The 109,615-nt window shown below is 66.5% G+C and carries 114 protein-coding genes, 1 tRNA gene and 1 riboswitch (2 of these 116 only partly in view); of the genes, 44 read left to right on the top strand and 71 right to left on the bottom strand.

Features of this window, described 5'->3' with window-relative positions:
- Positions 1-164 carry the end of a pyruvate kinase gene (gene pyk / locus ASC45_RS03620; RefSeq protein WP_055449669.1) on the top strand. 1,270 nt of this gene lie to the left of the window's left edge, so the window shows 164 of its 1,434 coding nt (coding positions 1,271-1,434); the start codon falls outside the window, past its left edge; its stop codon occupies positions 162-164.
- 72 nt (positions 165-236) lie between these two features.
- Here the strand turns inward: pyk and ASC45_RS03615 are convergent, their stop codons facing one another.
- The 13 genes from ASC45_RS03615 to purE all read right to left on the bottom strand — a co-directional run bounded on the left by ASC45_RS03615 (position 237) and on the right by purE (position 12,020).
- Positions 237-908 carry an FHA domain-containing protein gene (locus ASC45_RS03615; protein ID WP_055449668.1) on the bottom strand — a complete coding sequence of 224 codons (672 nt, stop codon included), beginning with the start codon at positions 906-908 and terminating at the stop codon, positions 237-239.
- Positions 909-961: 53 nt separating this feature from the next.
- A complete protein-coding gene (locus tag ASC45_RS03610) occupies positions 962-1,741 on the bottom strand; it encodes a PP2C family protein-serine/threonine phosphatase (RefSeq protein WP_055449667.1) in 780 nt (259 codons plus the stop codon).
- Positions 1,742-1,749: 8 nt separating this feature from the next.
- Positions 1,750-2,460 (bottom strand): TerC family protein, encoded by a 711-nt coding sequence (locus ASC45_RS03605; protein ID WP_055449666.1) that lies wholly within the window; start codon positions 2,458-2,460, stop codon positions 1,750-1,752.
- 97 nt (positions 2,461-2,557) lie between these two features.
- Positions 2,558-3,454, bottom strand: a complete 897-nt coding sequence (gene sucD, locus ASC45_RS03600) for a succinate--CoA ligase subunit alpha (RefSeq protein WP_055449665.1) — start codon at positions 3,452-3,454, stop codon at positions 2,558-2,560.
- 30 nt (positions 3,455-3,484) lie between these two features.
- Positions 3,485-4,645: an ADP-forming succinate--CoA ligase subunit beta gene (gene sucC, locus ASC45_RS03595; protein WP_055449664.1), complete on the bottom strand. Its 1,161-nt coding sequence runs from the start codon at positions 4,643-4,645 to the stop codon at positions 3,485-3,487.
- Complete coding sequence (locus ASC45_RS03590) at positions 4,642-5,265, bottom strand: DUF2889 domain-containing protein (protein ID WP_055449663.1); 624 nt, start codon at positions 5,263-5,265, stop codon at positions 4,642-4,644. Before ASC45_RS03590 ends, sucC begins: the two co-directional genes overlap by 4 nt.
- Before the next feature lie 60 nt (positions 5,266-5,325).
- Positions 5,326-5,790 carry a recombination regulator RecX gene (gene recX / locus ASC45_RS03585; RefSeq protein WP_055449662.1) on the bottom strand — a complete coding sequence of 155 codons (465 nt, stop codon included), beginning with the start codon at positions 5,788-5,790 and terminating at the stop codon, positions 5,326-5,328.
- 43 nt (positions 5,791-5,833) lie between these two features.
- Positions 5,834-6,895: a recombinase RecA gene (gene recA, locus ASC45_RS03580; protein ID WP_055449661.1), complete on the bottom strand. Its 1,062-nt coding sequence runs from the start codon at positions 6,893-6,895 to the stop codon at positions 5,834-5,836.
- Between the two features lie 137 nt (positions 6,896-7,032).
- Positions 7,033-7,761 (bottom strand): OmpW/AlkL family protein, encoded by a 729-nt coding sequence (locus ASC45_RS03575; protein ID WP_245609938.1) that lies wholly within the window; start codon positions 7,759-7,761, stop codon positions 7,033-7,035.
- Positions 7,762-7,799: 38 nt separating this feature from the next.
- Positions 7,800-9,065, bottom strand: coding sequence for an SGNH/GDSL hydrolase family protein (locus tag ASC45_RS03570; RefSeq protein WP_245609937.1), 1,266 nt, complete (start codon positions 9,063-9,065; stop codon positions 7,800-7,802).
- A 300-nt stretch (positions 9,066-9,365) separates the two neighbouring features.
- A complete protein-coding gene (locus ASC45_RS03565; RefSeq protein ID WP_055449658.1) occupies positions 9,366-10,364 on the bottom strand; it encodes an L-threonylcarbamoyladenylate synthase in 999 nt (332 codons plus the stop codon).
- Between the two features lies 1 nt (position 10,365).
- Positions 10,366-11,535, bottom strand: coding sequence for a 5-(carboxyamino)imidazole ribonucleotide synthase (locus ASC45_RS03560; protein WP_055449657.1), 1,170 nt, complete (start codon positions 11,533-11,535; stop codon positions 10,366-10,368).
- Positions 11,532-12,020: a 5-(carboxyamino)imidazole ribonucleotide mutase gene (gene purE / locus ASC45_RS03555; protein WP_055449656.1), complete on the bottom strand. Its 489-nt coding sequence runs from the start codon at positions 12,018-12,020 to the stop codon at positions 11,532-11,534. The genes ASC45_RS03560 and purE overlap by 4 nt, the downstream gene beginning before the upstream one ends.
- A 165-nt stretch (positions 12,021-12,185) precedes the next feature.
- Between purE and trxA the strand changes: the two genes are divergently transcribed.
- A complete protein-coding gene (gene trxA, locus ASC45_RS03550; protein ID WP_055449655.1) occupies positions 12,186-13,082 on the top strand; it encodes a thioredoxin in 897 nt (298 codons plus the stop codon).
- A 58-nt stretch (positions 13,083-13,140) separates the two neighbouring features.
- On the opposite strand, the gene ASC45_RS03545 is transcribed toward trxA, so the two are convergent.
- A complete protein-coding gene (locus ASC45_RS03545; RefSeq protein ID WP_055449654.1) occupies positions 13,141-13,722 on the bottom strand; it encodes a DJ-1/PfpI family protein in 582 nt (193 codons plus the stop codon).
- Between the two features lie 122 nt (positions 13,723-13,844).
- Here ASC45_RS03545 and ASC45_RS03540 point away from each other — a divergent pair, with 122 nt between their 5' ends.
- On the top strand, positions 13,845-14,729 hold the full coding sequence (locus ASC45_RS03540; RefSeq protein WP_055449653.1) for a phosphoribosylaminoimidazolesuccinocarboxamide synthase: 885 nt from the start codon (positions 13,845-13,847) through the stop codon (positions 14,727-14,729).
- Here the strand turns inward: ASC45_RS03540 and ubiA are convergent.
- The 3 genes from ubiA to galE all read right to left on the bottom strand — a co-directional run bounded on the left by ubiA (position 14,719) and on the right by galE (position 17,253).
- On the bottom strand, positions 14,719-15,576 hold the full coding sequence (gene ubiA / locus ASC45_RS03535; RefSeq protein WP_055449652.1) for a 4-hydroxybenzoate octaprenyltransferase: 858 nt from the start codon (positions 15,574-15,576) through the stop codon (positions 14,719-14,721). The genes ASC45_RS03540 and ubiA overlap by 11 nt on opposite strands.
- 45 nt (positions 15,577-15,621) lie before the next feature.
- On the bottom strand, positions 15,622-16,125 hold the full coding sequence (locus tag ASC45_RS03530; RefSeq protein WP_055449651.1) for a Dps family protein: 504 nt from the start codon (positions 16,123-16,125) through the stop codon (positions 15,622-15,624).
- Between the two features lie 105 nt (positions 16,126-16,230).
- Entirely contained in the window at positions 16,231-17,253 is a 1,023-nt protein-coding gene (gene galE / locus ASC45_RS03525; protein ID WP_055449650.1) for a UDP-glucose 4-epimerase GalE, read from the bottom strand.
- A 105-nt stretch (positions 17,254-17,358) separates the two neighbouring features.
- Between galE and ASC45_RS03520 the strand changes: the two genes are divergently transcribed.
- Genes ASC45_RS03520 through bamC form a run of 3 tightly spaced genes read left to right on the top strand, consistent with a single transcriptional unit; the run spans position 17,359 to position 20,035 of the window.
- On the top strand, positions 17,359-17,922 hold the full coding sequence (locus tag ASC45_RS03520) for a class I SAM-dependent methyltransferase (protein ID WP_055449649.1): 564 nt from the start codon (positions 17,359-17,361) through the stop codon (positions 17,920-17,922).
- A 31-nt stretch (positions 17,923-17,953) separates the two neighbouring features.
- On the top strand, positions 17,954-18,856 hold the full coding sequence (gene dapA, locus ASC45_RS03515) for a 4-hydroxy-tetrahydrodipicolinate synthase (protein ID WP_055449648.1): 903 nt from the start codon (positions 17,954-17,956) through the stop codon (positions 18,854-18,856).
- Between the two features lie 30 nt (positions 18,857-18,886).
- The gene (gene bamC / locus ASC45_RS03510) at positions 18,887-20,035 is read left to right on the top strand and encodes an outer membrane protein assembly factor BamC (protein WP_055449647.1); all 1,149 of its coding nucleotides are present in this window, start codon (positions 18,887-18,889) and stop codon (positions 20,033-20,035) included.
- 144 nt (positions 20,036-20,179) lie between these two features.
- On the opposite strand, the gene ASC45_RS03505 is transcribed toward bamC, so the two are convergent.
- From ASC45_RS03505 to ASC45_RS03495, 3 genes are all read right to left on the bottom strand, one after another.
- Positions 20,180-20,410, bottom strand: a complete 231-nt coding sequence (locus ASC45_RS03505) for a hypothetical protein (RefSeq protein ID WP_055449646.1) — start codon at positions 20,408-20,410, stop codon at positions 20,180-20,182.
- A 182-nt stretch (positions 20,411-20,592) separates the two neighbouring features.
- On the bottom strand, positions 20,593-21,081 hold the full coding sequence (locus tag ASC45_RS03500) for a hypothetical protein (RefSeq protein WP_055449645.1): 489 nt from the start codon (positions 21,079-21,081) through the stop codon (positions 20,593-20,595).
- Positions 21,074-22,258 carry a JmjC domain-containing protein gene (locus tag ASC45_RS03495; RefSeq protein ID WP_174514699.1) on the bottom strand — a complete coding sequence of 395 codons (1,185 nt, stop codon included), beginning with the start codon at positions 22,256-22,258 and terminating at the stop codon, positions 21,074-21,076. Before ASC45_RS03495 ends, ASC45_RS03500 begins: the two co-directional genes overlap by 8 nt.
- 65 nt (positions 22,259-22,323) lie before the next feature.
- Here ASC45_RS03495 and ASC45_RS03490 point away from each other — a divergent pair, with 65 nt between their 5' ends.
- Positions 22,324-22,830 (top strand): FKBP-type peptidyl-prolyl cis-trans isomerase, encoded by a 507-nt coding sequence (locus tag ASC45_RS03490; RefSeq protein ID WP_055449644.1) that lies wholly within the window; start codon positions 22,324-22,326, stop codon positions 22,828-22,830.
- 15 nt (positions 22,831-22,845) lie between these two features.
- On the opposite strand, the gene ASC45_RS03485 is transcribed toward ASC45_RS03490, so the two are convergent.
- The 5 genes from ASC45_RS03485 to alaS form a co-directional block, all read right to left on the bottom strand.
- Entirely contained in the window at positions 22,846-23,430 is a 585-nt protein-coding gene (locus ASC45_RS03485) for a DUF2062 domain-containing protein (protein WP_055449643.1), read from the bottom strand.
- Between the two features lie 13 nt (positions 23,431-23,443).
- Positions 23,444-23,899 (bottom strand): dUTP diphosphatase, encoded by a 456-nt coding sequence (dut, locus tag ASC45_RS03480; protein WP_055449642.1) that lies wholly within the window; start codon positions 23,897-23,899, stop codon positions 23,444-23,446.
- A gap of 51 nt (positions 23,900-23,950) precedes the next feature.
- Positions 23,951-25,150: a bifunctional phosphopantothenoylcysteine decarboxylase/phosphopantothenate--cysteine ligase CoaBC gene (coaBC, locus tag ASC45_RS03475; protein ID WP_055449641.1), complete on the bottom strand. Its 1,200-nt coding sequence runs from the start codon at positions 25,148-25,150 to the stop codon at positions 23,951-23,953.
- 90 nt (positions 25,151-25,240) lie between these two features.
- Positions 25,241-26,650: a chloride channel protein gene (locus tag ASC45_RS03470; protein WP_055449640.1), complete on the bottom strand. Its 1,410-nt coding sequence runs from the start codon at positions 26,648-26,650 to the stop codon at positions 25,241-25,243.
- A 29-nt stretch (positions 26,651-26,679) separates the two neighbouring features.
- A complete protein-coding gene (gene alaS, locus ASC45_RS03465) occupies positions 26,680-29,433 on the bottom strand; it encodes an alanine--tRNA ligase (protein ID WP_055449639.1) in 2,754 nt (917 codons plus the stop codon).
- A gap of 153 nt (positions 29,434-29,586) precedes the next feature.
- Between alaS and ASC45_RS03460 the strand changes: the two genes are divergently transcribed.
- Positions 29,587-31,080 (top strand): NAD-dependent succinate-semialdehyde dehydrogenase, encoded by a 1,494-nt coding sequence (locus ASC45_RS03460; protein ID WP_055449638.1) that lies wholly within the window; start codon positions 29,587-29,589, stop codon positions 31,078-31,080.
- Between the two features lie 26 nt (positions 31,081-31,106).
- On the opposite strand, the gene ASC45_RS03455 is transcribed toward ASC45_RS03460, so the two are convergent.
- Entirely contained in the window at positions 31,107-32,042 is a 936-nt protein-coding gene (locus tag ASC45_RS03455) for a histone deacetylase family protein (RefSeq protein WP_055449637.1), read from the bottom strand.
- A gap of 92 nt (positions 32,043-32,134) precedes the next feature.
- Between ASC45_RS03455 and ASC45_RS03450 the strand changes: the two genes are divergently transcribed.
- The 4 genes from ASC45_RS03450 (at position 32,135) to ASC45_RS03435 (ending at position 36,820) form a co-directional block, all read left to right on the top strand.
- Positions 32,135-33,058, top strand: coding sequence for an AAA family ATPase (locus tag ASC45_RS03450; RefSeq protein WP_055449815.1), 924 nt, complete (start codon positions 32,135-32,137; stop codon positions 33,056-33,058).
- A gap of 37 nt (positions 33,059-33,095) precedes the next feature.
- Positions 33,096-34,214 carry a DUF58 domain-containing protein gene (locus ASC45_RS03445; RefSeq protein WP_055449636.1) on the top strand — a complete coding sequence of 373 codons (1,119 nt, stop codon included), beginning with the start codon at positions 33,096-33,098 and terminating at the stop codon, positions 34,212-34,214.
- Positions 34,211-36,289: a transglutaminase TgpA family protein gene (locus ASC45_RS03440; RefSeq protein WP_055449635.1), complete on the top strand. Its 2,079-nt coding sequence runs from the start codon at positions 34,211-34,213 to the stop codon at positions 36,287-36,289. Before ASC45_RS03445 ends, ASC45_RS03440 begins: the two co-directional genes overlap by 4 nt.
- A gap of 306 nt (positions 36,290-36,595) precedes the next feature.
- Positions 36,596-36,820: a hypothetical protein gene (locus ASC45_RS03435; RefSeq protein WP_055449634.1), complete on the top strand. Its 225-nt coding sequence runs from the start codon at positions 36,596-36,598 to the stop codon at positions 36,818-36,820.
- A gap of 272 nt (positions 36,821-37,092) precedes the next feature.
- On the opposite strand, the gene rpoH is transcribed toward ASC45_RS03435, so the two are convergent.
- The gene (gene rpoH / locus ASC45_RS03430; RefSeq protein ID WP_055449633.1) at positions 37,093-38,001 is read right to left on the bottom strand and encodes an RNA polymerase sigma factor RpoH; all 909 of its coding nucleotides are present in this window, start codon (positions 37,999-38,001) and stop codon (positions 37,093-37,095) included.
- A gap of 121 nt (positions 38,002-38,122) precedes the next feature.
- Complete coding sequence (locus ASC45_RS03425) at positions 38,123-38,563, bottom strand: tetratricopeptide repeat protein (protein ID WP_245609936.1); 441 nt, start codon at positions 38,561-38,563, stop codon at positions 38,123-38,125.
- A 130-nt stretch (positions 38,564-38,693) separates the two neighbouring features.
- Here ASC45_RS03425 and ASC45_RS03420 point away from each other — a divergent pair, with 130 nt between their 5' ends.
- From ASC45_RS03420 to ASC45_RS03385, 8 genes are all read left to right on the top strand, one after another.
- Entirely contained in the window at positions 38,694-42,206 is a 3,513-nt protein-coding gene (locus tag ASC45_RS03420) for a class I SAM-dependent DNA methyltransferase (protein WP_055449631.1), read from the top strand.
- A 241-nt stretch (positions 42,207-42,447) separates the two neighbouring features.
- Positions 42,448-42,834, top strand: coding sequence for a hypothetical protein (locus ASC45_RS03415; protein ID WP_055449814.1), 387 nt, complete (start codon positions 42,448-42,450; stop codon positions 42,832-42,834).
- Between the two features lie 93 nt (positions 42,835-42,927).
- Positions 42,928-44,370, top strand: a complete 1,443-nt coding sequence (locus ASC45_RS03410) for a TolC family protein (protein WP_055449630.1) — start codon at positions 42,928-42,930, stop codon at positions 44,368-44,370.
- 26 nt (positions 44,371-44,396) lie between these two features.
- Positions 44,397-45,803 (top strand): multicopper oxidase family protein, encoded by a 1,407-nt coding sequence (locus ASC45_RS03405; RefSeq protein ID WP_055449629.1) that lies wholly within the window; start codon positions 44,397-44,399, stop codon positions 45,801-45,803.
- A 54-nt stretch (positions 45,804-45,857) separates the two neighbouring features.
- Positions 45,858-46,250, top strand: a complete 393-nt coding sequence (locus ASC45_RS03400) for a copper-binding protein (protein WP_055449628.1) — start codon at positions 45,858-45,860, stop codon at positions 46,248-46,250.
- 62 nt (positions 46,251-46,312) lie between these two features.
- Positions 46,313-47,368: a DMT family transporter gene (locus ASC45_RS03395; protein WP_055449627.1), complete on the top strand. Its 1,056-nt coding sequence runs from the start codon at positions 46,313-46,315 to the stop codon at positions 47,366-47,368.
- Positions 47,369-47,383: 15 nt separating this feature from the next.
- Positions 47,384-47,599, top strand: a complete 216-nt coding sequence (locus tag ASC45_RS03390; RefSeq protein WP_055449626.1) for a SlyX family protein — start codon at positions 47,384-47,386, stop codon at positions 47,597-47,599.
- Positions 47,600-47,762: 163 nt separating this feature from the next.
- The gene (locus tag ASC45_RS03385) at positions 47,763-48,047 is read left to right on the top strand and encodes a YbeD family protein (protein ID WP_055449625.1); all 285 of its coding nucleotides are present in this window, start codon (positions 47,763-47,765) and stop codon (positions 48,045-48,047) included.
- 20 nt (positions 48,048-48,067) lie between these two features.
- Here ASC45_RS03385 and ASC45_RS03380 read toward each other — a convergent pair whose 3' ends face one another.
- The 7 genes from ASC45_RS03380 to ASC45_RS03350 all read right to left on the bottom strand — a co-directional run bounded on the left by ASC45_RS03380 (position 48,068) and on the right by ASC45_RS03350 (position 55,182).
- Positions 48,068-48,370: a hypothetical protein gene (locus tag ASC45_RS03380; RefSeq protein ID WP_055449624.1), complete on the bottom strand. Its 303-nt coding sequence runs from the start codon at positions 48,368-48,370 to the stop codon at positions 48,068-48,070.
- Positions 48,371-48,471: 101 nt separating this feature from the next.
- The gene (locus ASC45_RS03375) at positions 48,472-49,926 is read right to left on the bottom strand and encodes a BatD family protein (RefSeq protein WP_055449623.1); all 1,455 of its coding nucleotides are present in this window, start codon (positions 49,924-49,926) and stop codon (positions 48,472-48,474) included.
- A complete protein-coding gene (locus ASC45_RS03370) occupies positions 49,923-51,707 on the bottom strand; it encodes a hypothetical protein (RefSeq protein WP_055449622.1) in 1,785 nt (594 codons plus the stop codon). The genes ASC45_RS03375 and ASC45_RS03370 overlap by 4 nt, the downstream gene beginning before the upstream one ends.
- Positions 51,704-52,738 carry a VWA domain-containing protein gene (locus ASC45_RS03365; RefSeq protein WP_141655715.1) on the bottom strand — a complete coding sequence of 345 codons (1,035 nt, stop codon included), beginning with the start codon at positions 52,736-52,738 and terminating at the stop codon, positions 51,704-51,706. Before ASC45_RS03365 ends, ASC45_RS03370 begins: the two co-directional genes overlap by 4 nt.
- Positions 52,735-53,199 (bottom strand): hypothetical protein, encoded by a 465-nt coding sequence (locus ASC45_RS03360; protein WP_055449621.1) that lies wholly within the window; start codon positions 53,197-53,199, stop codon positions 52,735-52,737. Before ASC45_RS03360 ends, ASC45_RS03365 begins: the two co-directional genes overlap by 4 nt.
- Positions 53,199-54,188 carry a DUF58 domain-containing protein gene (locus ASC45_RS03355; protein ID WP_055449620.1) on the bottom strand — a complete coding sequence of 330 codons (990 nt, stop codon included), beginning with the start codon at positions 54,186-54,188 and terminating at the stop codon, positions 53,199-53,201. Before ASC45_RS03355 ends, ASC45_RS03360 begins: the two co-directional genes overlap by 1 nt.
- A gap of 16 nt (positions 54,189-54,204) precedes the next feature.
- Entirely contained in the window at positions 54,205-55,182 is a 978-nt protein-coding gene (locus ASC45_RS03350) for an AAA family ATPase (RefSeq protein ID WP_055449619.1), read from the bottom strand.
- A 143-nt stretch (positions 55,183-55,325) separates the two neighbouring features.
- Between ASC45_RS03350 and ASC45_RS03345 the strand changes: the two genes are divergently transcribed.
- Complete coding sequence (locus ASC45_RS03345; RefSeq protein WP_055449618.1) at positions 55,326-55,994, top strand: ArsR/SmtB family transcription factor; 669 nt, start codon at positions 55,326-55,328, stop codon at positions 55,992-55,994.
- 10 nt (positions 55,995-56,004) lie between these two features.
- Entirely contained in the window at positions 56,005-57,360 is a 1,356-nt protein-coding gene (locus ASC45_RS03340) for an MFS transporter (RefSeq protein ID WP_055449812.1), read from the top strand.
- Here ASC45_RS03340 and ASC45_RS03335 read toward each other — a convergent pair.
- Positions 57,332-57,640: a cupredoxin domain-containing protein gene (locus ASC45_RS03335; protein WP_055449617.1), complete on the bottom strand. Its 309-nt coding sequence runs from the start codon at positions 57,638-57,640 to the stop codon at positions 57,332-57,334. The genes ASC45_RS03340 and ASC45_RS03335 overlap by 29 nt on opposite strands.
- 70 nt (positions 57,641-57,710) lie before the next feature.
- Between ASC45_RS03335 and chrA the strand changes: the two genes are divergently transcribed.
- Complete coding sequence (gene chrA, locus ASC45_RS03330; protein ID WP_055449616.1) at positions 57,711-58,916, top strand: chromate efflux transporter; 1,206 nt, start codon at positions 57,711-57,713, stop codon at positions 58,914-58,916.
- Between the two features lie 69 nt (positions 58,917-58,985).
- Positions 58,986-59,624 (top strand): FMN-binding negative transcriptional regulator, encoded by a 639-nt coding sequence (locus ASC45_RS03325; protein ID WP_055449615.1) that lies wholly within the window; start codon positions 58,986-58,988, stop codon positions 59,622-59,624.
- A gap of 13 nt (positions 59,625-59,637) precedes the next feature.
- On the opposite strand, the gene ftsY is transcribed toward ASC45_RS03325, so the two are convergent.
- Positions 59,638-60,714, bottom strand: coding sequence for a signal recognition particle-docking protein FtsY (gene ftsY / locus ASC45_RS03320; RefSeq protein ID WP_072242960.1), 1,077 nt, complete (start codon positions 60,712-60,714; stop codon positions 59,638-59,640).
- Between the two features lie 69 nt (positions 60,715-60,783).
- On the opposite strand from ftsY, the gene rsmD reads away from it, so the two are divergent.
- From rsmD to ASC45_RS03305, 3 genes are read left to right on the top strand one after another with little or no spacing between them, the layout of a single operon-like run.
- Complete coding sequence (gene rsmD, locus ASC45_RS03315; protein WP_055449614.1) at positions 60,784-61,431, top strand: 16S rRNA (guanine(966)-N(2))-methyltransferase RsmD; 648 nt, start codon at positions 60,784-60,786, stop codon at positions 61,429-61,431.
- Positions 61,432-61,465: 34 nt separating this feature from the next.
- Complete coding sequence (gene coaD, locus ASC45_RS03310) at positions 61,466-61,963, top strand: pantetheine-phosphate adenylyltransferase (protein WP_055449613.1); 498 nt, start codon at positions 61,466-61,468, stop codon at positions 61,961-61,963.
- 9 nt (positions 61,964-61,972) lie between these two features.
- Entirely contained in the window at positions 61,973-62,236 is a 264-nt protein-coding gene (locus tag ASC45_RS03305; RefSeq protein WP_055449612.1) for a YfhL family 4Fe-4S dicluster ferredoxin, read from the top strand.
- A 40-nt stretch (positions 62,237-62,276) separates the two neighbouring features.
- Here the strand turns inward: ASC45_RS03305 and ASC45_RS03300 are convergent, their stop codons facing one another.
- From ASC45_RS03300 to ASC45_RS03275, 6 genes are all read right to left on the bottom strand, one after another.
- The gene (locus ASC45_RS03300) at positions 62,277-62,702 is read right to left on the bottom strand and encodes a hypothetical protein (RefSeq protein WP_055449611.1); all 426 of its coding nucleotides are present in this window, start codon (positions 62,700-62,702) and stop codon (positions 62,277-62,279) included.
- Between the two features lie 2 nt (positions 62,703-62,704).
- Positions 62,705-63,310 (bottom strand): aminoacyl-tRNA hydrolase, encoded by a 606-nt coding sequence (gene pth, locus ASC45_RS03295; RefSeq protein ID WP_055449610.1) that lies wholly within the window; start codon positions 63,308-63,310, stop codon positions 62,705-62,707.
- A 25-nt stretch (positions 63,311-63,335) separates the two neighbouring features.
- On the bottom strand, positions 63,336-64,379 hold the full coding sequence (locus tag ASC45_RS03290; protein WP_055449609.1) for an NAD(P)H-dependent glycerol-3-phosphate dehydrogenase: 1,044 nt from the start codon (positions 64,377-64,379) through the stop codon (positions 63,336-63,338).
- A gap of 15 nt (positions 64,380-64,394) precedes the next feature.
- Entirely contained in the window at positions 64,395-64,874 is a 480-nt protein-coding gene (gene secB / locus ASC45_RS03285; RefSeq protein WP_055449608.1) for a protein-export chaperone SecB, read from the bottom strand.
- A gap of 113 nt (positions 64,875-64,987) precedes the next feature.
- Positions 64,988-65,251: a glutaredoxin 3 gene (grxC, locus tag ASC45_RS03280; RefSeq protein WP_055449607.1), complete on the bottom strand. Its 264-nt coding sequence runs from the start codon at positions 65,249-65,251 to the stop codon at positions 64,988-64,990.
- Between the two features lie 7 nt (positions 65,252-65,258).
- On the bottom strand, positions 65,259-65,669 hold the full coding sequence (locus ASC45_RS03275) for a rhodanese-like domain-containing protein (protein ID WP_055449606.1): 411 nt from the start codon (positions 65,667-65,669) through the stop codon (positions 65,259-65,261).
- A 170-nt stretch (positions 65,670-65,839) separates the two neighbouring features.
- On the opposite strand from ASC45_RS03275, the gene gpmA reads away from it, so the two are divergent.
- The 3 genes from gpmA to ASC45_RS03260 all read left to right on the top strand — a co-directional run bounded on the left by gpmA (position 65,840) and on the right by ASC45_RS03260 (position 69,012).
- Positions 65,840-66,547: a 2,3-diphosphoglycerate-dependent phosphoglycerate mutase gene (gpmA, locus tag ASC45_RS03270; RefSeq protein ID WP_055449605.1), complete on the top strand. Its 708-nt coding sequence runs from the start codon at positions 65,840-65,842 to the stop codon at positions 66,545-66,547.
- Positions 66,548-66,689: 142 nt separating this feature from the next.
- A complete protein-coding gene (locus ASC45_RS03265) occupies positions 66,690-68,192 on the top strand; it encodes a S41 family peptidase (protein WP_055449604.1) in 1,503 nt (500 codons plus the stop codon).
- A gap of 43 nt (positions 68,193-68,235) precedes the next feature.
- On the top strand, positions 68,236-69,012 hold the full coding sequence (locus ASC45_RS03260; protein WP_055449603.1) for a HesA/MoeB/ThiF family protein: 777 nt from the start codon (positions 68,236-68,238) through the stop codon (positions 69,010-69,012).
- A gap of 19 nt (positions 69,013-69,031) precedes the next feature.
- On the opposite strand, the gene ASC45_RS03255 is transcribed toward ASC45_RS03260, so the two are convergent.
- Entirely contained in the window at positions 69,032-69,814 is a 783-nt protein-coding gene (locus ASC45_RS03255) for an SDR family NAD(P)-dependent oxidoreductase (RefSeq protein WP_055449810.1), read from the bottom strand.
- Positions 69,815-69,908: 94 nt separating this feature from the next.
- Entirely contained in the window at positions 69,909-70,850 is a 942-nt protein-coding gene (locus tag ASC45_RS03250) for a LysR family transcriptional regulator (RefSeq protein ID WP_055449602.1), read from the bottom strand.
- Between the two features lie 128 nt (positions 70,851-70,978).
- On the opposite strand from ASC45_RS03250, the gene ASC45_RS03245 reads away from it, so the two are divergent.
- Positions 70,979-72,499 (top strand): CoA-acylating methylmalonate-semialdehyde dehydrogenase, encoded by a 1,521-nt coding sequence (locus tag ASC45_RS03245; protein WP_055449601.1) that lies wholly within the window; start codon positions 70,979-70,981, stop codon positions 72,497-72,499.
- Positions 72,500-72,541: 42 nt separating this feature from the next.
- A complete protein-coding gene (locus ASC45_RS03240; protein ID WP_055449600.1) occupies positions 72,542-74,221 on the top strand; it encodes a GMC family oxidoreductase in 1,680 nt (559 codons plus the stop codon).
- 46 nt (positions 74,222-74,267) lie between these two features.
- Here ASC45_RS03240 and ASC45_RS03235 read toward each other — a convergent pair whose 3' ends face one another.
- The 3 genes from ASC45_RS03235 to ASC45_RS03225 form a co-directional block, all read right to left on the bottom strand.
- Complete coding sequence (locus tag ASC45_RS03235) at positions 74,268-75,170, bottom strand: D-hexose-6-phosphate mutarotase (RefSeq protein ID WP_055449599.1); 903 nt, start codon at positions 75,168-75,170, stop codon at positions 74,268-74,270.
- A gap of 112 nt (positions 75,171-75,282) precedes the next feature.
- Positions 75,283-75,765, bottom strand: a complete 483-nt coding sequence (gene bfr, locus ASC45_RS03230) for a bacterioferritin (protein WP_055449598.1) — start codon at positions 75,763-75,765, stop codon at positions 75,283-75,285.
- Positions 75,766-75,915: 150 nt separating this feature from the next.
- Positions 75,916-76,134 carry a (2Fe-2S)-binding protein gene (locus ASC45_RS03225; protein WP_055449597.1) on the bottom strand — a complete coding sequence of 73 codons (219 nt, stop codon included), beginning with the start codon at positions 76,132-76,134 and terminating at the stop codon, positions 75,916-75,918.
- 170 nt (positions 76,135-76,304) lie between these two features.
- Here ASC45_RS03225 and ASC45_RS03220 point away from each other — a divergent pair.
- Both ASC45_RS03220 and ASC45_RS03215 read left to right on the top strand, forming a co-directional pair.
- A tRNA-Ile gene (locus ASC45_RS03220) sits at positions 76,305-76,381 on the top strand.
- Positions 76,382-76,432: 51 nt separating this feature from the next.
- Positions 76,433-77,077, top strand: a complete 645-nt coding sequence (locus ASC45_RS03215) for a LysE family translocator (protein ID WP_055449596.1) — start codon at positions 76,433-76,435, stop codon at positions 77,075-77,077.
- A gap of 9 nt (positions 77,078-77,086) precedes the next feature.
- Here the strand turns inward: ASC45_RS03215 and ASC45_RS03210 are convergent, their stop codons facing one another.
- Entirely contained in the window at positions 77,087-77,560 is a 474-nt protein-coding gene (locus ASC45_RS03210; protein WP_055449595.1) for a cyclic nucleotide-binding domain-containing protein, read from the bottom strand.
- Positions 77,561-77,758: 198 nt separating this feature from the next.
- Between ASC45_RS03210 and ASC45_RS03205 the strand changes: the two genes are divergently transcribed.
- The gene (locus ASC45_RS03205; protein ID WP_055449594.1) at positions 77,759-78,496 is read left to right on the top strand and encodes a GNAT family N-acetyltransferase; all 738 of its coding nucleotides are present in this window, start codon (positions 77,759-77,761) and stop codon (positions 78,494-78,496) included.
- Here the strand turns inward: ASC45_RS03205 and glyA are convergent.
- Complete coding sequence (gene glyA, locus ASC45_RS03200; RefSeq protein ID WP_055449593.1) at positions 78,484-79,731, bottom strand: serine hydroxymethyltransferase; 1,248 nt, start codon at positions 79,729-79,731, stop codon at positions 78,484-78,486. The genes ASC45_RS03205 and glyA overlap by 13 nt on opposite strands.
- 87 nt (positions 79,732-79,818) lie before the next feature.
- A riboswitch (ZMP/ZTP riboswitch) is annotated at positions 79,819-79,965 on the bottom strand.
- Between the two features lie 21 nt (positions 79,966-79,986).
- Positions 79,987-80,853, bottom strand: a complete 867-nt coding sequence (locus ASC45_RS03195) for a lytic transglycosylase domain-containing protein (protein WP_055449592.1) — start codon at positions 80,851-80,853, stop codon at positions 79,987-79,989.
- A gap of 306 nt (positions 80,854-81,159) precedes the next feature.
- Here ASC45_RS03195 and ASC45_RS03190 point away from each other — a divergent pair, with 306 nt between their 5' ends.
- Entirely contained in the window at positions 81,160-82,713 is a 1,554-nt protein-coding gene (locus tag ASC45_RS03190) for a UbiD family decarboxylase (protein ID WP_055449591.1), read from the top strand.
- 282 nt (positions 82,714-82,995) lie between these two features.
- Here the strand turns inward: ASC45_RS03190 and ASC45_RS03185 are convergent, their stop codons facing one another.
- Positions 82,996-83,514 (bottom strand): copper chaperone PCu(A)C, encoded by a 519-nt coding sequence (locus tag ASC45_RS03185; protein ID WP_055449590.1) that lies wholly within the window; start codon positions 83,512-83,514, stop codon positions 82,996-82,998.
- 140 nt (positions 83,515-83,654) lie between these two features.
- Between ASC45_RS03185 and msrA the strand changes: the two genes are divergently transcribed.
- Both msrA and ASC45_RS03175 read left to right on the top strand, forming a co-directional pair.
- Complete coding sequence (gene msrA, locus ASC45_RS03180; protein ID WP_055449589.1) at positions 83,655-84,218, top strand: peptide-methionine (S)-S-oxide reductase MsrA; 564 nt, start codon at positions 83,655-83,657, stop codon at positions 84,216-84,218.
- Positions 84,215-85,300: an HPP family protein gene (locus tag ASC45_RS03175; protein WP_055449588.1), complete on the top strand. Its 1,086-nt coding sequence runs from the start codon at positions 84,215-84,217 to the stop codon at positions 85,298-85,300. Before msrA ends, ASC45_RS03175 begins: the two co-directional genes overlap by 4 nt.
- Here the strand turns inward: ASC45_RS03175 and ASC45_RS03170 are convergent.
- The gene (locus tag ASC45_RS03170; protein WP_055449587.1) at positions 85,278-85,868 is read right to left on the bottom strand and encodes a thioredoxin fold domain-containing protein; all 591 of its coding nucleotides are present in this window, start codon (positions 85,866-85,868) and stop codon (positions 85,278-85,280) included. The two genes, ASC45_RS03175 and ASC45_RS03170, sit on opposite strands and share 23 nt — an antisense overlap.
- Before the next feature lie 77 nt (positions 85,869-85,945).
- Between ASC45_RS03170 and ASC45_RS03165 the strand changes: the two genes are divergently transcribed.
- Positions 85,946-86,293: a hypothetical protein gene (locus ASC45_RS03165; RefSeq protein WP_055449586.1), complete on the top strand. Its 348-nt coding sequence runs from the start codon at positions 85,946-85,948 to the stop codon at positions 86,291-86,293.
- A 4-nt stretch (positions 86,294-86,297) separates the two neighbouring features.
- On the opposite strand, the gene pdxH is transcribed toward ASC45_RS03165, so the two are convergent.
- Positions 86,298-86,936 (bottom strand): pyridoxamine 5'-phosphate oxidase, encoded by a 639-nt coding sequence (gene pdxH / locus ASC45_RS03160; RefSeq protein ID WP_055449585.1) that lies wholly within the window; start codon positions 86,934-86,936, stop codon positions 86,298-86,300.
- A gap of 165 nt (positions 86,937-87,101) precedes the next feature.
- On the opposite strand from pdxH, the gene ASC45_RS03155 reads away from it, so the two are divergent.
- Together ASC45_RS03155 and ASC45_RS03150 are read left to right on the top strand one after the other, a co-directional pair.
- Positions 87,102-88,097, top strand: coding sequence for an SLAC1 anion channel family protein (locus tag ASC45_RS03155; protein WP_174514698.1), 996 nt, complete (start codon positions 87,102-87,104; stop codon positions 88,095-88,097).
- Between the two features lie 133 nt (positions 88,098-88,230).
- Positions 88,231-88,848: a thioredoxin fold domain-containing protein gene (locus ASC45_RS03150; RefSeq protein ID WP_072242959.1), complete on the top strand. Its 618-nt coding sequence runs from the start codon at positions 88,231-88,233 to the stop codon at positions 88,846-88,848.
- Positions 88,849-88,861: 13 nt separating this feature from the next.
- Here the strand turns inward: ASC45_RS03150 and ASC45_RS03145 are convergent, their stop codons facing one another.
- The 6 genes from ASC45_RS03145 to ASC45_RS03120 form a co-directional block, all read right to left on the bottom strand.
- Positions 88,862-89,461, bottom strand: coding sequence for a thioredoxin fold domain-containing protein (locus ASC45_RS03145; protein WP_055449582.1), 600 nt, complete (start codon positions 89,459-89,461; stop codon positions 88,862-88,864).
- A gap of 134 nt (positions 89,462-89,595) precedes the next feature.
- Positions 89,596-90,300 (bottom strand): PspA/IM30 family protein, encoded by a 705-nt coding sequence (locus ASC45_RS03140; RefSeq protein ID WP_055449581.1) that lies wholly within the window; start codon positions 90,298-90,300, stop codon positions 89,596-89,598.
- A gap of 66 nt (positions 90,301-90,366) precedes the next feature.
- Positions 90,367-91,236 (bottom strand): heavy metal-binding domain-containing protein, encoded by an 870-nt coding sequence (locus ASC45_RS03135; protein ID WP_055449580.1) that lies wholly within the window; start codon positions 91,234-91,236, stop codon positions 90,367-90,369.
- An 8-nt stretch (positions 91,237-91,244) separates the two neighbouring features.
- Complete coding sequence (locus ASC45_RS03130; RefSeq protein WP_055449809.1) at positions 91,245-92,255, bottom strand: heavy metal-binding domain-containing protein; 1,011 nt, start codon at positions 92,253-92,255, stop codon at positions 91,245-91,247.
- Positions 92,256-92,267: 12 nt separating this feature from the next.
- Positions 92,268-92,675 (bottom strand): hypothetical protein, encoded by a 408-nt coding sequence (locus tag ASC45_RS03125; RefSeq protein WP_141655714.1) that lies wholly within the window; start codon positions 92,673-92,675, stop codon positions 92,268-92,270.
- Between the two features lie 8 nt (positions 92,676-92,683).
- The gene (locus tag ASC45_RS03120) at positions 92,684-95,584 is read right to left on the bottom strand and encodes an AMP-binding protein (protein ID WP_211263343.1); all 2,901 of its coding nucleotides are present in this window, start codon (positions 95,582-95,584) and stop codon (positions 92,684-92,686) included.
- A 409-nt stretch (positions 95,585-95,993) separates the two neighbouring features.
- On the opposite strand from ASC45_RS03120, the gene ASC45_RS03115 reads away from it, so the two are divergent.
- Complete coding sequence (locus tag ASC45_RS03115; RefSeq protein ID WP_342665684.1) at positions 95,994-97,949, top strand: GAF domain-containing protein; 1,956 nt, start codon at positions 95,994-95,996, stop codon at positions 97,947-97,949.
- A 13-nt stretch (positions 97,950-97,962) separates the two neighbouring features.
- Here the strand turns inward: ASC45_RS03115 and ASC45_RS03110 are convergent, their stop codons facing one another.
- The 7 genes from ASC45_RS03110 to ASC45_RS03080 form a co-directional block, all read right to left on the bottom strand.
- Positions 97,963-98,700: a hemerythrin domain-containing protein gene (locus tag ASC45_RS03110; protein ID WP_055449578.1), complete on the bottom strand. Its 738-nt coding sequence runs from the start codon at positions 98,698-98,700 to the stop codon at positions 97,963-97,965.
- Between the two features lie 84 nt (positions 98,701-98,784).
- The gene (locus ASC45_RS03105) at positions 98,785-99,048 is read right to left on the bottom strand and encodes a hypothetical protein (RefSeq protein ID WP_141655713.1); all 264 of its coding nucleotides are present in this window, start codon (positions 99,046-99,048) and stop codon (positions 98,785-98,787) included.
- A gap of 21 nt (positions 99,049-99,069) precedes the next feature.
- Entirely contained in the window at positions 99,070-99,588 is a 519-nt protein-coding gene (locus tag ASC45_RS03100) for a hypothetical protein (RefSeq protein WP_055449576.1), read from the bottom strand.
- 135 nt (positions 99,589-99,723) lie between these two features.
- The gene (locus tag ASC45_RS03095) at positions 99,724-100,200 is read right to left on the bottom strand and encodes a DoxX family protein (RefSeq protein WP_082454216.1); all 477 of its coding nucleotides are present in this window, start codon (positions 100,198-100,200) and stop codon (positions 99,724-99,726) included.
- Between the two features lie 27 nt (positions 100,201-100,227).
- Positions 100,228-101,055, bottom strand: coding sequence for an HvfC/BufC N-terminal domain-containing protein (locus ASC45_RS03090; protein WP_055449575.1), 828 nt, complete (start codon positions 101,053-101,055; stop codon positions 100,228-100,230).
- A complete protein-coding gene (locus ASC45_RS03085; protein WP_055449574.1) occupies positions 101,052-101,978 on the bottom strand; it encodes an MbnB/TglH/ChrH family RiPP precursor modification enzyme in 927 nt (308 codons plus the stop codon). Before ASC45_RS03085 ends, ASC45_RS03090 begins: the two co-directional genes overlap by 4 nt.
- An 82-nt stretch (positions 101,979-102,060) precedes the next feature.
- Positions 102,061-102,387, bottom strand: coding sequence for a BufA1 family periplasmic bufferin-type metallophore (locus tag ASC45_RS03080; RefSeq protein WP_055449573.1), 327 nt, complete (start codon positions 102,385-102,387; stop codon positions 102,061-102,063).
- Between the two features lie 199 nt (positions 102,388-102,586).
- On the opposite strand from ASC45_RS03080, the gene ASC45_RS03075 reads away from it, so the two are divergent.
- Complete coding sequence (locus ASC45_RS03075) at positions 102,587-103,165, top strand: sigma-70 family RNA polymerase sigma factor (protein ID WP_055449572.1); 579 nt, start codon at positions 102,587-102,589, stop codon at positions 103,163-103,165.
- Positions 103,162-103,362, top strand: coding sequence for a zf-HC2 domain-containing protein (locus tag ASC45_RS03070; protein WP_245609935.1), 201 nt, complete (start codon positions 103,162-103,164; stop codon positions 103,360-103,362). Before ASC45_RS03075 ends, ASC45_RS03070 begins: the two co-directional genes overlap by 4 nt.
- Before the next feature lie 10 nt (positions 103,363-103,372).
- Here ASC45_RS03070 and ASC45_RS03065 read toward each other — a convergent pair whose 3' ends face one another.
- From ASC45_RS03065 to ASC45_RS03050, 4 genes are all read right to left on the bottom strand, one after another.
- Positions 103,373-104,245 (bottom strand): EamA family transporter, encoded by an 873-nt coding sequence (locus tag ASC45_RS03065; protein WP_211263342.1) that lies wholly within the window; start codon positions 104,243-104,245, stop codon positions 103,373-103,375.
- A gap of 80 nt (positions 104,246-104,325) precedes the next feature.
- Positions 104,326-104,955: a gamma-glutamylcyclotransferase gene (locus ASC45_RS03060; protein ID WP_055449569.1), complete on the bottom strand. Its 630-nt coding sequence runs from the start codon at positions 104,953-104,955 to the stop codon at positions 104,326-104,328.
- Positions 104,956-105,034: 79 nt separating this feature from the next.
- On the bottom strand, positions 105,035-106,522 hold the full coding sequence (locus ASC45_RS03055; protein WP_055449568.1) for a glutamate synthase subunit beta: 1,488 nt from the start codon (positions 106,520-106,522) through the stop codon (positions 105,035-105,037).
- A gap of 39 nt (positions 106,523-106,561) precedes the next feature.
- Positions 106,562-109,615, bottom strand: the 3' portion of a protein-coding gene (locus ASC45_RS03050) for a glutamate synthase-related protein (RefSeq protein WP_055449567.1). It continues 1,698 nt past the right edge of the window; the window shows 3,054 of its 4,752 coding nt (coding positions 1,699-4,752); the start codon falls outside the window, past its right edge; the stop codon is at positions 106,562-106,564.

Here is a 109,615-nt window from a genome sequence, read left to right as displayed (position 1 = left end):
GTTTCGACACTACCGACCGCGACGCCCTGCTCAACCAGGCCGAAGCCCGGCTGATCGAGAAAAACGCCGTGGCGTCGGGTGACAGCTACGCCATCACCTGCGGCGAGCCGATCGGGTCGGCTGGCGGCACCAATATGCTCAAAGTCATGCGCGTACCGCGCTGATCGCGCGGCGCACCCGCAAAAACGCCCGCATTGGCCTCGGCCGATGCGGGCGTTTTGTTTGGCGAGAAACGTTCAGACCTGCAGAAATTGCAACTGGATACCGGTGAGGTTGATCACGTCGCCCGATCGCAGCACCACCGGCATGAGTCCGAGCGACACACCATTGACCTGCGCCCGTTTCTCGCCCTCGACCTGCACGAGCTCGTAGCCGCGAGGCTTGTGCATCACGCTGACGACCAGGGTGCCGCGCTGGCCGAAGGTGGTCTGCTCCTTGCTGAGCAGAATTTCGCGCCCGGCCGCATCGCCGCTGAGCACCTTGATTTTGTAGCTGCGCTGCACGTCGCCCGCTCGGGTGCGCGAATCAGAAAAGCCGGAGTTGCCGAACCGCGAGTTGCCAAAACCGGTGGACGCACCGAAGCGCGACGGCCCGAAAGTGGTCTGTCGGGTATCGGACAGCAGCCGCAGGCTGTATTTGCCGATATCGACCGTATCGCCTTCGCGGAACGGGCTGGATTTGATGGGAGCGCCGTTCAGGTAGGTGCCGTTGGTACTGCCCAGATCTTGAATGGTGTAGCTCTCGGCATCGGTTCCGGTGTCGCGCAACAGCACGGCGTGCTCCCCGCTGACGGCCAGATTGTCGATGACGACATCGTTGTACGGACGGCGCCCGAGGGTCGTGCGATCCTTGCTGAGCACGACCTCTTTCAAAACCTTGCCATCCAGGGTAATGACGAGTTTGGCCACGATTTGAAGTCCGTTTGATTGATCAGGCTGGTCGGAAAATGGGGCTTGTAGAGTCAGGCCGACGCATGCACGTTCACCAAAATGACAGATACGTTGTCGCGCCCCCCCGCGGCATTCGCATCTTCCACCAACTGACGCGCAGCCGCTGCAGGATGTTCTGCATACCGCTGCATCACGGCTTCGATTTTGGCATCAGTCAACATATCGTTCAAGCCGTCCGAACACAGAAGCAACACGTCCCCCGCCAACATGGGATGCATGGCGATATCGGGCTCCAGCTTCACATCCACGCCCAGCGCGCGCGTCACGAGATTCTTGCCCCCGATTTTCTCCGCATCTTCCGGCAGGATCAGACCCATGTCGATCTGCTCCTGCAAGGCCGAATGATCGTGAGTGAGAAGTCGCAATTGCCGCTGACGCAGCAGATAGACACGCGAATCGCCCGCATGGGCGATCACCGCCACATTGCCGGTGAAGGCCACCGCGACGAGGGTGGCGCCCATGCCGGAAAACTGCGCATTGCCACGCGCCGCCCGGAGAATTTCGGCATTCACATGGCGCACGGCAAAGCGCAGCTCGGTGGACAGATCGAGCGCCGTCACCTTGGGATAGTCGGCCTTCAGGCGGGAGATGCGGGCGCAGATCTGCGCGGTGGCCATGCCGCTGGCCACTTCGCCCGCGGCATAGCCGCCCATGCCGTCGGCCAGTACGGCAACCTGAGCCAGCGCGTCGAAGGCCACCGCATCTTCGTTGTGTTCGCGCACCCGGCCCGGATGGGTCAGGCTGACCATGTCGTACTGCAGGACCACGTTCGAGCCCGACGTTTTGGCCATGTTCGCGCTCATGGTGCCGACACCTGCGGACGGCGGTAGATCCATCTGGCCGCTGCCCAGACCACAATCGCACCGATCAGCCCGGCGATTTTTTCGGCATAGGCGGCCCAGGGCTGCGTCTCAACCCAATGGGATACGGCCGGGTCGGTCACAAGCAGACCGCCCGCGATCCAGCCCAGCAGCATGGCGCCCAGCACGATGATCACTGGAAAGCGCTGCATCAGATGAATGACCAACTGGCTGCCCCATACGATGATGGGCACGCTCAGCAACAGACCGAAGACCACCAGCAACATGCTGTGCTGCTCGCCCGCGTTCTGTGCGGCGCCCGCGATGGCGATCACGTTGTCGAGGCTCATGACGAAGTCGGCGATGATGACTGTCTTGACCGCCGCCCAGAGCTTATCGGCAGCCTGCACATCGCCGTGGCCTTCCTCCTCCTGCGGCGCAAGCAGCTTGATGCCGATCCAGAACAGCAACAGCGCGCCGATGATCTTGAGAAAAGGCAGCTTGAGCAGCGTGAGCGCGAAAAAAATCAGCACCACGCGCAGGCCGATCGCCCCCGCGGTGCCCCACAAAATGCCAAGCTTGCGTTGGTGTGGCGGCAGTTTGCGCGTGGCCAATGCGATGACCACCGCGTTGTCTCCGCCCAAGAGGATGTCGATCAGAACGATCTGACCGATGGCCGTCAGGAACTCGACGGTGAGATAGTGTTCCATGCCGATGGCTGCCCCGAAGCGTATCTATGCAGTCCCATCGGGACTTCACACGCATCATACCTTTTGTAACCGGGAGCAGCCCCGGAATCTGCGCCGATCAGCGCAAGACCTGTTGCAGCAGTTTGCCCATTTCCGAAGGGTTGCGCGTGACCTTGAAACCACACTCTTCCATGATGGCGAGCTTGGCCTCGGCGGTGTCGGCGCCGCCGGAAATCAGCGCGCCTGCGTGCCCCATGCGCTTTCCTGGCGGGGCGGTGACCCCGGCGATGAAGCCGACCACCGGCTTTTTCATGTGCGCCTTGCACCAGCGCGCCGCTTCCGCCTCGTCGGAACCGCCGATCTCGCCGATCATGATGACGGCGTCGGTATCGGGATCGTCGTTGAAGGCGCGCATGATGTCGATGTGCTTGAGGCCGTTGATCGGGTCGCCGCCAATGCCCACCGCGCTGCTCTGGCCCAGCCCGAGTTCGGTGACCTGCGCCACCGCCTCGTAGGTGAGCGTGCCCGACCGTGAGACGATGCCGATGCGGCCCTTGCGGTGAATATGCCCGGGCATGATGCCGATCTTGATTTCATCGGGCGTGATCAGGCCGGGGCAGTTGGGGCCGAGCAGCAGGGTTTTCTTGCCCCCGGCCGCTTCCTTGGCCTTCATGCGGTTGCGTACCAGCAGCATGTCCTTCACGGGAATGCCCTCGGTGATGCAGATGGCCAGATCGAGATCGGCTTCCACCGCTTCCCAGATGGCCGCAGCCGCACCGGCCGGAGGCACGTAGATGACCGAAACTGTGGCTCCCGTGGCGGCCTTGGCCTCGGCCACGGTGCCGTAGATGGGGATGCCCTCGAAATCTTCCCCGGCCTTCTTCGGATTGACGCCAGCGACGAAGCAGTTCTTGCCGTTGGCGTAGTCGCGGCACATGCGGGTATGAAACTGGCCGGTCTTGCCGGTGATGCCCTGGGTGATGACCTTGGTGTCTTTGTTGATCAGGATAGCCATGGTGTCCTCGGATTCTGTGGGGTATGCGGCTTATTGCGCGGCATGCACGGCAGCCTGGGCCGCTTCGCCCATGGTGTTGGCGCTGATGATGGGCAGGCCGGATTCGGCCAGCATCTTGCGGCCGATCTCCTCGTTGGTGCCCTTCATGCGCACCACCAGCGGCACGCTCAGCCCCACGGTGCGCGAGGCGGCGATGACGCCCTCGGCGATGGTGTCGCAGCGCATGATCCCGCCGAAGATGTTGACCAGAATCGCCTTGACGTGCGGGTTGTGCAGCATGATCTTGAACGCCTCGGTCACTTTCTCAGTGGTGGCGCCGCCGCCCACGTCGAGGAAGTTGGCGGGCGATCCGCCGAACAGCTTGATGGTGTCCATCGTGGCCATGGCCAGCCCGGCGCCATTGACCAGGCAGCCGATATTGCCGTCGAGCTGAATGTAGGCGAGGTCGAACTTGCTCGCTTCGATCTCGGCCGGATCTTCCTCATCGAGATCGCGCAGCGCCACGATCTCGGGATGGCGGAACAGGGCGTTGTCGTCGATGTTGAACTTGGCATCGAGCGCCTTGATCTGGCCGCTGCCCTCCAGAATCAGCGGGTTGATCTCCACCAGCGAGGCGTCGGTATCCATATAGCACTGGTAGAGCTTTTTGAACACTTCGACCGCCTGCGCCTGCGACGCCAGCGGAATGCCGATGCCCGCGGCCAGTTCCAGGCCCTGAGCGTCCTGCAAGCCGACGAGCGGATCGACAAAGACCTTGAGGATTTTCTCCGGCGTCTTGGCGGCCACTTCCTCGATGTCCATGCCGCCCTCGCTCGAAGCCATGACGGCCACTTTCTGCGTGGCGCGGTCGGTGAGCACGGCGACGTAATACTCCTTGCGGATGTCCGCACCGTCTTCAATCAGCAGCCGCCGCACTTTTTGCCCGGCAGGCCCGGTCTGATGCGTGACGAGCTGCATGCCCAGAATCTGCGACGCGAGCTGCCTGACTTCGTCCAGGCTGCGGGCCAGCTTGACGCCGCCGCCCTTGCCTCGTCCACCGGCGTGAATCTGCGCCTTCACCACCCACACCGGGCCACCCAATTCCTGAGCCGCGGCGACGGCTTCATCAACGGAAAACGCGGGCTTGCCGCGGGGAACCGGCACGCCGTGCTCCCTCAGCAATTGCTTGGCTTGATATTCATGAATTTTCATGGTGTCTCGTCCTCGACTTGGGGTGTTGGCATTGTGCCTTTGGCGCGCTGCGGCACAGCGGGCTGCGCCCAGCGCGGGTAGAACTCGGCCACCGCTGACCCGTCCAGCCGCAGGGCATGGCAGCGGTTGAGCTGAAACGGCATGTCGGCAGGGCGATCATTCTCGGCCACGGGCAAGGCAATCTGGGTCAGCCCCGCCAGACCCTGAATCGCCGCGGTGGGCAGGATCTGCGTCAGCTCGGTGAGGTGAGTACAGCCCAACACGCCACCGAGGCGCTCGCGCACGGCGGCGCGAAACCCGCGCAGCAGATTGAGGCCGATGAGCCGCGCATAGGCGTCGCCATGATCGCCACAAGTGTCGTAAGGGCTGAACAGGGTGTGCGAACGAGCATCGACGATGTCGAGCGCGTCGTTGATGGTGACGATGAGCAACATGTCGTGCACCGGCACGCCCGCGGGCCGGGTGCGTTCGGACAGGGTCAGATCGCGCGTCTTGACGTCCCGCAATTCGGCCTGAAGATCCCACAGACCGTCATCACGCGCATAAACCTCGACACTGAGACTGCGGCGGTGAACCAGGCGGCGCTGGGGTGAAGGAGCGGCGGCAGAAGAATCGCGCATGGCTGATTTATTTTGATGGAGCGCAATAATCAGTGTAGCAGCCTGCTGCGGTGCAGCAAGTCAGTCAGTATCCACGGGCGTCTCGCCTCGCAACACCGCGCGCACGGTGTCGCTGCTGAACCCTCGCTGGGTCAGGAAACGGGTCTGCCGGGCGCGATCGGCGGCATCTTGCGGCAGCGCATGGAACTTCCGCGCCCAGGCGGCTTGGGCGCGCGCCAGCTCGCTTTCCTTGAGCGATTGACGTAGCCCTGCCGTCGCGTCACCCGAGACGCCATGCGCCTCGAGCTCTTGGGCGATGCGCAAATTGCCGTAGCGTTGCTGTCGACGATGGATCAACGACTGGGCGAAACGCTCGCTGCTGAGCAGGCCCGCCTGCTCCAGGCTGGCGAGCAGGGCATCGACTTCGTCCGCCTCTTCACAGTAGCGCAGCAGCTTACGGCGCAGCTCCTGCGGACTGTGCTCGCGCTGCGACAGGTAGCGCACGGCCCGTGCACGTAGGGATGGTTGGGCGCGAGGTGGCGTCATGGCTCAACGGCGCAGCTTGCGCCTTCCTCCACATGAGCCGCGCTCAGTCCTGCTCTTCCTCGGTCACCTCGGCATTCATCAGCGCGTTGGCTTCGGGCACGCCGAGGCTGGCGCGAATCTTGTTTTCGATCTCACGGGCGACATCGGGATTGGCCTTGAGGAACTCGCGTGCGTTGTCCTTGCCCTGGCCGATCTTCTCGCCGTTGTAGGCATACCAGGAACCCGACTTCTCGACCAGTTTGGCCAGGACGCCCAGGTCGATGATCTCGCCCTCGCGAGACACACCCTCGCCGTAGAGAATGTCGAATTCCGCCTGTTTGAACGGCGGCGCCACCTTGTTCTTCACCACTTTGACCTTGGTCTCCGAACCGATGACCTCTTCGCCCTTCTTGATGGCGCCGATGCGGCGAATGTCCAGGCGCACCGATGAGTAGAACTTGAGCGCGTTGCCGCCGGTCGTGGTCTCAGGGTTGCCGAACATCACGCCGATCTTCATGCGGATCTGGTTGATGAAAATGACCAGGCAATTGGTGCGCTTGATGTTGGCCGTGAGCTTGCGCAGCGCCTGGCTCATCAGACGGGCCTGCAGGCCCGGCAGCGAATCGCCCATCTCGCCTTCGATTTCGGCCTTGGGCGTGAGCGCGGCCACCGAATCGACCACGATCATGTCCACCGAACCGGAGCGCACCAGCGCGTCGACGATTTCGAGCGCCTGCTCGCCGGTATCCGGCTGCGAGATCAGCAGATCGGGCAGCTGCACCCCGAGCTTGGAGGCGTATTGCACATCGAGTGCATGTTCGGCGTCGATGAAGGCGCAGGTGCCGCCGAGCTTCTGCATTTCGGCAATGACCTGCAGGGTGAGCGTGGTCTTGCCGGAAGACTCGGGCCCGTAGATTTCGACCACACGGCCACGCGGCAAACCGCCTACGCCCAGCGCAATGTCGAGCCCGAGCGAGCCGGTGGAGACCACCTGGATGTCATGCTGCGCCTCGCCATCGGCCATGCGCATGATGGTGCCCTTGCCGAATTGCTTTTCGATCTGCGACAACGCCGCGGCAAGCGCCTTGGCTTTTTCTGGATTCACTGCGGTCTTTCCCTGTTCCATGGCTTTTCCTCAAGTCTTCCCGTACAAACAGCACTGCCGAGCAATGTAGCACAACTGTATATAAAGACAGATTTCTTCGGCGTCATGGCCGCGAAAAAAGGGAGCCGAAGCTCCCCTTTGCTGTGCCGGGCGGCCGATCAAAAACTATAGCCCACGGCCAGGGTGTAGATCACCGGGTGGAAGTTGATGTGGGTTTTGGCCTGCGAAGTGATGACCGAGGGGTTGATCGGCGAATACGAGGTGGAAGTCAGATCACTCTGCACATCCGCAACGGCCACTGTGCCCACCACCGACCACTTGGAATTGAAGCGGTAGATCAGACCGACGTGCGCCGCGGCGCCCCAGGAATCGGACAGACTGATCTGCGTCGGCCCCTGAGCACCGGTCAGCGGCGGCAGCGCCTTGGTATTGGTGAACTTGGTGTAGTTCAGACCGACACCGACGAAAGGGTCCCACTTGGCGTAGTCGCCGAAGAAGTGGTAGTTGATGAAGGCGGTCGGCGAATAGACATCCACATCCGTCACACCCGCGCCGCGCAAAGCCCCCCAGCCCGACCCGGCGGCATCGGTACGCACGCGCGGCGGATAGCCCAGCACCAATTCAAACGTGAAAGGCCCGGGCAGATTGCGCACATACACAACGCCCAGCGTGGTGGCATCCCCCACATCCAGATTCAGATTGGGCGGGGTGTTGTACCCGCTCAGATCGGCCGATTTGGAGTGGTTTTGCAGATAGGCCAGGCCCACAAACACCGTGTTTTGCGGCCCGGTGTCGTCCGCCATGGCAGCGGGAGCGAATACGGCCCCGGCCAGCAACCCCGCAGCCATCAAGGCACCGCGCAGTACATGGAATCGCGATTGACGCATCATGAGTTCTCCTCAGAAGTTTTATGAGTGCTGCGAGTTCACTGCGAAATCCAGCCGAAGCCCTTCATGGCCTGCAGGGTGGAACTGGCGATCACCTTGTAACCGGCGGGCGTGGGATGGACCGAATCCGCAAAGAGCCAAGTGCCCAGGTTGGCGGTGCTGGCAACCGCAGCCGTGTTTGGCGTGTTCACGTTGCAAAGCAGTGAGCTCGTCATTGCCGGGTTGCACCAGGGCGTCGTCACATTGGTGAAGCCAAACTGCGAGGGGTTGGCGATTTCCTGATTGAGCAGGCTGTAGCCATCGAGCACTTTGACCGGTTGCCCCTGCAGGTCGTTGAGCAACCGCTGGTTGAACACTTGCACCAGATTCGACAGCAGATAGCAAGGCGTGGAGGTAGACTTGTTGTCGCAGACATAGCCCGCGGGCGGAGCTTGCGGAGGCGTCATCCCGGTGTAAGGCAGACCACGACCAAACGGCGTCAGCGACGAGTCCGGCAGGGTGTAGACCAAGACATACTTGGCCCCCTTGCTGGTGATCAGGTTGACCTGGGCAGCGAGTTCGTCGGCCGCTTGCGCCACGGTCGCCTGAGCGACGGCAACCGCCTGCGAGGTTGCATCATGCTGCGCAGTCGCCTTGATGGACGCGATTTGCGCCTGGGTCAGATTGGGGTTTTGTTGCAAAGCGCTGCTCACGGCCTGCGTGACCGCCTGGGTCACGGTGGCGCTCACGGTTCCAAGCGCCGTGAAAATGTCGTTATTGCCCGCCAGCACCGTCACCAGTTGATTGCCGTTGAAACTGCCACCGAATTGATCGAGGTAGTTTTGAATCTGTTGCGTCACCGGATAGGTTAGTGCACCGCCGGGGTTGGCCGTGTTCATCGGATTTCCAATGCCAATGGGGTTACTCACCATGGAGCCTCCCTGCGCGAAATTGGTGCAGGTCGCCTGCCCGGATGCGGCTGGAGCGCTGAACGCACAGACGGTAGGCGTCGGGGTCGGTCCGCTTGTTCCCAGATACATCACCCCAGAAGTGGTGCCGTAACCGATGACGTTGGGCGTCAATCCAACATTCAGGCTTGCAGCCAGAACGCCCGTCCAATTGCCGGTGGTGTCCCCATTGACCGTGAACTGACCACCAGCAGGATAAGGCAAGCCCGTAAAGGGAACCGACGCTCCATAGGTGCTAATCGCCGCCAAGGTGTAGGCGCCATCGTCTGAAAGACTGTCTCCGAACGCCACGACCTGCTTGAACCCGCCGCTCGGCGGCGCAGTCGGCGCCGTGCTTGCCGCATTCACGCTTGCCACGGTTGACAGCGTCGGCGCCGAGGGGTTGCCTCCGCCACCGCAACCCGACAAGCCCAAGGCGCTGGCCAGGGCCAGCGCAATCCAGACGCGATTCCGCATGAATATCTCCTCAAACATTGTTGTAGGCCTGCTGACCTGCAGGCGGGCGGGTCAAAAAAGAACGACCGTTCGGTTCAGCATATCCCAGGGAAAATGGCGTCGCAAGTGAGGATTTCCGCATTTCGCACAGGATTGCACTTTCGCAACATTTTGATACACGGCGCGCAGGGCGCAGTGAAAACGGCAGTCCTTGGACTGACTTTAGCCGCTACCCGATCCCTTGGCCGCGCGGCCGAGACGGTCGCGCAGCGCCAGCCAGTCGGCGGTCAGAGGGACAGACTCGACCCAGATCTGGCGAAACCCGCCAACGTCGAGTGCGCGCATGGCGGCGTAGAGCTCGCGGGCATAGATCGTTGCGTCTGCGGGCAGGGCCACCCAGTTGGCCGACGGGCCGGTGGGGCTGGGGTGAAGGGCCAGCACGCCAATGCCAGCCGCCCGGGCGGGCCAGTCGGCGTCGATGTCCGCGCCGCTTCGCAGCAGCAGCGGGGTGCGCGGCGCGTAGTGCGCGGGCAGTGCGCCAGCCACTCGGGGAGACCCTTCTGTCGGGCGTAACAGCTCTTGCTCGGTCACGCCCAGCGCCGCAGCGAGGTCTGCCGCCTGCAACTGCCCTGGCCGCAGGATGCGGGGTGGCTGTGCGGTGCAATCGACGATGGTGCTCTCGATGCCGACGGCGCACGCGCCGCCATCAAGCACCAGCAGGCTGTCGCCGAGTTCGGCACGAACATGCGCTGCGGTGGTGGGGCTGATGCGGCCAAACCGGTTCGCCGAAGGCGCGGCCAATCCGCCCTGCCCGCCTTTGAACAGCGCCAGCACCGCCTGCGCGACCGGATGAGAAGGGCAACGCAGCCCGATGGTGTCTTGTCCGCCGACGCAGGCCTGGGCCACACTGGGCCTGCGCGGCAAAATCAGCGTCAGCGGGCCGGGCCAGAACGCTGCCGCAAGCCGACGCGCCGCCTCGGGCACCTCGGCGGCCCAGTGCCCCAGATCGGCATGGCGGTGCACATGCACGATCACGGGATGGTCGACTGGCCGTCCCTTGGCGGCGTAGATTTTGGCGACGGCGTCGGGGTTCTCGGCGTCAGCAGCCAGGCCATAGACGGTTTCGGTCGGCAAGCCGATGATCTCACCTGCCTCCAGACGCCGCACGGCCTCGATGATTTCGCGCGGACGCACCTGGGCGTCGGTACCGATCTCGGCCATGTCAGAACGGCTCCAGCCCGAGGATGGCACAGGCTCGCAGTGCGATCTCCCGCGCCTGCGCCGGGGTGGCCGCGGTACAAGTGAGATGGCCCATCTTGCGACCCTTGCGCGGGGCGTGCTTGCCATAGAGGTGCAGATGAGCGTCGGCCAGTGCCAGCACCGCCGCCCAGTCGGGCTCGCGTTGACGGCCCGCGGCGTCGAACCAGAGATCGCCGAGCAGATTGAGCATGACGCTGGCGCTGTGCTGCCGGGGCATGGGCAGGGGCGCGTTCACCAAAGCGCGCCATTGCAGCTCGAACTGCGAGACGGTGCAGGAATCGAGGGTGTGATGCCCGGAGTTGTGCGGGCGCGGCGCGATTTCGTTGGCCAGCAGGCGACCGTCGCGCAGCACGAAAAATTCCACGCAGAGCACGCCCACATAGTCCAGCCCCTGCGCCACCGTGCGTGCGGCGTTCTGCGCCGCCTCGGCGATGTCTGGTTTGATGGAGGGGCCGGGCGAAAAGCTGGCAAACAGAATGCCGTCGCGGTGCAGATTCTGCTGCGGCTCGAACCACACCATGCTGTCGTCTCGCCCGCGCGCCATCACCACCGATAGCTCGTAAGCCAGGTCGAGCTTTTTCTCCAACACGCAATCCACCCCGCCCAGGGCAGACCATGCCGCTGGCAGATCGGCAGCGCACGCCACCGACATCTGGCCCTTGCCGTCGTAGCCCAGCCTCGTGGTCTTGAGGATGCCGGGGAAGAGATCGGCACCGACCGCGCTCGGGTCGCTGCCCGCCGCCAGCACGGCGTGCGGTGCGCAAGGCACGCCCAGTCGGTGGAACAAGGCCTTTTCCTGCGCCCGATCCTGGCAAAGCGCCAGCGCTTTCGGTGCCGGTGCCAGCGGCACACGCGCATCGAGCCACTGCATCGACGCTGCGGGAATGTTCTCGAACTCGACCGTCACCGCCGCGCAGTCGCGGGCAAGCTGATCGAGCGCCAGGGGATCGTCGTAACGTGCGGCGAGATGGCGCCCGGTGACCTGTGCCGCAGGGGCCGCCTCGTCGGCTTCGAGCACGGTCACACCGTAACCCGCGCTTTGCGCAGCCTGCGCGAACATGCGACCCAGTTGTCCGCCGCCGAGCACGCCCAGCGTCGCGCCAGGGGGAATGAAGGCCGACTCCTGACTCATGCCGCGGTTCCCACGCGCATCGCACGCGCCGCGGCGGTCTGCTCCGCGCGAAACGCGTCGAGCTTGTCGCGCAAATCAGAGTCGTGCGCCGCCAGCATCGCCACGGCAAACAGCGCGGCATTCGCCGCACCGGCCTCGCCGATGGCGAAGGTCGCCACGGGAATGCCCTTGGGCATCTGCACGATGGACAGCAGCGAGTCCTCGCCCCGCAAATACTTGCTGGGAACCGGCACACCCAGCACCGGCACCGCCGTCTTGGCCGCCAGCATACCCGGCAGATGCGCCGCGCCACCGGCACCGGCGATGATGGCCCGCAGGCCGCGAGATTGCGCGCCTTCGGCATAAGCGAACAGGTCGTCGGGCATGCGGTGGGCCGATACCACCTGGCATTCGTGTGCTACACCGAAGCGGGCGAGGATGTCGGCCGCATGGCGCATTACCTCCCAGTCGCTTTGCGAACCCATCACCACGCCGATTGCGGCCATCTGCCTGCTCCTGTGCACAGAAAAGTGGAGATTTTAGGAATCTGCGGCAGACGCTTTCAAAACCTCGCCCCGCTATGCTTGCAGCAAAAGGCGCAGTCTGCGCCGCCATACCCCTCTTGGTATGGCGCCGAACGCCCCCATCTGCCCTGCTTTCAGGAGTCGAACATGATTGATGCCACCGTAGCCAATTTTGAAACCGAAGTCGTCGAAGCCTCCAACACCGTCCCCGTGCTGGTGGATCTGTGGGCGCCTTGGTGCGGCCCCTGCCGCGCGCTCGGCCCCATTCTCGAAAAGCTGGAGGTGGCTTACGAAGGCCGATTCAAACTGGTGAAGATCAACACCGAGGAAGAGCAGGAACTGGCGGCCGCCTTCGGCGTGCGCAGCATTCCCATGGTGATGCTGCTCAAAAATGGCCAGCCGGTGGACGGCTTCGTCGGCGCCCTGCCCGAGGGCCAGATCCGCGAGTTCCTCGACAAGCATGTGCCCGACACGGCGCCGGACCAGGGCGACGAAGCCCCTGCGCCCGAGGCCGGAGCCGCCGCCGGGCCCGCGCTGTCGCCGCTGGAGAAGCTGCAGCAAGACCTTGCCGCCAATCCTGCCAACGAGGCCGCGCGCAAGACCTATGTCGAACTGCTGCTGAAGGACGGCCGCACGGCAGAGGCCAAGATGGCTTTCGAGCCCCTGGCGGGCAAGGCTCTGGCCGACGCACGCATTCAGGCGCTGGGCGACTGGCTCGCCGCCGCCCAGGCCGCGCCCGGTTTGCCTGCCGTGGAAGCGCTGCAGGCCAGCATCTCGGCCAACAAGCGGGACTTCGACGCCCGCTACGCCTTGGCACAGCAGCACATGGCCGCGCAGCAGTGGACGGCGGCGCTCGACGAACTGCTCGACATCCTCATGCGCGACAAGACCTGGAGCGACGACCGCGCGCGCAAGACCTTTGTCAACATCCTCGAACTGATGACCCCGGCCGACGCCCCCAAGCCCGCGCCCGGCCAGCCGCCCGCCACCGACCCCACGGTCGAAAGCTACCGCCGCCGACTGAGCATGACGGTGCTGAGCTGACAATTACACGCCACAACGCCGACTTCGAGTCGGCGTTGTTTCGTTGTCTATCGGGCCATCACAGCGTGATCTGCGTGCCCAGCAGTTTGAGAAACTGCGCCATCCACGCCGGGTGCGCCGGCCAGGCGGGGGCTGTCACCAGATTGCCCTGCGTGACCGCCTGATCGACCGCGATCTCCGCGTAGTCTCCGCCCGCTGCGCGCACTTCAGGGCCGCAGGCGGGATAGGCCGAACAATGCCGCCCCTGCAGCACCCCCGCGGCGGCCAGAATCTGCGCGCCGTGGCATACCGCCGCCACGGGTTTGTTCGCCTGGAAAAAATGGCGCACGATCTCCAGCACGCGCGGATTGAGCCGCAGATATTCGGGCGCCCGCCCGCCTGGGATGACCAGCGCGTCGTAATCCTCCGCCTTGACGTCGGCGAAGGTGGCGTTGAGTGTGAAGTTGTGACCGGGCTTTTCGGAATAGGTTTGCGCGCCTTCGAAATCGTGGATGGCGGTCTTGACCTGATCGCCCGCCTTCTTGTCCGGACACACGGCATGCACCATGTGGCCCACGGTCAGCAGCGTCTGGAACGGCACCATGGTCTCGTAGTCTTCGGCGTAGTCGCCCGCCAGCAGCAGAATGCGTTTTGCAGCCATTTTCTCGTCTCCGTTGTCACCGCACATGCGGCTGTTCGATTGTGAATCCGCTGTGCGCGAAAACTCAAGCTTGCGATGCCCGGATTTCTACAATGCCTGCGTTCCCCTTGAAAGCCACGCCCATGCCTTCTGCCCTGCTGCAATCCACCATCACTTCCCTGCCCCTGCTGTCGCGCGGCAAGGTGCGCGAAAACTACGCTGTCGGCGACGACCGGCTGCTGATGGTCGCGACCGACCGCATCTCGGCCTTCGATGTCATCATGGCAGAGCCGATTCCGGGCAAGGGCGAAATTCTCACTCGCATGGCTCGCTTCTGGTTCGGCCTGCTGCACGACGTGGTGCCCAACCATCTGCTCGATGTCGACCCCGAAACCGTGGTCGCGCCCGACGAGCGCGAGCAGGTGCGCGGTCGCGCCATGGTGGTCAAGCGCCTCAAGCCCCTGCCGGTGGAAGCCGTGGTGCGCGGCTATCTCGCCGGCTCGGGCTGGAAGGACTATCAGGCTTCGGGCGCGGTCTGCGGCGTGGCCCTGCCCGCCGGGCTCGAGCTCGCGAGCAAGCTGCCCGAGCCCATTTTCACCCCGGCGACCAAAGCCGAGCTGGGCGAGCATGACGAGAACATCTCCTTCGCCCAGATGGAACGAGCCGTTGGCGCCGAGCTTGCCGCGCGGGTGCGCGACGTCAGCATCGCCCTGTACCAGCGCGCCGCTGATTACGCCGCCCAACGAGGCATCCTGATCGCCGACACCAAGTTCGAGTTCGGCCTGGACGAAAACGGCACCCTCACCCTGATGGACGAAGTGCTCACCCCCGATTCCTCGCGCTTCTGGCCTGCCGACACCTGGGCCGAGGGCAGTTCGCCGCCCAGCTTCGACAAGCAGTTCCTCCGCGACTGGCTCGAAGGTGTGCCCGGCTGGAACAAACAACCGCCCCCCCCCACTCTGCCCGCCGATGTCATCGCGCACACCGTGGCACGCTACCGCGAAGCTCTGGAGCGGCTCACGTCCTGAAGCCGTAAGCCACCACCACGCCTGCAAAGATCGCCAGCCCCAGGTAGTGATTGAGTCTGAAGGCGCGAAAGCATTGCGCCGGGTTGCGCTCGCGGATGAGGGTGTAGTGATGAACCGCCTGGGCGGCTGCCGCTGCGATGCCCAGGAAGTAAGGCCAGCCGAGCTGCAGCGCCCAGCCGACTGCGGCCCACAGCGCCAAATAGGCCGCGTAGCTCGCCATCACCGCCGCCACGTCGGCGCGGCCGAAGGTGATGGCCGAGGTCTTGATGCCCACCTTGAGGTCGTCCTCCCGGTCGACCATGGCGTATTCGGTGTCGTAGGCCAGCACCCAGAACAGATTGCCCAGCAGCAGCACCCAGGCCAGCAGCGGAACCTCGGCTCGCGCCGCAGCGAAGGCCATGGGAATGCCGAAACTGAAGGCCACGCCGAGGTAGGCCTGCGGCAGCGCCAGCCAGCGTTTGGTGTAGGGATAGGCGATGGCAATCAGCAGAGCCGCGACCGACATCTGAATGGTAAGCGCGTTGGTGGTGAGCACCAGACCGAAGGCGACGAGCGCCAGCACGGCCCCCACGAGCAAGGCTTCACGGGTGGATACCTTGCCGGAAGTCACGGGCCGTTGCGCGGTGCGGCGCACGGCGCGATCGAAATCCTGATCGGCCACGTCGTTGACGGCGCAGCCGGCCGAACGCATGAGAAAGGTGCCCGCGATGAACACCACGACCAGCCACCAGCTCGGGCGGCCGTCGCTGGCGATCCACAAGGCCGACAGGCTCGGCCACAGCAATAGAAGAGACCCGACCGGCTTGTCCCATCGGATCAAGGCCAGCCACAAGCGCAGACGTTCCATGCGTGAATTATCGCCAGCGCGCAAGGAACGTCGAAGCGAGCCCGATCAGGCCTCGAGGAGCGAGCGCAGCATCCAGGCGGTCTTTTCGTGGATGTCCAGACGCTGGGTCATCAGGTCGGCGGTAGGCTGGTCGTTGACCTCATCGGCCACGGAGAACACCGAGCGCGCCGTCTTCGCCACGCCCTCGTGCCCCTTCACCAGAATGCCGATCATCTCCTGCGCCTTCGGCGGCTGCGCCGGCACGTCGGGCAGGCTGGAGCGCGAGCTGAAACCGTGATACGAGCCCGGCACCGCGAAACCGAGGGCGCGAATGCGCTCGGCAATCGGATCGACGGCATTCCACAGCTCGGTGTACTGCTCCATGAACATCAGGTGCAGGCTGTTGAACATGGGCCCGGTCACGTTCCAGTGGAAGTTGTGCGTCGTGAGGTAGAGGGTGTAGGTATCGGCCAGCAGATGCGAGAGCTGTTCGGCCACCTTGGCCCGATCGGCGTCGGAGATGCCGATGTGAATCGGCGCGGGCGAGGCATGCAGCGTGGTCTTGCTCATGATGTTCCTTTCAGTCTGTTGGTCCAGGGTTAACCATAATGCCTGGTTGCAAACCGCGGCGAGCGCGGGGCTTCAAAAAATGGAGTAGGCGTGTGGGCCGAGGGTTCAGGCGCCGTATCCTTCCGGGTTGCCCTGCTGCCAGCGCCAGGCGTCGGCGCAGATGGTGTCCAGCCCGCGTTTGGCGCTCCAGCCCAGAAGGTCGCGTGCGGCGCTGGGATCGGCCCAGCATTCGGCGATGTCGCCCGGACGGCGCGCCACGATCTCGTACGGCAGATCACGGCCTATGCTCTTGCCGAAGGCCTGCACCATCTGCAGCACCGAGTACCCCTGGCCGGTGCCCAGGTTGACGGTGAACATGCCCTCTTTCGCCAGCAGGTGCTTGAGTGCGGCCACATGCCCTTCGGCCAGATCCATGACGTGGATGTAGTCGCGCACGCCGCTGCCGTCCACCGTGGGCCAGTCGCCCCCGAACACGCGCAGCTTCTGCAGACGGCCCACGGCCACCTGCGTGATGAAGGGCATGAGGTTGTTGGGAATGCCGCGCGGGTCTTCACCGATCAAGCCGCTTTCGTGCGCGCCAACCGGGTTGAAGTAGCGCAGGCGGGCGATGCGCCAATGCGGCTCGGCGCGGTACAGATCGCCGAGGATTTCCTCGATCATCAGCTTGCTGCGGCCATACGGGTTGGTCGCGCTGAGCGGAAAGTCTTCACGGATGGGCACCGAAGCCGGGTCTCCATAGACCGTGGCCGAGGACGAGAAAATGAGGTTGTTCACCTTGGCGCGCTGCATCACCTGCAGCAGAACCACGGTGCCGCCGACGTTGTTGTCGTAGTACATGAGCGGCTTCTCGACCGATTCGCCCACGGCCTTCAGGCCGGCGAAGTGGATCACGGCGTCGATCTTGTGCTGCGCGAAAACGGCGTCGAGCCGGGCGACATCGCGGATGTCTGCCTGCACGAAAGCCGGGCGCTTGCCGGTGATGCGCTCCACCCGCGCCAGCGACTCAGCGCTGCTGTTGCACAGGTTGTCGTACACCACGGGGGTGTAGCCCGCTTCGATCAGGGCCACGCAGGTATGCGAGCCGATATACCCGGCGCCGCCGGTCACGAGAATGGTCGCTGAGGTCATGGGTTCGTGTGTTCGTCGAGGGTGAGAGAAGACAGTGCCTATTCTGCCTTGCAAGAATGATGCTCACGCATCGCGGCCCACCCGGCCCCGTTACGATGCCTCGCCATGGCTACCGAAAACCTTGTCGCCCTGCCCCCTTCTCCCTGGATCGTCCGCCATGCCGCGTGGCTGCGGCCTGGTGCTACCGTGCTCGACGTCGCCTGTGGCGGCGGACGACATGTACGCTGGCTGTACCAGCGAGGATTCAAAGTGTTCGCGGTGGATCGCAACGCCGAGGCCATCGCCGGGCTGAGCGCCATTGCAGACGCCCGGGTCGCCGACCTCGAAGCCGGGCCCTGGCCCTACGGGGATCAGACCTTCGACGCAGTGGTCGTGACCAATTATCTGTGGCGCCCGCTGCTGCCGCGAATCGTGCAGGCCATCGCGTCGGGCGGCTTTCTGCTGTACGAAACCTTCGCCGTCGGGCAGGCCAGCCTGGGCAAGCCGTCCAATCCCGAGTTCCTGCTGCGACCCGGCGAGTTGCTCGACGCGGTGCGCCCGACGCTGCGGGCGCTGGCGTATGAAGATGGCTTCGTCGAGACCCCGCACCCGGCCTATGTGCAGCGCATCGCCGCCGTGAGGGAGGCACCCAACGCCCAGGCGGCAGACCGATACAATCTTCCTATTTGACAAGCAGCTGGCTCACAGCGCACGCAGAACAATGTCCTCCCAACCTCTGGTCATCCGTGGCAGCATCGTCGCGCTGGTGACCCCCATGCACTCCGACGGCAGCGTGGACTTTGACGCGCTGCGCAAACTGGTCGATTGGCATATCGAACAAGGCACCGACTGCATCAGCCCCTGCGGCACCACCGGTGAGTCGCCTACCCTGCCCGTGGAAGAGCACATCGAGATCGTGCGAACGGTCGTCGAGCAGGTCGCGGGCCGGGTGCCGGTGATGGCGGGTGCCGGCGCCAACTCCACGCGCGAAGCCATCGAGCTGACGCGCCGCTGCAAAGACGTCGGCGCCGATTGCGTGCTCAGTGTCGTGCCCTACTACAACCGGCCCACGCAGGAGGGCATGGCAGCGCACTTCACCGCCATCGCCGAGGCCGTCGATATTCCCGTGGTGCTCTACAACGTGCCGGGTCGCACCGTGGCTGATATGAGCGTGGACACCGCACTGCGTCTGGCGCAGGTGCCCGGCATCATCGGCATCAAGGAGGCCTCGGGCAATATCGACCGCGCCGCCCAGCTCATTCGCCGCGCGCCTTCGTCTTTCTCCATCTATTCGGGCGACGATCCGACGGCCGTGGCCCTGATGCTGCTGGGCGGGCACGGCAACATCAGCGTGTCGGCCAACGTCGTTCCGCGCCGCATGCATGAGTTGTGTGTAGCAGCCATGGCGGGCAACGCCGCGCTCGCCAGCAAACTGCATTTCGAGCTGATAGAACTCAACCAGCAGTTGTTCTGCGAACCCAACCCGATTCCCGTCAAGCAGGCCCTGCACTTCATGGGCCGCATCGGGTCGGGGCTGCGGCTGCCCCTGACCCCGCTGCAAAGCTCGCTCCACCCGAAGCTGCGCGCGGTGCTGCAGGCGCTGGACCTGCCCCTCGTTCACTGACCCTCCGTATTTCCGAGACCCCCTTTGCGTATGAACCTATCCCAAACCTGGCGACTGAGCGCCCTGTCCCTCGCCCTGGGCGCTGGCGTCCTCATGAGTGGTTGCTCCTCCCTGAATACGGTCGTGCAGGGCAAGAGTGTGGACTATGAAAGCGCCAAGCAGGGCAACCCCCTGGAAGTGCCGCCCGATCTGACGCAGTTGGCCAGGCAGGAACGCTATGTGGTGCCGGGCAATCCCAATGCCCCCGTGAGCGCCCTGGCCTATGACAGGGGCTTGCAGACCGCCGAGCAGGTCGCCAAGACCAATGCCGTGCTGCCTCAGTATCCCGGCATGCACATCGATCAGGCGGGCAGCCAGCGCTGGCTGGTAGTCGATGCCACCCCGGACCAGCTATGGGAAAAGGTCAAGGGCTTCTGGCAGGAGAACGGCTTTTACCTCACACAGGCCGATGCCACGACCGGTGTGATGGAAACCGACTGGGCCGAAAACCGCGCTAAGCTGCCGCAAGATTTCATCCGCAAGTATCTGGGCAAGGTGTTCGACAGCCTCTACGACACCGGCACCCGCGACCGCTTCCGCACCGTGTTCGAGCGCACGCCGGATGGCAAGGGCACGCAGATCTACATCACCCACCAGTCGATGAAGGAGGTCTACAACTCCAACGACAAATCGACCACCGCCTGGGAGCCCGCCACACCCGACCCTGGCCTCAACACCATCTTCCTGCGCAAGCTCATGGTCACGCTCGGAATGAGTGATGAGGCCGCGAAACAGCGCCTCGACAATCCGACGCCGATCGCGCAGCCCGTGGCCGCCAAGCTCACGGACGACGGCCTGGCACTGCAACTGCAGGACGGTTTCGAGACCGCATGGCGCAAGGTCAGCCTGGCGATCAACACGGCAGGCTTCACCGTGATCGAGCGCAACCGGGCCGAGGGCCGATTCGATGTGCGCTACATCAGCGCCGAAGCCGCGCTCAAGGCCTCGCAGGACAGCAGCGGCTTTTTCGGCAAGCTGTTCGGCAAGAAGGAAAGCGAGCCCAAACCTGCCGATTACCGCATTGCCCTGCAAAATGCCGGGACGCAAACCGTGGTGACCGTGCAGACGCTCGACGGCAAACCGCTGAAGACGGACGACGCCCGCAAGATCCTGCAAATCCTGCAGCAGCAGATTCAGTAAGACGCGCTGGGCCGTGGCAGCCCCAGCAGGGTGGCCGCGGTCATTCGGTTCATCACAGCAACCGAAGAAGACAACGAAAAGCCCGGCTTTCGCCGGGCAACAAAAAAGCCGACTTTCGCCGGCTTTTTTGCGATTGCCAGTCGATTACTTGGCAGCGCTGGCGCCAGAAGCAGCGGCGGCAGGAGCCGAAGCGGCAGGGGCCGAAGCAGCGGCGGGAGCCGAAGCAGGAGCCGAAGCAGCGGCGGGAGCCGAGGCAGCGGCGGGAGCCGAGGCAGCGGCGGGAGCGGAAGCAGCAGGAGCGGCTTCTTCCTTCTTGCCGCAAGCGGCCAGGGCGAGAGCGGCGATCATGGATGCCAGCAGAATGGACTTTTTCATTACTTTCCTCTAAGCGTCAGTCAAAAATGGGCGCAAGCCCGATAAATTCGTAACCGTCCTGATTGAACCCAATTGCAACCAGAACCGGTATGCATATCAAGTTCAGCGAGTAAGTATAGTGGGACTTCGGGTTATCCCCGTGTTGCAGATTCGTAGCGCGAAATCCATCTGTTGCGGATTTGTCACAATCCGAGAATCCCCGAAGGAAAGGCGGGCACGGCCTGCTCCCAGGCTGCATCGAAACGAAGGCTGAACGCGTGCATGCGTGAGGCGGTCTGGATGCATTCGCCCGACATCCAAGTGGCCGTGTGGGCATAGACCACGCAGCGCTCGGACGCCGCCAATTCCACCAGCCCACCCGCGCGTGACTCGGCAATCTGGCGGCAGGCGACCCTGTGGGCGAAGTCGCGGCGGAACGTGGCGAAGCGCGGGAACCGCGTTGCGACCTGACCCCAGTCCAGCGCGAGAAAGCGCATGGCATCGGGACGTTTGGCATCGCGCAGCGCCCACAATTCGAGCAGCCGCATGAACGCCGATTGGTCCAGCGGCCAGGCCCGATAGTCGGCGCTGAAGCAGCGAAGGCTCGTGCTTTGATCTGCCACAACGGCGCTCAGCGCCACATGTGCTTGGGTGCGCGTATCGAACGAAACATCCAGCCCGAAATCATCCATGGCGGCCCTGCGCAGGCTTGCCTGCAGCACCGTAGACGTCAACGCCGACTTGCAGCCAGCCCAGCGCGCACCAATCGGCCAGCAAGGCCAGCTCGGCGGGGCTGGCGCTCTGCACCTGGGAGACGTTCAGCGTTTGCTGGTCGGCCAAGGTGCGCAACAGTGCCGAGGAGGCCAGAGGCATCTCGACGGTCTCGCCATTGATGAAGACCGAGGTTGCCGTATAGAGCATTTTGCTGCGCCGATCCAGACGGCAACCCGACTGGCGGCAGGCGCGGCGCAGCGCAGATTTGTTGGCCTCGGCAGCCTCGAACCAGACCTGCGGCTTGGGCGTCGTCAGGTAGATACCGAGCATGTTCTCGAACCAGGCGGCATCCGGTTTGAGGCGGGCGAAAGCGTCGCGCGCAAACTTGACCATCGCGGGGGGCAGCAAAGCGGGTGCGGCTTGCGAGCGCAGCGGCGGGTCGCGGTAAATCTCGCCGCCCTGTTGCGCCTCGGCCAGTTGCCACAGCACTTCCTTGAGCAGTTCGCCCTGCGGAGGCGCGCGGAAACCGATGGAATAGGTCATGCAGTCGTCGCTGGCGGCAATGCCGTCATGCCCCCAGCCCGGCGGCAGATAGAGCATGTCGCCGGGTTCGAGCACCAGGTCTTCCTCGGGCGTGAACCGTGCCAGCAGCTTGACGGGCTTGCCCGGCTGGAGCGTGGCGTCGTGCACCGGCCCGATGCGCCATCGCCTGCGCCCTGCAGCCTGCAGCAGAAACACGTCGTAAGCGTCCTGATGCGGCCCGACGCCTCCACCCTTGCTCGCCCAGGAGATCATCAGATCGTCCAGCCGTGCGTCGGGAATGAACCGGAACAGGCGCAGCAGCTCGCTGGCCGCATCGACATGAAGGTTTACGCCCTGAACGAGCAGGGTCCAGTTGGGTTTCTCGACTGCGGGAAGCTGCTTGCGGGTGAACGGCCCGTGATCGAGCTGCCAACGCCGACCCTCGCGCTGCAGCAGGCGCGACTCGACATCCTCGTCGGCGGCCAGGGCAAATAATTGCGCGCGGCTGAGCAGCGGCTGAAATCCCGGAAAGGCCTGGCGCAGCAGCAGGGGCTTGCGCTGCCAGAAATCGCGCAGAAAGCGGGCCTCGGTGCAGGCCCCCCAATGCAGCGTCGCGTTTGACATCTTGGTCATGTTCCAATGCGGGCAAACTTGGTTTCGTTCCCCGTTTCCGTTCCTAAACTCCTACGAGCATACCCATGAAAATCACCGAAGGCCTTGTCGCCACCCTGTCCTGGCGCATGACGGACTCGCAAGGCGAGTTGATCGACGAAAACTTGGAGGGCGATGACTTCTATGTCGGCGGTGACGACCTGCTGCCGCGCATGGCCGAGCAGATGATGGGCAAGGGAGCGGGCGACAAGGGCGACATCTACCTGCAGCCCGAAGACGCCTTCGGAGACTACGACGCCGACCTGCTGCTGGTCGAGGATCGGAAGCTGTTTCCCGCCGAACTCGAAGAGGGCATGATGTTCGAGCAACTGCCCGAGGGCTGCTCGGACGGTGCCAAAGGGGTGTTCTACACCGTGACCGAGATTCACGACGACAAGGTACTGCTCGACGGCAATCACCCCCTGGCCGGTCTGGCGCTGCGCATCGAATACACCGTGCTCGACGTGCGCGCGGCCGACCCCGACGAGATCGAAGCCCAAAGCGCCCTGCTCGACTCGGCCGATGCCGGGCTGTTCATGCCCGGTGAGAAGTAGAGCGAAGTAGGCGGCTCAGTCGGAAGCGCGCTTGCCCGACTGCGCGGCCTCGCGCTGTCGACGCGCCTGCTTGCGTGCCCGCCACTCCAAGCGCAGATGCAGGCTCCAGCCCAGGCGGGTGATGGCGTAGCCGACGACGGCCAAAATGAGTGCCAGCAGCGGCACGCCGATGAACAAGGGCGTGCCCAGGTTCCACGCCCAATGCGCCAGCGCGACGGTGGAGTCCCATAGATGCAGCCAGTCGAAGTTCGGCGGCGCCACCAGCGTCTGCGCGGCGTGGGCTGGCGACACCATCCTGCCCAGCTTGTAGGCCACGAGGTAGAGCGGCACGATGGTCAGCGGATTACTGTAGAGCGTAACCACCAGCGCGATGGGAAAATTGCAGCGCGCCACCATGGCGATCAGACCGGCGGTGAGCATCTGGAACGGCCCCGGAATCAGCCCGCCGATCATGCCTGCGGCCACCGCCAGCGCCACGCTGCGGCGGTTCAGACTCCACAGCGACGGATGCGCGATGTAGCGGGCAAACGGGCGCAGCCAGCGGCTGTCCTGCATGGCCTCGAACTTGCGTACCAGCGCCTTCGCCCAGCGACGTGCCATTTTCCGTCCGGGTTCAATGCGCGCCGGTGGAGCCAAAGCCCCCGCTGCCGCGGGCGGTAGCGTCGAAGCTGTCCACCACCTCCCACTGCGCCTGCACCACCGGCACGATGACCATCTGCGCGATACGTTCCATCGGCTGCACCGTGTAGGCCGTAGCGCTGCGGTTCCAGCAGCTCACCATCAGCGGGCCCTGATAGTCGGAATCGATCAGCCCCACCAGATTGCCCAGCACCACGCCGTGCTTGTGCCCCAGCCCCGAGCGCGGCAGCAGCATGGCGCAAAGGTTCGGGTCGCCGATGTGCATGGCCAGCCCGGTGGGAATCAGTTCGGCCTGGCCCGGCTGCAGGGTCAGCGGCGCGTCGATGCAGGCACGCAGATCCATGCCGGCGCTGCCGGGGCTAGCGTAGGCGGGAAGCTGCTCGCGCAGACGGTCATCGAGCAGGCGCACGGCGATACGGGTCTGGGACAAGACGAATCCTTGGAAGGTGTTGAATCAGTTTGAAGACCGCGACATCGCGGTTCAGCCGCCAGATCGATCCAGCCGCGCGGCTATCTCGGCCACCAGCTTGCGCGCGAGCACCAGCTTGTCGCCGCTGCCCAGGGGGTGATGGCCTGCGGCGTCGAACAGCTCCAGCCGGTTGTCGTCGCGGCCGAAGGTGTCCGGCCCGAGGTTGCCCACCAGCAAGGGCACGTTCTTGCGCAGCCGCTTGGCTGCGGCGTTTTCTGCTAGGTTTTCACTCTCGGCGGCGAATCCCACGCAGAACGGCGGCTGCGGCAGCGCGGCCACGGTGGCGAGGATGTCGGGGTTGGGTTGCAAGGCAATGGCAGGTGCGCCCTCGCCTTCCTGTTTTTTCTGCTTCTGCGCGTGCACATGCACAGGCCGCCAGTCGGCCACGGCGGCTGTGGCGATGAAAATCTGCGCCGCGCCGACCCGCGCCATGACGGCGTCGAACATCTCCTGCGCGCTGACCACGTCGATGCGTTGCACCCCATGCGGCGCGGGCAGCGCGGTGGGGCCGCTGACCAGCACCACCTCGGCGCCCGCCTCGCGCGCGGCGCGGGCGACGGCGTAGCCCATCTTGCCGCTGGAGCGGTTGGTCAGGCCGCGAACCGGGTCGATGGCCTCGAAGGTAGGCCCGGCGGTGACCAGCACCGTGCGTCCGGCCAGAAGCCTGGGCTGAAACGCGGCCACGATGTCCTGCAAAAGATCGTCGGGCTCAACCATGCGGCCTTCACCCACTTCGCCGCAGGCCTGCTCGCCTGCTGCCGGGCCGCTGATCAGCGCCCCGTCGGCGCGCAGCCGGGCCACGTTGCGCTGCGTCGCCGGGTGGCCCCACATCTCGCGGTTCATCGCCGGGGCAAACAGCACCGGTTTGTCGGAGGCAAGCAGCAGGGTGGAGAGCAGATCGTCGGCAATGCCGTTGGCGGCCTTGCCCAGCACGTCAGCCGTGGCCGGGGCGACCACCACCAGGTCGGCAGCACGGGTGAGACCGATGTGCGGCATGCCGTCGGCCACAGGCGACTGCCACAGATCGTCGACCACCGGCCTGCCGGTGAGCGCCTGCAGCGTGGCCGCGCCGATGAAGCGCGCCCCGGATGCGGTAAGCACTGCCTGCACGCTCGCCCCCTGTTTGACCAGGAGTCGGCACAGCTCGGCGGCCTTGTAAGCGGCAACGCCGCCAGTGACGGCGAGGACGATGTGTTTGCCTGACAGGTGCATGGACGGGGCTTCAGACGACGATGGTGGTACGACTGTGCGCCATTGTAGAAACCTCCCCCGCAGGCGCTGCGTCCCGATCCACGCGCGCCATCATCGCCCGTCTTTTGCGTGGACCGGACTGTCCTTTGGCGCGGGAACCTGCGCCTCGTAGAGGCTCGCATAGGGGGTATGGCGGCTCAGTGCCACCTGCAGCAGGTAGGCGATGGCCACGGCGAGCATGGCCGGGGCCATGAGCTTGTAGCCGCCGGTCATTTCGGCCACCATCACCGTGGTTGCCACGGGCACCCGGCCTGCCGCGCCGAACGTCGCCGCCATGCCCACCATGGCCAGCGCCGCTGCGGGCACCGCATCCACACCGAAGAGTTGAAGCAGGGCCGCGAAAGCCGCCCCCAGCAGCGCACCGACGAAAAGACTCGGCGCGAACACCCCGCCGGAACCTCCGGAACCCACGGTGAGCGAGAGCGCGGCGAGCTTGGCGACCGAGAGCACCAGCAGCAAACCCAACGAGCTGGCTGCCAGGCTGCCCTGCACGGCAAGCTGGATCACGCCGTAGCCGCCGGCCAGAATCTGCGGCAGGAACAGGCCGATCACGCCAACCAGCAATCCGCCGATCGCCGGCTTGACATGATTGGGAATCCGCAGGGCGCGGAAGGCGTTGCGCACACCGTAGAACAGATTGGGCAGCAGCGTGCCCATGATCCCGCAAAGCACTCCCAGCAGCGCATACCAGAGCAGCTCGACGGGTTGGTCGAATTGCACCGTGGTCGGTATGTCGAACAGCGTGCCCCAGCCAGTGAACAGACACACCACGGCGTAGGCCACCGCCGCGCCAGCCAGGGTGAACGGCAGTGCGCGGCCTTCCAGGTGCATGCCGGCGTAGAGCACTTCGACGGCAAAAATGGCCGTACCCAGGGGGCTGCGGAAAATGGCCGACAAGCCGGCGGCCATGCCCACCAGCACCATCAGCCGCACCTCGTCGTCCGACAGCCGCAACAGCCGACCCAGCACCGAGCCCACCCCTGCCGCGATCTGCGCGGTCGGCCCCTCGCGGCCGGCGGCCCCGCCCGAGCCGATGGTGATGGCCGAGGCGATGCTCTTGACCACGATGACCCGCCCGCGCACATAGCCACGCAACTGGTGAAACGCCTTGACCGCGCCATCGGTACCGTGCCCTTCGGCCTCGGGAGCGAAGGTATAGACCAGCACACCGGCGATCAAACCACCCAGCGTGGTGGAGGCCAGAATCCACAGATTCCACCCCTGATCGAACGCGGGCAGTGCCGTGAGTTGCTTTGCCCCCGCCACCGTCAGCGGCGTCACCCCGGCGATGCGGCCGAGCATCCAGTATTGCGCCTGATCGAGCATCCACAGAAAGACCACCGCGCCCAGGCCGCCGATCACCCCAAGCACCAGACTCAGCGCCAGCATGCGCCAAGGGCGCAGGTAGGCCCCATCTGCGGGAAGCAGGCCATCGGGCCGGGAGTTTTGGGAGGGTGTCATTCCAGGTACTTGACCCGACCGCTGCTCAATCAGGCGTTCAGACGCTGTTGCAGCAGGTCGCGCGCCTGGGCTAGCGCGGCGTCGATCTGCGCGGGCTGGCTGCCGCCGGCCATGGCGAAGTCAGGTCTGCCACCGCCCTTGCCGCCCACGGCCTGCGCGGCTGCGCTGACCAGATCACCGGCCTTGATGCTGGCGATGCGGTCTGCGGTGACGCCTGCGGCCAGCTGCACCTTGTCGCCCTCGGCGCTGGCCAAGAGCACCACACCGGTCTTGAGTTTGGACTTGATGCGATCCACCGCCTCGCGCAGACCCTTGGCATCGAGCCCGTCCATGCGCGCCAGCAGCACCGAGGTGCCGCCGATGTCGATCGCCTGCGACACTAGGGCGTCGCCCTGCGCGGCGGCCTGCTGCGCCTTGAGCTGGGCCAGATCTTTTTCGATCTGGCGTTGCTGTTCGAGCAGTTGCTCGACCTTGGCCACCGACTCCTCGGCCGGCGCCTTCAGGGTGCGCGACAACCGCGCGACCAGCGCGTTCTGCTGCTGCACGAAGGCCAGCGCGTTCAGCCCCGTGATGGCTTCCACGCGGCGGATGCCCGCAGCCACGCCACCCTCGAACACGATCTTGAACAGCCCAATGTCGCCGGTGCGCGCCACGTGGGTGCCGCCGCACAGTTCGCGCGAGGTGCCGATGTCGAGCACCCGCACGGTGTCGCCGTACTTCTCGCCGAACAACATCATCGCGCCCAGTCCCTTGGCCTCGTCGATGGGCATGACGCGCGCCACGGTGGCGGCGTTGGCCAGAATTTCTTCGTTGACCATGCGCTCGACGCGGGCGATCTCGTCGTCGCTCATCGGCGCGTCGTGGGCGAAGTCGAAGCGGGTCTTGTCGGCATCGACCAGCGAGCCCTTCTGCTGCACATGGTCGCCCAGCACCAGGCGCAGCGCCTTGTGCATCAGGTGGGTCACGCTGTGGTTGCGCATGGTGGCGGCGCGGCGCTCGGCGTCCACCTGAGCGGCGACGATCTCGCCCACCTTCAGGCTGCCCGATTCCAGCGTGCCGTGATGGCCGAACACCTCAGCCTGGATTTTCTGCGTGTCATGCACGACAAAGCGCAGGTTGCACGAGTCTCCCTCGAACAGCACGCCGCTGTCGCCCACCTGCCCGCCGGACTCGGCGTAGAACGGGGTGCGGTCGAGCACCACCACGCCGTTGTCGCCAGCCCGCAGTTCGGCGACCGAGGTGCCGTCCTTGTAGAGCGCCACCACCCGCGCCTCTTTCACCAGCAGATGCTCGTAGCCGTCGAAACGGGTCTTGTCGCCGACATAGTCGAGCGCGGCCTGCATCTTGAACTTGCCCGCCGCTCGGGCCTGCTCGCGCTGGCGCGCCATGGCGGCGTCGAACGCCTCTTCATCGACCTTCATACCGTGTTCGCGGCAAACGTCCTGCGTGAGGTCGAGCGGGAAGCCGAAGGTGTCGTGCAGCTTGAAAGCCAGTTCGCCCGGCAGCAGATTGCCGCCTGCCGCGCGCAGAGCGGCCAGCTCGGCATCGAGCATGCCCATGCCGTGCTCGATGGTCTCGAAAAACCGGCCCTCCTCGGCTTGCAGCACATCGGCCACACGGTTGCGCGCCTCGGCCAGCTCGGGGTAGGCTGCACCCATCTGTTCGGCCAGATCGGGCACCAGCCGGTAGAAGAAAGGCTGACGCACGCCCAGCTTGTAGCCGTGACGAATGGCGCGACGCACGATGCGGCGCAGCACGAAGCCGCGCCCCTCGTTGCCGGGAATGACACCATCGACGATGAGGAAGGCGCAGGCGCGGATGTGGTCGGCGATGACCTTGAGCGAGGCGTGGCCGAGGTCGGCGGTGGCGGTCTCACGCGCGGCGGCCTTGATGAGCGCCTGGAACAGGTCGATCTCGTAATTGCTGTGCACATGCTGCAGCACCGCGGCAATGCGCTCCAGGCCCATGCCGGTGTCCACACAGGGCTTGGGCAACGGCTTCTGGCGGAAGATCGCCAGCTTGTAAGCCGCGCCATCCTTGCTCACCAGGCCGATGCCGCCCTCGGCCTCGACCTGCGCCTTGCGCGCCTTGGCCTGGTCTTCGGTGTCGAAGCGCTCTTCGCCCGCGGCGTAGCGCTCGAACTGCATGAACACCAGGTTCCAGATTTCGATGTAGCGGTCGCCGTCTTCCTCTGGCGAACCGGGCGGGCCGCCCCAGACCTCGGGGCCGTGGTCGTAGAAGATTTCGCTGCACGGCCCGCAGGGGCCGGTGTCGGCCATCTGCCAGAAGTTGTCGGAGGCGTAGCGCGCGCCCTTGTTGTCGCCGATGCGGATGATGCGCTCCACCGGCACGCCGACTTCCTTGGCCCAGATGTCGTGCGCCTCGTCGTCCTCGGCGTACACCGTGACCCACAGCTTCTCGGCCGGCAGCTTGTAAACGCGAGTGAGCAGCTCCCAGGCGTAGCGGATGGCCTCGCGCTTGAAGTAGTCGCCGAAGCTGAAGTTGCCCAGCATCTCGAAGAAGGTGTGGTGCCGCGCGGTGTAGCCCACGTTCTCCAGGTCGTTGTGCTTGCCGCCGGCGCGCACGCAGCGCTGCGCGGTGGTGGCGCGCTTGTAAGGCCGCTGATCCTGACCGAGAAACACGTCCTTGAACTGCACCATGCCCGAGTTGGTGAACAGCAGCGTGGGGTCGTTGCCCGGCACAAGCGAGGACGACGGCACGCGGGTGGCGCCCTGCGATTCGAAATAGGCCAGAAATTTTTCGCGGATGTCGGAGACGTTCATGGGGCGGGTAAGTGGCTGGGTCGCAAGGGCCGAACTGGCACTGGCGCATGGCAGTGCAAAACGATAGATTTTAGGGCTTGCCACCTGGCCCCACAGATCGTCAGTTGTTGCCCCAAGACGCCTAATCCCCGTTCACCATCACCGGAGCTGCCCATGAACCGGCCCGCCAATCCGCTGTCCCTGCTCAAAGACCCCTCGCTGTTCAAGACCCAGGCCTATATCGACGGCGCCTGGATCGACTCCGCCCGCCGCTTTGCCGTCACCGATCCGGCCACCAACACCGAGCTCGCCCAGGTGCCCGCGCTGGAGCCGATGCACGCGCAGCTCGCCATCGACGCCGCAGACGCAGCCTGGCCCGCCTGGCGCGCCCTGCCCGCCAAGCAGCGCGCCGCCATCCTGCGCAAATGGTTCGACCTGCTCGTTGCCAACGCCGACGACCTGGCACGCCTGATGACCGCCGAGCAAGGCAAGCCGCTGGCCGAGGCCAAGGGCGAAGTGCTCTACGGCGCCAGCTTTGTCGAGTGGTTCGCCGAAGAAGCCAAGCGCGTGTACGGTGAAACCATTCCCAGCCCCGACGCCACCAAGCGCCTGCTCGTGCTCAAGCAGCCGGTGGGCGTGTGCGCCGCGATCACGCCGTGGAACTTCCCGCTGGCCATGATCACCCGCAAGGTCGCGCCGGCGTTGGCGGCTGGCTGCCCCGTGGTCATCAAGCCTGCCGAACAGACACCGCTGACCGCGCTGGCCGCGGCCGAGCTGGCCCACCGCGCCGGTATTCCGCGCGGCGTGCTCAATGTGCTCACGGCCGACGCTGAGGGCTCGATCGCCATCGGCAAGCTGCTGTGCGCCTCGCCGGTGGTGCGTCATCTTTCGTTCACCGGCTCCACCGAGGTGGGGCGCATCCTCATGGCGCAGTCGGCGCCCAGCATCAAGAAGCTGTCGCTGGAACTCGGGGGCAATGCGCCCTTCATCGTGTTCGACGACGCCGACCTCGACTCGGCCATCGAGGGCGCCATGGCGAGCAAATACCGCAATGCCGGCCAGACCTGCGTCTGCGCCAACCGGCTGTACGTGCAGGACGGCATCTACGACCGCTTTGTCGAACGTCTGGCACAGGCCGTGGGCAGCCTGAAAGTAGGCGACGGCTTCGAGGAAGGCGTCAACCTCGGCCCGCTGATCGACGACCAGGCGCTGGCCAAGGTGGAAAAACACATCAGCGACGCCACCGCAAAGGGCGCGCGCATGGTCGTGGGCGGCAAACGGGTGGAGACCGGCCCCAACACAGGTCGGTTCTTCCAGGCCACGGTGCTGGCCGACGTGACGTCTGACATGCTCTGCGCCCGCGAGGAAACCTTCGGCCCGGTCGCGCCCGTGTTCCGCTTCAAGACCGAAGCCGAGGCCATCGCCGCCGCCAACGCCACCGAGTTCGGCCTGGCCGCCTATTTCTTCAGCCGCGACATCGGCCGCATCTTCCGCGTGGCCGAAGAACTCGAATACGGCATGGTGGGCATCAACACCGGCCTGATGTCCAACGAAGTCGCGCCTTTCGGCGGCGTGAAACAATCCGGCCTGGGCCGCGAAGGCTCGCATCACGGCATCGACGAATATGTCGAAATGAAATATCTCTGCCTTGGTGATTTGAACAAATAGCCCTCATAGCGGGGCTGGATGGCGTATCAGCCATCCAGCCCCGCCAGCACCCGCACATGCTCGGCCACGCTGCGGCCGAGGGCGCTCAGGTTGTAGCCGCCTTCGAGGCAGGAGACGATGCGGCCTTCGCACTGCGCTTCGGCGAAGTCCACCAGTTGGCGGGTGATCCAGGCGTAGTCGTCTTCGACCAGGCCCATCTGCCCCATGTCGTCCTCGCGGTGGGCGTCGAAACCGGCGCTGATGAACAGCATCTGCGGCGCAAACTCGCGCAGCCGCGGCAGCCATTGTTCAGTGACGATGCGGCGCACCACGTCGCCGCGGGTGTAGGCCGGCACCGGCACGTTGAGCATATTGGACTGATTCCCCTCCGCCCCTGAGTAGGGGTAGAACGGGTGCTGGAAAAAGCTCACCATCAAGACCCGCGCATCGCCGCGAAAGATGTCCTGGGTGCCGTTGCCGTGATGCACGTCGAAATCGACGATGGCCACGCGCTCCAATCCGCGCACGTCGAGGGCGTGACGTGCAGCCACGGCCACATTGCCGAAAAAGCAGAAGCCCATGGCCTGATCGCGGGTGGCATGGTGGCCGGGCGGGCGGATGGCGCAGAAGGCGTTGTGCAGATGGCCGTCGATCACCGCATCGGTGGCGCTGATGGCCGTGCCCGCGGCGCGCAGCGCGGCCTGCCAGGTGTGCGGGTTCATCAGAGTATCGGCGTCGATCCACTCGTGACCTTCGGTGAAATCGCCGCGCTGCTTCAGATCGGCGACATACAGCGCCGAATGCGCGCGCTCCAGCGCCTCGAGGCTGGCGAACGGCGCGTCGTCGTGACGCTCCAGCCAGGGGGCGATCTGCGCGGCGATCAGCCGGTCTTCGATCGCGGCCAGGCGCTGCGGGCACTCGGGATGATCCGCCCCCATCTCGTGCAGGGCGCAGTCGGCATGGGTGTAGAAGCCGGTGGTCATGGTGCTTGTCTCCTGCGGCATTTCCCTCGAATCGAGCCTGCGGACGCCGCGCCCGTAGCATAGTGCGCTGCATCCCCACTGCCTCGCTGCCCGTGAAACCTCCCGCCCTGACACCCTTGCTCGACCAGCTCGAGACCATCATCGTCGGCAAACGCCCGCAGATCGAGCTCGCCGTGTGCTGCCTGCTGGCGGGCGGCCATCTGCTCATCGAGGATCTGCCCGGCGTGGGCAAGACCACGCTGGCCCACGCCCTGGCCGCCACCCTGGGCCTGCAATACGCCCGCGCCCAGTTCACGGCCGATCTGATGCCCGGCGACTTGCTGGGCATCTCGGTGTTCGACCGCAATCGCGGCGAGTTCATCTTTCATCCCGGCCCGGTGTTTTCGCAGGTGCTGCTGGCCGATGAGATCAACCGCGCCGGCCCCAAGGTGCAAAGCGCCCTGCTCGAAGCCATGGAGGAACGTCAAGTCAGCGTGGACGGCCTCACGCGCCGTCTGCCCGAGCCATTTTTTGTCATCGCCACGCAAAACCCGTTCGACCAGCTCGGCACCTACGCCCTGCCCGAGTCGCAGCTCGATCGCTTTCTGCTGTGCATCTCGCTGGGCTACCCCAGCCGCGCCGCCGAGCGCGCCCTGCTCGAAGGCCGCGACCGGCGCGAACTCATCGCCGCGCTGCAGCCGGTGCTCACACCGCAGATGCTGATCGAGCTGCAACATCAGGTGCAGAAGGTGCATGCCGCGCCCGCGCTGCTCGATTATGTGCAGGAGCTGCTGGCGCAGACGCGCAACGGTCGCTGGTTCGTCGAAGGCCTGAGCCCGCGCGCGGGTCTGGGCCTGCTGCGCGCTGCCCGCGCCTGGGCGCTGCTGCAAGGACGCGACTACCTCATCCCCGACGACGTGCAGCAGGTGTTGCCCGCCGTGGCCGGGCACCGCCTGCGCACCCCCGACAGCCCCTCGGTCAACCGCGTGGCCTCGCTGCAGGCCGTGCGTGCGCTCATCGACCAGGTGCCGGTGTAAGGCCGACCAAGCAGCGTCCACTCATCCGCTTGCGGCCATGTCGTCCTCGGTCGATTCCACTCTTTCGTCCCCATCAACGCAGCGCGGTGCGCGCGGCCGTCTGGTGCAGCGCTTCGACCGCTGGGCGCTGGCGCGACACACGCCCGGCAGCAGCACCCGGCTGACGCATCGCAACGTCTACATCCTGCCCACCCGTGTCGGCCTGTTTTTCGCCGTCTTACTGCTGGTACTGCTGGTACTGAGCATCAACTACCAGCTCAATCTCGGCTATCTGCTCACCTTTCTGCTTGCGGGCAGTGCGATGATGGCCATGCATGTCACGCACAACAATCTGCGCGGCCTGCAGCTTGCCGCGCGTGCCCCCGAAGGCCTGCTGCACCAGGGGCAAAGCGCCCGCCTTGGGGTGCTGCTGCAAGGCGGCACACGCGACCGCTGGGGGCTGGCGCTGCGTCCGGCAGGCTCGCCACCCTCGCCTCAGCCCGTAACCCCGGCCCGGCGCCGCGCCAAGGCCGCCGCCACACCCTACCCCTGGACGTACACCGACTGCGGCAAAGAGGCCGAAGCCCTCGTGACGCTGAGCTGGACGCCGCCCCACCGCGGCCTGCTGCCCTGGCCGCTGCTCACCGTCGAGAGCCAGTATCCGCTGGGGGTGTGGACGGCCTGGAGCCGCTGGCGGCCGCAAGGCGAGCTGCTGGTGCTGCCCGCCGTGGAACACCCCGCCCCACCCTTGCCTGCCGCGCGGCCCACGCCGGGCAGCGGCCCCGCCGTGGCGCGCGGTGGCAGCGAGACCGAAGGCGTGCGCCCCTGGAGACCGGGGGACGCGCTACGGCAGGTGCTGTGGAAAAAGTTCGCCCGCAGCGACGAGCTCGTCAGCCGCGACACCGCCCAGCCGCAGGCCCGCGCCGAGCTGTGGCTCGATTTCGCCGCGCTGCCCGCCTCGCTTGACACCGAAGCCCGGCTGTCGCGGCTGTGCGCCTGGGTGCTGGCCGCCGACCGCGCGGGCATGCCCTACGGGCTGCGTCTGGGCACGCAACAGCTCGCGCCGTCCACCGGCGCCGCACACCGCGCAGCCTGCCTGCGACTGCTGGCGCTGCATCCCGGGCCTTTGCGGCTGCGCGCCACCCAGGCTTCCGCACAGACAGGTGCCGCGGCATGAATCCGAGCGCGTCACAGCCCGCAGGGTTCGCGCGTTGGGCGCAGCGCATGCAGGCGCTGCCGCGCGACGCGCGCGACACGCTGTTTCTCCTCGGCGTGTCGCTGCTGCTGATGCTGCCGCTGTTCATCCATCTGCCGCTGTGGGCGAGCGTGCTGGTGATCGGCCTGCTGGCCTGGCGCGCGGTGCTCGCCTGGCGCGGCGCGCCCTTGCCGCACCGCACGCCCATCGTGCTGCTGCTGATCCTGGCCATCGTCATCACCCTGTGGGAATTCCATACCGTGCTCGGACGCGACGCCGGCGTCACCCTGCTGTGCGTGCTGCTCGGGCTCAAGACCCTGGAGATGCGCTCGCGGCGCGACGCCCACGTGCTGTTCTTCCTCGGCTTTTTCACCATCGCCGCCAATTTCCTGTTCTCGCAGTCGCTGGGCACGGCGCTGGTCATGGTGCTGGCCACCTGGGGCATGCTGGCCGCGCTGATCAACGCCAACCTGCCCGCCGGACGGCCGCCGCTGCGCCATATCCTGATGAGCGCGCTGCGCATGATGGCGCTGGGCGCACCGGCGATGATCGTGCTGTTCATGGTGTTCCCGCGTCTGAGCGCGCCGCTGTGGGCCTTGCCGCGCAGTGGCGATCAGGCCATCACCGGGCTGTCGGCCAGCATGTCGCCGGGGCAGATCGCAGAACTCGCGCGCGACGATTCGGTCGCCTTCCGCGTGGTGTTCGACGGCCCCCGCCCGCCCGACCGTGACCTTTATTGGCGCGGGCCGGTGCTGAGCACCTTCGACAACGGCGTATGGCTGCCTCGCCCCGGCGAGCGCGACCACGCCAGCCTCAAGCCGCCGCCCGACCTGCAGCTTCTCGGCCCGCTGGTGCGCTACACCATCACCCTGCAGCCCACGCAGCAGACCTTCGTCTTCGCCCTCGATGCGCCTAAGGCAGCGCCGCCCCTCGAAGGCTATCGGGTGCACTGGCTGCCCGACCTGCAACTCGTCGTCGGCCGCCCTCTCGACCATCTCGCCCGCTACACCGTGGAGTCGTCGCCGCAGTTCCGCTACGGCCCGCAGCAGCTCACCCCCGAGCTGCAGGCCGATGAAAGCTTCCCGCCGGGGTTCGATCCCCGCAGCGTGGCCCTGGGCAAGCAACTCGCCGCGCAGGCCCGCGCCGCAGGTAAGGGCGGCGCTTTCGTGGCGCAGGCGCTGCTGCACATGTTTCGCACCCAGCCCTTTCGCTACACCCTCAACCCCGGCACCTATGGCCTGCGCGACGGCGTGGACGAGTTTCTCTTCGACCGCCGCGCCGGTTTCTGCGAGCACTACGCGCAGGCCTTCGTCGTGGTGATGCGCGCCGCCGGCATACCCGCGCGCATCGTCACCGGCTACCAGGGCGGGCGCTACAACCCGGTGGACGACACCTGGGTGGTGCGCCAGAGCGACGCCCACGCCTGGGCCGAATACTGGCTGCCCGAACGCGGCTGGGTGCGCGCCGACCCCACCGCTGCGGTCGATCCCGCACGCATCGACCGCAGCGGCGCCACCCTCGCCGCACGCGAGCCGCTGCTGGGCATGGCCGCGCTCGGCCCGCGCGATGCCGCGCTGCTGCTGCAACTGCGCAACCGCTGGGACGCGCTCAACAACGCCTGGAACCAGTGGGTGCTGAACTACGGCAGCAACCGCCAGCAGGATCTGCTGCGCAAGCTCGGCCTGCAGCAGCCCGACATGGCCACGCTGGCGGCGCTGGCCATCGCCACCCTGCTCGTCGCCACTGCCGCAGGCGGCGCCTTGCTCGCGCTCGAACGTCGCCGGCAAGACCCGTGGCGCCAGACCTACGCCCTGCTGCGCGCCAGGCTGGAACAGGCAGGCATCGACAGCGAACCGTCCACCCCGCCCCGCGCCCTGGCCGCCCGGCTGCAACGCGCAAGCCCGGACGGCACCGCGCTGACGCCCCAGGCCCTGCAAGCGGCCGCCACCCTGCTGCTGCAGCTCGAACGCTGGCGCTACGCCCCTCCCGGCGACGCCGGTCAGCGCAAATCGAAATGGGCCGAGCTGCAGCGCGCGGTGCGCCGCTGGCGGGGATGAGCAGGCTTGTCGGGCATGAGCGACACCCCCTGGCGATGCTGCGCCCCGCGAGCCCGACTGCGGCCTGTCGGCAATCGGCGACAAAAAAAGCCCTATCCATCAAGGACTCACGTCAACACCGGCCTGTGCGTTGCCCCTGCCCGACGGTTTCTGCCGCCTCGGGCCTGCATCCACGCCCGCAATGCCGCGTCTGTACCCCTTGGCAGCCCTAGCTTGCTGATTTGACAGGTTTTTTACACCTTGGCACATCGATTGCTGAAACCGCCCTGCGGGCACCACGCCCGAGTCACTTTCAAGGAGTTCGATATGCGTACCACTTCCACTCTTCGCTCCGGCAAGTTCGCCCAAGCCCTGGCTGCCACCCTGCTCGTCGCGTCCGCAGGCATGGCCAGCGCCTATGCCGCCGAGACCGCCGCGCCGTCCAAGGCCATGTGCGAAAAGGAAGCCAAGAGCCAGGGCCTGACCGGCGAAAAGGAAAAGGCCTTTGTGGATCAGTGCATGCACGGCGGCATGCACGGGCAACAGCAATAAGCCCAGATTGTTCATTAGGGCACGGGATGATGGCGAGGCGGGTTGGGGATGGATTTGGCCTCGTGCGACAAGCCCATAGCCCAAGCTATGGGCGCGAAGCACGGGGGCAAAGACACCCCAAACCGGCGGCCAGCGCCCGTGCAGGCGCGAAGCGCCGCCTAATGGACAATTTGGGATAAATTGCCTCGAGCGCGGGCGTCACCGTCCCGTACCGTGCTCAACAAAAAAGCCCGTCTTGGACGGGCTTTTTCATTTTTCGCTGAAAGACGCGATCACGCAAACTCGGCCAGCGCCTTGCGCATCTTCTTCATCGCTGCCACCTCGATCTGGCGGATGCGCTCGGCCGACACGCCGTACTCGGCGGCCAGTTCGTGCAGGGTCTTGCCGCCGCTGCCGTCGTCGGCCACCTGAAGCCAGCGCTGCTCCACGATGGCGCGGCTGCGCGGGTCGAGCAGTTCGAGCGCGCTCTCCAGCCCTTCGACCTGCAGCCGGTCGTGGCTGCGCGCTTCGAGCACGGCCACCGGCTCTTGAGTCGTGTCGGCCAGGTAGGCGATGGGCGCGTAGTTCTCCTCGCCATCTTCCACAGTGGGATCGAGCGCGATGTCGGCGCCGCCCATGCGGCTTTCCATCTCGATCACGTCTTCGCGCTTGACCGACAGCGCCTGCGCCATCTCGTCAATCTGCGCCTCGTTCATGCCGGCATTGGCCGTCTTCATCGAGCGCAGGTTGAAAAACAGCTTGCGCTGCGCCTTGGTCGTGGCCACCTTCACCAGCCGCCAGTTGCGCAGGATGTATTCGTGAATCTCGGCCTTGATCCAGTGCAGCGCATAGCTCACCAGCCGCACGCCGTGCTCGGGGTCAAAGCGCTTGACCGCCTTCATCAGACCGATATTGCCCTCTTGAATCAGGTCGGCATGCGGCAGGCCGTAGCCCAGATATTGCCGCGCCGTGGACACCACCAGCCGCAGGTGCGACAGCACCAGCTTGCCCGCCGCGTCCTTGTCACCCTGCTCGCGCCAGGTGCGCGCCAGACGCGCCTCTTCCTCCGCGCTGAGCATGGGCATGCGATTAACGGCACTGATGTAGGCATCCAGATTGCCCAGGCTGGGCAGGGCGAGCGGAAACGCGCCATCGACCTGGGCCGGGCGCAGGGCAAGTGCGGCTGACGGGGTGTGGGTCATCGATGGAATCCTCCTGTTCGTGCCGATATTAGCACTCACGAGTAGAGAGTGCTAAGGGCGGAAAGTTCCCGGGTGGGGGTCAGGTCTAGCTTCGTAGCACCATGCCCTCCATGCTACGAAGCTAGACCTGACCCCCAGGCCGACGCTTGTTGCGCACCACCCCGACAACCAGGTAGCCCGAAATCAGCACGAACAGCGCCGCAAGCGCGGCCTGCCCGTAGCCAGCAAAGCCGGCCGGGTTCTTCCACTGGTGTTTGAGCACCTCGTTGGCCAGCGCCTGCGACTGCGCCGCGGGTGCGAAGCTCAAGGTGGGATCGAGCCGCTTCGCCAGTTCCAGTTCCTTCTCGGCAAGCGGCCATTTGCCCTCGACCGCCAGCAGCCGCGCTTCCAGATAGTGGGCCGAAGCCGAATGCGGCTGGTCTGCCAGCACCTGCGCCAGCGCATGATCGGCCTGCGTCAAATGACCGGCATCCAGCAGCGCCGACGCCTGCTCGAGCGTGGCCGCCTGCGCGACGCCCGAAATCAGCGCCAGGGCCAGAAAAAGAGGGGCAAAGCGTTTCAAGGAGTGGATTGGCATGAACGAAAGGGCGCGAGGTCAATGTCCATATTGTGTTCACCCACGCCTCGGCTTGCTGTGACAAGTTGTTCCTTGCCCCGGACTACGCCGCCCTCGCCGCCTCTACCATCACACCATGATCGCCCCGCCCACCGCCGCCGCTGCCCATCCCGACGACGCCCGCGCCGCCGCCTTTATCGCCCGCTGGAGCGGCGTCGCCGCCTCCGAGCTTTCCACCGCGCAGAGCTTCGTGCGCGAGCTGTGCGAACTGCTCGACGTGCCCTTGCCGCACCCCACGCCCGAGCAGGACTACATGTTCGAGCGCCCCGTCACCTTTCGTCACGGCGACGGCAGCAGCAGCCCCGGCCGCATCGACTGCTACCGGCGCGGCTGCTTCGTGCTCGAAGCCAAGAAACTGCGCGCCGCCAGCGACACCCGCCGCTTCGACGACGCCCTGCTGCGCGCCCGCGCCCAGGCCGAGGGCTACGCCCGCGCGCTCGAACCTGCCGAGCTTGCCGCCGCCGGGCGCCCGCCCTTCCTGCTTGTGGTCGATGTCGGCCAGCTCATCGAGGTCTATGCCGAGTTCACCCGCAGCGGCGCCACCTACACCCCGTTCCCCGATCCGCGCAGCCACCGCATTGCTCTGGCCGACCTCGCCCGCGCCGAGGTGCGCGCCACCCTGCGCCGCATCTGGCTCGACCCGCTCTCGCTCGACCCCGCCCGCGCCAGCGCCCGCGTCACCCGCGAGGTTGCGGCCCGGCTGGCCGAGCTGGCCCGCAGCCTCGAAGCCAGCGGCCACGCCCCGCAGCACGTTGCCGCCTACCTCACCCGCTGCCTGTTCTCCATGTTTGCCGAAGACGTGGAACTGCTGCCCCGTGCCGACGGCGAAGGCAGCTTCGCCCGCCTGCTGCGCCAGTACTGCGACGACCCCGCCACACTCCAGCGCATGCTCGCCGCGCTGTGGGCCGACATGGACCGCGGCGGCTTTTCCGTCGCCCTGGCGCAGACCGTGCTGCGCTTCAACGGCAAGCTGTTCAAGGGCGCCAGCGACGACGCCTACTCCCTGCCCCTCACCCGCGAGCAGGTGGACTTGCTGCTGGCCGCCGCGCGCGCCAACTGGCGCGAAGTCGAGCCCGCCATCTTCGGCACCCTGCTCGAGCGCGCCCTCGACCCCGCCGAGCGCCACGCCCTCGGCGCGCACTACACCCCGCGCGCCTACGTCGAGCGTCTGGTGCTGCCCACCGTGATGGAGCCGCTGCGCGCCGAATGGGCCGACGCCCAGGCCGCCGCGCTGCTGCTCGCGCACGAAGCCGCCGAGCTCGAAGGCCGCGCGCGCGAAGCCAAAATGGAAGCCGCCCGCGCCGAACTGCGCCGCTTTCACCACCGCCTGTGCACCCTGCGCGTGCTCGACCCCGCCTGCGGCAGCGGCAACTTCCTCTACGTCACCCTGGAGCACTTGAAGCGCCTCGAAGGCGAAGTGCTCAACCAGCTCGCCGCCCTCGGGCAAACGCAGGACAGCCTCGCGCTCGAAGGCGAAACCGTCACCCCGCGCCAACTGCTCGGCATCGAAGTCAACGCCCGCGCCGCCGCCCTGGCCGAACTCGTGCTGTGGATCGGCTACCTGCAATGGCACATCCGCACCCGCGGCAACCGCGCCGTGGCCGAGCCCGTGGTGCACGACTGGGGCAACATCGTCTGCCGCGACGCCGTGCTCGCCTGGGCCAGCCAGCGCCCCCTGCTCGACGAACGCGGCCAGTTGCGCACCCGCTGGGACGGTCGCAGCTTCATCCCCCACCCCGCTACCGGCGAGCCCGTGCCCGACCCCGCCGCGCAAGTGCCGCAATGGGCCTACGACCAGCCCCGCCGCGCCGACTGGCCGCAGGCCGAGTTCATCGTCGGCAACCCGCCCTTCATCGGCGCCGCCGCCATGCGCGGCGCCCTGGGCGACGGCTATGTGGACGCGCTGCGCGCCGTCTGGCCCGAGGTGCCCGACAGCGCCGACTTCGTCATGTTCTGGTGGCACGCCGCCGCGCGCAAGGTTGCCGCAGGCGAGGCCCGGCGCTTCGGCTTCATCACCACCAACAGCCTGCGCCAGACCTTCAACCGCCGCGTGGTGCAAAGCGCCTTGCAAGACGGTTTACACCTCGTTGACGCCATTCCCGATCACCCCTGGGTGGACAGCGCCAGCGGCGCCGCCGTGCGCATCGCCATGACCGTGGCCGCCCCCGGCGCGGGCGCAGGGCGGCTGCAAACCGTCACCGCCGAAGTGCCCGGCGAGCACGGCGAAATGCAGGTGCAACTGCGCGAGCACACCGGGCTGATTCATGCCGATCTGACCGTGGGACCGAACCTGCTGTCGGCGCGCCCTCTGGAGGCTGACCTCGGCTTGAGCAACCGCGGCGTGCAACTGTTCGGGTCTGGCTTCATCGTCACCCCCGAGCAGGCCGCCGCGCTCGGGCTGGGCCGCGAGCCGGGACTGGAGCAGCGCATCCGCCCCTACCGCAACGGCCGCGACCTCACCGACACCCCGCGCGGCGTGCTCGTCATCGACCTCTTCGGCCTCGACGCCGAGCAGGTGCGCAGCCGCTACCCAGCCGTCTATCAATGGCTGCTCGAACGAGTGAAGCCCGAGCGCGAGCAGAACAACCGCGCTGGTCGGCGCGAAAAATGGTGGCTTTTCGGTGAAACCAATCCCAAACTGCGCAAACAACTCGCCGGTCTGCCGCGCTTCATTGCCACCGTCGAAACCGCCAAGCACCGCACCTTCCAGTTCCTTGACGTCGCCATCCTGCCCGACAACAAACTCATCGCCATCGCCCTCGACGACGCCTTTTACCTCGGCGCGCTCTCCAGCCGCCTGCACGTCGAATGGGCGCTGGCGACGGGCAGCCGACTCGGCGTCGGCAACGATCCGGTCTATGTCAAAACCCGCTGCTTCGAAACCTTCCCCTTCCCCGACGCCGACACCGGCCTCACCCCCGCGCTGCGCCAGCGCATCGCCGAACGGGCCGAAGCCATCGACGCCCACCGCAAGCGCGTGCTCGCCGCCCACCCCGACGCCCTCACCCTCACCGCGCTCTACAACGTGCTCGACGCCCTGCGCGCAGGCCGCCCCCTCACCGCCAAGGAGCGCGCCGTGCACCAGCTCGGCCTGGTCGCCGTGCTGGCCGAACTGCACGCCGAACTCGACGCCGCAGTCCTCGCCGCCTACGGCTGGGCCGACCTCGCCGCGGGCGACACCGATGCCGCCACCCGCACCGAACTGCTCACCCGCCTGCTCGCCCTCAACCACGCCCGCGCCGCCGAAGAAGCCGCAGGCACCGTGCGCTGGCTGCGCCCGGCGTTGCAGAACCCGCAGACCGCCACCACCCAGCCGTCACAAGTCCGGCTGGAAGGGTTGGATGGGGTCAGGTCTAGCTTCGTAGCATCCAGCGCCGAGCCTGCCGCCCAGCCCTGGCCCGCCACCCTGCCCGAGCAGATGCGCGCCATGGCCGACCTGCTCGCAGCCAGCCCCCAACCGCTGGGCGAGAGCGACATCGCCACCCGCTTCAAAGGCCGCGGCCCGTGGAAAAAGAGCTTGCCCCGCATCCTCGACACCCTCGAAGCCCTGGGCCGCGCCCGCCGCGAAGGGGCGGGCTGGCGGGGATGACTCTTCGAGGAAGAGTTTGGGACAGAGCGCGGGCGCTCGAGGGTGCGCCTCTCAAACGCTCCCCAGACCTCCCCACCGCATGGGGGAGCTGGGAGGGGAAGGCCCTTGCAGGGCGGGGCCCATGACCGGTTCATCCTTCTCCATGACGGATCAATAGGCGGGGGCAGGTCTCGCTTCGCGAAGCCCTTGCGGCGCGACGGGGCATCGCCGTGTGTTGCAACGGGATACACTATTGGCCATCATGTCACTGTTCCTGCGCCCTGTTCTCATTCTGCTGCTGGTGCTGCTGCCGTTGCGCGGCTGGGCGCAGGCGAGCATGACGGCGGACGGCTGCGCCATGCGCGGGGAGGCCGTGCATGCCTTGCAGATGGATGGCATGGCCGCGGCGCACATGGCGACGATGACGGGCTGCCATGAGCAGATCGCATCCGACCATGGCGCTTCTGGCGACATCGACCCCACGGCGCATGACCACCAGCACTGCGTGATCTGCCACCTCGCCGTGGCCCAGCCCTCGGCGTTCGAACTGCTCGTGGCCCACGCCGCGCAGCACCCCTGCCCTGCTGCGGCCAACACGGCCTGGCACAGCGCAGAGCTGCAAACCCTGCAGCGCCCGCCCAGAACCTGACCCTCGTCACGTCTGCGTCGCGGCGCGGCCCTTGCGGCTGCGCCGCATATCGTGTCGCCGCAACGGTTTGCGGCTCGATCGAGGTGTCTTTTCATGTTGAACCCACCCCAAGTGCCCATGCGGCCGCGGGCGTTGCGGCTGAGTGCGCTGGCGGCTTGCGCGCTGCTGGCCGCCTGCGCCCCGCTGCAAACCCGGCAGTCGCTGCAAGCGGCCAATGCCATCGCCCAACCCCACACCGGCCAGCCGGTGCAACTGCTGCACGATGAGGCGCAGCGCCAGTCGGCGCGGCAGCAGATCGACGCGCTGCTGGCTAAGCCCCTGAGCGCCGACGACGCCGTGAGCGCCGCCCTGCTGGGCAGCCCCGCGCTGCAGGCGCTGATCGCGCAGGCGCAGGCCGATTCCGCCGCGTCCACTCAGAGCGCCCGGCTGACCAATCCAGTGTTCGGCTTTGAGCGCCTGCTCATTGGTGGCGGAGGCGTGGAAATCACCCGCAGCCTGAGCATCGGCCTGCTCGACCTGCTCACCCTGCCCACGCGTTCGCGCCTGAACCACGCCCGACAGAAGCAGCTCGAACTCGCCCTGGCCCGCGAGGTGCTGCGCACCGCCGCGCAGGCGCGCATGGCGTGGGTGCAGGCCGTGGCGGCGCAGCAGACCACCGCTTACGACCGCGATGTGGTGGGCGCCGCCCAGGCCACCGCCACGCTGGCCGAGCGCCTGCAGGCTGCGGGCAACTTCACCAAACTCGACGCTGCGCGGCAAGGTCTGTTCGCCGCCGACAGCGAATTGCGGCTGCAGCGCGCGGTGCTCGCCGCCAGCCAGAGCCGCGAAGCGCTGGTGCGCGCGCTGGGTCTTTCGGACGCGCAGGCCGCGGCCTTGAGGCTGCCGACGCAACTGCCGACCGTACCGCCGCAGCCCCCCTCGGAGGACGGCCCCATGCTGCAGGCCGCGCTCGATCATCGTCTGGACGTGCAACTCGCCCGCGCCGAACTCGACGCGCAGGCCCAGGCCGCAGGGCTCGCTCGCGGCACCAGTCTGGTCGAGCATGTGGACTTGGGCGGCGTGCGCAAGACCTTGAGCGACGCGCCGCCGCAAAACGGCTTCGACCTGAGCCTGCCCTTGCCACTGTTCAACCTGGGCGACGCCATCCGCAGCGCGGCCGACAACCAGATGCTGGCCGCGCGCAACCGGCTGCTCGCCACCGCGCAGCGCGCCGCCTCGCAACTGCGCGAAGCCGACGCCCAGCGCCGCAGCGCCTGGCAGCAGGAGCGACTCGGCCGCAGCAAGGTCGTGCCGCTGGCGCAGACCGTCCTCGACGAGAGCCAGCTTCGCTACAACGGCATGCTCATCGGCACCTTCGAGCTGGTGGCCGCGGCGCAGACCCAGGCGCAGGCGGTGCGCGCCGCCATCGCCGCGCAGCGCGACTACTGGCTGGCCGACGCCGCCTGGCAGGCCGCGCAGCTCGGCGTGGACGTCAGCCCCGGCGCATCCATCGACACGCCCGCCGTCAACTCCCCTTCAGCATCCTCCGGCCATTGAGCGCCGCCTCCCTTCGAGACCCTCCCATGAATACCCGCCGCAACTTTCTCGCCGCCGCCGGGCTGCTCGCCGCAGGCGCCGCCAGTCGCAACGCCCTGGCCACCGCACCCGAGCCTCACCACCACGACAGCGCCGACACCGCACCGCCGCTGCACCCCGGCAGCGGCCGACCCTACAACCCCGTCGTCACCCTCAACGGCTGGAGCCTGCCGTTTCGCATGAAGAACGGCGTCAAGGAATTCCACCTCGTGGCCGAGCCGGTGGAGCGCGAGATCGCCCCCGGCATGATCGCCCGGCTGTGGGGCTATAACGGATCGAGCCCCGGCCCCACCATCGAGGCGGTGGAGGGCGACCGCGTACGCCTGTTCGTCACCAACAAGCTGCCCGAGCACACCACGGTGCACTGGCACGGCCTCATCCTGCCCAACGGCATGGACGGCGTGGGCGGCCTGACGCAGCCGCAGATCAAACCCGGCCAGACCTTCGTGTATGAATTCGTGCTGCACAACAGCGGCACCTTCATGTACCACCCCCATGCCGATGAAATGGTGCAGATGGCCATGGGGGCGATGGGGCTGTTCATCGTCCACCCCAGGAACCCGCGGCAGATGGCTGTCCACCGCGACTACGCCTTTCTCATCAACGCCTACGACATCGACCCTGGTTCGAGCGTGCCGAAGGTGAACACCATGCTCGACTTCAACCTGTGGACGTGGAACAGCCGCGCCTTCCCCGGCATCGCCCCGCTGGTGGCGCGCACCGGCGAGCGCGTGCGCATCCGCATGGGCAACCTGACCATGACCAACCACCCCATCCACCTGCACGGCCATGTGTTCGAGGTCGCGGGCACCGACGGCGGCTGGGTGCCCAGGACGGCGCGCTGGCCCGAGGTGACGGTGGACATTGCCGTGGGACAGATGCGCGCCATCGAGTTCATCGCCGACAACCCCGGCGACTGGGCCTTTCACTGCCACAAGTCGCACCACACCATGAACGCCATGGGCCACAGCGTGCCCACCATGATCGGCGTGCAGCAGGACGACCTCACCCCGGCGCTGCAAAAGCTGCTGCCCGACTATATGGCCATGGGTTCCAGCGGCATGGCGGAGATGGCCGAGATGGACATGCCCCTGCCCGACAACACCCTGCCGATGATGACCGGCCGCGGCCCCTACGGCTCGGTGGAAATGGGCGGCATGTTCAGCGTGCTCAAGGTGCGCGACAAGCTGCCTGCGGCCTCCACCGAACAGCTCGCCTGGGCCGGCCTCGACGCCTTCGGCTGGTACGCCATGCCCTCCGGCACCCAGGCCCACACCGTGCCGACCGACACCGCCCCCGCCGCGCCGCGCGACCCGCATGCGCCCAAGCCCGCAGCCGAGGCCGGGGCGCGGGTGCTGCAGGTGCAGAAGCCGACGCACCTGCATGGGCATTGAAGCGCCCCCGTTCGCCCCATTTGTCTTTCCCACCCACCTCACCAGGAGAACCGCATGAACACCGTCCGCAAACCCCTCACTACCCTCGCACTCGCCCTCGCCCTAACCGCCCCGGCGCTGGCCGCGCAAAGCCACGCCGACCACGACCATTCCACGCCGGATGGCATGGCGCAGCACATGCAGATGATGCAGATGCCCGCCGCCTCGGGCGCCGCCACGCAGCAGGCGCAGGCGAATGGCGAAGTGCGCAAAATCGACCCCGCCAGCGGCAAGATCACCCTGCGCCACGGCCCCATCCCCAGCCTGGGCATGGGCGCCATGACCATGAATTACCGCCTGGCCGACCCCAAGCTGATCGACGGCCTCAAGGTGGGCGACAAGGTGCGCTTCACCGTGCAGCAGCAAGATGGCACCGATGTGGTGACGCGCATCGACAGGGTTCAGTGAGGACTCTCGGGCGGCGCGCGACAATGGCACCTTCGCAGCATGTCCGCGCTCCGTCACCCACCATGAACCTGCGCTCCGCCGCCCCCGCCCTTGCCGCCGCGCTGCTGTTCGGCGCCAGCACGCCGCTGGCCAAACTGCTGCTGGGCGACATGCCGCCGCAACTGCTCGCAGGGCTGCTCTATCTGGGCAGCGGCGCGGGTCTGGCGCTGCTGATGGTGCTGCGCAAGTTGCGCGCAGGAGCAGCCGTGCCGGATGTGCGCATTCCGCGGGCCGATCTGCCCTGGCTGCTCGGGGCGATTGCCGCGGGCGGCGTGGCAGGCCCGGTGCTGCTGATGTTCGGCCTGCAGCGGCTCGATGCGGCCAGCGCCGCGCTGCTGCTCAATCTGGAGGGGGTGTTCACCGCGCTGCTGGCCTGGGTGGTGTTCCGTGAAAACGCCGACCGCAGCATCGTGCTGGGCATGGCTGCCATCGTGGCAGGAGGGCTGCTGCTGGCCTGGACGCCCGGAGCCGGGCTGGCGTTTTCGGCCGGGGCCGGGCTGGTGGCGGCCGCCTGTCTGGCCTGGGCCATCGACAACAACCTGACGCGCAAAGTCGCTACCCACGACGCCTTGCTCATCGCCGGACTCAAGGGTGCGCTGGCCGGGGCCGTGAACACCGCGGCGGCGCTGGGCGCGGGGGCATCGCTGCCGCCGACGGCAACCGTGGCCGCTGCCATGTCCGTGGGCTTTGTCGGCTACGGCCTGAGTCTGGCGCTGTTCGTCGTGGCGCTGCGCAACCTGGGCACCGCACGCACCGGGGCCTACTTTTCCGTGGCACCGCTGTTCGGCGTGTTGATCGCTCTGGCCATCTGGCCGCAATGGCCCGCGCCTGCCTTCTGGCTGGCCGCCGCGCTGATGGCGCTGGGCGTGTGGCTGCATGTGCGCGAGCGCCACGTTCACGCCCACACCCACGAGCCGATGGATCATGCCCACCGCCACCGCCACGACGCGCATCACCAGCACACCCACGATTTCCCCTGGGACGGCCGTGAGCCGCACACTCACCCGCACCACCACGCCGCCCTGACCCACACCCATGCGCATGTGCCCGACATTCATCACCGGCACGGTCATGGCTGAGTCGTAGCCAAGCCCATGCAAGACCCCAACACCGACGACCGGCTCACCCGCCTGGAAGAGAAATTCGGCTACGCCGAAGACCTGCTCGAAGCCCTCAACATGCTGGTCGCGCAGCAGCAGCAACAGATCGACTGGCTGCGGCGCGAGTTGGAAGAACTCCGCCGCCAGCGTCCGGCCGACGCGCCTTCGGCCCCGCGCAGCCTGTTCGACGAACTGCCGCCGCATTATTGAGTCAAGCTCGCCCGAGCGAACGTCGATCCCCCTCCCAGCCTCCCCCACTGCTGGGGGAGGCGCTTGTTTTACTCCCTCCCCACTGCTGGGGAGGGCTGGGGCGGGACCGCTCTGAACGCCGGATAATGGCTCTCACGCCCCGTCCCCCCATTTCACCGTCACCATGAACCCGATCTCCACCGCGCCCGGCGATGAAAGCCTCATCCAATATCCGAGCGACTTTCCCATCAAGATCATGGGCGCCAATGTCGATGGCTTCGCCGACGCGATAGCCGCCGTGGTGCTGCTGCACGCCCCCGACTTCGACCCGGCCACCATGGAGCTTCGGCCCTCCAGCGGCCGCAACTACCTGAGCTGCACCTGCACCATCCGCGCCACCAGCCGCGCCCAGCTCGACGATCTGTACCGCGCGCTCACCAGTCATCCGATGGTGAAAGTGGTGCTGTAAAGCCGCGCCACGGCGGGCTTCTAAAACCGCGAACAGGCCGCGCCGCCGAAGTTTTCGCGTATGCCGCTGATGTCGGGGCTGTGCCGGGCGGCATCGAGAATGCGCCTGGCCACATCGCGCGGAGTGTTGCTGGGAAAGGTGATTTCGAGGTAGCCGAAGTTCACCACCCGATAGCTCACATAGTCGCTCGCATCGAAGTCGAACAGGATCTGATCCATCGCGTCTTCGGCACGGCTGGATGCGCTCTGCGCCTGCGCGGGTAGCACGGCGAGTGCGGCCACGCAGAGAGTGGCACCGGCCAGCACGGAGGTCCAGGTTTTCATGGCGGCTCCTTCGGTCTTTACTGGATGGGCCGATTGTGAACCTTTCCGCCGACCGGTCTCCCCCGCGATTGCATGGATCGCGACCGCGCGGGGCATGCGCATCAGCGGCGCTGGCGCAGTTCATCATGCACGGCGGCGGCCAGTGCGGCGAGGTCGGCCTGCGATGCGTCCAGCGGGGCGAGGTAGAGCATGCGCTGCAGGCGCTCGGCATGGCGGCGCAGGGCATGCGCTTCGGGCACGCCTGCCTCGTGCAGCCATGCTTGCAGCGTTGGCGCGGAGGTGGCAGAGACCTTCACGGCCAGCCAGGCGCGCAGCAGCGCCTCCGGGGTGTCGGCCTGCGCCACGGCGCGCAGGGCGGCACGGCGGCGATGCGCGCGACACGCCAGACATGCCGCCGCACGCAGACCGAACAGCAGACCGAGCACGCCCGCCCCACCCAGCAGGCCGATGGCCAGATGCCGCGGGCGCGGATCGTCCACCAGCAAAGCCGGGGGCTGCCAGTGGGCGGTGGCGGGCAATGCCGTGCGCGGATCGAAATAGTCCAGCCGCAGCGCCGGGGCCTGCAGCCGCCCGGCGGACGGTGGTCGCAGATAGAGGTCGATGTCCCACGCATCGTCGCTGCCGTCGGCGCCGTCGCCCGCGCGGTGCGCTTCGACGCCCGCCGCGCCGAAGGCAGGCGGCAGCGCCGCGCTCCAGGCATTCGCTACGCGCAAGACCTGGGCGCGGTCGATGCCGGGCGACGACAGCCGCAGCCGCCACACGCCGGTCTGGCCCAGCCGCAGCGCGGTCGAGGCCTGCACCACCTCAAGCTGCGGCGCGCCGATCAGGCCGTCGGTCGGCCACCATTGCGGCAGCGCCCGTGCGTCGAACTGCAGCGGCGGCGGCTCGTACACCCGCAACTGGCCGAAGGCATGCGCGCGCACCAGACCGAAATCCACCGTCACTGCCCCGGCCTGCAGCGGCAGCACCTGCCAGGCAAAGACCTGCACGAGCTGGGCGGTGCCATCGATGACTTCGGTGCGCGTGGTCTGGTCCAGCGGCACCAGCCTGGCCTGGGCGCTGCGCGCGGGCGGCGTGTTCCACACCAGATTGCCCGCGCCGATGACCCATAGCTCGACCCGCAGCGGCTGCAGCGCGTAGGGACGGGCGGGTTGCATCTGCGTGCGCCATTGCAGCGGCGCCTCGCCCGCGGCGGCGGGCGCCACCTCCACGGTCTGCGCCGGGCAGCGGGCGCTGCCTGCGCTCATCTCGGGCAGGGTCAGCCGCCCGCTGCGCAGGGGGATGAGGGTGAGCACGGCGCTCTGCTCGCGATGCCCCGCGGCGTCGCTGCCGCTGGCGCCCTGCTGCTCGGTGAGCAGCCAGTCGGGGCGCAGGCTGGCGGCGGTGATGTCAGGTAGGGACTGAGCCGTGTCGCGGGCGGTGAGCGTCCAGGTCAGCGGGTGGCCGAGCACGGGTGTGGCGCTGTCCACCCTGCAGGTCAGAGTGCCCTGCGCTGCCGCGCATGCGGTGAAAGCCGAAAGCAAAAGCCCGGTGGCGGCAAGCAGCCAGCGCATCATGGCGCAGCTCCTGCAGCCGCGCGGGTGTCGAGCGCGGCGCGTTGCGCCAGCAGTTCGGCGCGGGCATCGAGGAGCAGTTGCACCCGTTTGTCCATGCCGGCCCAGTCGAGCGCGGGCGGTTGCCACGCGGCTTGCGCCACGGCTGCGCTCGCGCCAGTCGGGGCGCTCAGATGCCCTTGGGCAGACAGCGCCGCGCCCTGCTGCAACGGGGCCGAAGCCTGCGCGCGCGGATGATGTTTGAGCTGCGACGGGGTGTCGGAGGTCTGCTGGCCGAAGCGCGACTGATGGCTGGGCGGGGCGCGCTTGGCGATGCCCACGAGATAGCTCGGCGGGTGCTCGGTCTCATACACGCGCCGAGCGAGCCGGGCATTGCGCTGCGCCTGGGCGTCATTCGGGCGCAGACGCAGCGCCGCGTCGAAAGCCTGCACGGCTTCGAGCGATCGGCCGGGCAGATGCAGGGTGGCATTGCCCAGGTCGTAGAAGGCCGCGAACCGCTGCCCCGGCGTGTCGGCCAGCAGCAGGGCGCGATGAAACGCCTGCGCCGCCACCTGATAGTGCCCCAGCCGATAGGCCGCCGCGCCCTCACCCATGCGTGCGGCGTAGCCCGGCAGCGCGGCATAGCGCTGCTGCGCCTCGGCGTAGCGGCCCTGCTGCCAGGCCGACCAGGCCGCGTGTTCGGCGCGACGTTGCGGCAATGGCTCGGCGGCGCGAGCCGACGGTGCATGGGTGAGGCTCGCGCCCAAGAACAAGGCGGCGAGCAGCAACGCGGGCATGGCCCGAGGGCGCGGCCACGCCGACACTAGCAGCACGACCAGCGCGGGCAGCAGGAACAGCCCGTACAGCTCGCGCCAGGCGGTGACGGCCGACGCTGCCGCCGGGCTAGCGGGCAGACGCGCCATGCCCTGCGCGTACAGGCGCTGCCACGCCGCGGTGCCAGTCTGCCCCGCTGCCACGGCATCCCACTCGCCGCCACTCGTCTGCGCCACGGCGCGCAGCACGGACGCGGCCTCGGCAGACAGGCCGGGCAGCGCCAGGCCGTAGAGCGGCAGATGCGCAGCGCGCAGGGCGCGGCCAAGCGCGGCCCCGTCGAGATCGGACGGCAGCGCCAGCCCTGGGCCAGCCATGAGCAGCAGGGCTCCGGGCTCGCCTTCGGCCTGCTGCCGCAGGCGCTGGCGCGCGAGGTCGAGCAGACCCGGCAGCGCGGCGCCTGCGCCGTCCACCGCCAGAATCTGCGGCCGCGCCTGATCGGCGGCGTGGTTGAAGAGCGCCGGGTCGTTGGTCGGCGGCAGCAATTGCGCCACAGCCATCGCTGCGCCAGGCCGGGAGGCGCCGTAGGCGATGAGCCCGAGGCGCTCGCCGCTCAGCTCGGGCCACAGCGCGGCCAGCAGCAGGCGCTGCTGCTCCAGCGGCGAGAGCGTGGCGTCGGCGGGCGCGGCGCTGGCTGCGGCGCTCGCATCCATCAGCACCATCACGGCGATGCGGTGCGGCCCTGCGGCGCCGGCGGCGTCGGTCAGTGGCTGGCGCGGGCCTGCGGCGGCGAGCGCAAGCAGCGTCCACATCAGGGTGTCGCGCAACAGACGGCCCCAGACGGCACGGGCGGGAGGCTGCGCGGTGGCGAACGGCAGCAGCTCGGCGTCGGCCCAGCGCAGCGCCACATGGCGCTCGGCACGCGCGCTGCGAAGCCGCCATGCGGCCAGCCCCAGCGGCACGAGCAGCAGGAGCAAGGCCCAGGGCCGCGACCAGAACCACGGCTGGGTCCAAAGCGCGTCCCAGGACGTCATCGCCCGCCCCTTCTGAACCCACCCCCAGGTGTGGCTTCGGCGAGCAACATCAGCACCACGCCCAACAGCAGCGGCCAGATGTAGAGCGGTTGCACCGCGCGCCGGGTGGGCGGGGGGTGCAGCCGGGGGTTGAGCGCGCCGATGTCGCGCACGGCCGCCTGCTGCGCCCCGGCGCTGGCGGCGAAGTAAAAGCGCCCGCCCGTGGCCTGGGCGATGAGGCGCAGATCGGGCTGCGGCCCGGCGTAGGCCGGCACGGTGTAGGGCTGGCCCGCATCGGGCGTGCTGCCGACTTCCACGGTGTAGATGCGCACGCCGAGATGCTGCGCCAGCGCTACGGCATCGGCCGGGCTGATCTGCCCGGTGTTGCTCTGCCCCCCGTCGGTGTAGAGGATGATGATGGGCCGCAGGCGCTGCGCGGCATCGCGGCGCACTTGGCGCAGCGCCAGGGCGATGGCGTCGCCCAGCGCGGTGTTATCCCCTAGCTGTCCCACGGCGAGCAGGCCCGCCATCTGACCGGCGGCGCGGGCGTCGAAGGTCGGCGGCAAGAGCGTCGCCGCGTGACTGCCGAAGGCGACGAGGGCGAAGCGATCGCCCCGGCGCGCCTCGGCGAAATCGGCAAACACGCGCTGTGCCACCGCGAGGCGGCTGGCGGGTTTGCCGTTCCACTGCACGTCGTGCAGGCCCATGGTGAGCGAGGTGTCGAGCAGCACCACGATGTCGCGGCCCTCGGGCGCGGCAGCGATCCACGCCCCCAGCCGCTGCGGCTGCGCCAGCGCCAGCACCAGCGCCACGACGGCCAGCGCGCGCAGCAGCGGTGCCCCCAGCGCCCTGCGTGCAGGCGGACGGGCCAGCAACAAGCCATGCAGATCGGGATGCAACCATCGCAACCCGGTCGGTTCGGTCTGCACGCGCCCGCGCCATGCCGCAGCCAGCGGCAGCAAGGCCAGGGGCAGCAGCGCGAAGGCCAGCGGCTGCGCCCACACCAGTTCGCCCAGCCAGGCGACGAGCGATGCGCCGGAGTGCAGGTTCATGTCGACTCCGGCGTGAGGTCGCGCAGCGTCTGCACGAACCGGCGCTGCGCGGATGCGCGCGACCACCAGGCCGCCCGCGCCGCACGCGCAGCCGCCGTCTGCACGCCCCGCGCGACAACGCGCAACAGGACAGGATCGGGCCGGGGTGCAAAGCGCAGGGCGTCGAAGTTCGCGCGCAGCGTCTGCGGCCACCCGGCCTCGGGCCAGCACCGCCGCACGCTAGTGGCGAGTTCCACAGCCGCCGACGCGGTGGGCACGCCATCGCCCTGCGCGGCGCGGGCCCGGGCGCAAAGCTGCCTCCAGCGCTTGCCGCGACGCCAGGCCAGCAGCGCCCAGGCGAGGAGCAGCAGCACCGCCAGCAGCGACCACGCGACCCACGGCATCTGCCACCACGGCAGCGGCGGCAGGGGCGCCGGGGGCGGCGGCGGAAGAATGTCGGCCAGCGCCGCGAGGCGATCCATCACTCCCCCAGCGCACGCAGGCGCTGCAGCACGGTGGCGTCGGACTGCTCCACGCCTGCGGCGATGCAGCGCAGGCCGCGCGAGCGCCACCGGGCCAGACGGGCCTCGTGGCGTCGTCCAGCGCGCTCGGCAAACTGCGCCCTGGCGTCGCCCTGCAGACGCCCCGTCTGCCGCTGCGCCAGGTCGAGAAATTCGACCGCACCCGATTCCAGCCCCGGCGGCAGTGCGGCCTCGACCGGATCGCGCACCTCGAGCAGCAGCACTTCGGCTCGGCTGCACAGCGCCCACAGTGCGGCGTCGGATTCGGGCGTGTCCCAACCCGCGCCGTCGCTGGCCAGCACCACCCGCGCCCCGGAGGGCAGGCGGCGCAGCACATGGCCCACCCAGCCCTCGACGCCCGCGGGTATGGGTGAAGGCGCGGCTTCCGCGTGCGGCGGCTCGATGGTCTCGGTCTGCAGCCTGCGCGCAAGCTGCTGCAGCGCGGATCGCCCACGACCAAGCTCGGTGGCGTGCACCGTATCGCGCCAGATGCCCAGGCTCACCTCGCCGCTGGCGCCTTCTGCCGCCAGCGCATACGCCGAGGCCGCCAGCAGCAGCATGCGCGCCGCCTGTTCGGCCTTGGTGCGGCTGCGCGTGCCGAACACCATGCCCGGCCGCAGATCGAGCAGCAGATGCAAGGCGGTGGCCTGTTCCTCATGATGCACCCTGACATAGGGCCGCCCGGTGCGGGCGAGCAGCCGCCAGTGCAGGTCGCGCAGATCGTCGCCGGGCTGATAGACGCGGCTCTCGGCATAGTCGAGCCCGCGCCCTTTCCAGCTCGAGGGCGCCTCGCCCGCCGACTGTCTGGCCACCGGCCGAGGGGGCTGGGCCATGCGCTGCGCCGCTGCGAGGGCGATGAGCCCGGCGGCATCGTCCGCCTGCAGCAAGGGCCGCGGCCGCGCTGCGGCGAACGCGCTTTGAACAGCCCAGAGCCGGGGCAAGATCGGCATGACCCTCAAACGCGCGTCAGGGCCATACCATCGCCGCCAGCAGCTCGGCGATCAGGCTGTCGGCAGTGACATCGCGCAGCCCCGCCTCCAACGACAGCACGATGCGGTGACGCAGCACGTCGGGCGCCAGGGCGATGACGTCGTCGGGCAACACGAAGTCGCGCCCGCGCAGGTAGGCCATGCCGCGCGCCGCGTGCGCCAGCGCCAGCACCGCACGCGGCGACGCCCCGGCCGCCACCACGCCCGCCAGACCCGGCACCCGCTGCTCGGGCGCGCGGGTGATTCGCACGAGTTCGACGATGGCGCGCTGCAGGCTCTCGGCCACATGCACCTGCAACACCTCCTGCCGCGCCGCCAGCACCGCGGCAATGTCCATCGTCTGCGCCTGGTCGCGGGCGGCGAGCTGGCGCGCCGGGTCGCTGGCCTGAAGGTGCATCTGCAGGATGCGCAGCTCCTCGTCGGCTGCGGGGTAGTCGAGACGCACATGCAGCAGAAAGCGGTCGAGCTGCGCCTCGGGCAGGGCATAGGTGCCGGCCTGCTCCAGCGGATTCTGCGTGGCCAGCACCAGGAACAGCGGCGGCAGCGGATAGCTCACGCCGCCCACGGTGATCTGCCGCTCCTGCATGGCTTCGAGCAGCGCCGACTGCACCTTGGCCGGGGCGCGGTTGATCTCGTCGGCCAGCACGATGTCGTGAAACAGCGGCCCGCGCACGAAGCGCACCGAGCCGTCGCCCGGGTTGAAGACCTCGGTGCCGGTGAGATCGCCCGGCAGCAGATCGGGAGTGAACTGCACGCGCTGGAAACCGGCGTGCACTCGGCTGGCGAGCGCCTTGACCGCGGTAGTCTTGGCCAGCCCGGGCAGACCTTCGAGCAGCAGATGCCCTCCGGTGAGCAGGCCGATGACCAGACGGTCGAGCAGCGCCGTCTGGCCGACGATGTCGGTGGCGAGCTGCGCGCGCAGGGCGGCCACTTCGGCCTGGTGGGGATAGGTCATGACGAGACTGGAATGGGGTGCATGCGCATGGATGGATGGTAGGAGCGCCTGTGCGCTTTCCGCAGCGGACAAACCCGCAACGCCGTGCCCGCCGGAACAATCTCTGATCGACAAACATTCGAACGTTCGTTAGAGTGTGTTTCATGGAATCCCGCGAACTGAAGAATCATCTGTACCAGCAGGTTGCCCGCATCGGCGCTGCCGTCTCCAGCCCCAAGCGGCTCGAACTGCTCGAAATCCTGGCCCAGGGCGAGAAGCCGGTGGAGGCGCTGGCGCGTGAAGCCGCCATCGACATGAAACTCGCCAGCGCCCATCTGCGCGTGCTCAGAGGCGCGCAACTGGTGCAGGTGCGGCAAGAGGGCAAGAAGCGTCTTTACCGCCTCAGCGGCGCCGACGTGGCCGCGCTCTGGGTGGCGCTGCGCAGCGTGGCCGAGGCGCATGTGGCCGATCTGCAGATGGTGATGCAGCGGCTGTTTGCGGGACCCGAGCGCCTGACGCTGGAGAGCAGCCAGACCCTGCTGGACAAGGTGAGCAAGGGCGACGCGGTCCTCATCGACGTGCGCCCGGAGGCCGAATACCGCACCGCGCATCTGCCCGGGGCGCGGTCTCTGCCGCTGGCCGAGCTGCAGGCGCGTCTGAGCGAGCTGCCCCGCGGCAAGGACATCGTCGCCTATTGCCGCGGGCCGTTCTGCGTCATGTCCGACGCCGCGGTGAAGCTGTTGCTGCAACATGGCTTTCGCGCCAGCAAGGTAGCCGAGGGCGTGCCGGAATGGCAAGCTGCGGGGTTGCCGCTGGAGCAGGATGACGCGTAGAAAGCTCATCATGCGCCACGCGCCCTCCGCCCCGATCGACGGTGGTCAACCCGATGCCGAGGCGACGTCAACCCAGCATCTGCAAGGCATCCGCATCAACCTGCACCAGTTCATCTGGCAGGCGGTGCAGGTGGGCTTCGTCGGCCTGATCATCGGCATGGAGCGCATTGTGCTGCCGGTGGTAGCTGCGCAGGATTTCGGCGTGCCCAAGTCGTCCTTCCTCTACCTGATGGCCTTCGTCATCTCGTTCGGGCTGGTCAAAGGCGCGCTCAATTTCGTCGCCGGGCGGCTGTCCGAGCGCATCGGACGCAAGCCGGTGCTGGTGATGGGCTGGCTGGCGGCCATTCCCATCCCGCTGCTGATCTATTTCGCGCCCAACTGGTGGTGGGTGGTGGTGGCCAACCTGTTTCTCGGCGTGAATCAGGGATTCGCCTGGAGCATGACCGTGACCAGCAAGGTGGACATCACCCGCGCCGAGCAACGGGGACTTGCCACCGGCATCAACGAGTTCGCGGGCTATGCCGCGGTGGGGCTGGCAGGCATCGCAACCGGCTACTTGGCGCAGCTTGTCGGCCCGCGCCCTGCCCTGTTGGGGTTCGCCCTGCTGGTGATTGCCGCTGGACTCGGAACCGCGCTGTTGTTCGTGCGCGAAACCCTGCCCTGGGCGCAGGCGGAAAGCAGGCGGCACGCCGATGGCAGGCACCAGGGCGTCAAGCCCATGTTCGCGCAAGGGCTGCCCGCGCATCCGACCTCGTTGCAGGTGTTCGCCTTCGTCTCTTTCGGCCACGCCACGTTCTCAGCGCTGTGCCAGGCCGGGGTGGCCAACAAGGTGGCCGATACCCTGCTGTGGGTGCTGTTTCCGCTCTATCTGCACGGCCACGGCCTGAGCGTGGTGGACATCGGCTGGGTCACCGGGGTCTATGGTCTGACCTGGGGCGCCTCGCAGTTGTGGACCGGGCCGCTGTCGGACCGCATCGGCCGCAAGCCCCCCATCGTCGCCGGGTTGTGGCTGCTGGCACTGGGCGTGGCCTCGGTTTTCCTGGTCACAGGCACAGCCGCCTGGCTGGCCGCCGCCGCGGTGATGGGCGTGGGCATGGCGCTGCTCTACCCCAACCTCATCGCCGCCGTGGCCGACATCTCGCACCCGAACTGGCGCAGCTCCTCGCTGGGCACCTACCGCTACTGGCGCGACACCGGCTACGCCCTGGGCGCACTGGTGCTGGGCGGCGTCGCCCAGGCTGCCGGACTGATCGCCCCGACATTCTGGTTCACCGCCGTGCTGCTGCTGGCCTCAGGCCTGTGGGTGTTGCTGCGCGCGCACGAAACCCATCCCCGCTTCACTTCACCGTCACCGTCCCGGTCATGAAGGTGTGCACCGCGCAGTGGTAGGGATAGCTGCCGGGTTTGTCGAAGGTGTGGCTGAAGCTCTTTCCGGGTTGCAGCAGGCCCGAGTCCCACAGCTTGGTGTCGCTGGTGGTGGTGTGGGCGAAGCTGTCGTCGTTGGTCCAGGTCACCGTGGTGCCCGGCGCCACGGTCAGCGCGTCGGGGTGGAAGTTCATGCCCTTGATCTGAACCTGCACGGACGCCGCGAAGACGCTTGCGGGCAGCAAGAGCAGGACGAGGGTGAAGCTGGCAAATCGGCGCATGTCGATCTCCTCTTTGACATGCCCTATCCATAGAATATGTCGCGCTCGACCGGGTAGCTCGATAACCCTCATGTCCAACGCGACGACACCTCCCCTGACGGATCGCCCTGGCGCCATTTTCGCGGCCTTTCTGCGGCTGGGCCTGACCGCCTTTGGTGGCCCGATCGCGCATCTGGACTACTTCCGCCGCGAGTTCGTCGAGCGGCGCGGCTGGGTTTCGGCGCAGGTCTATGGCGATCTGGTGGCGCTGTGCCAGTTTCTGCCCGGCCCGGCGAGTTCGCAGGTGGGCATCGGTCTGGGGCTGATGCGCGGCGGTGTGTCCGGCGCCCTCGCCGCCTGGCTGGGCTTCACCCTGCCCTCGGCGCTGGCCATGACGCTGTTCGCCCTGCTGCTGACCCACGTCGCCGGGCTGACGCACGGTGCCTGGCTGCACGGCCTCAAGCTGGTCGCCGTGGCCGTGGTGGCGCAGGCCCTGTGGGGCATGGGCCGCAGCCTCTGCCCCGACCGCACGCGCGCGAGTCTGGCCGTGGCCGCTGCCGTGCTGGCGGCCCTGGTGCCCGGGGTGAGCGGGCAGCTCGCGGTCATCGCGCTCGGCGCGGTGGTGGGGCGATGGCTGCTTCATGCGCCGCTGGAAGCCGTGCACCCGCCGCTGCCCCTGGCGCTGCGCCATCGCCACGCCTGGGGGCTGCTCGCAGCGTTTGTCGCGCTGCTGCTCGGGCTGCCGATTCTGGCGGCCTGGGCGCAGTGGCCATGGTTGACGCTGTTGGCTGACTTCTACCGAGCCGGGGCGCTGGTGTTCGGCGGCGGCCATGTGGTGCTGCCCCTGCTGCAGGCCCAGGTGGTGCCCGGCGGCATGGATAACGCCACCTTTCTCGCGGGCTATGGCGCCGTGCAGGCGGTGCCCGGGCCGCTGTTCACCTTTGCCGCGTTTCTCGGTGCGGTGTCGGCCCAGGGACCGGGGGGCTGGCTGGGTGCGACCGTGGCGCTGTTGGCCATCTTCCTGCCCAGCTTTCTGCTCGTGCTGGGCGCCTTGCCTCTGTGGCATGCGCTACGCGGGCGCCCCGCCTTGCGCAGCGCGCTCATGGGCATCAATGCCGCGGTCGTCGGCCTGTTGCTGGCGGCCTTCTACGATCCGGTGTGGACTGCGGCCATCCACACGCCGCGCGATTTCGCCCTGGCCCTGGCCGCGCTGCTGTTGCTGCAATTCTGGAAGACTCCACCGTGGGCTGTGGTGATCGGCGGCGCGGTGATTGCCGGCATGCTGGGCGCGAGCTGACGTAGATTCGCTCCTGACCGTCGCGGGCGGCCCAACCCCTTCGTCGTGCCCCCATCGAAAGGCGACGCCATGTATCTGCCCTCTCACTTCGCCGTCACGCAGACCGAGGAACTGCACCGCATACTCCACGCACATCCTCTGGGCGTTCTGGTCGTCCAGACCGCCGAAGGTCTCGATGCGCATCACATCCCGTTCGAGTTCGACGCGACACCCGGCGGCCCGGGGCGGCTCGTCGGCCATGTGGCCCGCGCCAATCCCGTCTGGCAGCAATGCAGCAGCGGTGCCGAGGTGCTGGTCGTCTTCCGCGGAGCCGAGGGTTACATTTCGCCGAACTGGTATCCGAGCAAACACCAAACGCATCGGCAGGTACCCACCTGGAACTACGAGACTGTGCATGCCCATGGCCACCTCACGGTGCACGACGACGAACGTTTCGTGCGGGGAGTGGTGGCCCGGCTGACGCGCACCCATGAGGCGCACGAACCCCGCCCCTGGAAAATGGGCGACTCCGATCCTGCCTACATCGATGCCATGCTGCGGGCCATCGTCGGCATCGAAATCTCCCTCACCCGGCTCGAAGGCAAGGCCAAGCTGAGCCAGAACCGCGACCTGCCCGACCGCGAAGGCGCTGTCGACGCCTTGCGCAAGCGCGGCGAAAATGCTCTGGCAGACGCGATGGCCCGTACCCTGCCCGCCAAGCCACGCTGAAGCGCGCCCGGCGTCACTCGCCGACCAGCGCGCGCGCAAACGCGCGGGCATCGAAGGTCTGCAGATCCTCCAGACCTTCGCCCACGCCGATGAAATACACCGGCACCGGGCGCTCGCGGGCGATGGCGGCGATCACCCCGCCCTTGGCGCTGCCGTCGAGCTTGGTGATGACCAGCCCGGTGAGGCCGAGGGCATCGTCGAAGGCGCGCACCTGCGCCAGGGCGTTCTGGCCGTTGTTGGCGTCGATGACCAATAGGATTTCGTGCGGCGCGCCGTCCATCGCCTTGGCGACCACACGCTTGACCTTTTTCAGCTCCTCCATCAGGTGCAGCTGGGTGGGCAGCCGCCCGGCGGTGTCGACGATGACCACGTCCATCTCCCTCGCCTTGCCCGCGCTCACCGCGTCGAACGCCACGGCGGCGGGATCGCCACCTTCCTGCGCGATCACCTGCACCGCATTGCGCTGCCCCCAGGCGAGCAGTTGTTCGCGCGCCGCGGCGCGGAAGGTGTCGCCTGCAGCCAGCAGCACTTTTTCCCCGGCGCCCAGCAGATGCTGGGTGAGCTTGCCGATGGTCGTGGTCTTGCCCGCACCGTTGACGCCCACCATCATCAACACGGTGGGCCTGGTGCGGCCGATGTCCAGCGGCTTCTGCAGCGGGCCGAGCAGATCGGCCAGGGCGTCGGCGAGCAGACCGCGCACCTGCTGCGGGGTTTCGGCGCGCGCCGCCTTCACCCGCCTGCGCAGATCGGCCAGCAAGGCAGTGGTGGCCGGCATGCCGGCATCGGCCATGATGAGGGCGGATTCGAGTTCCTCATAAAGCGCTTCGTCGATCTTGCTGCCGCCGAAAAGCCCGGTCAATCCGGCACCGGTCTTGCGCAGACCCGACTTCAGGCGGGTGAACCAGCCGGAGGCGGGCGCTTCCTCTACCACCTCCACGGCCTGCGCCGAGGTATCGGTGTCCGCCAAAGACGACGCGGGCACCGGGGACTGAACCGGCGCAGGCCCCGTCCCGGCCACAGGCGTCGCATCAGGTGCGACATCGGGAGCGACAGTTTCTGGAGCGGACTTGCGTTTAAAAAAGCGGAACATGGACGGCCGATCGAACGAGGGAGATAACGGAACGTAGACAAGCAATGCCTCCCTACAATTTACCTGCCCATGAAAACACCCACCTCCAGCCACCGCGCCCCGACGCCCGCCCACCACCGCCCGCGCCACCCCGTCGGCGAAGTCCGCATCATCGGCGGCCTGTGGAAACGGAGCAAGCTGGCCGTGCCCGACCTGCCGGGTCTGCGCCCCACCCCCGACCGGGTGCGCGAGACCGTGTTCAACTGGCTGGGCCAAACGCTCGCGGGATTGCGCGTGCTCGATCTGTTCGCGGGCAGCGGCGCACTCGGGCTAGAGGCGGCCTCGCGCGGTGCGGCCTCGGTGCTACTGATCGAACAGCATCCGCGCTGCGTGGCCGCCATCGCCGCCGCCGCGCAGCGCCTGGGCGCCACCCAGGTACAGGTGCGCGCCGCCGACGCGCTCGCCTCTGCGCAGAGCCTGGCACGCGCCGGTGAACGCTTTGACGTGATCTTCATCGACCCGCCCTATGCCAGCGCGCAGCAGCTCGCCGCGCTGCGGGCGGTGCAGCCCCTGGTGGCGCCGCAAGGTCTGGTCTATGTCGAAACCGACATCGCCGATCTGTTCGAGGCGCTTGACGCCAAAGGCTGGGCGCTGTGGCGCCAAGGGCGCGCGGGTCAGGTGCATTTTGCTTTGCTGCGCCGCAACACTGTCAGCATGCCGGAAGGGCAAAGCCTCTAAACTGCGCTTCCCTTCCCCTTTCTCGCCCGCTGCCATGCTGCTCGCCATCTACCCCGGCACCTTCGATCCGCTCACCCGCGGCCATGAAGACCTGGTGCGTCGCGCCAGCAAGTTGTGCGATCGGCTGGTGGTGGCCATCGCCGCCGGTCATCACAAGAACGCCATGTTCACTCTCGACGAGCGCCTGGACATCGCCCGCGAGGTGCTCGCGCCCTACCCCAACGTGGAGGTCAGCGGCTTCACCGGGCTGCTGCGCGATTTCGTCGTGGCGCGCGGCGCGCAGGTGGTGGTGCGCGGGCTGCGGGCGGTGAGCGACTTCGAGTACGAATTCCAGATGGCCGGCATGAACCGCCAGCTCATGCCCGATGTCGAAACCCTGTTCCTCACTCCGGCCGACCAGTACCAGTTCATTTCCGGGACGTTCGTGCGGGAAATCGCCATGCTAGGTGGCGATGTGAGCAAATTCGTGGTTCCCTTGGTGATGGAGCGGCTGCAGGCCAAGGTGGCGCAGCGCCGCTCCGCCGCAAACTGAAGACCCATCATGGCCCTGTGGATCACCGACGACTGCATCAACTGCGATGTGTGCGAGCCCGAATGCCCGAACGAGGCCATTTTCATGGGCCCCGAAATCTATGAGATCGACCCCGACCGCTGCACCGAATGCGTGGGCCATTTCGACACACCGCAGTGCGTGCAGGTCTGCCCGGTGAGCTGCATCCCCGTGCGTCCCGACCGCGTGGAGAGCCGGGAACAACTGATGGACAAGTATCGTCAGCTCACCACGGCCAAGGCGCCCGCGTCCTGACCCACCCTTGCCAGCCCGCGGACTTGAGAATCGCGGGCTGCTAAGGCTGCTGCGGCACCACCACCTTGCGCTGCGGCGCGGGCTTGATCTGGCGTTTCTTGCGCGAGGTCTGCGCCGCCCTGGCCTTTTTCGCGGCCCGGTGCTGGGCGCGCAGGGCCTTGAGCTGAGCCCGCTGCATCGCGGCAGCTTCCTTGCGTTGTTGCGCCTGCTGCTCGGCACGTTGTGCGTCGCGCTCTGCCAGCAGGGCACTGAGTCGGTGCTGCTGTTCCTCGGCCTGCTGGCGCTGCTGCGGGGTGCGCGGGTCTTGCGCGCTCACGGCATGCCCGTCATCGCAGGGCTGGTGCGAATAGCTGTTGCCGCAGCGCCAGATCGGCTTGGCCTGTGGCCCAGCGGTCTGCGCCACGGCAAGGCCCGCCGTCGCCACACCCAGCAGGGCGGTGCAAGCAAGCGACACGGCGCAGCGCATCGCTATGCCCCTGCCTTGGCAGCTTGACCGCCCGCGCGGTTGCCGCGATGGAGCTGCATCATCGCGGCCTCGAATTCGCCCTTGAGCAGTTGCGGCAGCACCGCCTGCGATTGCTCCATGGCCTGCTCGATCAGCTTGAGCTCGCTCTGCGGCGGCTTGCCCAGCACGAAACCGACCACGGCCGCCCGATCACCCGGATGACCAATGCCCAGACGCAGCCGCCAGAAGTTAGGCGTGCCCAGATGAGCGATGAGGTCGCGCAGGCCGTTGTGCCCGGCGTGGCCGCCGCCGAGCTTGAGCTTGGCCTGGCCCGGCGGCAGGTCGAGTTCGTCGTGCGCCACCAGAATGTTCTCAGGCGCGATTTTGTAGAAGCGGGCGAAGGCACCGACGGACTGGCCCGAGCGGTTCATGTAGGTGCTGGGTTGGAGCAGCCAGAGTTCGTGGCCGTGCAGACGCAGCCGCGCGACATCACCGAAGAATCCGCGCTCGGGCTTGAGGCTGACCCCGACTGCGGTGGCGACCTGATCGATGAACCAGAACCCGGCGTTGTGACGGTCGAGCGCGTGTTCCGGGCCAGGGTTGCCCAGGCCGACGAGCAGTTGGATCATGAATGCATCCTTGAACCCAGACTGTTCACTCGCCGCGCGGCTGGCGCTGCAGCAGCCCTTCGAGCGCCTCGCGCGGGCTGAGCTTGCCGTCGAGCAGTCGGCTCACCGCCTCGGTGATGGGCATGGACACACGATGCGCCCGCGCGAGTTGCAACGCGGTCTGCGCGGTATGCACGCCTTCGGCCACATGGCCCAGGGTGGCGACGATGCGTTCGAGCTTCTGCCCCTGCGCCAGCGCCAGCCCCACGCGGCGGTTGCGCGACAGATCGCCCGTGGCGGTGAGCACCAGGTCGCCCAGGCCGCTCAGGCCCATGAAGGTATCGGCCTGACCGCCCAGCGCCACGCCGAGGCGCGAGATTTCAGCCAGACCCCGGGTGATGAGCGCGGCACGGGCGTTGTGGCCCAGACCCATGCCGTCGCTAACCCCGGTGGCGATGGCCAGCACGTTCTTCACCGCGCCGCCCACCTCCACGCCGATCACGTCGGGCGTGGCGTAGATGCGCATGGCGCCATGATGCAGGGCCGCCACGGCGGACTGGCGCAGCGCGGCGTCGGCACTGGCGAGGGATAGCGCGACCGGCAGGCCGCGAGCTACTTCCAGCGCAAAACTCGGGCCGGACAACGCACCCGTCGCCGGGGGCGCATCCATGCCGGCGAACACCGCATCAATCACCGCATGCGGCAACAGTCCGCTGCCCTGCTCGAAACCCTTGCACAGCCACACCAGGCGCTGCACGCGAGCGCCAAGAGGTTTGTCGGCATTGAAAATCCGCACCGCCTGAGCCGTGCTCCGAAGCGCGGAGACCGGCACCGCCAGCAGCAGCAGCCCTTGCGGACCCGCAGCGTGGCGCAGCGTGGCATCGAGATCGGCGCTGACGCTCAGAGCCTCCGGCAAGGTCACTTCGGGAAGATAGGCGGCGTTGATGCGGGTGCCCTGCAACTGCCGCATCAACTCGGCATCACGGCCCCACAGCACAACCGGCTGATGCGCCGCGATCTGGCAGGCGATGCCCGTGCCCCAGGCACCGGCGCCCAGCACACCGATGGAGCAGGTCGAAGGCTGCGCCATGAGTGACGGCACGAATCAGTTCAACTGGCCGGGGGCGTCGTTGGCGGCTTGCTGCTGCGCCTGTTGCTGCTCGTACATGGCCTGGAAGTTGATTTCCGCCAGATGCACCGGAGGGAAGCCCGCGCGGGTGATGGCGTCGGCCAGATTGGCGCGCAGATAGGGATAGACGGTCTGCGGGCAGGCGATGCCCAGCAGCATGTCGGCATGTTCCTGCGGGATGTTGCGCAGTTCGAAAATGCCGGCCTGCTTGCCTTCCACCAGAAACAGCACGCGATCCTGCATGCGCGCGGTGATGGTGGCGGCCACGGTAATCTCGAACAGACCCTCGACAACGGGATGCGCCTCCACGCTCATCTGCACGTCCACATTCGGTTGTTGCTGCTCGAGCAGGATCTGCGGCGAATTGGGCTGCTCCAGCGACAGGTCTTTCAAGTAGCAGCGCTGCAGCATGAAGACCGGGTCGGCCGATTGGGAGTTCTCGGGGGTGGCGCTCATCAAAACTTCTCCATGGAAAAAAGCCCGCTGGGTGCGGGCACAAGTTCATTTTGGAGGATTCTAGGCCCGCTGGGTGACGGGCCTGTCAAACCCATCCACCGACCGAGAAGGTTTCAGGCCGCTTCGCGCAGCAGCGGCATCAGGCCGCCACGGGCATCGAGGGCATAGAGGTCGTCGCAGCCGCCCACATGGGTGTCGCCGATGAAAATCTGCGGCACCGTGCGGCGGCCGGTCGCCGCCATCATGTGCTGGCGCTGGCCAGGGTCGAGATCGATGCGGATCTCCTCGATCTCCGCAACGCCGCGCTTCTGCAACAGCGCCTTGGCGCGGATGCAGTAAGGACAGACTGCGGAGGTGTACATGCGAACCTTGTTCATTCGACGCTCATCCTTTCTCGACGGGCAGTCCGGCCTCACGCCAGGCACGCATGCCGCCAGAGACCGCGGCGGCGTTCACGAAGCCCTGCTTGCGCAGTTGCGCTGCGGCGCGTTTGGCACGCATGCCCGAAGCGCACATCACCAGCACAGGCGTGTTCTTGTCTTTCGGCAGGTCGTTCAGACGCTTGTCGAGCTGACCCAGCGGAATGCTCTTGCTGCCCACGGCGTGACCGGCCTGAAACTCGTTGGGCTCGCAGACGTCAATCATCACGCCCTTTTCGCGGTTGACCTTGAGCACCGCCTGCGCCGCGCTGACGCCGTCCGATCCCGAACTGCCGCCGTAGGAACTCCACAGCAGCATGCCGCCGGAGGTCAGAGCAATCAGCACGAGAGCCCAGTTTTCGATGATGAACTGCACTTCACTATCTCCCAGAGAGGTCGAAATTCTAAAAAATCAAATCCGCATTGACTGATGTGTGGTTATCCGCAGGCCATTTGCTGCAGTGCAGCGATGCGCCGCATGTGGGCTAAGATATCGAAAGAAGTCGCATTGTTTCACTTCTTCGCTATTTGCACTCCGAGACTCCCATGTACAAACTCGTCATGCTGCGCCACGGTGAATCCACCTGGAACCAGCAAAACCGCTTTACCGGCTGGACCGACGTCGATCTGACCGAGCAAGGCATTCGGGAAGCCCGCGCCGCCGGGCGACTGCTCAAGGAACTGGGCTACGGCTTCGATCTGACCTACACCTCCGTGCTCAAGCGCGCGGTGCGCACCCTGTGGCTGACCCTGGACGAACTCGACGCCATGTGGCTGCCCGTCGTGCACACCTGGCGCCTCAACGAGCGTCACTACGGCGCCCTCCAGGGGTTGAACAAGGCGGAAACCGCCGCCAAGTACGGCGACGAGCAGGTGCACATCTGGCGCCGCAGTTACGACATTCCGCCGCCGCCGCTCGACGAGAGCCACCGCCGGGAACTGGCTGCCGATCCCCGCTATGCCCGACTCAAGCCCGAGGAACTGCCACTGACCGAGTGCCTGAAGGACACGATCGCTCGGGTGCTGCCGTTCTGGCACGAATCGCTGGCGCCGGCCATCAAGGCGGGCAAGCGCACGCTGGTGGTCTCGCACGGCAATTCCATGCGCGCCATCATGAAGTACCTGGAAAACATCTCCGACCAGGACATCACCGGGCTGAACATTCCCAACGGCATTCCGCTGGTGTACGAGCTCGACGCCGATCTCAAGCCTTTGCAGCGCTATTACCTGGACGCGGCGGGTAACAAAGTCTGATTGCGGCCTCGCTGACGAAGCTGCCGACTTCGCCCCAATAGCCTTTCCCGCAGGCCACCCGTGGAATGCGGGGTGGCCGCGCCGCGCCGGGGGCGCAACCCCTATACTGCCCGCTCTTCGCAGATACTCCGCTTGACCCACCATGGCCAGTAAATTCCGAGTCGCAGCCTGGGTTGTCGTTGGTGCCATTACGGGCATCATGGCCACCCTGCAAGTTCAGGCGCTGGCGCGCAACACCGCGTCGCCGATCCCGCTGGAGGAACTGCAACAGTTCGCGGCGGTTTACGGCCTGATCAAAGCCGACTTTTTCGAGCCGGTCGACGGCAAGAAGCTGGTGGAAAATGCCATCAATGGCATGGTCAACAACCTCGATCCGCATTCGGAATACCTCGACAAGAAGGATTTCAAGGATTTCAAGGAAAGCACCAGCGGCAAGTTCGTCGGCGTGGGCATCGAGATTGCCGCCGAGGACGGACTGGTCAAGGTGGTGTCTCCCATCGAGGGCTCGCCCGCAGCCCGTGCAGGCATTCACGCCGGTGACCTGATCACCCGCATCGACAACACCGCGGTGAAGGGCCTGAGCCTGAACGACGCGGTCAAGCTCATGCGCGGCAAGCCTGGCACCAAGGTCACGCTGACCGTGCTGCGCAAGGCGGAAAACCGCACCTTTACCTTCACCATCACCCGCGAGCTGATTCAGGTGCAGAGCGTCAAGGGCAAGATGATCGCCCCAGGCTACGGCTGGGTGCGCATCACCCAGTTCCAGTCCGACACGCTCAAGAGCTTCGTCGCCAAGATCGACGCGCTGTACAAGGAAGACCCGAACATGAAGGGTCTGATCCTCGACCTGCGCAACGATCCGGGCGGCTTGCTCGAAAGCGCCGTGGGCGTGGCCTCGGTGTTCCTGCCTGACAACGCCGTCATCGTCTCCACCCGCGGCCAGATGCCCGAGGCCAACGCCACTTATCGCAACACCCCGAGCGACTACCTCAACAACCCGGGCGACAACCCGCTCGACACCCTACCCGCCGCGGTGAAGACCGTCAAGCTGGTGGTGCTGGTCAACGGTGGCTCGGCATCGGCCTCGGAAATCGTCACCGGGGCGCTGCAGGACTACAAGCGCGCCGTAGTCATGGGCACGCTGACTTTCGGCAAGGGCTCGGTGCAGACGGTGCTGCCGCTCGGCCCCGATACCGCGCTCAAACTCACCACCGCACGCTACTACACGCCCAACGGGCAGTCGATCCAGGGCAAGGGCATCACCCCGAACTACGAGGTCGATCCTCTGGAGAGCGGCGACCCCTACGCGGCCCTGCGCATGCGCGAGATCGACTACAAGAATCAGATCGGCACCGGCAACGAGGCCGCCGACAACAAGCGTGTCGAAGAAGACGTGCGCAAGCAGGAAGAGGCCCGCCGCCTGCTCGAAGCCGAGCTGGCGAAAAACCCGAACAAGCTGCCCAAACTGCCCGAATACGGCAGCAAGGAAGACTGGCAGGTCACCCAGGCGCTGAACTACCTCGAAGGCAAACCGGTGATCACCGCCAAGCACCCGGCGCAGACGGCCAAGGCGAAGTCGGCGGCGGCTTCCAGCCCCGCCAGCAGCCCCAAGGCCGAAGCCAGCGGGGCGGACAAGGCCAAGTAAGAGCACGACCCGCCACGTCGGTCAACGACAGGCGCACGCCGCGATGTCTCTCGACGACCGCCAACTGCTGCGTTATTCGCGGCACATCCTGCTCGACGAAGTCGGCATCGAGGGTCAGGAGCGTCTCTGTGCCAGCCATGCCCTCATCCTCGGCGCGGGCGGTCTGGGCTCTCCGGCCGCGCTCTATCTGGCCAGCGCGGGCGTCGGTCGCATCACCCTGATCGATGACGACACGGTCGATCTCACCAATCTGCAGCGGCAGATCGCCCATACCGAAGCACGCGTGGGCCAGCGCAAGGTCGAATCGGCCCGCGCCGCAATGCTTCAGATCAACCCCGAGATCCGGATCGACACGCTGGCGCAGCGGGCCGACGCGACCCGGCTGCGGGAGCTGGTCGCCACCGCCGACGTGGCGCTGGATTGCAGCGACAACTTCGCCACCCGCCACGCGCTCAACCGTGCCTGCGTGGCCCACGGCGTGCCCCTGGTGAGCGGCGCTGCCCTGCGGTTTGCGGGTCAGGTCAGCGTGTTCGATACCCGACCCGACGCCCAGGGCGAACGCGGCCCCTGCTACGCCTGCCTGTTCCCGGAGGAAGCCCCCGCCGAGGAGGTGAATTGCGCCACCATGGGCGTGCTCGCTCCGCTGGTCGGCCTCGTGGGCAGCTTGCAGGCCGTCGAAGCGCTGAAGATTCTGAGCCAAGCGGGCAACACCCTGCGCGGCAGGCTGCTGCTGATCGATGCGCTGGACGCCGAGTTCCAGACCGTCACCCTGCAACGCAACCCGGCATGCCCCGTCTGCGGGCACCTCACGGCAGCCTGATTTTTACTTGAGGGCACCGTCAGACCGCGCGGATTTTCCAGCCGGCCAATGCGGTCGCCAAGTGCCGTGGGGTGAACTTCACGCCGATGGCCAGAAATCGGTTGTAGAGACCATGAACCGCCACGCGCTGTCCCCGCTCCATGGCCTGCACGCCGAAGCGCGCCACGGCTTCCGAGGTGGCAAGACGACCCCGAAACAACGCCGATCGCTCCCCCTTCGCCCGGGTGCCGAAGTCGGTGAGCGTGGCCCCTGGACAAAGCGCCGTGACCCGAACGCCTTGCGGCCGCAACTCGGCGTCCAGCGCCTCGCTGAATGACAGCACATAAGCCTTGGACGCGAAATACACCGCCATGCCTGGCCCGGGTTGAAACGCGGCGGTGCTGGCCACGTTGAGAATATGCCCGCGCCCATTGCGCAGCAGATCGGGCAGGAGGCGCATTGTCAGGCGCGTGAGCGCGCTGATGTTGAGATCGATCATGCCCTGGGTCTGGGGCACGTCCGCCTGGGCCAGCGGCCCGTAAACGCCATACCCCGCGTTGTTGACCAGCACGCTGGGCGAGACACCTGCTGCGGCGATGCTCGCCACCAGCCTCTCGGGCCCGTCGGTCGCGCCCAGATCGACGGGCATGCACAGGGCATTCACGCCGTGGGTGGCCGTCAGCTCGGTCGCGAGAGCCTGCAGTTTCGCTTCATCCCGCGCGGTCAGGATCAGGTTGTGGCCGCGAGCCGCCAGTTCGCGTGCAATGTCTCGGCCTATGCCGCCGGAAGCCCCGGTGACCACGGCCCATTGTTGAGTTTCCATCTTGTCGTCTCCTACCCGCCGTTCAAGCGCCACCAGATCGTTGACCAAGTGCGCCCATGATCGCATCGCAACGATGTTTGTACTTACCGTGTTGTCAGAAACCTTGCGCCAGCGACGCACGCAGGTGCTCGACCAGAAGCTGAACCGCGCGCGGCGTGCCGGGGCTCCAGGGTCGAATGGCGTAGATGGCCTGACCGAAGAAGCCCACGGCCCGCCATTGCGGCAAGACCACCCGCAGCGTGGAGGGCCGACCGCCCGGATCGAGGCTGAAGTCGGGCGTCAGGGCGATGCCCAGTCCGGCGCGCGCGGCCTCGCGCAGCACCTCGCTGGTGTTGGCCCTCAGGGGCCCCTGCACGGTTACGCGCACGCGCTCGGGTTCGGGCAGATCGGGATCAGGGCGTTCGAACATCCAGACAGCGGCGCCCGGGCGCAGATAGGTCAGGCAGGCATGCCGCACGAGATCGTCGGGATGCCCGGGCTCGCCGTGCCGACGCAAGTAGGCAGAGCTCGCCACCAGCACGGAACGGGTTTCGCACAGCTTCCAGGCGACATGACTCTGAGGCGGCGCGGCGACGTGCCGCACGGCCAGATCGAAGCCTTCCTGCGGCAGATTGGTCAGCCGGTCCGACAGGTCGAGTTCGACCTGAATGTCGGGATAGCGGCGCAGGAAACTCAGAATATGCGGCGCCATATGCTGCCGTCCCAGCGCTACCGGGGCGGTAACGCGCACCAACCCGCGCGGTGTATCGGCCAGATCGTGTACCGCGCCCACGCTGCGCACGATCTGGGCAAAAGCCGGGGCCGTCTCGTCGACGAGGCGCTGGCCGGCCTCGGTCAGACGCAGGGTGCGCGTGGTCCGGCGCACCAAGGGCACCCCGATGCGGCGCTCCAGCGCGGCAAGCTGCTGGCTGACGGCGGCCTTGGAGACTCCGAGGTGTTGCGCGGCGGCGGTCACGCTGCCATGTGTGGCAATGCTACCCAGCCAGTGCACCTGTTGCCAGAGCAGATCGTTCCGCGTGGCAGGTGGCAGCGACATCGTGTTCTCCTGAAGTTGGATTGTTCGCTTTTCAGAACAATGTTGTCAGTTTAGATCGCTGTTCAAACGTCCGCACGCCTCCTAGACTCGACGGATACTTTTTATTGCCGTTCACAGGAGACTCGACCATGGGCGCACCCGAGGCATTCACCGCCACCAGCACGGTGGGACATTTCATCGGCGGCAAGGCCGTCGCCGGAACCGGCTCGCGGAGCCAGCCGGTCTTTAACCCGGCCACCGGCGCGGTCGCGCGCGAAGTGATGCTGGGTGAGACAGCCGACGTGGACGCCGCCGTTGCCGCGGCCAAAGCCGCTTTCCCTAAATGGGCCGACACGCCGCCGATCCGCCGTGCCCGGGTGATGTTCAAATTCCTCGACCTGCTCAATCAGCACCGCGACACGCTGGCCGCCATGATCACCGCCGAGCATGGCAAGGTGTTCACCGACGCGCAGGGCGAGGTCACGCGCGGCATTGAGATCGTGGAGTTCGCCTGCGGCATACCGCAACTGCTCAAGGGCGACTACACCGAGCAGGTTTCCACGGGCATCGACAACTGGACGATGCGCCAGCCGCTGGGCGTGGTGGCGGGCGTGACGCCGTTCAACTTCCCCTGCATGGTGCCGATGTGGATGTTCCCGGTGGCCATCGCGGCGGGCAACACTTTCGTGCTCAAGCCCAGTCCGCTCGATCCGTCGCCCAGCCTGTTCATGGCCGAACTGCTCAAGCAGGCCGGTCTGCCCGACGGCGTATTCAACGTGGTGCAGGGCGACAAGGTTGCCGTGGACGCCCTGCTGGCCAACCCTGACGTCAAGGCCATCAGCTTCGTCGGCTCGACCCCGGTTGCGCATCACATCGCGCAGGAAGCCGCGCGCCAGGGCAAACGGGTGCAGGCACTGGGCGGCGCCAAGAACCATATGGTGGTCATGCCCGACGCCGACCTCGACCAGGTGGTGGATGCGCTGATGGGCAGCGCCTTTGGCTCGGCCGGCGAGCGCTGCATGGCCATCTCGGTAGGCGTGCTGGTGGGCGACGTGGCCGACAAGATTCTGCCCCGGCTGGTGGAGCGCACCCGGGCGCTGAAGGTGAAGAACGGCATGGAACTCGACGCCGAGATGGGCCCCATCGTCACCCAGGCGGCACGCGAGCGCATCGCCGGATACATCGCCTCCGGCGTGGAACAGGGCGCCAAGCTGCTGGTGGACGGCCGTGGCCACGTCGTGCCCGGTTACGACGGCGGCTTCTGGATCGGCGGCACGCTGTTCGATCACGTCACGCCCGACATGCGCATCTATCAGGAAGAGATTTTCGGCCCGGTGCTGTCATGCGTGCGCGTGCCCGACTTCGCCGCTGCGCTGGACATGGTGAACACCCACGCCTACGGCAACGGCGTGGCCTGCTTCACCCGGGACGGCCACGTGGCCCGCGAGTTCGGCCGCCGCGTGCAGGCCGGCATGGTGGGCATCAACGTGCCCATTCCGGTACCGATGGCGTGGCACGGTTTCGGCGGCTGGAAAGCCAGCCTGTTCGGCGACATGCACGCCTATGGCGAAGAAGGCGTGCGCTTCTACACCAAGCAGAAGAGCATCATGCAACGCTGGCCGGAAAGCACCCCCAAAGGCGCCGAGTTCGTCATGCCGACGGCAAAGTGAGAAGCCGTTAACGAACGCGAGTCGTGTCATCATGCCCCCACCATGAGCGACTCCACTTTCGACTACATCATCATCGGCGCGGGCACCGCGGGCAGCCTGCTGGCCAACCGCCTGAGTGCGGATGCCGACAAACGCGTGCTGCTGATCGAGGCCGGGCGCAAGGACGACTACCACTGGATCCACATTCCGGTGGGCTACCTGTACTGCATCGGCAACCCGCGCACCGACTGGCTCTTCCAGACTGAATCCGACCCCGGGCTCAACGGCCGCACCCTGCGCTACCCGCGCGGCAAGGTACTTGGCGGATGCAGCAGTATCAACGGCATGATCTACATGCGTGGCCAGGCGCGTGACTACGACGCCTGGGCCGCCCTCACCGGCGACGATGAATGGCGCTGGGACGCCTGTCTGCCCGATTTCATCGCCCATGAAGACCACTGGCGCCGCGATGTCGGTGCCGACCGCGCGAACGACCCGTCCTTCGCCGCGCTGCATGGCCATGGCGGCGAATGGCGGGTGGAAAAGCAACGCCTGCGCTGGGACATCCTCGATGCCTTCGCCCAGGCAGCCCAGCAGGCCGGCATTCCCGCTACCGACGACTTCAACCGTGGCAGCAACGAGGGCGTGAGCTACTTCGAGGTCAATCAGAAAGGCGGCTGGCGCTGGAACACGGCGAAGGCGTTTCTTCGCCCGACCTGCTACGGGCGCAAGAACTTCGAGCTCTGGAACGGAGCCCACGTCACCCGCCTGTTGTTCGACAAGGAGCCAGACGGCAGCCAACGCTGCATCGGCGTCGAGGTCTGGACCGGCAATGAGATGCTCACCGTGCGAGCCACCCGAGAGGTGTTGCTGAGCGCCGGTGCCATCGGGTCGCCGCAAATCCTGCAGCTGTCGGGCGTGGGGCCTGCCGCGCTGCTGCAGCAACACGGCATCAAACCCCTGATCGACCTGCCCGGTGTGGGTGCCAACCTGCAGGATCATCTGCAGATCCGTGCGGTGTTCAAGGTGAAGGGCACCCGCACGCTCAACACCCGGGCGGCCTCGATCTGGGGCAAGGCGATGATCGGGCTCGAATATGCCCTCAAGCGCACCGGCCCGATGAGCATGGCCCCAAGCCAGCTCGGCGTGTTCACCCGCAGCAGCGCGCAGTACGAGCACCCCAACATTCAGTACCACGTTCAGCCCCTCAGCCTGGAGGCCTTTGGCGAACCGCTGCACGGCTTTGACGCCTTCACCGCGAGCGTCTGCAATCTCAACCCGAGCAGCCGAGGCACAGTACACATCAAGAGCCCGCGCTTCATCGACGCCCCGGCCATCGCACCGCACTACCTCAGCACCGACGAAGATCGCCAGGTGGCGGCCGACAGCCTGCGACTCACCCGCCGCATCGTGGCGCAACCTGCGCTGGCGCGCTACGCGCCGGAGGAGTTCAAGCCAGGCACGCAGTTTCAGACCGACGCCGAACTCGCCCGCCTGGCCGGAGACATTGCCACCACCATCTTCCACCCAGCAGGTACAACAGCCATGGGCCGCGCCGACGACGCCAATGCGGTCGTGGATACGCGGCTGCGCCTTCGCGACGGCCGCGGCGGCGTGGTGACCGGGCTGCGTGTGGTCGACGCCGGGGTGATGCCCCTCATTCCCAGCGGCAACATCAACAGCCCGACGCTGATGATCGCCGAGAAGGCCGCCCGCTGGATTCGCGCAGCGGCCAAGGGGTAACTGCGCGCAATCCCGCGGCCGCCGATGCAACGACTTCAGCGGCCGTTCACAGCGCCTCGGCGCTGTAGCGCACCCGCAAAGTCTGCATCGCGCCGGGCGCCAGACTCAGGGCATTGTCTGCGGCGTTAGCCGATTCCACGCACAGCATGTTGCGCCAGCCCTGCGCGGTGAAATCGCCCATGGCGGCAGCCTTCTGTTCCCAAGGCGTCCAGACGACGGTGGAAGCCGACCCCTGCTTGGCAATGCGCAGCTTGCGCTGCAGAAGGGGATCATGGATGACGCACTCGGCAGTCGTATCCACATACACCCGATCAGTCTCGCCGCCAAAGCGCAGCGCGCCCGTCTGGTGCTTGCGTGCGAAGTTGTCGGTCTTGTCGAGAAAGGCACAGCCGTCCAGCCCGTGCAGCTCGACCTCGGCGATGTCGCCGACCTGGAAGTAGGTGTGCAGCGCCTCGCTCAGAGGCAGGGTCAGCCCGGAGGCGTTTTGCGTGGTCAGCGCCATCTCCAGCACGTCCGACACCTGAATGTGCAGGGTCACCGGCGTGTCGTGTGGCCACTGGGCCCGCGTGGCCTCCGAGGTCTGCAGCTGCAGGGTCAGATGGGTCACGCCATTGGACGCACCGCTGTCGGTCACCGCCCACGGCACGGTACGCGCGAAGCCGTGCGCCGGAAACTGACTTTCGCTCGGATGCGCGCCAAACCACGGCCAGCAAACCGGCACCCCGCCGCGAATGGACTTTCCCGGCAGATACCGCGCCACCTCCGACACCCACACCACCGGCTCCGGCTGAGCCTTGGGCCGAAAACTCGTGAGATGCGCGCCCTGCAGACAGACACTGGCCTGCCCGTCGGCGTTGTCGATCTCGGCGAAGATCAGGCCGGTCGGATGGGCGCGGAAAGCCAGTTGACCGGGAATGGCAAAACGGTTGAGGGAGTCGAGGTTGTGCATGAGCGTACCGGTGACGAGGTGGAAGGAGAGGTCATTGTCACCCGGAGCAGGCGGCAGCGGTCAAGTCGTCATAAGACGCAGCCTGCCACGCTTGCGGCACGAAACGCGCGCTTCAGTCGCCGCCGATCTCGCCCGCCGCGGTCTGCAGATAATTCTGCAAACCCATGTTCTTGCACAGCTTGATCTGCGTTTCCAGGTAGTCGATGTGCTCCTCGGTGTCATCGAGGATGTCGGTGAGAATGTCGCGGGACACGAAATCCCGCACCGACTCGCAATAGGCAATGGCTTCGACATAGAGCGCACGACCATGCTCCTCGAGTTTAAGATCGCACTCCAAGCACTCCGGCACCTCTTCGCCAATGCGCAGCTTGTCGAGATCCTGCAGATTGGGCAGTCCGTCAAGGAACAGAATGCGCTTGATCAACTTGTCGGCATGCCCCATCTCCTCGATGGACTCCTTGTACTCATGCTCACCCAGATCTTTCAGACCCCAGTTCTGATACATGCGGGCGTGCAAAAAATACTGGTTGATGGCAGTGAGCTCGACTTTCAGCGCCTTGTTCAGATATTGAATGACCTTGGCGTCACCTTTCATGGGCGTCTCCAGATGGGTTGAACAGGCTGTGGCACCGTCAACGGGGTTTCACGGCATGGCATGCGCCGAGCGTAGCAGTGCCACGCCGTACCGATATCGAAAAAAGTGAATGGCCTGATCTTGCCGGAAGGCCAGGCAGCAGCGCCACGCTCAAGCCGCCACGGCAATCGGCACACTGTGCCGAAGTTCGACCTGCGCCCGCCGCTCGAGCTCACCGGCGATCACCTGCCTGGCGCACCGCGCGCAGCGACCGCATTGCGCCCCGACGCCCAGATGCTCCCTCACCTCGCGCAGGCTGCATAGATCATGCTCCCGCATGGCCTGACGAATCTGACCATCGGTGACATTGTTGCAAATGCAGACGAACATGGCGGAACAGTCTCCAGAAAATACGAATAAGTCGCATCATCTTATTGTTGCGAATGATTGTCAATCACCCCATGACGCGCGGGTATTGGGCCGGCCTCGCTCGCCCCCTTGCCTACTCGACGCCCGCTAAGATGTGGGCTTTTTTTGCAGCCCTGCGCGGCGCGCAAATCGGGCCGTTAGCTCAGTTGGTTAGAGCAGAGGACTCATAATCCTTTGGTCGTTGGTTCAAGTCCAACACGGCCTACCAAAACTCCACGAATGCACGAAGAAGCGCAGCTCCGCTTCTTTCGCCACGGTCATGCCCTCCTTGACGACTTATCTGATGTTCATCAGCTTTGCGCTGGCCGCTTCGTTCACGCCTGGGCCGGCGGTGATGCTTTCCATTCACAACGCCATGAACCTGGGCTGGCGGCATGCGATCTGGTCGTCCCTGGGCAATATCTCAGGCCTTTTGCTACTCGCCACGTTGAGCGCATTGGGGCTCAACGCGATCCTGCAATCCTCCGATCTGGCCTTCACTGCGGTCAAACTGATGGGCGCCGCCTACCTCGTCTGGCTCGGGGTACAGCAATGGCGCAACGCGCCGAAGCGGGCGGCATCCGCGTCGGCCGAGGTGGCTCGGCAGCCTGAGCCTGCGCAGAGGCCACGGGGGCTCTATGTCAAAGGTCTGACTGTGGCAGTGACCAATCCCAAGGCGATTGCCTTCATCGCCGCCTTGTTTCCGCAGTTCCTGAACGTCTCACGCCCGCTGGTGCCGCAGTATGTCGCGTTGACGCTGACGTTCATGGCGATTTCGCTGCTGGCGCTGAGCACATACGCGGGCCTAGCCGTGTTGGCGCGCAAACGCTTGAACGGCTGGTTCGCCTCAGGCTGGCCCCAGAGGCTGTCGGGCTCGGTGTTTTGCGCTTTCGGACTGGGCCTGCTGCGTCTTTCACGGCCTTAAAGGGTGGGGTCACGCCCAGCCCGGAGGCGCCCACGATTCCATCATGCGCAGCCGCGCCGCACGCAGGCGCTTGGACATCAGCGTGGCGAAGATTTTCATCAGCGCGTAGCCAAGTGCAGGGTCTTGCTCGCACTCCTGCAGAATGGCTTTGCCGTCGAAAAGCAACAGCCTGACCGGGGTGAGCGCCTTGGCCTCGAACGCCCAGCAGTAGGGCGGAATCAGCCAAGACCAGCCGATCACATCCCAGGGCTCCAGGGTCTGCACCTCGATACCCGGGCCGTTGATGGCAGGCACGCAGATTTTCACGCGGCCTTCCAGCACCACATAGAAGGAGTCTGCCGCCTGATCCTGAAGAAAGAGCACGCCATCAGGCGCGAGTTGCACCTTGCGTGCATGAGCAAGCAGCCGTTTCAGCTGTTCGACATCAAGAGCGGATAGGAGGGTGCGGCTTTGCAAATCATGCAGCAGTGCGGGCGTTTGCATGGCAAGTTCCTTCGGCTTCGTGTCAACGCTTGCATTGCAATCCTTTGCTTGCGAGCCGTGTTGACGCACATCAACGACCGAGGTCTGCCCGTGCCTTCCCGTGCGGGGTTTAGCCCCCGGTAGGATCAACCGCTAACGTGCTCCCGGGCAGAACCGAGCATGCATGCCTGACAATGGCAGTTTCAGCACCCGACGCCCATGCCATCCTCTGAGCTATCCACGGCTCCGCTGGGTCAGCCCGTTCCGGTCTGGCACCCGCCCCGTCTGCCCGACCACACCGCTATCGAAGGCCGTTTCTGCAAGCTGGAACCCGCTGACCCCACCCGTCACAGTGCCGATCTGTACGCAGCGCAGGCCTTGGACAGCCAAGGTGAGGGCTGGACTTACCTTCCCTACGGTCCTTTCGCGTCGGAACAGGACTATCGGGTCTGGATGAAGGACAACTGCCTGGGCCCGGACCCGATGTTCTTCGCTATTGTCGATGCGCGCACCGGGCGTGCGGTCGGGCTGGCCAGCTACCTGCGCATCACACCATCGGCAGGGAGCATCGAGATCGGGCACCTCTATTTCTCGCCGCTGCTGCAGCGCCAGCCCGCGGCAACCGAGGCGCTGTTCCTGCTGATGGATCAGGCGTTTGCGCTGGGCTACCGCCGACTCGAATGGAAATGCAACGCCCTGAACGCGGCTTCGCGCAGCGCAGCCCAGCGCCTTGGCTTTCAGTTCGAGGGCATCTTTCGTCAGGCGACCGTGGTGAAAGGTCGCAACCGCGACACCGCGTGGTTCAGCATCATCGACGGCGAATGGCCAGCCCTCCGCGCTGCCTTCCTGCGCTGGCTGGCCCCGGCAAACTTCGATGAAAAAGGGCGGCAGCGTGAGCGCCTGTCGGCACTCACTGTTGCCGCCCTGGGGCGAGCGCCCGGCGGTCAGACGGAATAGACCCGGAAGGCGTCGGTCAGCTTCTTGACCTCGGCGCGCACCCGCTCCAGGGTGGCCGCATCTTGTGGGTTGTCCAGCACATCGGCGATCAGGTTCGCGGTCTTGGCGGCCTCGGCTTCCTTGAAGCCGCGCGTGGTCATGGCCGGTGAGCCGACGCGGATGCCTGAGGTGACAAAAGGTTTTTCCGGGTCGTTCGGAATGGCGTTCTTGTTCACCGTGAGATGCGCTTCGCCCAGAACGCGTTCGGCCTCCTTGCCGGTAATGTGCTTGGCGCGCAGATCGACCAGCATGACATGCGATTCGGTGCGCCCGCTGACGATGCGCAGGCCGCGCGCCTGCAGGGTTTCGGCCATCACGCGGGCATTGACCACCACCTGTTGCTGGTAAGCCTTGAACTCGGGCGCGAGCGCCTCCTTGAAGGCCACCGCCTTGCCTGCGATGACATGCATCAGCGGCCCGCCCTGGATGCCCGGGAAGATGGCGCTGTTGATCGCCTTGGCGTGCTGCTCCTTCATCAGAATCACGCCGCCGCGCGGGCCGCGCAGGCTTTTGTGGGTGGTGGTGGTCACCACGTCGGCATGCGGCACCGGGTTGGGATAGACGCCGGCCGCGATCAGCCCTGCGTAATGCGCCATGTCCACCATGAAGTAAGCCCCGATGTCCTTGGCCACACGGGCGAAGCGCTCGAAGTCGATGCGCAGGCTGTAGGCGCTGGCCCCGGCGATGATCAGTTTGGGCTTGTGCTCGTGCGCCAGGCGTTCCATGGCGTCGTAATCGATCTCTTCCTGCGCGTTCAGGCCATAGCTCACCACCTTGAACCACTTGCCGCTCATGTTCAGCGGCATGCCGTGGGTGAGGTGGCCGCCTTCGGCCAGGCTCATGCCCATGATGGTGTCGCCCGGGTTGAGCAAGGCGAAGAACACGCCCTGATTGGCCTGCGAGCCGCTGTTGGGCTGCACATTGGCGGCTTCGGCGCCGAAGAGCTGCTTGACGCGGTCGATGGCGAGCTGCTCGGCGATGTCGACAAACTCGCAACCGCCGTAATAACGCTTGCCGGGATAGCCTTCGGCGTACTTGTTGGTGAGCTGCGAACCCTGCGCCTGCATGACGGCGGGCGAGGTGTAGTTTTCCGAGGCGATCAGCTCGATGTGATCTTGCTGGCGCTGGTTCTCGGATTGGATGGCGGCCCACAGTTCGGGGTCGATCTGGGCGATGGTCTTGGTGCGGTCGAACATGGAAAGAAGGTCCAATTGACGGCCCGCGCCGCTTCATTCAACGCAGAAGCGCGCAAGCCTGGGCTGATGACGATCATAGACAGCGATGGCGCTGGCCCAGGCGAACGGCTAGCGCGGTGTTTCACTCTTCTGCAAAGTGAAACACTGCGCTCGAAATCCAGCACTCCCCGGTGGTTCGTCCCACCTCGAGACCACGCATGTCGCAGGTCTCTATCGCCAGTCGTGCAGCCTATATGTTAGCGAGTTGGCGGCACTTCAGGTGAGTGATGCGTGCTTTTGCGCAGCGGTCGATGGCTCGGTTGCCACGGTCGATTTGGCGGTAGCCGCGGCCTTCTGCGTCATCGCGCCGTGACCCGCGCTGGCTGTCATCGGCGCCGCAGCCTTGGGCTGCACCCCAGCCACGCGTTCGAGCTGCGCCTGCTCGGCCAACACTTTGTCGGCATAGCCGCCTTCGTTCGCATCGGTCGTGGCGCCAACGTAATAGCGCAGCCCAACACGCACCGAACCCCCGCGGCTGATCGCATCCTTGAGCACCACGGCACCCACCCGCACGTTGACCAGAGGGTCAATGCTGGCCTGCGGCCCCCCGAAGCGCGCGAATTTGTCACGGTGGACACCAGCCATCACCTGCATGAGACCGGTCGCGCCGGCTCCGCTGGCGGCATAGGGGTTGAAACTCGATTCCACCGCCATCACGGCCAAGAGCAGCAGGGGATCGAGCCTCTCCTGTTTGCCCACGGTGTAGGCGGCACTGACGAGCTGCGACATGGCGGTGGGCGCGATGCTGTAGCGCCGTGCCAGCCAGTTCGAGACGGTGCGCTGTTGCGGCGTCAGTGCGGGGCCCACTTCGGTCGGCAAGGGAGCCGCCTGAGCCGCCGGAAGCAGCGCCTCGGTCGGCTTTTGCGCCAGAGCCTGCAACTCGTCGCCTGCCGCCTTGCGCGCCATGACCCATTGCGTGAGACCGCGGTCGAGCGTGCTCATCGCCTGGGGCTGGAAGTACAGATACGCGCCACCGGCCACCACAAACAAGCCCACCATCATCAAGGTCTGGTGGGCCAATTCCCAAAAACCTCCCACCAGCCGACGTGCGCGCGGCAGAGAAGATTGCATGGCGTTCAACATGGAACACTCCTGTGTCTGAGCGGAACGGGCGAGTGTCAGAAGACAGTCAGCGCCAGTTTCCAAGGGCACAGATCCGACAACACAGGCTCACCAGGGGAGCCCATCAGCCTAAGATGCAATCTTCACAAGGGACTGCATCGAATTGCCGAAACCCATCCATGGGTCGTTTGCGGCAAGGCGTGTTTCGGGGCGAGTGTGTTGCCGGTCTGACTTGCAGACGTATTAGGGCAAACACGGATCGAATTTTAGGAATGTCGTTATTCCTGGTCAACGCATAAGGTCTTCTTTTTCACTTCTATTGGTTATATGAAATACCGGGATCTACGCGATTTTCTGTCCCAACTGGAGACGCTTTCCCTCTTGCGTCGCACGACTGAGTCCGTCTCTCCCCACCTCGAAATGACTACGGTCTGCGACGCCCTGCTCAGGGGGGGCGGACCGGCGGTGCTGTTCGAGCGACCGACGGGCTATGCCATGCCAGTGCTGGGCAATCTGTTCGGCACCCCCCAGCGCGTGGCCATGGGCATGGGCGTGAACGATCTCGGCGAACTGCGCCGCATCGGCGAAGTGCTCGCCCGCCTCAAGGAGCCCGAGCCGCCCAAAGGCCTCAAGGACGCAGGCGAGCTGATGCATCTGGTCAAGGCCGTCTGGGACATGCGTCCGAGCACGGTATCGCGGCCTGTGTGCCAGCAGGTCGTGCTGGAAGGCGACGATGTGGACTTGAACCGGCTGCCGATACAGACCTGCTGGCCAGGCGACGTGGCGCCGCTGCTCACCTGGGGACTGGTGATCACGCGCGGCCCTCAAGACGTGCCTCGGCCCCGCAAACGGCAGAACCTGGGCATCTATCGCCAGCAGCGCATCGGCAGGCGCCAGCTCATCATGCGCTGGCTGGCACACCGGGGAGGCGCCCTCGATTTCCGCGAGTTCGCCCTGGCCCATCCTGGGCGGCCCTTTCCGGTGGCCGTCGCGCTGGGGGCCGACCCGGCAACCACGCTGGGCGCGGTCACACCCGTACCCGATACCTTGAGCGAGTACCAGTTCGCCGGCCTGCTTCGCGGTTCGCGCACCGAAGTGGCGCGCGCCATCGGTCTCGACCTGCAGGTTCCGGCCACCTCTGAAATCGTGCTCGAAGGCCATCTGCCACCCGCCGAGGCAGGCTGGCGCGGCGAGAGCGAGACCGGGGTGCCGCTGATGGAGAAAAACGGCTACCTGCACGCGCTCGAAGGGCCATTCGGCGATCACACCGGGTATTACAACGAGCAGGACTGGTTTCCGGTGTTCGAAGTCGAGCGCATCACCCACCGCGAGCAGCCCATCTACCACTCCACCTACACCGGCAAGCCGCCCGACGAACCGGCCGTACTCGGCGTAGCGCTCAACGAGGTGTTCGTTCCCATCCTGCAGAAGCAATACCCGGAGATCGTCGATTTTTACCTGCCGCCCGAAGGGTGCAGCTACCGGCTCGCCGTGGTGTCCATCCGCAAGGCCTATGCCGGACACGCCAAGCGGGTGATGTTCGGCATCTGGGGTTTTCTGCGGCAGTTCCTCTACACCAAGTTCATCGTCGTCACCGACGAGGATGTGGACATCCGCTCATGGCCTGACGTGATCTGGGCCATCACCACCCGCATGGACCCGGTGCGCGACACGCTGCTGGTTGGCAACACCCCGATCGACTATCTCGATTTCGCCTCGCCGCAGTCCGGCCTGGGCGGCAAGATGGGCCTGGACGCCACCCACAAATGGCCCGGCGAGACGCAGCGCGAATGGGGTCGGGCCATCGTGCCTGATGAGACGGTGAACGCACGCATGCAGGCCCTGATCGATACCCTTTCGGCCCAGCCGGGCACGCGGTGAAACGGGGCGTTTTCAAGGCCTTGCGCCATGTTCACCGCGCGAGTTCGACCATACCCCCAAGATCAAGTCATGTTTGATCTTGACGACGCCGAAGTGCGGGGCGTACCTTTAAGGCGTCGTTGCAGTGCAGCTGCTTCGGCAAACAGAGCGGGCCGAACCCGCACTGTTGCAAGACCCCCCTCATGCATCCCTGCATGAGCTTGACAGGCGGCAGCAAACCCGACTGTCGGACTCCCGGGCCGCACACCTTTCGGTTGCGGCCCGTCTCAATTTCGCAGCCCTTCAGTGCATGCCACCCTGCATGCCCTTGCCCGGCATGGGTGCGCCGCCAGCAATCTTGTCCCGCGGTTCCACCTTGAGTTGCACGTCCATCTGCCCGCCGGACGCGAACTTGATCGTCACGGGGACGGTTTCTCCCACTTTCAACGGAGCCTTGAGGTCCATGAACATGAGGTGGTAGCCCGAGCCCGGCTGCATGCGCAGCGTCTGGCCTGCGGGCAGCGGAATGTGTTCCACCTCACGCATGCGCATCACGTTGTTTTCCATGCTCATGGTGTGCAGCTCCACATGACCACAGACCGGCGAGGACGCAGCAACAATCTTGTCATCGGCCTTGCCGTGGTTGACGAGGGTGAGAAAGCCGCCGCCGTTGCGAGCGCCGGGTATCGAGGGCAGCGCCTGGGCCTGCGTCACTTCGATGGCGCCCGCTTTCTGCGCCAGCGCCACGGGCGCAAAGTTCAGCATCAAGACAGCGGAGGCCATCGCCAGAGCCTGTCGGCGGGTCAACATGCGGATCGTCATCGAGGTTCTCCTGTAAGTGCAAACGGCGCATACGCCGCTGCCGATTGTCGGCGAAAATCGCCACAGAAAAAGCGTGCATTCTGTCAGCCATCGACAATACCCGTACCGCGGCAAATTGCCGCACTCACCCTTGCCGCTCCATGTCGACCTTTACCCTGCCCTCGTTACCTCAGCGCATCACCCTCGCGGGGGGATGCTTCTGGTGCCTCGACGCTGCGTACCGTCCGCTTCGCGGCGTGCTGCGCGTGGAATGCGGCTACAGCAACGGCACCACGCTGCGCCCCAGCTACCGCGAGATCTGCACCGGCCAGACTGGCCACGCCGAGGTCGTGCGCATCGACTTCGACCCCGACGTGATCAGTCTGGAAACCATCCTCGACGTGTTCTTCGCCATGCACGACCCCACCACCCTGAACCGTCAGGGCAACGACGTCGGCACGCAATACCGCTCCGGCATCTACACCCACGACGAGGCCCAGCTCACCGCCGTGCGCGCCTACGTGCAGCGACTGCGCGATCAGGCGCTGTTCGCCGACCCGATCGTGACCGAAATCGCGCCTGAATCCAACTACAGCCCCGCTGAAGCCGAACATCAGGACTATTTCGCCCATCATCCTTATCAGGGCTATTGCGCCGCGGTCATCGCGCCCAAGGTGGACAAGCTGCGTCGAAAGTACGCCACGCTGCTGCGTTCGCAGGCATGAGCGGGGCTCAGGCTGCCGGCAGCCCTCGTGTGGGCTGGGTCGAGTGGGTGCGCGTCTCGGCGGGCGCGGTGCTGGGCTTGGCCGCCGTCGGGCTGCTGAGCCACTTCGCCGAAACCGGCACGGGGTGGACGCAAGCCGTCTGGCTGGTCGCCCCCATCGGGGCCAGTGCGGTGATCGTGTTCGCCTTGCCCAGCAGTCCACTGGGGCGGCCGTGGTCGGTCATTGGCGGCAACACGCTGGGCACGCTGATGGGCATCGTCTGCGCGGCGTGGATCGGCCCGACCTGGATCGCGGCCGGGGTGGCGGTCGGCGCGGCCATTGCCCTGATGTTGCAGGCCCGCTGCCTGCATCCTCCGGGTGGCGCAGCCGCCTTGCTGGCGGTGCTGACGCACACCACCGACTGGCGCTTCGCCCTCATGCCCGTGGCGCTCAATTCGGCCCTGCTCGTGGCCGCAGCGTGGCTCTGGCATGCCGCCACGCGGCGTCCGCATCCCGCACCGCCCGAAGCAGCCGAGGCCATGCTGCCCAACACCGACGATCTGTCCAGCGCTATCGACGCGGCGGTGACACGCTACGGCGAAGTGCTCGACATCGATCGGACGACGCTGCGCAATCTGCTCGAAGAAGCGCAGACCCAGGCCTACCGCCAGCGCCTGGACGCCGTGAGCTGCGCCGACATCATGCAGCGCGAGGTGCAGGTGGCCCGTCCCGACGAAAGCGTGGCCGAGGCTCAGGACCGTCTGATCGAACACGGCATCAAGGCCCTGCCGGTGATCGACCGGCATCGACAGGTCGTCGGCATCGTCACCGCCGCCGACCTGCGCCTGAACCCCGAGGGTGCCCCGAGCGCCATGCTGGAATCTTCCACGCCCGTGGCCGCGCGCATGACGCGCCAGGTGCGGGTCGTCTCGCAGACGCGGCATCTCTCCGAACTGATTCCGCTTTTCGCCAGCAGCGGCCATCATCACCTGCCGGTCATCGATGCCTCGGCGCGGCTGGTGGGCATGATCACCCAGAGCGACGTGATGCGGGCGCTGCATCGCACCCCGCAGGCAAACCCTACTGCGCCTCCTTCAGCATGATCTGGATCTGCGCCTCCGAAGGCACGCCGATCATCATGTCGGCGCGTCCATCGGCCTTGCGCCAGAGAATGACCGGCACGCCGAACAGCTTTTCGCTGTTGTAAAGCGCCAGATTGGCCGCCAGTTCGGCGCGCACCTTGGGGCTGATGGACTGCGCAGGTTCAATGCCCCCGCCGGGCTGGCCGTTGGCGGCGAAGTCGTAGTCGTTTTCGTTTTTGTAAAACGCCTGAAGCGGGTCGCTGGCCTGCAGGATGGCCGCAGCCTTGGGCAGGCTGCTGGCGGTGAGCAGGCCCAGCGGAATCCAGCGAAACTGCACATCGGTCTTGCCCACCAAGGGGCGCAGTTTTTTGTACAGCTCGTGGCAGAACGGACAGTTCGGATCGAAAAAGATGTAGAGCGAGCGTGCGCCCTTGCCTTCGACGATGGTGGTGGCCTTGCCGATGTTCGCCAGCACGCCCTCGGCCTGCCGGGCGCTCTGCGCCTGGACCCCCGGCCAGGCGGCAAGACAGGCCAGCGCAGCGGCGGAGCGAAGCACTTGACGACGATGCGGGGACGGATGTGAAGCCATGCGGGTCTCCCTATTGTGATCGTGAATCAGGGTTTGAATAATGCCGCAGAACAAGGCCTTCGGCATGATGGATTGCGATGACCCTGACCCTACCTGAAACCTGCAACGCCTGGTCGCGGCCCGATTTCGGCGCCGTGCTGCTGGCCGAACTGCGGCAGGCCGACGCCCTGCACAGGCCGCTGCAACAAGGCATGAGGCGTGGCAGCCACGCCTTGACCGACGATGTTGCCCTGCTGGTGTTGCAGCGCGGCGAGCAGGACGATGGCTTGTGGGTGAAGGCGGGGCTGAGCTATTTCAGCATCGACCCCGGTTGCGCCTGCGAGGCCGATCCGACACCGATGAGCGAACTGCCCGAGTATGTCGAACTGCGCATTGCCATCCGCCGTTCGGACGGCGCCGCCACGCTACAACTGCTTGAGGCTTGAGGTCTCAAGGCGCCAGTCGCTTGCGTGCCCAGGCCCCATCCGGCTGCAAGGCATAGGCCAGGCGGTCGTGCAGGCGCGAAGGGCGGCCTTGCCAGAATTCCCAGTAGTCCGGCACCAGTCGGTACCCACCCCAATGCGGCGGACGCGGCGGGTGGATGCCATAGCGCAGGCCGAACTCGGCGGCGCGCTTGAGCAGGGTGCCGCGACTCTCGATGGGTTCACTCTGCGGGGAAGCCCAGGCACCGATGCGCGAAGCCAGCGGTCGGCTAGCGAAGTAGGCGTCAGACTCGGCCTCGCTGACCTTCTCCACCCTGCCTTCGATGCGCACCACGCGTTCGAGCTCCACCCAGTGAAACTGCAGCGCCGCAAACGGGTTGGCCGCAAGTTCCCGTCCCTTGCGGCTGGCATAGTTGGTGTACCAGACGATGCCGCGGGCATCGACCTGCTTGATCAGCACCACACGGCTGGACGGTCGACCGCTCTCGCCCACGGTGGCCACGGTCATGGCGTTGGGCTCGGGCACTTCGGCTTCGATCGCCTGCTGCAGCCAATGCTCGAACTGTTTGAGGGGATCGATGTCGGCGTGGGCTTCGTCGAGCTCGGCGCGGGCATAGTCCTTGCGCAAATCGGCCAGTGATTTCATGTCGGCAGTATAAAAAGCACCCGGGAAGGCAGGCTTGGAAGAGATCGAGCGTGACCATGGTCACAATCATGTATCAAAATTTTTCAATATTGCGTCAGATCAATAACCGAGCAGGCGCAAGCCCCCACAATTCCGTACCGTTTTTCTCAACTATTTTTGCACGCCATGTCCACAGCTCCATCCCCCCAAGCCGCCGAACCGGCGCACGCCAGCAGCTGGCTGGCGCACTTTCCCATCACCCTGTTCGCCACCATCATGGGCACCACGGGCCTGGCCATCGCCTGGCACAAATCAGCGCAGGTGCTTTCCATGCCGCACGGCGTGGGCATTGGGCTGAGCTATGCGGCGCTGGCGCTGTTCGTGCTGTTGCTGCTGGGCTATGCGGCCAAGGTGGCGCGCTATCCGGGTGAGTTCGTCGCCGAGTTCAATCACCCGGTGCGCATCAGCTTCTTTCCGGCCATTTCCATCAGCGCGATCCTGCTGTCCATCGCCTTGCTGCATGTGCAGCCCGGGCTGTCGTGGGCGCTGTGGTGGGGCGGCGTGGCGCTGCATCTGGTGTTCACCCTGGTCATCATGTCCTCGTGGATTCACCACACGCACTACCAGATTCAACATTCCACCCCGGCGTGGTTCATCCCGGTGGTGGGCAACATCCTGGTGCCGATTGCCGGCATGACGCATGGCTCGCCCGAGATCTCGTGGTTCTTTTTCAGCGTCGGCCTGGTGTTCTGGATCGTGCTGCTGACGGTGATGATGAATCGCTTTTTCTTTCATCCGCCGGTGCCCGCCAAGCTGCTGCCGACGCTGTTCATCCTGATCGCGCCGCCAGCCGTGGGCTTTCTCTCCTACCTGGCGCTCGACGGCGGCGTGGTGGACAACTTCGCGCGGGTGCTGTTCTACGTCGCGCTGTTCACCACCTTCCTGCTGTTCTACCAACTGCCCCAGTTCCGCAAGGTGCCGTTCTTCATGTCGTGGTGGGCCTATTCCTTCCCGATGGCGGCCATCACCATTGCCTCGCTCACCATGGGCAGCAAGATCGGCAGCGGCTTCCTCATGGGCCTGGGAGGCGCGCTGCTGGCGCTAACCACGGCGCTGATCGCCCTGCTGGTGGTGCTCACCCTCAAGGCCATTGCGGCGGGCAAGGTGTTCATCCCCGAGTAAGGCAGGCTCACGCTCGACCTCGAACCCGGCCGCGGCCGGGTTTTTTTCGCGCGCAAGCTGGGTCTCTGAGGGTAAGCGCGGTTTACACGGCGCATGAGGCTGCCTAACGTCGGGCATGTCTGGAAGAACGTCCATGCCGACCGACTGCCCATTGCCATCGCGGCGCCGAGTGTTGCGCTGGGTCGCGCTCGTCGCTGCGCTGCATGGGGTCATGGCGCGTGCTGCCGCGGCGGCCGAGGACGATTGGGCGGCAAACCCCGATGCGGCGCGCGCCGCCAGGCTGTGGGCGCGCATCGGCCAGGCGAGTTGGGTGGCCGAAGGCAACGGCCCGCGCATCGTCTATGTGTTCGTCGACCCGAACTGCCCGTTTTCGCACAAGCTGTATCTGGCGACACGTTCGGTGGTCGGCCGTGATGGCCTGCAACTGCGCTGGATCATCGTCGGCACCCTGCATGCCAGCAGCCCGGGCAAGGCCGCAGCCATCCTTGCCGCGCCCGACCCGCTGGCCGCGTTTCGCCATAACGAAAACGACTGGGACTTCAGCGAGATTCCGGGCGGCGGCATCCGGCCCCTCGCTCACCCCGGCGCGGCGGTGCGGCACAAGTTGCAAGTCAACGCCGCGCTGATGCACAGCGCCGGGTTGGACAGTTTTCCCGTCATGCTCTATCGCACCGCAAACGGCCGGGCCCACCTGATCAACGGTCTGCTGCCCGACAACACCCTGGCGATCGTGTTGCGCAGCGCGCGCTAAAAGTCGCGCATTCTTATTTCACACTGGCGAGGATGTCCTTGAGCTGCTGCGCATCGGGCGGGCCGACCACCAGCATGGCCTGGCCCTGCTTGTCGCGGTAGAGCAGGGTCGGCACCCCGGGCGACCTGGTGGCGTCGAGCAAGGCGTTGTTGGCGTTGAGTATGGCACTGGTGGCAGGCAGCACATGCGTGGCAGGGGTGATGCCGCCGCCCTGCCCTGTGGGGCCTTTGCCGTAGTTCAGCTCGTTGTCGCGCAGCGCGGCCAGGCGATCCTTGGCCTGCAGGATGGCCGCGCCCTTGGTCACGCTGCTGGGCGCGAGCACGGCCACCGGCACCCACCGCACCTGCAACCCGTCCTTGCCCGCCTTCCCCTGCAGGGCGATGAACAGTTCGTGGCAGTAAGGGCAGTTGGCGTCGATGAAAACATTGAGCACTCGCGGACCCTTGCCCTGGGTGATGACGGTGGCCTTGCCCATCTCGGCCAACACCTTCACGGCGTCGGGGTTTTGGCTTTGGGTCGGCTGTGCATGGGCGAGTGGGGACAGGCCGATGAAGCTGGCACCAAGGGCTGCGACGAAGGCCATGCGCAGCGTGGCGAGTAGGGTGGACTGCATGCGTGTCTCCTGGTTTTGTGGATCTTTCTGCGGCGCAGTATGCCGCAAACGCCCGGTGCACGCAGGAGTGGCGTGATGGGCAGGCTAGGCTGGCGCGGATGGGGGCGCCGATCGGCCCTGCGCGCCACGCGCCCTTATTTGGCGTTCGCCATCTCGGACTTCAGCCGGGCCAGATCGGCGTCCACTCCGGTGCTGCTGCGCAGCTTGTCGAGCTCCTTCTCGGTGCTGTCGCGCGCGTCGAGCGGGTCGCTCAGAATGCCGGCCTCAGTCATGCCTTCCATGGCTTCGGCCTTGGCCTGCATCTGCGCCGTCTTGTCCTGTGCGCGGCGCATGGCGTCGCCGGCGTCGGCCAGACCGGTGCCCAGACCCGAGAGCGATTCAGACACGCCGACCTCGGCGCTCGCGGCTGCCATCTGCGACTTCATCACCTCTTTCTGCGTGCGGAATTGCTCGATGCGGTCCTGTAGCTTGCTCTCATAGGCGGTGAGCTTTTCGGCCTGGGCCGCAATGTTGTCGTGTGACTGTTGCAGGCTGTCGATTTTCTGCTGCGCGGCCTGCTTTTCGCCCAAGGCGGCGCGCGCCAAGTCCTCGCGCTGCGCTTGCAGCGCCATGCGGGCGTCGGCCTCGGCCTTGTCGGCATCGTGCCGTGCTGCGGTGATCTGGTTTTCCAGCGAAATGCGCTCGGTGATCACGTCGGCCAGATGCTGCTTGGTGTCCTGCAGGGTGGTGATCATTTTTTCGTAGGACAGATCGAGCGTCTGCGACGGATCGTCGGCATGGTTGAGAAAGGTGTTGACTCGCGCTTCAAGAATTTCAGCGGCATGTTTGAGCATGGACATAAGGTTCTCCTTCAGGATTGCACAGGGAGGCAGGACTGGGATTGAGTGCTTCGGGCCGATGCGCTTTCAGTCGTTGACCGGAATGACGAGTTGCGGAGCGAGTGCATCGACCAGTGCGTCGGCCTGCTCCATGGCCTTCACCGCAGTGCCGACGGCGAAGAACTCGATGACATGCGGCTGCCAGTTGTGCGAGCCCTCGTGCAACTGCACCCCGGTGATGCCGTCGGCCTGCGCGGCGGCGGCTTCGTGCTGCATGCGCTCCATCGCCAGCTCGCGGGCGTCGTACATGGCCTGGGTGAACTGCGCCAGTTCCACGTTGCTGCCGATATTGCCCAGCGAGCGCAGCGCGCCCTGGTGGGCAACGTGATAGACGCACGAGCCCATGACCATTTCCATCGGCCGGTAGCCTGACTTGAGCAGCATCCAGAAGTCCTGTCCGGACAGATCGGAGGTGAAGGGCTTGCCGCCCACGCCCTTGAATCCGGGGTCGCCGGTGCGGTGGGCAATGGCCGTGCCGATGGCCATGAACTCCAGGATGTCCTTGTCCCATTCCATGCGCTTGACCTCCAGGCGCAAGCCGACCACGCCGTCGGCGCGCAGCAGAATGGCCTCCTGTTCCATGCGGCTCATGGCCAGCTCGCGCGCTTGATACATGGCCTGCGACAGCACGTCCATTTCCATGCTGGTGGACCACTGGCCGTACTGAATGCCGAGGTGATAGACGCAGGAGCCGACCACCAGCCCCAAGGGTTCGAACCCGGCCTGGCGCACCATGACGAATTCGTTGACCGACAGGTCTGAGGTGAAAATGCCTTCGTGGCTGCCTTGGGCACGCAGACCCTTGAGGCGTTCGACGGCGTGGGGCGCAAGCTGCTCGGCGGCCTGCGTTGCGGGGGCGGGCACGGCGGCCTGCGGGGGCGAGGTCATATCGTTCATGGGGATTCCTAGGGTTGTGCGCAAGGGGCTTCGAGCTGGCGGTCGGCCAGACTGAAGGAGGGGCTGACGCGCGAGCGCAGCGGGCGCTCGCGCTCGTAGGCCACAGCCGTACCGAGGGCGATATAGCGGCACTGGAAACGCGGCGGTTCGCCGCCGTCGCCGTCCTCGCGGCTGAGTTCGCTGTATTCGGTATGCGCCAGCACCGAGGCGTTCAGGCGCTGGCCATCGCTGCGCAAGTGCTCGATGGCGCTCAGGCGCACATGCTGCTGGAATGCAGAGAGTTCGCGCAGCTCGGCATTGGTCCACAACGCCCCGGCCTGATACGCCGATTGCGCCGAGGCACCGAACGGCGCACTGTTCATCATGCCGAACCCCGCGCCATAGACTGCGCCTCGCGGCAGATACCAGTCGAAGTGCGCGCCAATGGCAATGCCCACCGGCACTGCGCCATCGTCGAGCAGACGCACGAAGTGCAGCGCCGAGACCGTGGCCACGGCAGGATCGTTCGACGGCGGGAGTCCGCGGATGCGCACCGCCGTGCCGGTCAGGGAGAAGTCCAGTTCGGTCGGCTCGCGCCCTGGGTGTGCCTGCAGCTTCACGTCCACCACCGCATTGGCGCCCAGCAACGCCGCTTCCAGCCTCAGGCGGTCGAGGGCCTGATGCCAGCCGTCGTAATGGCCATCGGACCACGAGTAGCCGAAGTGATACCAGCAATTGCCATTGACCATGCCCACCGGTTCGATGCCGTGACTGCGCTGCGCAAGCATTTCGGCCGGGGTCGCGGTACTGATCCAGGGCAGTTCGCGCCGCGACGTGGCAGCAAGGCGCGTCTTGACGAAATCGGGCAGGTCGCCGTTGGGCAGGGCGTCGGCCCAGGCTTGTTGCCGCGCCAGCTCCTCGGCGGTCAGCGCGCGCGGCGCAGCCAAGGTGTAGGCGGTCGAGGTCAGGCCGTCCACGGCGTGCCGCGCATCCTGCGCCACCCCTTCGACGCGCTGCTTCAAGGTATTCCAGAGTGACATGGCCTGCACCTCTCAGTTCATCAAAAAATCATGCAGCGACTGGCTGGCGCGCTGCAGTTCTCCGGACTGCGAGAACAGCGCGGCGAGCAGGCTTTCCATCCAGCCAGCCAGACTCAGTTCGTCGCGCTTGAGAATGACCCCGCCCACCACCCGGGCGCGCTGCGTGCGCACCCCGGAGGGCTGTCTTTCGAGCAGGTAATGAAACTCTTCGGTGCGCACGGTGATGCTCTGGACATGGCTGGTCTTGGCGAACAGACCGTCACGCTTGCGCACCACATCCACCTGTCCCGGCAGGTCGCCTTCCAGACGCGCCGCCAGGCCCTCGACAAAGGCCTGGATGTCAGCGCTGGAGCGGCGTATCCACGCGGCCTGCAGGTCGATGTTGCTGGCGTCGTTTGCGCTGGAGTCTGGGGAGGTCATGGCGTTGGTCATGTGTGGGGTGAGCGTTGGCGCAGGGCCAAGGACGGGCGCGCAGAGTGTGAGTTCCGCCGCGCCTCGGCGCTGGCCTGCAGAGCTTGCTGCATGGCGGCGTGGGCGGCGTCGCGCAGTTGCACGGCCGCGTCGAAGGCGCTGGTGCCAGCTTCAAGGCGTGGATGCAGTGGCGCGCCGATGGTGAGGCGGACCGAATGCCAATGCGGCAGATGCGCGCCGTCGGGCAGCACCGTCCGCGTGCCGCGCAGGATCACGGGTACCACCGGCATGTCCGCCTTCACCGCCGCTTCAAACGGCCCAAGATGAAAGCCCAGCAAACCGGGATCGCGCCGAAAGGTGCCTTCAGGGAAGATGCAGAGTGATGCGCCCTGCGCCGCCAGGGCGCTGATGCGCTGCGCCGAGGCCACGCTTCCCCGGGCGTCAAAGCGTTCGATGAACTCGGCGCCGAGGTGGCGCAGAAACACGCGCGCCACCGGATTGCTCAGCAGCTCGTTTTTTGCGATGAAGCGGTAGGGGCCGCGCAGCGCCGCAAGCAGCATCAGTCCGTCCAGATCGCTGGAATGATTGACCAGGAGCATGTGCGGGCGCTGCGGCAAGACTTCGCGCCCCTGCACCTGCAGACGCTGGCCCACCAGCAGCAGAAACAGCCGCGTGGCGTGATGAGCAAAGCGCCAGGCCCAGGCCGGTCGGGGCAGCAGCGCGGTGATAGGCCAGACGATCAGCATCATCGCCCCGAGCACCAGCCACCACCAAAGGGCGTAGAGCCCATGCACGATGTGCTCCGCCCCATGTCGCAGGCGCGCGGCAAGGGCGCTTTGCACCAGTCGGGCGAATTGTCGCCATGCCGCCGGTGCACTCGCGCCCATGCCGCCCGAGGCCCACACTTGTCGGGTGGCGGCACGACGCAGCTTGCCGCTGGAGGTCTTGCGCACGGTGTACGGCGGGGCGAGCACCACCTCATCGGGTGGCTCGCTCAGCACCTCGGTGACTATGCGCAGAATGGCGTCGTGCAAGTGGGCGCGTACTGCAGCGTCGGTTTCGCGGGTTTCGGCCAGAACCACCAGTCGTTCGGTGCCACGCGCGGTGTCGGTGACGCCGAAGGCCACCACACAGCCCTTGCGCACGCCGGGCAACTCGCCCACGGCGAGTTCGACTTCGTGCGGATAGATGTTGCACCCACCACGGATGATGATGTCCTTGACCCGCCCGGTGATGTAGATCTCGCCGCCTGCGCGATAGGCGCGGTCGCCGCTGTCGAGCCAGCCGTCGTGAAGCAACTTTCGCGTCTCGTCCGGCCTGCGGTAATAGCCGCTCGTGGCGGACGGGCCCTGGAATTCCAGCCGCCCTTCAACCCGCTCGGCGACTTCTTCGCCAAGGTCGTCGACCAAGCGCACGCGGTGTCCCGGAATGGCCTGTCCACAAGCAACGAAGTGCAGCGCGTGCGGGTCGTTCGCGGCGGCGGGCTGGGCGTGGTGGGTCTGCTCGAACACGGCACGGTCGATGGTGTCGATGACCGGTGCATGCTGCAGCGAGGACAGGAGCAGCGCCACCGAATTCTCGGCCAGACCGTACACCGGGGTCATGGCCTCGGGCCGCAGGCCGTAGGGCGCAAATCGCTCACTGAAGCGGGCGATGGTGTCCGGGTTCACCGGCTCGGCGCCGTTCGCCGCCAGCCGCAGGGTGTGCAGATCGAGGCCAGTGATGTCGGCATCGGTCACATGGCGCAGGCATAGTTCGTAGGCGAAATTCGGCGCCGCGGTGTGTGTACCGCCAAAGCGATGAATCGCCTTGAGCCAGCTTTGCGGACGCCGCAAAAACGCCAGCGGCGACATCACGACCAGGCGGTTTCCGGTGTAGAGGCTGGACAGCCAGGCGCCGATCAGCCCCATGTCGTGATACAGCGGCAGCCAGCTCACGAATACATCGTCGGGTGTTAGTTGCAGCACCGCATGGATGGCGCGGACATTGGCCAGCAGATTGGCGTGAGTGAGCACCACACCCTTGGGGTCTCCGGTGCTGCCGGAGGTGTACTGGATGAAGGCAATGTCGTCTGCCGCGACGGCAACCGGCAGCGCGGGCGGGCGCGGGCGCTGGTCGGCCTCGGTGATCACGCGATGAAGGCCCGGTACCAGCGCTTCGAGCAGATGCGCCACCGGCAGGGCCTCGGGCACGGTGATCAGGGCCACGGCCTGTGCGTTGGCCAGAATGCCGGCATGGCGACGCACATGATCCTCAATCTGCGACAGCCGCGCCGGGGGATAGATGGGCACCGGAATGGCGCCAGCCAGCAGGATCCCGAAGTAGCGGGTGAAATAGTCGGCGCAAGTGGGCAGCATGATGGCGACCGTTTGCCGCGGCCGAACCCCCATGGCCTGCAACTGCTGCGCCGTGTGCTGCGCCCCGCGCCAGAGATCGGCGTAGCTGACCCTCTGCTCGCCCTCTTCGGTGAGCAGCACGATCTGGGTGCGCTCGGGGTGGCGCTGCACGTGCCAGCGCAGCACGTCCAGCAGGGTTGCGGCTTGGTCGGGGACGTCGCTGGTTGCAGCCGCCGCAGCACCCTGCAGCCCGGCCTTCGGGTCAAGTCCGTGCGGCCCGGCCTGGGTCGCGTCGCGCTGCAAGGGCGCTGCCGCCTGCAGCGCGACCAGCAGATCGCGCGGGGTCTGCGCCTGCTCCAGCAAGGCTTCAGGCAGGCTGACACCAAAGGCGCGTTCCAGTCGCAACAGCAACTCCACCCGCGCCAGGCTGTCGAAGCCAAGATCGCGGTCGAGTGCACTGTCGAGTGCCACTGTGCCGGTTCTTGCTGCGTCGCGGTTCAGCTCCAGATGGAGCGTGCGAACCACTTCCAGCAAGCGGGAAAACTGATCGAGATCATCCGGCCGCTCCGGGGGGACTGACACCCCCTCGGACCCAAGCGTGCCTCGCAGCACGGGGGACTGCTCCACCGCGAAGCCATCCGCCGCCGATGCGATGCCGACTTGCCTGCGTGCAGAACCCATGTCCAACTCCCATTGCCTCGACTCGCTCCGTGGGCGTGAGGGGCATTGCTGCAGGGCCATGTGCAGCCTTACTCTGGGTTGGATCGAAGTCGGCCAGGAAAGTGCAGCGGCTTAAGGCTCGCCAAAGAAACCAGATGCGACGCGAGCCGGGGCTTGCCCCAAGCCCCGGCCGTGCGCAGCAAAACAGCCAGGCCTTGGCGCCCCGCGACGCAGCCTGTGCATTGGCAGAGGGTTTGGCAGCGACTTCTTCTTTACAGTGCGGCGATGCCAGCCTATCTTGCCGCGAATCGATCCCCGCCCAGTAGCCATCATGCCCGACGCCGCCATGCCGCTGCATCTGTCCGAGGAAACCGCGCGCTTCCTGCAGAGCGGGCTGTCCATCATCCTCGCCTCGGCAGCAGACGGCGAGCCCAGCGTGGGCCGGGCGCTGGCCTGCCGGGTCAGCGAGGGCGGCGCGGTGGTGGAGCTGTTCGTCGTGGCGGAGAAAGCGCAGCCGCTGCTCGACCATCTGCGTGGCGGTGCGCCCATCGCGGTGGCGTTCACCCGCCCGAGCACGCATCGCACCCTGCAGATCAAGGCTGCCACGGCGGAATTGAGGCCGCTGACGGCACAAGACCGTGCCTTCATCGCGCGCTCGCAACAGGCCTTCGTCGCCGACGTGGAGCTGTTGATGGGCCCGCATCAGGGCGCGTTGCTGCGCGCCGCGCTGGGCTCGCCTGAAGACGCCGACCTGCGCATCGTGGTTCGGCCGAACGCGTCGTTCGAGCAGACTCCCGGTCCACGCGCGGGCCAGCCCCTGACCAGTGCGCAGGCCGCACCTCGCGCCGACCCGTCGTCGGCCATCGATCTGCCCGCTCGGCTCGAGCACGATTTCGCCGCACGGCAAAGCAACGCGACCCTGCGGCCCGAACGCCGCAGCCGCCCGGTGAGCCTCGCCGCCATCCGTGCCTGTCTGGAGGGCATCATTCCGGCCGCCGTGGCTTCTTGCGCGCCCGATGGCACCCCCAACGTGACCTATGTCTCGCAGGTGGAGTATGTCGACGCCGATCACGTGGCGCTGACCTTCCAGTTCTTCAACAAGACGCGCGAAAACGTGCTGGCCAACCCACGGGTGTCGGTGCTGTTGATACACCCCGACACCGGCCAGAGCTTTCGTCTGGCCCTGCACTATCTGCGCACCGAAAGCGAGGGGCCGCTGTTCGAGGCGATGAAGGCGCGGCTGGCGGGCATCGCCTCGCACAGCGGCATGGCGCGGGTGTTCCGCCTGCTCGGCGCGGATGTGTACCGCGTGCGCCGTATCGACCCCGTGCCCGGCATGGTGCTTGTGGTCGAGGACCCTCCCTGCTGTCGGCTGGAGGCGCTGCGTCGCATGGGCGCACGGCTGCAAAACGCAGGCGATCTGTCAGAGCTGACCCAGACCGTGCTCGACGATCTGGCGCAGCATCTGGACATGCAGCACAGCATGGTGCTGCTGCTCGACCCCGCCCGCAGCGCGCTCTACGCCGTGGCCAGCCGCGGCTACGCCGACAGCGGCGTGGGCGCCGAAATCGCCCTCGGCCAGGGCGTGATCGGAGTGGCCGGGCAGCAGCGCACTCCCATCCGCATCGGCTACTACACCCAGGACTCGGCCTACAGCCAGGCCATACGCGCGGAACTGGGCGACGCCGAACGCCATGCCCTGGAAACCGAAATTCCGTTGCCCGGCCTGCCGCAGCCGCACAGCCAGCTCGCCGTGCCCATCTGCCAGAGCGGGCGGCTGCTCGGCGTGCTGTTCGTCGAGAGCACGCGCAACCTGCGCTTCGACGCAGCCGACGAGGACACTCTGGTCGTCCTCGCCCAGCAGCTCGGCCAGGCCATCGTTTTACTTCTGGCGCAGGCAGACGATCCCGCCGAGCCCGGAGCCAGCGCTGCACCCACGCCACCGCGAGACGCCGCGCCACTGATGGTGCGCCACTTCGCCGCCAACGACAGCGTGTTTCTCGACGAGCACTATCTCATCAAAGGCGTGGCCGGTGCCATTTTCATGCGACTGGTGCGCGACTATGTGCGTCAAGGCCGCACCGCCTTCAGCAACAAGGAGCTTCGCCTCGACTCCGCGCTTGGCCTGCCCGACCTGACCGACAACCTCGAAGCCCGTCTCATCCTGCTCGACCGCCGCCTTGCCGAGCAGCAGCGTGGTGTGCTGCTGGAGAAGACCGGTCGCGGCCGTTTCCGCCTGGTCGTGCAACGGCCGCTGCGGCTGGTCGAGACACCCGGCTCAGACTGAAACCACCTTGCGCTCACGCGGCCAGCGCGAGGTCAGGCGCCATCAGCGCCCGCACCAGCGCGGCATGGCGCTCACCTTCGAGTTCGGCCCGGGCCAGTTCCAGCGCGGCGGCGTAAGCGGCTGGCGGCAGCGACGCGCGCAGACCGGCATACAGATCGGCAAGCTCCGCGGGATCGAGAGCGCGCACCATCCACGGCTGCAGCTCGGCGAGGATTTGCGGATCGACATGCGCCACTAGGCGCTCATGCAGGGCGTGCAGTTCGGCGTCGCTGTGCGCAGCCCACAAGGCCGCCGTGTTGACGCTCTCCTCCTCGTGCATGTGCACCAGATTGCGGCCGACGAAAGCGGCGAACTCGCGGTAAAGGCACAGCGCCAGCGCGCGGCGCTCCCGCTGCCCGCAGGCGTCTTTCAGCTCCTGTAGCCGCTCACGCAACGCGGCAATGTCGGCTGCATGCGCGTCGTGCTCCCCGGCGGTGTGCGTCGCCGCATCAGGCGCGGCGCGGGCTATGGCGGGATGGAGAAAGGTGTTCTCATGCTCGACATGTGCAGCGAGGTGATCGAGCAGGCGCTGCGTACGCAACAGGGTGTGGTCAAAGGCGTCGGTGTCGTCCAGATCGAGATGGCCCAGCGCGACCATCACCTCGGCCATCGACGCGCGCAGCGCCTTGTGGATGGGGCGGTAGAGGTCGGGGCGCACCAGCGACTGGCGGGCGTGGATCAGGAGATCGGGCGTGGCTTCAAATGCAAACATGACAAATCCTCGAAAGTTCGCAGCAAGGCAATGACACCCTGCGGCCTTGCTGCGCCGCCGCAGGTGTGGGGTCTTGAAGGTTGGCTACCGGGCGCTCTGGCAATTTGCAGACAACGCGGATGGCAGACCGGGCAGCGGATGCAGCCGGTCCAGCAGCATGTCCAGCGCCTGCGGATGCAGATGCGCTCGCAAGGCGTCGAGCCATGCAACGCGCTCGGCCTCTGGCGCGGCGCGCAGCAATGCCTCGGCGTTGCCGCAGCGCGCGCTGATCGGCAGGGTTTGAAACCGCTCCATCATGCGCTGAAGTTCGGCTGGGGCTGATCGGGTCTGATGCTCTTCCCTAAGCATGGCGATTCTCCCGGTAAGGCATCACCGCGCCGCCGCAGGCTGCGGCACGAAGTGAATGACCAGACCTTGCGCGTGTTGATCGGGAGGAACGAACGCCGGGGCCGCCTGCCCTGCGGGGCCGAGCTGGCGTACTGCGGCCAAAATGGCGCGAAGATCGTCGTCCGACATGTCGCGCAAGGCGAACCAGGGCATCGGTGGCCGCATCGGCTGACGCGCCCGCTGCAGCCATTGCGCCTCGCTCATCCGGGCCAGGGCCAGCCGCAGGTTGGCGGCGTAAGTCGTACCCCAGGGGCCGCTGAATCCCACCGGGTTGCCGGTCAGCCAAGCCGAACCCGGCGTGCTGCCACCGCTTTCGGCATAGCCTGGGGTGTGGCAGTCATTGCATCCCGTGATACGCAGCAGATACATGCCGCGCGCCGGGCCATCCGGGCTGCCCTGCGGCGACACGCGACCGTTTTCTGCGGCCGATGCCGCCCCTGCCGACATCCACAATCCGCAAGCGATGCCTACCGCCGCGGCACGAAACAACGAACTGCTCATGATGATGTTCTCCCTGGTTGCAACCGACCGCCGCAATGCGCGTCCGGCATGGGAAGAACGATAAAAGAACGACCGTTCTTTTGTTACTTAAAGTTTCATCATGACTTGCTAAAACTTTGCTAAACGCAACAGGCCCTAGGTTCGGCGCCGCGACAGAAGATGGTCCACCGACCACTTGCCCGGCCCCCACAGCGCCGCCACAGCGATGAGGATGCCCCAGATGACGTGCATGAGGATCGCTGGAGGTTGCAAGGCGTACATGTAGGACAGCAGCGCCACGGCGTTGACGACAAACAGCCCGAGCGCGCCAAAGCGGCCGAACAGGCCCAGCGCCAGCAACGGCGGCAGCAGCAGTTCGCCGGCCGTACCGGCCACCGCGGCGACGTGCGGAGGCAGCAACGCAACGTGGAACTCGTTTTCGTACAGCCACACCGTGCCCGACCAGTCGCGCAAGCTCTGCAGGCCCGAGTTGAAAAAGACGTATGACACATACAGCCTGGCCGCAAGCAGCGCGGGGGCCTGCAACCCGTCGAGCAGGTTGATGATCCTGCCCCAGGCGCGGCGCATGGGCAGGGTGCAGCGCAGGCGCTGCGGGGCGGTGAGCGTGGTCATGGAAGTCTCCTTGTGTCGGTCGTGAAGTCAGGGGATGGAAGGGGTTGCCGAAACCGGCTCGACGGTGTCGATCCAGCCATGCCGGACGGCCTGTTGCAGCCAGGCAGCAGGATCGAAATCGCCGTCATCGATGGCTTGCAGCGCGTGTTCCAGCGTGGGCGCTTGTTGCAAGGCCAGCAGCCATTGCTGGGTATCCGCAGCGCAGACCTCGGCCCGAGCTTGCCAACCCTCGCGCCAGACCCAGGCGATCTCGCCCATACCTTGCAGCGCGTCGCGACAAGCGACGACATCGGGCGCTTCGGCGCGGTGCAGCCGCCACAGGCTGACGATGGGCCAGCGCGACGCTACGAGACGCGTGCCGGGCGCCAGGCGCAGGCGCAGACGCTGCGGCGGCTCACAGGCCAGGCGTTGCAGATCGTCCGCCCTCAGCGCCGCGGGCCGAGCGTGGAGCACGTTCCACAGCGCCCAATCCAGCCGTGCGCTGTCGGCCAGCCAGGGCCAGGCTTGCAGATCTCGCTGCTCAGCCAGGGTATCTGCGAAGTCTTCGCCAACCCAGGCGAGATCGCCCCTGCGAGGCGGGCGCGCAAGCCAGTGCCGAGCGGCCAGCGTGTCGAATGTCGGCTCGCCCAACATGGCCAGCACAGTGGGGAACTGTGCGCGAAGCGCCACGCGGGCATGCTCGCGCCCGCTGCCGCGGTAGGCGGCGAGGCCCTCGGCCCAGCGGGCTCCGAACTGTTTCACGCCGAGTGCCGAGGGGCGCTCTGCCATGGCCTGGGGCGCGAACAGCAGCGCCACGAGGGCCTGCTGGCGAGCGGCCTCTCGGTGCTCGCCGCGTGACGCGAGGGGGGCGTTCATGCCGCCATCTCCTGCGGGAATGAAGGAGTGTCGGCCCCGGCGTGCCGGTAAGTGAGCGGCTCTTGCCCTTGTTCATCGAGCAGGCGCTGGGCCTGCTCGGCCTCGCCGAGCAGCACGGGGAGTGCGGGCAGACGGTCGTCCCATTCGATCAGTGTGGGCGTGGCGCCGAATCGGCGCAGCGCGTGAACATAGGCCATCCAGACCGGCAACGACACCAGGTCGGCGTGATCGTCGATGACCAGGCCGTTCTGCACGCTATGGCCGGCGAGGTGAATCTCGCCCACGGCACCGGCGGGCAGCAGCGCGGCCAGCGCGTCGATCCAGTCGCACACGGCCTGCAGCGGCGCGGGTTGGTTCGCGTTCCTGGCATTGACCATGAGGTTGTTGACATCGAGCAGCATGCCGCAGCCGGTGCGACGCACCAGCGCAGCGAAGAACTCGGGCTCGGTGAAATCGGCCTCGGCGAAGTCGAGATAGCTGCTGAGGTTTTCCACCAGAATGGGGCGGCGCAATCTGTCCTGCACCTGCTCGACGTTGGCGCAGAAGATGTCGAGCTGCGCCTCAGTGAAGGCAATGGGCAGCAGGTCGCTGGCATGCACAATGCCGCGTTCGCTCCAAGGTGCGCGGGCGAAACAGGCATGGTCGGATACGCGCACCGGCTCGATGCGCGCCACCAGCGCGGCGAGTTGGTCGAGATGCCGGACGTCGAGGCCACAGGCCGAGCCCAGTGCCAGCCCCACGCCATGCAGGCTCACGGCATGATCGGCCCGAACCTGCTGGAGTACGGCGGCCGCGGCGTCGTACGGGTTGAAGAAATTCTCGGAGTGGACTTCGACGAAACCGACATCGGGCTGCGCCGCGTGGAAGTCGCGGTAATGAGGCTGGCGCAGGCCGATGCCGGATCGGGCTGGGTGCAGGGTCATGGCACATCTCCTCGAATCATCGCAGCGCCTCCGCATCGACAGACCCGCAACGGGCTCGTCTATGCGGAGGGTCGGACATTCATCAGCTCATCTTCTTGGCCATCTCGGCCTCGAAAGCCTTGGTCTTTTCCGGGCTGGTCAGAATGGCCTTGGCCTGTTCCATGTTCAGTCCCCCCAGCTTCTCGCATGTGCCGGTGGGCTTGACGACGAAATCGCCCGGGTTGTAGTTCATGGTGCTGGTGCCCTTGCACGAATGCAGGCCCGACAGTCCGGCGCAGTCGTTGTGGCCGGCTGTGGCCACGCCGAAGCATTTGCCCATGGTCTCGGCGTGAGCCGCGGGCACCGCTGCAAGCGCGCCCAGGGCGAGCATGGAGGCGGCGGCGGTGCTGAGGAATTGACGCTTGTTCATGGTGAATCTCCAGAAAGGTGAGGTTGCGCAGGCCCATCGCCTGCATTAACCCGTCGCAAATCGGGCGGGTTGAGCATGAGTCGTGATGGGCTCGCTTTCCTGACAAGACGGCGTATGAGGGGAAACCCTCAACCCATGCGCGCAGGTGGATTCACCGTGCCTATGGAAGAATGCAAGTGCCTTTCGACTCTGCCGCCCCATGTCCCCAGCCGCCGACGAGCTAGCCGATCTGCACCGCCGCATCGAGGCGTTGCGCCCGACCTTGCTGCGTCTGGCGCAGTTGCAGTTGCGCAATCTGGCGTGGGCTGAAGATGCCGTGTCCGAGACCTTGCTGGCGGCGCTGGAAGGCGCGGCGCGGTTTGCCGGGCAGTCTCAGTTCAAGACCTGGGTGGTGGGCATCCTCAAACACAAGGTGCTCGATCAGCTGCGCCTGCGCCAGCGCGAAGCGCCCTACGACACCGACGACGAAGGCGAGGTACTCGAAGACCTGGTGTTCGCCCCGGACGGCCATTTCCGCACCATGCCGCAGACCTGGGAAACTCCCGCCGACGCTCTGCAGCAGCGCCAGTTCTTCGAAGTGCTCGAAGCCTGCATGGATGCGCTGCCCGGCCAGATCGGCCGGGTGTTCCTGATGCGCGAATGGCTGGAACTCGACACCGACGCCATCTGTAAGGAATTGTGCATTTCCTCGACCAATGTCTGGACCATGCTGCACCGCGCCCGCATGCGCCTGCGCGAATGCCTGCAACTGAATTGGTTTGGAAATCCGACAACGTGAACTACCCCTTTCGCCGCACCTGCCGACAAGTCGCTGCGCTGATTCTGGCGCGGGAGGATCGTGCGCTCAACGTGGGCGAGCGTCTGGCGGTGCGCATTCACTTCCTGGTGTGCAAAGCCTGTCCCAACTTCGCGCAGGAGGTGCGGACCATGCGCCAGTCGATGCAAGCCTGGCGCAACTACAGCGACGGCGAATGACCAGGGTCTGCTAACGCAGCAGCGCGGCGCCCAAGGCGATGCACACCACAGCGAGCAAACCGCGCCGCGTGGGGCGTTCGCCGAGAAACAGCCAGGCCAGCAGCAGCCCGAAGAGCATGGCCGTCTCGCGCAGTGCGGCCACCGGCCCCACGGGTGCCACGGTCATGGCCCAGAGCGCCAGGGCATACGAAACCAGGCTGCTGGCTCCGCCGCCCATGCCACGCAGCAGCAACCGGACGGATTGGCGCAGCGATGCGGGCTGCCCAGGCGTGGGCAGTAGCAAGGTACCCAGCCGCCGCCCGCGCATGAGCCACCACACGGTGGGCAGGGCAGTGAGCGGAAAGGTCCACAGGGCGTAGCTCATGGGTGCACCCGACAACCTGGCGCCCGCGGCGTCGTTGAGGGTGTAGGCCGCGATCACCACCGCATTGGCCAGCGCATAACGCAGCGCGCCGCCCTCACCGGGCAGCAGGCGCGCGCGCAGGAGCAGCACCCCCAGCACCACAGCCGCCACGCCGCCCACGGCGAGCGGGCGCAGCGGCTCGCTGAACAACCAGATCGACGCCACCAGCACCAGCACCGGGGCGACACCACGCATCAGCGGATAGCTCACCGCCACCCGCGCTCGGGCGTAGGCCGCGGCCAGCAGGCCAAAGTAAGCCACATGCAGCAGTGCGGTCAGCAGCAGATGCGGCCACGCCGCCGCTGCGGGCTGACGCAGGAAGGGCAGCACGAGCAACGCCGCCAGACTGCCGCCCACGACCAGCCGCGCGGTTTCCATGCGCCGGTCGGCTCCGGCGCGTATCGCCACGTTCCATCCAGCGTGCAGCAAGGCGCCGGCGAGAACGGCGAAATAGGCCAGTGGAGGAATATGGGAAGACAACTCGGCAGGCCAGACGTGTCACTTCGGGTCGCAAGCGACCAGAGTGCGCAGGCGGGTCAACGGGCCACGGGCTGCGCGCTTCAAGCCTCGCAGTCGAGACGATGCTGCTCGGCCAGACGCATAATGCGCTCGATCTCGGCGTCTCGGATGCCGATGTCGCGCAGCGCCCGTGCCGTGCGCGCCACATAGTCGTAAGTGGTGCCGTAACGGCCGCGACAGGTGCGCAGAATGGACAGCAGTTGCGCATCGTCGAGCGCGCCGGTATAGCTCGGGCTGCTGGGCGCCAGGGTGAATGCCAGCGCCTGCACGACGCCCTGCGGGGTACGCGTGGGAAGCCAGCGCGGATCGTAGACGGCTCGGGGCATTTCGCGCTTCCAGAGCTGATGCAATTCGCGCTCGGCGTGCTCTTGCGGCACGCGCAGCGCAATGCCGCTGCAGGAGCCGCCGGCCATCAGGGCGAACACCAGCCCGGGCTGCTCATCGGTGCCGCGATTGATGCGCGACCACATGCGCAGCGTGCGCCGCCAGCCCCACACGCGGGCCGGACGCACTTCGTTGTGGCGCACCTCGGGGTTCCAGATCAGCGAACCGTAGCCGAACACCCAGAGATCGCCGGGCGGGCGGCTGGCCAGAGTGGTCTCCAGCATCTCCTGTGGCTCGCGCCCCGGAAACTGGGGCAGGCCATGATCGTTTTCAGCGTCGCGCATCATGCCCGCATTGTGCTCAAACTTCGCGCTCACCCGGATCAAGTTTCGCCCGAACGCGCGAGCCGCGAAGGCCGGAAGCGAATTACCGAGGCAGAACGGTGCTCCCCGTCAGAAACCGGTCGATCTCGCGTGCGGCCTGGCGGCCCTCCCTGATCGCCCAGACGACCAGGCTCTGCCCGCGGCGCATGTCACCCGCCGCAAAAACCTTGGGCACATTGGTGGCGTAACCCGTTTCGTCTTCGGTACCGGCCTTGGCATTGCCGCGCGCGTCCTTGTCGATGCCGAAGGCGTCGAGCACGCTGGAGACCGGATGGACGAAGCCCATGGCCAGCAGCACCAGATCGGCGTCGAGGGTGAATTCGCTGCCGGGCACTTCCTGCATGCGGCCGTCCTTCCACTCGACGCGACAGGCCTTGAGCTGCTTGACCTTGTTCTTGTCCTTGCCGGTGCCGGCCACGAACTCTTTGGTCGCCACCGCCCAGTCGCGTGAGCAGCCTTCTTCGTGGCTGCTGGAGGTACGCAGCTTGATCGGCCAATACGGCCAGACCAGGGGCTTGTTTTCCTGCTCGGGCGGCTGCGGCATGACCTCGAACTGGGTGATGCTGGCCGCACCGTGGCGGTTGCTGGTGCCCACGCAATCGGAGCCGGTATCGCCGCCGCCGATCACCACCACATGCTTGCCGGTGGCCATGATCTGGTTCTTCAGCTTGTCGCCGGCGTTGACCTTGTTCTGCAGCGGCAGGAATTCCATGGCGAAGTGAATGCCGTCGAGTTCACGGCCCGGCACCGGCAGGTCGCGCGGGCATTCGGCGCCGCCGGTCAGCAGTACGGCGTCGAACTCCGCCTGCAACTGTTCGGGGGTGATGGTCTCCTTGGCCCAGTTGGCCACGGTCGCTCCGGGGCCGTCCTTGGGCATCTCGGCCACCAGCACGCCGGTGCGGAAGGTCACACCCTCGGCCTGCATCTGCGCGATGCGACGGTCGATGTGGCTCTTTTCCATCTTGAAGTCGGGAATGCCGTAGCGCAACAGGCCGCCGATGCGGTCGTTCTTCTCGAACACCGTCACGGCATGACCGGCGCGGGCGAGTTGCTGCGCCGCCGCCAGACCGGCCGGGCCGGAGCCGACGATGGCCACGGTCTTGCCCGTCTTGTGCTCCACGGGCTGCGGCTGAACCCAGCCCTCCTTCCAGCCACGGTCGATGATGGCGTGCTCGATGGACTTGATGCCCACCGGCGCCTCGTTGATGCCGAGGGTGCAGGCCGCTTCACAGGGGGCGGGACAGATGCGGCCGGTGAACTCGGGGAAGTTATTGGTGGAGTGCAGCACGTCGAGCGCCTGCTTCCAGTCGCCCTGCCACACTAGATCGTTGAAGTCGGGAATGATGTTGTTGACCGGGCAGCCGTTGTTGCAGAACGGAATGCCGCAGTCCATGCAACGCCCGGCCTGAGTCTTGGCCTTGTCGTCGGGCAGTTCGTGGACGAACTCCTTCCAGTGCTTGAGTCGCACGGCTGGCGCTTCGTACTGCTCTTCCTGCCGTTCGAATTCCATGAATCCGGTGATTTTTCCCATGGTCGGTCCTTGTTCGTGGTGCTTGACGATGCACTGCAGTTATTTGGCGGGGACGCTTGCGTTGCCGACGGGCGCCTTGGCTTTCGCGGTGGCGGCCTGCGCTTCGCGCTTGGCAGCCATTTCGCCCAGAGCCCGTTTGTATTCATGCGGGAACACCTTGACGAAGCGGCCGCGCGCCTCTTCCCAGGTGTCGAGCAGTTCGCGCGCGCGCTGCGAGCCGGTCCAGCGCAGGTGATCCTGCAGCAGCTTGCGCAACTGCGCCTCGTCGGTCTGGCCGCGGTGCCACAGCGCCTCGGCCACCTGCGCCTTCTGCTCGGCCGCAGGCAGCACCTTGTCGAGGGCCACCATGGACGTGTTGCAGCGCTTGGCGAACAGCCCATCGACGTCGTAGACGTAGGCGATGCCGCCGCTCATGCCCGCGGCGAAGTTGCGCCCGGTCTCGCCCAGCACCAGCACCGTGCCGCCGGTCATGTATTCGCACCCGTGGTCGCCCGTGCCTTCGACCACCGCAGTGGCGCCGGAGTTGCGCACTGCGAAGCGCTCGCCCGCCACGCCGCGGAAAAAGGCCTCGCCTTCGATGGCTCCGTAGAGCACGGTGTTGCCGACGATGATGTTGCCCGGCGCGTCGCCGCGGAAATCGAGACTGGGGCGCACTACCACGCGGCCGCCTGACAGCCCCTTGCCGGTGTAGTCGTTGGCCTCGCCGATGAGGTAGAGGGTGATGCCGCGGGCGAGGAAGGCGCCGAAACTCTGGCCGCCCGTGCCTTCCATCTGGATGTGGATGGTGTCGTCGGGCAGACCCTCGTGACCGTAGCGCCGCGCCACTTCGCCGGAGAGCATGGCGCCCACGGTGCGGTTGACGTTGCGCACGTTCTGGATGAACTGCACCTTTTCGCCGCGCTCCAGTGCAGGACGGGCGCGTTCGATCAACACATGGTCGAGCGCCTTGCTCAGGCCGTGATCCTGCTCCTCGACGTGGCGGCGCGCGACGTCGGCGGGCACATCGGGCTGGTGGAACACGCGCGAGAAGTCGAGTCCACGCGCCTTCCAGTGCGCCACGCCCTTGCGCGCATCGAGCAGGTCGGCACGGCCGACCAGATCGTCGAACTTGCGCACGCCGAGCTGGGCCATGATGGCGCGTACTTCCTCGGCGATGAAGAAGAAGTAGTTCACCACATGCTCGGGCTTGCCCGAGAACTTCTTGCGCAGCGCCGGGTCTTGCGTGGCCACGCCCACCGGGCAGGTGTTGAGGTGACACTTGCGCATCATGATGCAGCCTTCGACCACCAGCGGCGCGGTGGCGAAGCCGAATTCGTCGGCGCCCAGCAGCGCGCCGATGACCACGTCGCGGCCGGTCTTGATCTGACCATCGACCTGCACCCGAATGCGGCTACGCAGGCGGTTGAGCACCAGGGTCTGCTGGGTTTCAGCCAGGCCGATTTCCCAGGCCGACCCCGCGTGCTTGATGGAGGACAGCGGCGACGCGCCGGTGCCGCCATCGTGTCCGGCGATGACCACATGGTCGGCCTTGGCCTTGGCCACCCCGGTGGCCACGGTGCCCACGCCGCTTTCGGCCACCAGCTTGACGCTGATGGAGGCGCGGGAGTTGGCGTTCTTCAGGTCGTGGATGAGCTGGGCCAGGTCTTCGATGGAGTAGATGTCGTGGTGCGGCGGCGGCGAGATGAGGCCCACGCCCGGCACCGAGTAGCGCAGCATGCCGATGTATTCGGAAACCTTGCCGCCGGGCAGTTGCCCGCCCTCGCCAGGCTTGGCGCCCTGTGCCATCTTGATCTGGATCTGGTCAGCCGAAGCCAGGTATTCGGCCGTGACGCCGAAGCGGCCCGAGGCGACCTGTTTGATCTTGGAGCGCAGCGAATCGCCGCTCTTGAGCGGAATGTCGCTGACGACGCGGTCGGCGCCCAGCACCGAACCCAGGGTGTCGCCATCCTTGATGCCGCTCGATCCGGTGCGCATTTCAGGGCGGTAGCGCAGCGGGTCTTCGCCGCCTTCGCCGGTGTTGCTCTTGCCGCCGATGCGGTTCATGGCCACGGCGAGCGTGGCGTGCGCTTCCGTTGAAATGGAGCCCAGCGACATCGCGCCGGTGGCAAAGCGCTTGACGATTTCGCTGGCCGGCTCGACCTCGTCGATGGGAATGGCCTTGCTCGGATCGATCTTGAACTCGAACAGGCCGCGCAGCGTGAGCATGCGGCGCGACTGATCGTTGATGATCTGCGCGTATTCCTTGTAGGTGTTGTAGTTGCCGGCGCGGGTGGAATGCTGCAGCTTGGCGATGGCGTCGGGCGTCCACATGTGCTCTTCGCCGCGGGTGCGCCAGGCATACTCGCCGCCAGCGTCGAGCATGTTGGCGAGCACGGGCGAGTCGCCGAAGGCGTCGCGGTGCATCCGCAGCGCTTCTTCCCCGACCTCGAACACGCCGATGCCTTCCACCTGGCTGATGGTGCCGGTGAAGTATTTGTCCACCAGTTCACGCGACAGACCCACGGCCTCGAAGATCTGTGCGCCGCAGTAGCTCATATAGGTGGAGATGCCCATCTTGGACATCACCTTCTGCAGGCCCTTGCCGATGGCCTTGATGTAGTTGGCGATGGCCTTGTCGGCGCTGAGTTCGCCCGGCAGGTCGCGCGCCATCTCGGCGATGGTGTCCAGCGCCAGATAGGGGTGGACGGCTTCGGCGCCGTAGCCCGCGAGCACGGCGAAATGATGCGTTTCGCGCGCGCTGCCGGTTTCCACGACCAACCCGGTCTGCGTGCGCAGGCCGTGGGTGGTGAGGTGCTGATGCACCGCGCTCATGGCCAGCAGCGCCGGAATGGCCACGCGCTCGGCGTTCATGTGGCGGTCGGTGATGATGAGGATGTTGTGACCGCTCTTGAGCGCATCCACCGCTTCGGCGCAGATCGAGGCGATGCGCGCCTCGATGCCTTCCTGCCCCCAGGCGACGGGATAGCAGATGTCGATCTCGTAGCTGCGGAACTTGCCCCCGGTGTGCTGGGCGATGGAGCGCAGGCGCGCCATGTCGTCGTAGTCGAGCACGGGCTGGCTCACCTCCAGGCGCATGGGCGGGTTGACCTGGTT

The sequence above is a fragment of the Thiomonas bhubaneswarensis genome, assembly GCF_001418255.1.
Classification (GTDB): domain Bacteria; phylum Pseudomonadota; class Gammaproteobacteria; order Burkholderiales; family Burkholderiaceae_C; genus Thiomonas; species Thiomonas bhubaneswarensis.
Note: the sequence above shows the minus strand (reverse complement) of the source record. Positions and strands in the feature narration are given on the sequence as shown.

What these genes read in the sequence shown, in the direction of transcription:
- ASC45_RS03130 (WP_055449809.1), bottom strand. Translation starts at nt 92,255, where the DNA reads ATGTCACTCTGGAATACCTTGAAGCAGCGCGTCGAAGGGGTGGCGCAG.
- ASC45_RS03175 (WP_055449588.1), top strand. Translation starts at nt 84,215, where the DNA reads ATGAGCGGGGCTCAGGCTGCCGGCAGCCCTCGTGTGGGCTGGGTCGAG.
- pth (WP_055449610.1), bottom strand. Translation starts at nt 63,310, where the DNA reads ATGATCCAACTGCTCGTCGGCCTGGGCAACCCTGGCCCGGAACACGCG.
- sucD (WP_055449665.1), bottom strand. Translation starts at nt 3,454, where the DNA reads ATGGCTATCCTGATCAACAAAGACACCAAGGTCATCACCCAGGGCATC.
- ASC45_RS03455 (WP_055449637.1), bottom strand. Translation starts at nt 32,042, where the DNA reads ATGACCACCGGCTTCTACACCCATGCCGACTGCGCCCTGCACGAGATG.
- ASC45_RS03135 (WP_055449580.1), bottom strand. Translation starts at nt 91,236, where the DNA reads ATGAACGATATGACCTCGCCCCCGCAGGCCGCCGTGCCCGCCCCCGCA.
- ASC45_RS03350 (WP_055449619.1), bottom strand. Translation starts at nt 55,182, where the DNA reads ATGACCTATCCCCACCAGGCCGAAGTGGCCGCCCTGCGCGCGCAGCTC.
- ASC45_RS03495 (WP_174514699.1), bottom strand. Translation starts at nt 22,258, where the DNA reads ATGACCAAGATGTCAAACGCGACGCTGCATTGGGGGGCCTGCACCGAG.
- ASC45_RS03415 (WP_055449814.1), top strand. Translation starts at nt 42,448, where the DNA reads ATGTCACTGTTCCTGCGCCCTGTTCTCATTCTGCTGCTGGTGCTGCTG.
- ASC45_RS03060 (WP_055449569.1), bottom strand. Translation starts at nt 104,955, where the DNA reads ATGATGCGCGACGCTGAAAACGATCATGGCCTGCCCCAGTTTCCGGGG.
- ASC45_RS03485 (WP_055449643.1), bottom strand. Translation starts at nt 23,430, where the DNA reads ATGGCACGTCGCTGGGCGAAGGCGCTGGTACGCAAGTTCGAGGCCATG.
- sucC (WP_055449664.1), bottom strand. Translation starts at nt 4,645, where the DNA reads ATGAAAATTCATGAATATCAAGCCAAGCAATTGCTGAGGGAGCACGGC.
- ASC45_RS03265 (WP_055449604.1), top strand. Translation starts at nt 66,690, where the DNA reads ATGGCCAGTAAATTCCGAGTCGCAGCCTGGGTTGTCGTTGGTGCCATT.
- ASC45_RS03085 (WP_055449574.1), bottom strand. Translation starts at nt 101,978, where the DNA reads ATGACCCTGCACCCAGCCCGATCCGGCATCGGCCTGCGCCAGCCTCAT.
- rpoH (WP_055449633.1), bottom strand. Translation starts at nt 38,001, where the DNA reads ATGACCCACACCCCGTCAGCCGCACTTGCCCTGCGCCCGGCCCAGGTC.
- recX (WP_055449662.1), bottom strand. Translation starts at nt 5,790, where the DNA reads ATGACGCCACCTCGCGCCCAACCATCCCTACGTGCACGGGCCGTGCGC.
- ASC45_RS03185 (WP_055449590.1), bottom strand. Translation starts at nt 83,514, where the DNA reads ATGACGATCCGCATGTTGACCCGCCGACAGGCTCTGGCGATGGCCTCC.
- ASC45_RS03520 (WP_055449649.1), top strand. Translation starts at nt 17,359, where the DNA reads ATGGCTACCGAAAACCTTGTCGCCCTGCCCCCTTCTCCCTGGATCGTC.
- ASC45_RS03095 (WP_082454216.1), bottom strand. Translation starts at nt 100,200, where the DNA reads ATGACCACGCTCACCGCCCCGCAGCGCCTGCGCTGCACCCTGCCCATG.
- ASC45_RS03075 (WP_055449572.1), top strand. Translation starts at nt 102,587, where the DNA reads ATGTCCCCAGCCGCCGACGAGCTAGCCGATCTGCACCGCCGCATCGAG.
- ASC45_RS03575 (WP_245609938.1), bottom strand. Translation starts at nt 7,761, where the DNA reads ATGCGTCAATCGCGATTCCATGTACTGCGCGGTGCCTTGATGGCTGCG.
- ASC45_RS03540 (WP_055449653.1), top strand. Translation starts at nt 13,845, where the DNA reads ATGCCTTCTGCCCTGCTGCAATCCACCATCACTTCCCTGCCCCTGCTG.
- ASC45_RS03340 (WP_055449812.1), top strand. Translation starts at nt 56,005, where the DNA reads ATGCGCCACGCGCCCTCCGCCCCGATCGACGGTGGTCAACCCGATGCC.
- ASC45_RS03225 (WP_055449597.1), bottom strand. Translation starts at nt 76,134, where the DNA reads ATGTTCGTCTGCATTTGCAACAATGTCACCGATGGTCAGATTCGTCAG.
- ASC45_RS03365 (WP_141655715.1), bottom strand. Translation starts at nt 52,738, where the DNA reads ATGAACCTGCACTCCGGCGCATCGCTCGTCGCCTGGCTGGGCGAACTG.
- ASC45_RS03505 (WP_055449646.1), bottom strand. Translation starts at nt 20,410, where the DNA reads ATGAAAAAGTCCATTCTGCTGGCATCCATGATCGCCGCTCTCGCCCTG.
- ASC45_RS03145 (WP_055449582.1), bottom strand. Translation starts at nt 89,461, where the DNA reads ATGCAGTCCACCCTACTCGCCACGCTGCGCATGGCCTTCGTCGCAGCC.
- ASC45_RS03355 (WP_055449620.1), bottom strand. Translation starts at nt 54,188, where the DNA reads ATGCCGATCTTGCCCCGGCTCTGGGCTGTTCAAAGCGCGTTCGCCGCA.
- ASC45_RS03300 (WP_055449611.1), bottom strand. Translation starts at nt 62,702, where the DNA reads ATGCGCTGCGCCGTGTCGCTTGCTTGCACCGCCCTGCTGGGTGTGGCG.
- coaD (WP_055449613.1), top strand. Translation starts at nt 61,466, where the DNA reads ATGCTGCTCGCCATCTACCCCGGCACCTTCGATCCGCTCACCCGCGGC.
- ASC45_RS03190 (WP_055449591.1), top strand. Translation starts at nt 81,160, where the DNA reads ATGAAATACCGGGATCTACGCGATTTTCTGTCCCAACTGGAGACGCTT.
- ASC45_RS03215 (WP_055449596.1), top strand. Translation starts at nt 76,433, where the DNA reads ATGCCCTCCTTGACGACTTATCTGATGTTCATCAGCTTTGCGCTGGCC.
- ASC45_RS03110 (WP_055449578.1), bottom strand. Translation starts at nt 98,700, where the DNA reads ATGTTTGCATTTGAAGCCACGCCCGATCTCCTGATCCACGCCCGCCAG.
- ASC45_RS03170 (WP_055449587.1), bottom strand. Translation starts at nt 85,868, where the DNA reads ATGGCTTCACATCCGTCCCCGCATCGTCGTCAAGTGCTTCGCTCCGCC.
- ASC45_RS03205 (WP_055449594.1), top strand. Translation starts at nt 77,759, where the DNA reads ATGCCATCCTCTGAGCTATCCACGGCTCCGCTGGGTCAGCCCGTTCCG.
- ASC45_RS03165 (WP_055449586.1), top strand. Translation starts at nt 85,946, where the DNA reads ATGACCCTGACCCTACCTGAAACCTGCAACGCCTGGTCGCGGCCCGAT.
- ASC45_RS03055 (WP_055449568.1), bottom strand. Translation starts at nt 106,522, where the DNA reads ATGGGAAAAATCACCGGATTCATGGAATTCGAACGGCAGGAAGAGCAG.
- ASC45_RS03195 (WP_055449592.1), bottom strand. Translation starts at nt 80,853, where the DNA reads ATGTTGAACGCCATGCAATCTTCTCTGCCGCGCGCACGTCGGCTGGTG.
- ASC45_RS03335 (WP_055449617.1), bottom strand. Translation starts at nt 57,640, where the DNA reads ATGCGCCGATTTGCCAGCTTCACCCTCGTCCTGCTCTTGCTGCCCGCA.
- ASC45_RS03360 (WP_055449621.1), bottom strand. Translation starts at nt 53,199, where the DNA reads ATGGATCGCCTCGCGGCGCTGGCCGACATTCTTCCGCCGCCGCCCCCG.
- ASC45_RS03235 (WP_055449599.1), bottom strand. Translation starts at nt 75,170, where the DNA reads ATGCACAACCTCGACTCCCTCAACCGTTTTGCCATTCCCGGTCAACTG.
- purE (WP_055449656.1), bottom strand. Translation starts at nt 12,020, where the DNA reads ATGGCCGCAATCGGCGTGGTGATGGGTTCGCAAAGCGACTGGGAGGTA.
- coaBC (WP_055449641.1), bottom strand. Translation starts at nt 25,150, where the DNA reads ATGCACCTGTCAGGCAAACACATCGTCCTCGCCGTCACTGGCGGCGTT.
- ASC45_RS03395 (WP_055449627.1), top strand. Translation starts at nt 46,313, where the DNA reads ATGAACCTGCGCTCCGCCGCCCCCGCCCTTGCCGCCGCGCTGCTGTTC.
- ASC45_RS03345 (WP_055449618.1), top strand. Translation starts at nt 55,326, where the DNA reads ATGGAATCCCGCGAACTGAAGAATCATCTGTACCAGCAGGTTGCCCGC.
- ASC45_RS03080 (WP_055449573.1), bottom strand. Translation starts at nt 102,387, where the DNA reads ATGAACAAGCGTCAATTCCTCAGCACCGCCGCCGCCTCCATGCTCGCC.
- ASC45_RS03460 (WP_055449638.1), top strand. Translation starts at nt 29,587, where the DNA reads ATGAACCGGCCCGCCAATCCGCTGTCCCTGCTCAAAGACCCCTCGCTG.
- ASC45_RS03420 (WP_055449631.1), top strand. Translation starts at nt 38,694, where the DNA reads ATGATCGCCCCGCCCACCGCCGCCGCTGCCCATCCCGACGACGCCCGC.
- ASC45_RS03490 (WP_055449644.1), top strand. Translation starts at nt 22,324, where the DNA reads ATGAAAATCACCGAAGGCCTTGTCGCCACCCTGTCCTGGCGCATGACG.
- ASC45_RS03545 (WP_055449654.1), bottom strand. Translation starts at nt 13,722, where the DNA reads ATGGCTGCAAAACGCATTCTGCTGCTGGCGGGCGACTACGCCGAAGAC.
- ASC45_RS03560 (WP_055449657.1), bottom strand. Translation starts at nt 11,535, where the DNA reads ATGAGTCAGGAGTCGGCCTTCATTCCCCCTGGCGCGACGCTGGGCGTG.
- ftsY (WP_072242960.1), bottom strand. Translation starts at nt 60,714, where the DNA reads ATGTTCCGCTTTTTTAAACGCAAGTCCGCTCCAGAAACTGTCGCTCCC.
- ASC45_RS03380 (WP_055449624.1), bottom strand. Translation starts at nt 48,370, where the DNA reads ATGAAAACCTGGACCTCCGTGCTGGCCGGTGCCACTCTCTGCGTGGCC.
- ASC45_RS03290 (WP_055449609.1), bottom strand. Translation starts at nt 64,379, where the DNA reads ATGGCGCAGCCTTCGACCTGCTCCATCGGTGTGCTGGGCGCCGGTGCC.
- ASC45_RS03210 (WP_055449595.1), bottom strand. Translation starts at nt 77,560, where the DNA reads ATGCAAACGCCCGCACTGCTGCATGATTTGCAAAGCCGCACCCTCCTA.
- galE (WP_055449650.1), bottom strand. Translation starts at nt 17,253, where the DNA reads ATGACCTCAGCGACCATTCTCGTGACCGGCGGCGCCGGGTATATCGGC.
- ASC45_RS03435 (WP_055449634.1), top strand. Translation starts at nt 36,596, where the DNA reads ATGCGTACCACTTCCACTCTTCGCTCCGGCAAGTTCGCCCAAGCCCTG.
- msrA (WP_055449589.1), top strand. Translation starts at nt 83,655, where the DNA reads ATGTCGACCTTTACCCTGCCCTCGTTACCTCAGCGCATCACCCTCGCG.
- ASC45_RS03390 (WP_055449626.1), top strand. Translation starts at nt 47,384, where the DNA reads ATGCAAGACCCCAACACCGACGACCGGCTCACCCGCCTGGAAGAGAAA.
- ASC45_RS03305 (WP_055449612.1), top strand. Translation starts at nt 61,973, where the DNA reads ATGGCCCTGTGGATCACCGACGACTGCATCAACTGCGATGTGTGCGAG.
- ASC45_RS03410 (WP_055449630.1), top strand. Translation starts at nt 42,928, where the DNA reads ATGTTGAACCCACCCCAAGTGCCCATGCGGCCGCGGGCGTTGCGGCTG.
- ASC45_RS03605 (WP_055449666.1), bottom strand. Translation starts at nt 2,460, where the DNA reads ATGGAACACTATCTCACCGTCGAGTTCCTGACGGCCATCGGTCAGATC.
- ASC45_RS03155 (WP_174514698.1), top strand. Translation starts at nt 87,102, where the DNA reads ATGTCCACAGCTCCATCCCCCCAAGCCGCCGAACCGGCGCACGCCAGC.
- ASC45_RS03445 (WP_055449636.1), top strand. Translation starts at nt 33,096, where the DNA reads ATGTCGTCCTCGGTCGATTCCACTCTTTCGTCCCCATCAACGCAGCGC.
- alaS (WP_055449639.1), bottom strand. Translation starts at nt 29,433, where the DNA reads ATGAACGTCTCCGACATCCGCGAAAAATTTCTGGCCTATTTCGAATCG.
- ASC45_RS03590 (WP_055449663.1), bottom strand. Translation starts at nt 5,265, where the DNA reads ATGCGCGATTCTTCTGCCGCCGCTCCTTCACCCCAGCGCCGCCTGGTT.
- trxA (WP_055449655.1), top strand. Translation starts at nt 12,186, where the DNA reads ATGATTGATGCCACCGTAGCCAATTTTGAAACCGAAGTCGTCGAAGCC.
- ASC45_RS03245 (WP_055449601.1), top strand. Translation starts at nt 70,979, where the DNA reads ATGGGCGCACCCGAGGCATTCACCGCCACCAGCACGGTGGGACATTTC.
- ASC45_RS03325 (WP_055449615.1), top strand. Translation starts at nt 58,986, where the DNA reads ATGTATCTGCCCTCTCACTTCGCCGTCACGCAGACCGAGGAACTGCAC.
- ASC45_RS03375 (WP_055449623.1), bottom strand. Translation starts at nt 49,926, where the DNA reads ATGATGCGCTGGCTGCTTGCCGCCACCGGGCTTTTGCTTTCGGCTTTC.
- ASC45_RS03240 (WP_055449600.1), top strand. Translation starts at nt 72,542, where the DNA reads ATGAGCGACTCCACTTTCGACTACATCATCATCGGCGCGGGCACCGCG.
- bamC (WP_055449647.1), top strand. Translation starts at nt 18,887, where the DNA reads ATGAACCTATCCCAAACCTGGCGACTGAGCGCCCTGTCCCTCGCCCTG.
- ASC45_RS03125 (WP_141655714.1), bottom strand. Translation starts at nt 92,675, where the DNA reads ATGACCTCCCCAGACTCCAGCGCAAACGACGCCAGCAACATCGACCTG.
- ASC45_RS03440 (WP_055449635.1), top strand. Translation starts at nt 34,211, where the DNA reads ATGAATCCGAGCGCGTCACAGCCCGCAGGGTTCGCGCGTTGGGCGCAG.
- ASC45_RS03105 (WP_141655713.1), bottom strand. Translation starts at nt 99,048, where the DNA reads ATGCTTAGGGAAGAGCATCAGACCCGATCAGCCCCAGCCGAACTTCAG.
- ASC45_RS03370 (WP_055449622.1), bottom strand. Translation starts at nt 51,707, where the DNA reads ATGACGTCCTGGGACGCGCTTTGGACCCAGCCGTGGTTCTGGTCGCGG.
- rsmD (WP_055449614.1), top strand. Translation starts at nt 60,784, where the DNA reads ATGAAAACACCCACCTCCAGCCACCGCGCCCCGACGCCCGCCCACCAC.
- ASC45_RS03610 (WP_055449667.1), bottom strand. Translation starts at nt 1,741, where the DNA reads ATGGCCAAAACGTCGGGCTCGAACGTGGTCCTGCAGTACGACATGGTC.
- ASC45_RS03090 (WP_055449575.1), bottom strand. Translation starts at nt 101,055, where the DNA reads ATGAACGCCCCCCTCGCGTCACGCGGCGAGCACCGAGAGGCCGCTCGC.
- ASC45_RS03500 (WP_055449645.1), bottom strand. Translation starts at nt 21,081, where the DNA reads ATGGATGATTTCGGGCTGGATGTTTCGTTCGATACGCGCACCCAAGCA.
- ASC45_RS03150 (WP_072242959.1), top strand. Translation starts at nt 88,231, where the DNA reads ATGCCGACCGACTGCCCATTGCCATCGCGGCGCCGAGTGTTGCGCTGG.
- ASC45_RS03385 (WP_055449625.1), top strand. Translation starts at nt 47,763, where the DNA reads ATGAACCCGATCTCCACCGCGCCCGGCGATGAAAGCCTCATCCAATAT.
- ASC45_RS03100 (WP_055449576.1), bottom strand. Translation starts at nt 99,588, where the DNA reads ATGAGCAGTTCGTTGTTTCGTGCCGCGGCGGTAGGCATCGCTTGCGGA.
- recA (WP_055449661.1), bottom strand. Translation starts at nt 6,895, where the DNA reads ATGGAACAGGGAAAGACCGCAGTGAATCCAGAAAAAGCCAAGGCGCTT.
- dapA (WP_055449648.1), top strand. Translation starts at nt 17,954, where the DNA reads ATGTCCTCCCAACCTCTGGTCATCCGTGGCAGCATCGTCGCGCTGGTG.
- ubiA (WP_055449652.1), bottom strand. Translation starts at nt 15,576, where the DNA reads ATGGAACGTCTGCGCTTGTGGCTGGCCTTGATCCGATGGGACAAGCCG.
- ASC45_RS03470 (WP_055449640.1), bottom strand. Translation starts at nt 26,650, where the DNA reads ATGACACCCTCCCAAAACTCCCGGCCCGATGGCCTGCTTCCCGCAGAT.
- secB (WP_055449608.1), bottom strand. Translation starts at nt 64,874, where the DNA reads ATGAGCGCCACCCCCGAGAACTCCCAATCGGCCGACCCGGTCTTCATG.
- glyA (WP_055449593.1), bottom strand. Translation starts at nt 79,731, where the DNA reads ATGTTCGACCGCACCAAGACCATCGCCCAGATCGACCCCGAACTGTGG.
- chrA (WP_055449616.1), top strand. Translation starts at nt 57,711, where the DNA reads ATGTCCAACGCGACGACACCTCCCCTGACGGATCGCCCTGGCGCCATT.
- ASC45_RS03400 (WP_055449628.1), top strand. Translation starts at nt 45,858, where the DNA reads ATGAACACCGTCCGCAAACCCCTCACTACCCTCGCACTCGCCCTCGCC.
- bfr (WP_055449598.1), bottom strand. Translation starts at nt 75,765, where the DNA reads ATGAAAGGTGACGCCAAGGTCATTCAATATCTGAACAAGGCGCTGAAA.
- ASC45_RS03405 (WP_055449629.1), top strand. Translation starts at nt 44,397, where the DNA reads ATGAATACCCGCCGCAACTTTCTCGCCGCCGCCGGGCTGCTCGCCGCA.
- ASC45_RS03565 (WP_055449658.1), bottom strand. Translation starts at nt 10,364, where the DNA reads ATGGCCGAGATCGGTACCGACGCCCAGGTGCGTCCGCGCGAAATCATC.
- grxC (WP_055449607.1), bottom strand. Translation starts at nt 65,251, where the DNA reads ATGAACAAGGTTCGCATGTACACCTCCGCAGTCTGTCCTTACTGCATC.
- ASC45_RS03115 (WP_342665684.1), top strand. Translation starts at nt 95,994, where the DNA reads ATGCCCGACGCCGCCATGCCGCTGCATCTGTCCGAGGAAACCGCGCGC.
- ASC45_RS03530 (WP_055449651.1), bottom strand. Translation starts at nt 16,125, where the DNA reads ATGAGCAAGACCACGCTGCATGCCTCGCCCGCGCCGATTCACATCGGC.
- ASC45_RS03250 (WP_055449602.1), bottom strand. Translation starts at nt 70,850, where the DNA reads ATGTCGCTGCCACCTGCCACGCGGAACGATCTGCTCTGGCAACAGGTG.
- ASC45_RS03255 (WP_055449810.1), bottom strand. Translation starts at nt 69,814, where the DNA reads ATGGAAACTCAACAATGGGCCGTGGTCACCGGGGCTTCCGGCGGCATA.
- pdxH (WP_055449585.1), bottom strand. Translation starts at nt 86,936, where the DNA reads ATGAAATCACTGGCCGATTTGCGCAAGGACTATGCCCGCGCCGAGCTC.
- gpmA (WP_055449605.1), top strand. Translation starts at nt 65,840, where the DNA reads ATGTACAAACTCGTCATGCTGCGCCACGGTGAATCCACCTGGAACCAG.
- ASC45_RS03140 (WP_055449581.1), bottom strand. Translation starts at nt 90,300, where the DNA reads ATGTCCATGCTCAAACATGCCGCTGAAATTCTTGAAGCGCGAGTCAAC.
- ASC45_RS03260 (WP_055449603.1), top strand. Translation starts at nt 68,236, where the DNA reads ATGTCTCTCGACGACCGCCAACTGCTGCGTTATTCGCGGCACATCCTG.